This window comes from Mycoplana sp. ABR4_002 (assembly GCF_056159645.1).
Genome location: NZ_JBSWVO010000001.1, coordinates 1 through 112689, shown reverse-complemented (window position 1 = coordinate 112689; position 112689 = coordinate 1). Strand labels below are relative to the sequence as shown.

Here is a 112689-nt window from a genome sequence, read left to right as displayed (position 1 = left end):
TCTTGTTGAGGTCCTCGAAGTCGAAGGCGTAGCCGAGCGCCTCGCGCACGCGCTCGTCCTTGAATATGTCCTTGCGCATGTTCGGCACCATCGCCTGCATGATGCCGGTCGCGCGATAGCGGTTGGGTATCTCCTCGCGCTTCACGCGCCCATCCTTGACCGCCGGAAAATCATAGCCGGTCGCCCATCGGCTCGCCTGGTTCTCGCGCCAGTAGTCGACATTGCCGGCACGGAAGGCCTCGAATTCGACATTGCGATCGCCGAAGAAGGAGTATTCGATCCGCTCGAAGTTGTTCTGGCCGACGTTGACGTTCAGGTCCTTGCCCCAATAGTCGTCGCGCAGTTCGTAGCGAATCGTGGCTCCCGGCGAGAAGGAGGCGATGCGGTAGGGCCCCGAACCCATCACCGGCTCCAGCGTCGTCTTCGAAATGTCGCGCGGCGCGCCAGAGGCGTCCTTGCCTTCCCACCAGTGCTTCGGCACGATCGTGAACTGGCCGAGAATCTGCGGCAGTTCGCGGTTGTTCTTCTCGTCGAAATGGAAGGTGACGTCGCGTTCGCCAGTCTTCTCCACCGAGACGACGTGCTTGTAGTAATTGGTGAAGAGCGGGTTCAGCTCGACCACCTTCTCGAAGGAGAAGATGACGTCCTCCGGCGTCACCGGCCGACCGTCCGCCCACGCCGCCTCCGGGCGTAGCCGGAAGGTTGCCGACGAGATGTCGTCGGGATAGGTCACGCCCTCGGCCAAAAGGCCGTAGGAGGTGGTGATCTCGTCCTCGGACGATTTCATCAGCGTGTCGAACACAAGGCCGATGCCCACGGCCGTCTCGCCCTTGGCAAGCAGCGGATTGAAGGTATCGAACGTGCCGGCATTGGAGAGGCGCAGCGTTCCGGCCTTCGGGGCCTCCACGTTGACGTAGTCAAAATGGGAAAACCCCTCCGGGTACTTCAATTCGCCGACCGTCGAAATTCCGTGGCGCCACAGCGACGGCACCTCTTTCGCGGCCGAAGGCCCGCCGAAGGAGGAAGCGGCCACCACCGCAAAGACCACGCCCGCAAGAACCACGCTCCGTCCAGACCGCATGCAATGCCCCTTGTACTTTCTCTCAACCACGTGCCGGAAGAGATTAGACCAAATCCCGGCAAATGACAGAAGTCGCCATGAAAGCGGCGATTTTTTGCGGCCCCCTTGCGGACGATCGATTCTTCCTTCACGCCAAATGGCGCCGTGCTATGTCGTGAGGAACGATAGCGGCGACTGATTCTGGACGACGATATGATATCCACGCTCAAGCCCCTGCGCTCCCGACTTGCCGCCGCGGCCATGCTGCTGGCCACCCTGGCCGGGCCGCTGCACGCCGAGGACCGGCCGGCCAAGGAACTGTTCGGGGCGAAGGCGCTACCGTCGGTGATGCCGCCGCAGGCCTACGGTTCCTATGCGAAGGGATGCCTGGCCGGGGGCGTGGCGATTCCGACCGACGGGCCGACCTGGCAGGCGATGCGGCTGTCGCGCAACCGGCGCTGGGGCCATCCCGGCATGATTGCTCTGGTGGAGCAACTCTCCAAGGACGCGCGTGAAAGCGTCGGCTGGAACGGCCTGCTGCTCGGCGACATCGCCCAGCCCCGCGGCGGACCGATGCTGAGCGGCCACGCCTCCCATCAGATCGGGCTCGACGCCGACGTCTGGCTCACGGAAATGCCGGACCGCACGCTGACTTTCCAGGAGCGCGAGACCATCCAGGCCACCTCGATGCTCGTTCCCGACAAGTTCCTGACCATCAATCCGAACACCTGGAGCGACCGCCATGCCCGACTGATCATGCTGGCGGCCAGCTATCCGCAGGTGGAGCGGATCTTCGTCAACCCGGCGATCAAGAAGCGGCTGTGCGACAGCTGGAGGGGCAACCGCGCCCATCTCGGCAAGGTACGGCCGATCTACGGCCACGACTACCACTTCCATATCCGCATCCAGTGCCCGCCGGGCTCGGCCAACTGCAAGGGGCAGGCCACAGTGCCGCCCGGCGACGGCTGCGACAAGTCGCTGGCCTGGTGGTTCACCGACGCGCCCTGGGCCAAGCCGAAGACGAACGCGAAGCCGGCCAAGCCGCGCTACGCCAAGCTGTCCGACCTGCCGCGATCCTGCGCCGCGGTACTGGCCGGCCCGACACCGGCATCGGAACAGGACGTCACCTTCGGCGGCGGCCACGCATTGGCTTTCGTCAACCGGCAGGCCGGCAATAGCGCGGCGGCAGCGGTTGCAAGCGACACCGGTGTCCTGCCGGACGCATTCGTCCCGGTTCCGGAACCGCGGCCGTCGCTGCAGTAAGCCTCATCAGGCCTCATCAACAGCCGACAAGCAGGCTTTTCATCGGCGCGACCCTCCTGTATAGAGCCGTCAAATCGATTTAAATTCCGCGCCGACCTGCATCGAGACCGCCCATGCCGCTCCCGAAGACCCTCGCCCTCATTGCGCATGACGAGAAGAAGGACGATATGGCGGCGTTCTGCCGGCGCAATCAGGCCGCGCTGCGCCAATGCCGGATCTTCGCCACCGGCACGACCGGCGGCCGGGTGCTCGACGCCTGCCCGGATCTCGACGTTACCCGCCTGAAGAGCGGCCCGCTCGGCGGCGACCAGCAGATCGGCGCATTGATCGCGACCGGAGAAGTCGACATGCTGATCTTTCTGGTCGATCCTTTGACGGCGATGCCGCACGATGTCGACGTGAAGGCCTTGATGCGACTGGCGATTGTCTACGACATCCCTATGGCACTGAACCTTGCAACGGCCGAATGGCTGATTTCGAGCGGCGCCTGACAAGCGCAACACAAGCCAGCACGCCGAAGATCGGCCACGACACGAAACCGAGGCATAGACTCATGGCAAAGCCGAACGATGGCGACATCGCCCTTTCCTTTCCCATCCTGATCGGCGACATCGGCGGCACCAACGCCCGCTTTGCGCTTCTGATCGACGCCTTCGCCGAGCCGAAGGAGTTCCCGATCATCCAGACCGCGCAGTTCAAAAACATCGACGACGCCCTGCAGCGCGCCATCCTCGATACCACCTCGATCCAGCCGCGTTCGGCGATCCTGGCGCTGGCCGGGCCGATCCAGGGCGACGAGGTGCCGCTGACCAATTGCGCCTGGGTCGTCCGGCCGCTCGACATGATCGCCAACCTCGGCTTCGACAGCGTGCTGCTGGTCAATGACTTCGAGGCCCAGGCGCTGGCGGTGGCGGCGCTATCCGACGACGACCGGGAGCAGATCGGCGGCGGGGCAGAGGCTTTTGCCGCCTCGCGCGCGGTGCTCGGACCAGGCACCGGGCTCGGCGTCGCCGGCCTGATCCATGCCCAACACAGCTGGATACCCGTGCCTGGCGAGGGCGGCCATGTCGACATGGGACCCCGCTCGGAGCGCGATCACCAGATCTGGCCCTTCCTGGAGCCGATCGAGGGCCGAATTTCCGCCGAGCAACTCCTGTGTGGCCGCGGCATCATGAACATCTATCGCGCCGTCAGCGCCGCCGACGGACGGGACGCACAACTCGACACGCCGGCCGCCGTCACCTCCGCCGCCCTTGCCGGCAGCGATGCCGCCGCGGTGGAGACCGTCGGGCTGTTTGCCACCTACCTCGGTCGCGTTGCCGGTGACATGGCCATGATCTTCATGGCCAAGGGCGGCGTCTACCTGGCGGGCGGCATCTCGCAGAAGATCCTGCCGGCGCTGCGCGGACCCGAATTCCGGGCGGCCTTCGAGGACAAGGCGCCGCACAGCGAACTGCTGCGCTCGATCCCGACCTTCGTCGTTACCCACCCGATGGCGGCGCTGGCCGGGCTCGCTGCGTTCGCGCGCACGCCCGACCAGTTCGGCGTGGCAAGCGAGGGACGATACTGGGAGAAATAGCGGACGGGGTGTGGCGCGCGCAGACTCGCCAAACGCGCCGCAACGCACTATAGAAGCGCCGCAACGGGCCTCCGCCGCGCGGCGGGCGCCGCAAGCTGCAGGAAAGATGGTTTATTGAACGACAAGAGCCGTACCGATCGTCACCTCAGTGCCGAAACGATCACGAGTGTCCTGAAGCGCGTCATTGCCGAGAACGGGCGCGACCACATTCGCGGCTATCTGTTCGCTATCGCCTGCCTGATCGTCATCGCCGGATCGACGGCCTTCACGGCGTGGATCATGGAGGCGGTGGTCAACGAGGCCTTCGCCAACCGCCGCGCCGATCTCGTCGCCTGGATCTGCGGCGCCATCCTGATCGCCTTCATCCTGCGCGGCTTTGCCACCTACGGGCAGGCGGTGGCGCTGTCCAAGATCGGCAACAACATCGTCGCGCGATACCAGCGCCGGATCTACTCGCACCTGATGACGCTCAGCGTCGGCTTCTTCAGCGAGGCGCGGTCCGCGCGTCTTGCGGCGCAGATCAACTCGAACATCAACGGCATTCGCGATGTCCTGAACATGACGGTGACGTCGATCGCGCGCGACTTGCTGACGCTGGTCGCGCTGATCGGCGTGATGATCTCCAAGGATGCGCTGCTGACGCTGATCGTCTTCATGGTCGCGCCGCCGCTCCTGATCGGCCTGCGCTACATCTCCCGGCGCCTGCGCTATGCCACGCGCGAATCGGTCCTGGTCAACAGCCACGTGCTCGGCGCCGTCCAGGAGACGATCCAGGGCATCACCATTGTCAAGGCCTTCACGATGGAGGACCAGTTGCGGTCCAAGGTCGAGGGCATCATCGAACAGGCGGAGAAGCGCTCCAACCGGATTGCCCGCCTGTCGGAGCGCACCGCCCCGATGACCGAAACCTTCGCCGGCGTGGCAATCGCCAGCGTGCTCGGCTATTCGGCCTACCAGGCGATCTATGGCGGCATCCTGCCCGGCGCGTTCTTCGCCTTCATCGCCGCACTGCTGATGGCCTACGACCCGGCCCGCCGCCTGGCCCGGCTGCAGGTGTCGCTGGAGCGCGCCGTCGTCAATGCGCGCATGATCTACGAGATCCTGGACATCGAGCCGCACCAGCGCGACCGTGCGAACGCAAAGCCCCTCAATGTCGAGAGTGCCCGGCTCGAGTTCCGGGGCGTGACGTTCGCCTACGGCGGTGGGAGACCCATCCTGAAGGACGTCAGCTTCATCGCCGAAGGCGGCAGGACGACGGCCCTGGTGGGCCCCTCCGGCGCCGGCAAATCCACCGTCATCAGCCTCATCCCGCGCTTCTACGATCCGGCGGCAGGCGTCATTCTGATCGATGGACAGGACATCGCCGGCGTCACGAAGCAGTCGCTGCGCAACAACCTCGCCTACGTCTCGCAGCAGCCCTACCTGTTCGAGGGCACGATCCGCGACAATATCCGCTATGGCCGCGCCGACGCTACCGACGCCGAGATCGAGGAGGCCGCGCGCCTCGCCTATGCGCACGACTTCATCCAGGAGCAACCGCAGGGCTATGATACACCAGTCGGCGAGAACGGCGCGACACTCTCGGGTGGGCAGCGCCAGCGGCTGTCGATCGCCCGCGCGCTGGTGCGCAACGCACCGATCCTGTTGCTCGACGAGGCAACCTCGGCGCTCGACACCGAATCCGAACAGGCGGTGCAGAAGGCGCTGGATCACGCAATGAGCGGGCGCACCGTCGTCGTGATCGCCCACCGGCTCTCGACCGTCGTCAACGCCGACAAGATCGTCGTCATGCAGGACGGCGCCGTGGCCGAGGAAGGCACGCACGACGTCCTTGCCGCGCGCGCTGGCGGTCTCTACGCTCGGCTGCACAATCTTCAGGCGCCGGGCGGCTATCTGCAGGAAGTCGAAAGGACGGCAGGCGAATGACGACGGGAGACATGAAGCTGGTCGTGGTCGGCGCGGGCGGCCGGATGGGCCAAACTCTGGTCCGCGCGATCCACGCGACGGACGGCGCGACGCTGGCTGCGGCGGTCGAGCGCCCCGGCTCCGCCTTTGTCGGTCGCGATGCGGGTGAACTCGCCGGTCTTGGCCCGATCGGCGTGCCGATCACCGACAAGCCGCTCGAGGCTTTCGTTGCCGCCGAAGGCGTGCTCGACTTCACCGCGCCGGCCGCCACGGTCGAATTCGCCGGACTTGCGGCCCAGGCGCGCATCGTCCACGTCATCGGCACCACCGGCTGCTCGCGCGAGGACGAGGCAAAGATCAGTGCCGCGGCGCGACACGCCCGCATCGTCAAGTCCGGCAACATGAGCCTCGGCGTCAACCTGCTCGGCGTGCTGACCGAACAGGCGGCCCGCGCGCTGGGCGGGGCGGATTGGGACATCGAGATCGTCGAGATGCATCACCGCCACAAGGTCGATGCCCCGTCCGGGACGGCGTTGCTGCTCGGCGAGGCTGCCGCCCGCGGCCGCGGGGTCGCGCTCGCCGCCAACTCGGTTCGGGTCCGCGACGGACACACCGGTCCGCGCGTTGCCGGAACGATCGGCTTTGCCACGCTGCGCGGCGGCTCCGTCGTCGGCGAACACTCGGTGGTGCTGGCGGGCGAGGGCGAAATGGTGACGCTGTCGCACAGTGCCGGCGATCGCTCGATCTTTGCACGCGGCGCGGTCAAGGCCGCGCTCTGGGCCCGCGACAGGAAGCCCGGCCTCTATTCGATGCTCGACGTGCTCGGGCTCACCTGACCCCTATCTCAACGCGGAGCGAGACCCCATGAGCGGAACCCTAGTCCTTGTTCGCCACGGCCAGAGCGAATGGAACCTGAAGAATCTCTTTACCGGCTGGCGTGACCCGGATCTGACCCCGCTCGGCATCGAGGAGGCCAATGCCGGCGGCAAGGCGCTCGCCGCGTACGGCATCAAGTTCGACATCGCCTTTACCTCGGACCTGTCACGCGCGCAGAAGACCTGCCAGATCATCCTCGACAATGTCGGCCAGCCGGACCTCGAGACGATCCGTGACCAGGCGCTCAACGAGCGCGATTACGGCGACCTGTCCGGCCTCAACAAGGACGACGCCCGCGCCAAGTGGGGCGAGGAGCAGGTGCACGTGTGGCGCCGCTCCTACGACGTGCCGCCGCCCGGCGGCGAAAGCCTCCGCGACACCGGCGCGCGGGTGTGGCCCTACTTCATGACCGGCATCCTGCCGCGGGTGCTGCGTGGAGAGAGGGTGCTGGTCGCCGCGCACGGCAACTCGCTGCGCGCGCTGGTGATGGTGCTCGACCGCCTGACCAAGGCGCAGGTGCTCGACCTCAACCTCGCGACCGGTGTGCCGATGGTCTACAAGCTGAACCCGGACTCGACCGTCGCTTCCAAGGAAATCCTCGGCGACATGTCCGGCGCGCACTGAGTCAAGGCGCACCAGTGGGATTAAGGGCCGCAACCGCGGCCCTTTTTGTTCATGCCTTGCCGGACTCCCAGCCGAGCATCGCGCGCTTGCGAGTCAGGCCCCAGTGGTAGCCGGTCAGGGCGCCGCTCTTTCCGAGCGCGCGATGGCAGGGCACCACGAAGGAGATCGGGTTGCGGCCGACGGCGGCGCCAACGGCGCGCGATGCCTTGGGCTGGCCGAGTTGCCCGGCGATGTCGGAATAGGTGACGGCCTTGCCCATCGGGATCCGCAACAGCGCCTCCCAGACCCGGACCTGGAAGTCGGAGCCGATCAGCACGATTCGCAGCGGCTCTTCCGGATGCCAGCGCTCGGGGTCGAAGATGCGGGCGGCGTAGTCGGCCGTCGTCGCCTCGTCGCGGACATAGGCGGCATTGGGCCAGCGGCAGGTCATGTCCTCAAGGCACGCCTGCTCGGCACCGCCGTCGGAAAAGGCAAGCCCCGCCAGTCCGCGATCGGTGACCATCACCAGCGCCTGGCCGAACGGCGAGGCATGGAAGCCGTAACGGATCGTCAGTCCGGCCCCGCGCGCCTTCCATTCGCCCGGCGACATGGCTTCGTGCGTGACGAAGAGATCATGCAGGCGTCCCGGCCCCGACAGCCCGACCTCGATGCTGGTCTCCAGCAACGGCATCGCCTCCTGCCGCAGCAGCCGCTTGGCATGATCAAGCGTCACCGCCTGCAGGAAGGCCTTGGGCGAGAGCCCCGCCCAGCGGGTGAAGGTCTTTTGCAATTGCGTCGGCGACTGCCTCAGGCGCGTGGCGATGTCTTCGAGCGAGGGCTGGTCGCGATAGTCCTCCGTGATCATCTCGATGATCCGGCTGACGGTCTCGTAATCCGAGCCCTCGGGGGTGATGTCGGTCCTCAGCGTGGCGGCGATGTTCATGGCGGTTCTCCTGAGGCTGCAGGAAACCACGTCGCACGCCCGATCGCCACCCGATTCTTGCCGGCCTCAATGCCCGCGCTTGACGCGTGCCAGCGCGCCCGCAAAGGCAAGGGCAAAACGCTCGCGGTCGTCCAGATGCAAGAAACCGCCGACATCGGTGTACCGTCCCTGCCCGCTGACCGCCATGCCGGTGATGCCCACCTCCTCGCGCCGGGCGACGTGGAATCGCGCCCAGAACGGGTTGAAGTGATGCGCGGTCTCGCGACCGGACGGGGCGAACTTGCGGATGGAGATATCGGTGCGCGACAGGGCGACGGTCTCGCGGGCGCGGGCAGCGCGGTTGTTCAGCCAGAACGCCATCGCAAGGACGCCGAAGTCGGCGCCGAAGAACATCATGATCGGCCAGGCACCGGACACCAGGAAGACCACCATGTGGGCAATGGTCAGGGTTCCGGCGATGAGGAACAAGATCAGGTGACCCTTGCGGCCGAGTGACCGGTGCGGCCTGAGTTCGGTGAAGAACACAGGCCGGTCGTTACCGTCGATATCGTCGTTGCCATCGCTCATCACCGGCGACTATAGAGTCAACATGAACAGGACGAAACCGAAATCCGCCGCGGCCACCAGGCCCCGCGCACCGTCGAAACGCAGCCGGGCAAAGGCGGTCTACACCCCGGAGGCGATCCGTGAGGTCTTCCGCCGGCTTTCGATCCAGCGCCCTGAGCCGAAGGGCGAACTCGAGCACGTCAACCCGTTCACGCTGGTGGTCGCCGTCGCCCTGTCGGCGCAGGCGACCGACGCCGGCGTCAACAAGGCCACGCGGGGGCTCTTCGCCGCTGCCGACACCCCGGACAAGATGCTGGCGCTCGGCGAGGACAGGGTGCGCGAGTTCATCAAGACGATCGGGCTCTTTCGCAACAAGGCCAAGAACGTGATCGCGTTGAGCCGGCGGCTTGTCGACGCGTTCGGTGGCGAGGTGCCCCGCACCCGGGAAGAACTGATGACGCTGCCCGGCGTCGGCCGGAAGACCGCGAACGTCGTGCTGTCGATGGCGTTCGGCCAGGCGACAATCGCGGTCGACACGCACATCTTCCGCATTGCCAACCGCCTCCGGCTGGCGCCAGGCAAGACCCCGGACGAGGTCGAACAGGGCCTCATCCGCATCATCCCCGACGAATATCTGTACCACGCGCATCACTGGCTGATCCTGCACGGACGCTACGTCTGCAAGGCGCGCAAGCCCGAATGCGAGAACTGCGTCATCGCCGACCTCTGCAAGGCGCCGGAGAAGACCTGCGACATCCCCGCGCCGCTGGTGGAACTGCCGCCGCAGGCGATCGCGGCGGCGCGCTAGCCGCCAGCGCCCAGTCCGTCGATCAGGGCGGCGACCGAAAGTTCCAGCGTCACGCGGTCGTAGCCGTCGGCGATCGCAAGCGCCGCGCGGTCGAACGCGGCCGAGAGCAGCATCGTCAGCGGATCGGCCAGCTGCGACAACCGGGCATCATCGCCGACGAGGGCCAGGATCCCGGCGCGCAGCGAAGCCTCGGCGTTGTCGCGGTCGAGCGCCGCGGCTGCGCCCGCTCCCAGGATCGCCGGCGCCTCGAGCAGCAGCAGCCTGGTCCTTCCGTCCGCGGCCATTGCGTCGAAGTAGCCTTTCGCCCCCAGCAACAGCGCCTGGCGCGGGTCGGCCGCCGCCACGGCCCGCCGGTCGATTTCGGCCGCCACCATCGCCGCCTCCCGCTCGACCACGGCCAGGAAAAGCGCCCTCTTGTCGGAGAAATGATGGTAGAGCGCGCCGCGGGTGAGCCCGGCCGCGGCAACAATGTCCGGGGTGGCCGTGTCGGCATATCCGTTCGTAACAAAGAGCGTGCGCGCGGCGTCGATGAGCGCGCCGCGGGTCGTCTCGGTCCTGTCCTTGTTGCTTCGGCTCACGTTGTCGGCCTTTACATACAGTCTGCACGTATGTTATCTAAAAACATACAAACTGTACGTCAATTCGAGCAAAGGAGAAAGACATGAAGTGCACGAGCTACTACCCCGTCGTCATGACCGACGACGTATCGTCAACCGCGGCGTTCTACTGCGCGCACTTCCGCTTCAAGCCGCTCTTCTCCAGCGACTGGTACGTCCACCTGCAATCCATGGACGACGAACATGTGACGCTTGCGATCCTGGACGGGCAGCATGAGACGATCCCGGCGCCGGGACGTGGGACGGCGAAAGGGATTCTGCTCAACTTCGAGGTGGAGGATCCGGACCGGGTCTATGCGGATTGCCGCGCCGCCGGCCTGCCGATCCTGAAACCGCTCTGCGACGAGGCCTTCGGCCAGCGCCATTTCATCACCGCCGATCCGAACGGGGTCCTGATCGACGTGATCAAGCCGATCCCGCCAAGCGCCGAATTCGCCGCGCAGTATGACGCATCGGCGCTGCCGGCGTGAACATCAGTCACGGAAGTCCGGGTCGGCGCGGGACAGCAGCTTGTGCAGGTGGACCATCAGGCTTGCGGCGAACAGCGGCGTCAGCAGGTTGACGAGGGGGACGGCGAGGAAGGCGGCAATGGCGAGGCCGGCGAGGAACACGGTGGAGGCGTGCTTGGCCCGAAACAGCCGCGCCTCCGCCGGAGGGCGGAAACGCATCGCTGCGAACTCGAAGAACTCGCGACCGAGCAGATAGCCGTTGACGAGGAAGAACGCGATCAGGTTGACGCCGGGAATGAAGAGCAGCATCAGCGCCACCAGGTTGCCGGCGGCCACGACGCCGAGGAACTTGACGGAGCCTGCGATCGCCGCGCCCAGGGGCAACGCCCGCCCCGGCAGGTCGGCCGGGTAGTCCCGCCGCTCTACCACCTCCGCCACATCGTCGAGAAAGAAGCCGGCGATGATCGCCGTCACCGGCGCCAGCAGCAGCGCCAGCGACAGCGCAAGGCCGATACTGGCAAAGAGACCGACGACGATCGCGAGCCAGCCGGCCCAGTCCGGAACATCCGGCACGAAACCGTCGAACCACGGCAACGCAAAGGCGATGAAGCTCTCCCGCAGCGCGAACCACAGGACGATCAGGACGAGAATCGTCAGGCCCAGCACCTTCCAGAAGACACGGCGGGTGTCTGGCGCAAAAAGATTGGCGAGCGCCAGGCGCGCCGCGTCGAGGATCATCCCGTCACTCCCAGTTTTCGCCCTCGATGTAGGGTGTGGACAGACGCCTCGCAAGACTGGTCGGGAGCCTGCGGTTAAGGCCACATTAAGGCACCGAAAATACACTTTCCGCCAAACCGCTCGCCCACCGCGATGACAATCAGATCTAGGGACATCCGCATGCGCACCATCAGGATCAGCAGGCTCCTTCCGGCGTTCTTCCTCCTGATGGTGGCCCTCGGCGCCCTGCAGGGCGCGGTCGCTTTCCGCTCGCTGTCGACGATCACCGACCAGTTCGAGCGCATCGGCCGCGAACGGATGCCGCAGATGAGCGCGATCCTGCAGATCAGCGGCGAATTCGCCGAACTGAACGGCAGCTATTCCGACCACCTGTTGTCGATGGATCCGGACGAGCTTACCGCCATCGAGGCCACGATCGACCGACGCGCCGCCAGCCTTGCGAAACGGATCGACGCCTACGGCGCGGCCGCGTCCGGCGACGCCGCCGCCGCGGACACCGCCATCGGCATCAAGCAAAGTCTTGACGCCTACCTCTCCGAATCGACCAAGCTGAAGCAGTTCTCCGCCATCGGCGCCAAGGGCCCGGCGCTGGAAGTGTTCCGCGGGCCGATGATGGAGCATGCGGGCAAGATCAAGTCCGCCTTGGGCAACCTGATCGCCAGCAACGAGAGCGGCACCGCGGCCGCCATCGATGCCGCCCAGTCCGAGCAGCGGTCGGCCTTCTGGCTGACGGCCGGCGCGCTGGCGCTATCCGTCGGACTGGCGATCGCCGCCATCTTCATCGTCAACCGCCGCGTGGTGCGCCCGCTCAACGGCATTTCCAATGCGATGAAGGCCCTCGCGGACGGCAATATCGGCAAGGACATTCCCTACACCCAACGGCTGGACGAGATCGGCGAAATGGCCTGCGCCGTCGCCGTGTTCCGCGACCACGCGGGCGAGCGCCTGCGGCTCGAAGGCCAGGCCGCCTCCGACCGGGCAATCGCCGAAGGCGAGCGCATGGCCCGCGAGGCCGAGCGCAACCGCGAGAGCGGCAAGGTTCAGGCGGCCGTCGCCGCGCTGGCCGGGTCGCTCGGCCGGCTTGCCTCGGGCGACATGACCTGCACGATCGACACCCCATTCGACGGCGACCTCGACCGCTTGCGGCAGGACTTCAACACCTCCGTCGCGCGGCTCCGCGAAGCGCTGTGCGAGGTCGGTGACAATGCACGGGCGATCGATGCCGGTGCCCGCCAGATCCGCGCCGCCTCCGATTCGCTCGCCCGACGCACCGAGCAACAGGCGGCCTCGGTGGAAGAAACCGCGGCGGCGCTCGAGCAGATCACCACCACGGTCAAGGATTCCACGCGACGCGCCGAGGACGCCGGCAGCCTGGTGGCGCGCACCCGCGAGGGCGCCGAACGGTCGGGCGAGACCGTCCGCCGCGCCATCACGGCCATGCAGCAGATTGAGGCGTCGTCCGGCGAGATCGGCAAGATCATCGGCGTCATCGACGAGATCGCCTTCCAGACCAACCTGCTGGCGCTCAACGCCGGCGTCGAGGCCGCGCGCGCCGGCGAGGCGGGCAAGGGCTTTGCCGTGGTCGCCCAGGAGGTGCGCGAACTCGCCCAGCGTTCGGCCAAGGCCGCACGCGAAATCAAGGCGTTGATCACCACCTCCAGCGCCCAGGTCCAGGACGGCGTCGCGCTGGTCGGCGACACCGGCAAGGCGCTGCAGGCGATCGTCAGCGAAGTGCAGGAAATCAACGGTCACGTCCAGGCGATCGTCGCGGCTGCCCGGGACCAGGCAGGCGGGCTTTCGGAAATCAACACCGCCGTCGCCACCATGGACAAGGGCACGCAGCAGAACACGGCGATGGTGGAAGAAACCACCGCCGCCAGCCATGGCCTGGCCGATGACGTGCAGGCACTGAACGCGCTGATCGGACGGTTCAACGTCGGCACCGCCCAGGGCCAGTCCTCGCGCGCACCGCATTTCGAGGTCGTGCCGGTGGCCAAGACCGTCCCGGCCGCTCCGGCCACCGCCGCGGGGACCGCATCCGCGGCCAAGACGATGGCGCCAAGCCAGGGGAGTGTCACCCAGCTTCCGCGCAAGTCACCGGGCCAATGGAACGTCAAGCCGGCCGGCGCGTCGTCGCGGGCGGTGACATCGCCGGCGCATCTGCTCAAGCAGAAGCTGCTCGGGGCGCTCGGCGCCAAGGACAGCAAAGACGGCGACTGGCAGGAATTCTGAGCCCCTGCCGCAGGCCCCCGGAACCGGGCCCGGTCAATCCGGCCGAACGGCCGGCGGGTAGAGGTGGACCTCGCCGCGGAAGTCGGTGATCCGGAAGCGCCCGGCCTCGGTCTCCTGCACCGCCGGCGAGAGCACCGACACCTTGCCGTGTCCGCCCGGAAGGTCGAGCACATAGACCGGCTGGCAGAGACCGGAAACCCGCCCGCGCAACTGCTCGACCAGGGCCTTGCCCTCGGCAAGACCAAGGCGGAAATGGCCCGTGCCGGGGGCCAGGTCCGGATGATGCAGGTAGTAGGGTCTGATGCCGTTCTCGACGAAGAGGCGCATCAGTGCGGCGAGCACGTCGGCATCGTCGTTGACCCCCTTCAGCAGCACCGTCTGACTGACTAGCGCAATGCCCGCAGCGGCGAGCCGGGCGCAGGCGGCGAGCGCCGGCGACGTCAGTTCCCGCGGATGGTTGGCGTGTACGGCGACGTAGGTCGCCTTGCCAGAAGCCGCCAACGCGGCGACAAGCGCGGAATCGACCCGTTCCGGCTCGGCGACGGGGACGCGCGTATGGTAGCGGACGACCTTCACGTGATCGATCGCGCCCAGACGCCGCGCGATCTCGTTCAGTCGCCGCGGCGATAGCACCAGCGGGTCACCGCCGGTCAGGATCACTTCCCAGATCTCCGGCCGCCCGGCGATATAGGCGATCGCCGCGTCCAGTTCCTCCGGCGTCATCGTTCCCAGCCCCGAAGGGCCGACCATTTCGCGACGGAAGCAGAAGCGGCAATAGACCGGGCAGACATGCACGGCCTTGAGCAACACCCGGTCCGGATAACGATGGACGATGCCGGCGACCGGGCTGTGCCGCAGGTCGCCGATCGGATCGGCCCGCTCGCTGGGGTGGGTGACCAGTTCCGCCGCGTCGGGAAGGAACTGGCGGGCGATCGGGTCGTCCGGATCGTTCGGATCGATCAGGCCTGCAATCTCCGGCGTCACCGTGATGGCATAGCGCTCGCCGACCCCGCCCACCGCCGCAGCGGTGGAGCCTGCCGGCATGAGACCGGCATCTTCCAGCTCCGCAACCGAGCGAAGCGTCCGCGCCGGCCTCATGGCCTTGTCTCCGGCACCGGCGCCCAGATAACCTGATCGATGCGGGCCGCCCCGGTCGCGAGCATCACCAGGCGGTCGAAGCCGAGCGCGATGCCGCTGGCCTCGGGCATGATTTCGAGCGCGGCGAGAAAGTCCTCGTCGAGCGGATAGGCCTCGCCATAGACCCGCTGCTTTTCTTCCATTTCGAGGCCAAAGCGACGGCGTTGCTCGGCAGCGTCGGTCAGTTCGCCGAAAGCGTTGGCGAGCTCGACGCCGCAGGCGTAGAGTTCGAAGCGCTCGGCGAGCCGGGGGTCGCGCGGCGAAGGACGTGCGAGCGCGGCCTCGGCCACCGGGTATTCGCACAGGATCGTCGCCCGGCCGAAGCCGAGGTGCGGCTCGATCCGCTCCACCAGCACACGGCTGAAGAGGTCGGCCCAGGTGTCGTCGGCCGCGACGCGCATGCCGCGGTCCGCCATCGCCCGCGCCAACGCATTACGGTCGGTCGTGCCGTCCGGCCGGATGGTGCCGAGCAGATCGAGGCCGGCATGGCGGACGAACGCATCGGCGACGGTCAAGCGCTCCGGCCGCGCAAACGGATCGCATTCCCGGCCGCGGTGGATGAGGCGTGCCGTCCCGGCGGTGCGGGCCGCGAGCGCAAGCAGCGCGGCGCAGTCGTCCATCAGCCGCTCATAGCCCTCCCCCGCCCGGTACCACTCCAGCATGGTGAACTCCGGGTGATGCAGCGGCCCGCGCTCGCGATTGCGGTAGACATGGGCAAAGCAGGCAATGCGCCGCTCGCCGGCGGACAGCAGCTTCTTGCAGGCAAACTCCGGCGAGGTGTGCAGGTAGAGTTCCGTCACGGCGCCCGAATGGCCGAGAGCCTCGGTCCGGAACGCGTGGAGATGGGCCTCGTTGCCGGGCGACAGCTGAAGGCTCGCCGTATCGACCTCGATAAAGTCAAGCCCGGCGAAGTAGGCCCGCAGCGCCGCCAGGATCCGATTTCGGGCGATCAGGAACGGACGACGGTCGGCGTGAACGTCGGGCGTCCACCAGGGGGACGGGGCTGGGCGGATCGAGGTCATGGCAAGGTTTCTATCAGATTCCGGCGGACACGCTGGCCTTTTGCCGGAATTTAGGGTAGTTGCGCCCCCGGCTCCGCTTTTCCGCGGTCGGGGGATGACACTGATCCGTCCTCTACGACGCGGCCGCTCCAGTTACAAGGAAGACTTATGGCAAAGATCATCGCTTCTTCCGTCCGCAAGGGCAACGTGCTCGACGTCGACGGCAAACTCTATGTGGTCCTGACGGCCCAGAATTTCCACCCGGGCAAGGGCACGCCGGTGACCCAGGTCGACATGCGCCGGATTTCCGATGGCGTGAAGGTCTCCGAGCGCTACCGCACCACCGAGCAGGTCGAGCGCGCGCACGTCGAAGACCGCGAGCACACCTTCCTCTACGAGGATGGCGACGGCTTCCACTTCATGAATCCGGAAAGCTACGACCAGCTGACCATGTCGGCCGAGGACGTCGGCGACGCGAAGGCCTATCTGCAGGAAGGCATGGCGGTCATCCTGTCGGTCCACGAAGGCGTCGCGATCGCACTCGACCTGCCGCGTCACGTGGTCCTTGAGATCACCGAGACCGAGCCGGTCGTGAAAGGCCAGACGGCGTCGTCCTCCTACAAGCCGGCCATGCTCTCGAACGGCGTGCGTACGCTGGTGCCGCCGCACATCCAAGCCGGCACGCGCGTCGTCATCGCGACCGAGGATGGCTCCTACGTCGAGCGCGCCAAGGACTGACGCCTACGGCCGCCCGGCCAGGATCGCCGGGCGGCTCTTGCTTCCGGCCAGCAATCCGGCCTGACCGGCAACCGGTTCCACCCTCCGCGACGGAAAATCCGCATGACCCAGTTCGACGTGCTGACGGTTGGCAACGCCATCGTTGACATCATTGCCCGCTGCGACGACGGCTTTCTCGCCGACAACGGCATCATCAAGGGCGCGATGAACCTCATCGATGCCGAGCGTGCCGAACTGCTCTACGCCCGGATGGGGCCGGCCGTGGAGGCATCCGGCGGCAGCGCCGGCAACACGGCGGCGGGAATCGCCAGCTTCGGCGGCCGCGCCGCCTATTTCGGCAAGGTCGCGCAAGACCAGCTCGGCGAGATTTTCACCCACGACATCCGCGCACAGGGCGTCCATTTCGCGACCCGGCCGCTTGACGGACCGCCGCCGACGGCACGCTCGATGATCTTCGTCACCGAGGACGGCGAACGCTCGATGAACACCTATCTCGGCGCCTGCGTCGAACTGGGACCGGAGGACGTCGAAGAAGCGGTCGTGGCCGCCTCCAAGGTCACCTATTTCGAGGGCTACCTTTGGGACCCGCCGCGCGCCAAGGAGGCGATCCGCTCCTGTGCCCGCATCGCGCACGCCCACGGCCGCGAGGTGTCGATGACGCTGTCGGACAGCTTCTGCGTTCATCGCTACCGCGACGAATTCCTCGAGCTGATGCGCTCGGGCACGGTCGACATCGTCTTTGCCAACAAGGCCGAGGCGCTGGCGCTCTACGAGACCGAGGACTTCGAGCACGCACTGGCAATGATCGCCAAGGACTGCCGGCTGGCGATCGTCACCATGAGCGAGCACGGCTCGATCGTCCTGACCGGCGGCGAACGGATCCCGGTCGAGGCGACGCCGATCGCACGGGTCGTCGACACCACCGGAGCGGGCGATCTCTATGCCGCCGGCTTCCTGCACGGCTACACCCAGGGCCGTCCGCTGGAGGTGTGCGGCAGGCTCGGCAGCCTCGCCGCCGGCATCGTCATCGAACAGATCGGACCGCGGCCGCTGTCCTCCCTCGCCGCTGCTGCGGCCGAGGTCGGGCTCGCCTGAAGCGTTCGCCTACTTGAACGCTTCGCCCGGATAGGCTCCCCAGATTTCGCCCTGCGACACCCAGCCGTCGGCTCCCTCAACCTCGGCGTGGCACCAGTCGCCATTGCACTCGCCGACCCTGATCACGACGCCGGGCTGCAATCTGGCAACGACGGCACTGGTCGGCTGAGGATCGCGGCGCATATTGACGAAGATGTCTGGGCCCTTGCCGCGCATCCATGGCGCGGTCACGGCCGTGCGGTCCCCCGACAGCAGCGCCTGGTTGACCCAGCCCTCGGTTCCGTCGGCATCGCGGACGCGTCGCCAGTTGTCGTACTCCTGGATGATTTCCACCGGCACGCCGGACTTCAAGTAGCGCCAGGCGACCGCATAGTCGAGACTCGGACCGACTCGCAGGTTGACGCTCTTGGCCTTCAGGCTGACGAAGCGCGGCAGCGGCAGGCCGCTCGGACCCTTGGCCGCCTGGGCGTGAGCCTGCGGGGACTGAGAGCAGGCAAGGACGACCAGGGCTGTCATTGCAGCGGTGCAAACGCGAACGGGTAAGCGACGCATGACGAATTCCACTTCATCCTGGAGGGCGCTCCTGGCATCCGGACCCGGTCGGCGCGCAAATCACTGGACCCGCCTTCGCAGCGGATTGTGTTCGTGACCGGGTCTGGTAGAAAATGCCCTTGATGAAGCAAGTCTTACCCATCTTGGTTAAGGACCCGTCAACAGGACGCTTGGACAGGCCATGACGAACAAGAAAAAGCCGACGGTCTACATCACCCGCCGCCTGCCCGACGTTGTCGAAACGCGCATGCGCGAGCTGTTCGAGGCCGAACTCAATATCGAGGACACACCCCGCAGCCAGCCCGAACTCGTCGCCGCGGTGCGGCAGTTCGACGTGCTGGTGCCGACCGTCACCGACCGGATCGATGCCGCGCTGATCGAGCAGGCCGGCCCGCAGCTCAAGCTCATCGCCAGCTTTTCCAACGGCTTTGACCACATCGACGTGGACGCCGCCGCCCGCCGCGGCATCACCGTGACCAATACCCCGAACGTGCTGACCGAAGATACGGCCGACATGACGATGGCCCTGATCCTGGCGGTGCCACGGAGGCTGGCCGAGGGCGCGCAGCTTCTTACCGACCGCAAGGGCGAGTGGGCCGGCTGGTCGCCGACCTGGATGCTTGGGCATCGAATCTGGGGCAAGCGCCTTGGCATCGTCGGCATGGGCCGGATTGGCACCGCGGTGGCGCGCCGCGCCAAGGCGTTCGGGCTTTCGATCCACTATCACAACCGCAGCCGCGTTCATCCGGCGACCGAGGAGGCGCTCGAGGCCACCTATTGGGACAGCCTGGACCAGATGCTGGCGCGGGTCGACATCGTTTCGGTCAACTGCCCGTCGACGCCGGCAACCTACCATCTGCTTTCGGCCCGCCGTCTGGCGCTGATGCAACCGTCGAGCTACATCGTCAACACCGCGCGCGGCGGCATCATCGACGAGGCGGCGCTGATCAAATGCCTGCGCGAGGGCAAGATCGCCGGCGCGGGGCTCGACGTGTTCGAACACGAGCCGGCCGTCAATCCGAAGCTGGTGAAGCTTGCGACCGAGGGCCGGGTCGTGTTGCTGCCGCACATGAGCTCGGCGACGCTCGAGGGGCGCATCGACATGGGCGAGAAGGTGGTCATCAACATCCGCACCTTCTTTGACGGCCACCGCCCGCCCGACCGCGTGCTGCCCGGGCGAAACTGAACCCCAGGCCGGGGCGACCGAATGAAGCCGAGGCTGGCCCAGCGCCTGCCGCCGCGGCGCGTTGCGCCGCTAGTTTGCGCCGCGCCGGCGGTAGCGCATAACCTCGAAGCGCGCCGCCAGCCCGTCATAGAGCAGCAACCGACCGACCAGGGGCTCCCCGGCGCCGGTGACCAGCTTGATCACCTCCATGGCCATCAGCGTGCCGATGACACCGGTGAGTGCGCCGACGATGCCGGCCTCTGCGCAGGACGGCACGGCGCCGGGCGGCGGCGGCGTCGGAAAGAGGTCGCGGTAGCGCGGATTCGCGCCGCCCTCGGCCGTGACCTCCCACGGCTTGAGCACCGTCACCGAGCCGTCGAAGCGACCAACCGCGCCGGTCACGAGCGGACGCCGTTCCGCCTCCGCCACATCCGCCATCGCATATCGCGTCTCGAAATTGTCAGAGCCATCGACGAGCAGGTCGAAGCCCCGCAAGAGTTGCGGTGCCGTGCCGGCGGTCAGCCGGGCCTCGAGCCGGGTCACGCGAACGTGCGGATTGAGCGCCGCGATCGCCTCCGCGGCACTCTCGACCTTGCTCCGCCCGATCGCGGCGGTGGCATGGATCACCTGCCGCTGCAGGTTCGACAGCGAGACCGTGTCGTCATCGACGATGCCGATGTGGCCGATGCCGGCCGCGGCGAGGTATTGCAGCACGGGCGCACCAAGGCCGCCGGCGCCGATGACAAGCACCGAGGCGTTCTTCAACCGCTGCTGCCCGGCGCCACCGATCTCGGCAAGCACGATATGGCGCCGGTAGCGTTCGATTTCGTCCGGGCTCAGCGGTTCTGCAGTCGTCACGGAGTCCTCCATCAATCCTCGGCCACCGTTCCGTTCGCCACGGTCAGGAAGCGGGCACGGTCGCCGAGCGCCGAGAACATGGCACGATCCGTGCCGGTCATGAAGGCCTGACCGCCAAGCATGTCGACCCGGTCGAACAGGGCCGCCCGGCGGCCCTCGTCGAGGTGGGCCGAGATCTCGTCGAGCAGCAGAACCGGAGCATGGCCGGTCATGCCGGCAACGAGACCGGCATGGGCCAGCAGGAGGCCGACCAGCAGCGCCTTCTGCTCGCCGGTGGAGCAGCGCGCCGCGTCCATGTCCTTCTCGCGGTGGCGGATGAGCAGGTCGACACGATGGGGTCCCTCGAGCGTCCGCCCGGCGGCGGCATCGCGGTAGCGGCCGTCACGCAGCAGTGCGACATAGGCCTCCTCCGTTTCGTAGGCCGGGCGGTCCAGCGCGTCATCGAAAAAGCCGGCCAGCCCCAGCACAGCGGACGGAAACGGGCCCGCGTCGCTCGCCGCCTCGACGAGGCCGGCGAGCAACCCGACCAGCTCGCGGCGGGCCAGTGCCATGGCGACGCCGAGCTCGGCCATCTGCCGTTCGAGCGCGGCCAGCCATTGCGGATCGGGACGCGGCTCGGCAAGCAGGCGGTTGCGCCCGCGCATCGCCTTCTCGAAGTCCGCCGCCCGCCGCCCGTGCTCCGGATCCAGCGACAGGACCAGCCGGTCCAGGAACCGACGCCTATCGGCTGACGGGCCGGTGAACAGGCCGTCCATCGACGGCGTAAGCCAGACCACGCGCAGGTGGTCCAGCAGTTCGTCGACCGACCGCGACGGCGTGCCATTCAGGCGCAGGCGGCGTGATTGACCCTCCTCGCCCGCCTCCGTTCCGGTCCCGATCTCGACCTCGCCCTGCATTCCGTCGATCGCGCTGAACACCGTGAAGCCGCCGGCGGCGCCCGCGCGTACGACATCGGCATAGGCGGCGCGGCGCAGGCCGCGGCCGGGCGAGAGGAAGGAGACCGCCTCCATCAGATTGGTCTTGCCGGCCCCGTTCGCGCCGGTCAGGACCACATGCCGGTCATCGAGCGCAAGCGCCAGCGTCGCGTAGTTGCGAAAGTCGTGCAGCTTCAGGCGCGAAATGGTGACCTTGTGGGGCATCGGCGTTCCGGTTCGTTCCGCCAGACAGCTAAGGTGAAGCCGGCCCCGTGGCAAGGCCGCAACGCGGCTGATGCCGAATATCCTCCGGGGCGCGGGCCGAGCAAGGCGATTCACCCGACCTTAACGCCTGGTCCGCGACAATGACGTCGCCGCGTCACCCCACCCGCGTTCGGCCGTTCTCATCCAAGGTCCGCGATGTCCCCGCCCCGCAGTGAAATTCGTCTTTCCCTCGTGGTGGCCACGCTCGGCCGCTCTGACGAGATCGCGCGTCTTCTTGGGTCTTTGGCCACGCAGCAGCGTCAGGACTTCGAGGTCATCATCGTCGACCAGAACGGCGACGACCGCGTCTTGGCGCCGATTGAGCAATACCGCGATGCCCTGACCATCCTGCACCTCAGGACCCCCTTGCAGGGTGTCTGCCGCGCCCGCAATCTCGGCGCGTCGCAGGCACGCGGTCACTGGCTGATGTTTCCCGACGACGACTGCTGGTATCCGCCCGACCTGTTCGAACGATACGAACGGATTGCAACGGAGCGGCCCGCCGACTTCTACTGCGGCCGGGCGGCCAACGCAGCCGGCGAGACGATCATGGGGACGTTCGAGACGGAACCGGCCAGGATCGAGCGCGCCAATGTCTGGACCACGCTGATCGAATGGATGCTGGTGGTCCGGCGCAGCAGCTTCCAGGCCGTCGGCGGGTTCGACGAGCGAATCGGCCCCGGCTCCGGCACGCCGTGGGGTGCGCACGAGGTGCAGGATCTCGTGCTGACGCTCCTGGCGCGCGGCCATTCGGGCCAGTACGATCCTCGGCTCTTCGGGCACCACCCGCACGATGTCGACCCGGCGACGCCGGCCAAGGTGGCGAAGATGCGGATTTACAGCGCCGGTCTCGGCTACGTCATGCGCAAGCACGGCTTTCGGCTGAGCCAGTTCCTGCCGCGCCTGCTTCGTCCCATCGCCGGATGCGGCCTCTATGCGCTCACGGGACGCCCGGGCCTGGCACGGCGATCGCAGCAGATCCTGCTCGGGCGATGGCAGGGCTGGCGCGATGCCGACCGGACCGCCTGAAACGCGGCGACGCAGGATATCTTAACACTTGAAAAATAGGATCCGGCTACAGCCGAAACGGAATGCTGCACGGCCCGCACCGGCGCGCGAATGGACTGGGCGATGAGCAAGGGAATCATGTCGAACTCGATCATGAACGCGGCGGCGGGAATGCTGCTGCTCGTGACCGGCTTTGCCTGCTCCATCGTCGTCGCCCGGCTGCTCGGCCCCGAGGCCAACGGCACCATCGCGTTCGCGTTGTGGATCGCGACGACCGGCGCGCTGGTGGCGGAGCTGGGGACCGGCGTGCTTCTGATGCGCTGCCTGCCGCAACTGAAGGCGCGCGGCTTCGACGCGACCCAGCGACGCGGTTTCGCCGCTTACCTGGCGCTGCCGGTCGTGGTATCGACCGTGCTGCTCGCCCTGCTCTACGGTTCGCTTTCCTGGGAGGCCGAGCGCGAAGCGATCATCGACACCGCAGGCAGCGTGGTCGTCCTGACAGGCGTGCTGCTGTTCATCCAGTCGATCGGTGCGCTGACGAAGAACTATCTGATCGGCGAACAGCGGCTTTCTGCCTTCTTCCGCATCACCGTGATGTCGTCTGCGCTGCAGCTTCTTCTCGTCGTCTGCGGCGCCGTCGGCTGGGGCGTCGAGGGCGCCCTGCTCGGCTATATTGCCGGCCAGGCGGCGCCCTTCGTTTTCGCACTCGGAATCCTCGCCACGCCGCGCAACGGCGGCGGCTACGGACCCAGGGCGCTGGCCGCCTCGTCGTCCGTTCTGTTCCTCGAATTCGTGCTGAGCGCGGTCTTCATCAATCGACCCGAGCTGTTCTTCCTGCAGCAGTTCCGCAGTCTGGAGGAGGTCGGGTTCTACGCCGTGGCGCTGTCGCTTGCCAATCTCGCGCTGCAGCTTCCGGTGCAGCTGACCGGAAGCCTCATGCCCTACTACGTCGAACGTCGCGAAGACGCCGACGGCCGCCTTCCGCCAGGGATTTTCGCGGCTGTCACGCGCAGCTTCTCCTACCTCACCTTTCCGCTCTGCTTCGGCCTTGCCGCCGTTTCCCAGCCTTTGGTCGTGGCGATCTACGGGGAGAGCTTCGCCCCGAGCGGCGTGATCGTGGCCATCCTGGCGGTCACTTCGCCGGCTTTCGTGTTTGCCCAGCTGATGACGCAGTATCTCTATTCCATGGACCGTATCAGCATCCGGCTGGCCACGACCGGCATCGGGGCCGCGCTGATGATCGTCGGATGCCTGATCGTCGTCCCGCACGCGGGTGGGGCCGGCGCGGCGGCCGTGCGCGGTGGCGTCTTTCTGGCGATGGGCGCGATCTTGCTCAGCCGCATCCGCAGCGCCGACCTGTCCGCAACGCTTGGCGTCACCGTCGCCAAGGTCGCGGGATCGGCAGCGGCATGCGGCATGGTCGCCTTCCTGATCGCAGACCGCCTTGCCGGCCCGGCTGGCATTGTCACGGCCGTCATTGCCGGGGCCGTGGTGTATGCCCTGGCGCTGCGGCTTACCCGTGCCGTTCCGGCCGCCGACGCGCAGATGCTGGATCCGCTCCTCGGCCGCCAGCCGACCGGGCTGGGACGGGCGCTGCGAGGCGCGCTTTCCTTCATCGCTCCGGCCGCCGCTGCCGCGCCGGCGCCGGCAGAGTGAACACCATGCTGCAGGCCAGTGAACGCCCCCCGCGCCCTGATTTGCCCATGGCGGACCGCTGGGTCCCCGGTGCGGCGGCCCTCCCGGTGACGTTTTCCAGGACGGTCGGTCTCTACACCCCGCCGGCCGCCGGTGCACCGCGATCGGACTGCGCGGTACTGTTCCTCAGTCCCTGGGGCTTCGAGGAGATGTGCACACGCAAGCTGTGGCGCGAACTGGCCGAGCGCTTCGCAGCTCTCGGCGTTGCCAGCCTGCGCTTCGACTATCCCGGCACCGGCGACTCGCTCGACGCGATGGAGTTCTCCGGCGGACTGGCGGTCTGGGAGGAAGCGATCGCCGCGGCCGCGCTCGAACTGCGGCACCTGTCGGGCGCGGCGCGCCTGATCCTGGTCGGCCACGGGCTCGGAGCATCGCTTGCGGCACTTTACGCCGGACGGCTCGGCCGCATCGACGGTGCCGTGCTGATGGCTCCGGTCACCAGCGGCCGCTTCTATCTCCGCGAAACCGCCGCCTGGGCCAAGATGGTCGACGAAGGCCTTGGGCTGGCAGAAGGGCAACGGCTGGCCGGCAAGGTCGCGGTAGCCGGACTCGTCCTGCCGGAGGACGTTGCCGCCGCCGTGCGCAAGATCAACCTCGAGGGCCTGAGCGAAATTCCGGCAGACGCGATCCTGATGGTCGAACGACCGGCAAGGGACAAAGACGCGGCGTTGTCCCGGCACCTCTCCGGCCTCGGCGCTAAAGTCGCCCGCCAACCCTATGTCGGTTACGACGACCTCGTCTCGAACCCGACCCTTGCCACCCAGCCCTTGGCCGTGGCCGACCACGTCGCCCGATGGGTCGGCGCCCGCGCGATGGAGGCCGGCCCGGCAGCGCGCATCCTTTGCAGTCCGCCCGCCGCCTTGCTTCAGGGCGATGGCTTCCGCGAGGAACCCTTGCGATTCGGACCCGACGGCCGGCTCTTCGGTGTCCTTTGCCATCCCCACGGCGAGCGGCGCGGGGCGACGATCGTGCTCTTGGGCACGGCCTATGACCGCCAGGCCGGCTGGGCCCGCTCGACGGTCGAGACGGCGCGCTTCCTCGCCGCCCAGGGCATCGCCTCGCTCCGCTTCGACGCTGCCAATGTCGGCGACAGCCCGCCGGTGCCCGGTGCGTCCGACCAGGTGCTGTTCTGCGACGGCCAGCAGGACGACGTGAGGGCCGCCTTCGACCTGTTGGCCCGGCGAGGACTGACGCCGGCGATCGTGACGGGGCGCTGCAGCGGCGCCTACCTCGCCTTCCAGAGCGCCGTTCGCGACGATCGCTGCCGGGCGGTGGTCGCCGTCAATCCCTTCACCTTCGTCTGGGACCGAGAGGAAAGCGTGGAAGCGGCGCTGCGGCACAATCCACGCTCGCTCGACGACTACCGTCGGCGGGCCCTGCGGCCGGAGACCCTTCGCCGGCTTATCTCGGGCCAGATCGACCTGCGGCGGGCCGCCGCCAACATCGGCAAGCAGCTCAGCCGACGACTGGCGCTGGTCGCCCCGGGCGTTCTCGGCAGCCTGTCGAAATCCGGCCGCCTCCGCCACGCCGTTCTCGTCGCGTTTCGTACGCTGGCGGACCGGCAGGTGCCGCTCCGGCTGATCTACAGCGAAACCGATGTCGGCTTGGACCGCTATCGCGCCTATTTCGGCGCGGACGGCAGGGGGTTGAAGGCGTTCCCGAACGCCTCGGCCGAGATCGTGACGGATGCCGACCACAACATGTCACCGCCGCATGCGAGAGCCCTGGTGCGGCAAAGGCTGCTGGAGGCGGCGCTCGGCGTGCGTTAGGAACGCCGCTGCGACGGGTGTCCGGGACCCTGGGGGGACTCGCCCGTGCTCAGAATACGACGGGCGAGGCGAGGTTCAGCGCGCTCACCTCGCCGCTCGGCCGATCCCCGCCGCCGATCGGAATCAGGTCGATGTCGCGCTCCTCCCCCGGTGCCAGGTGGAACCAGTTGTCCGACGGCCGGAATCCGGCGCAGTCGATGTGCACCGACTGCAGCAGCCGGTCGGCAATGACGCGGACCGACCAACGCCCCTGCCTTTCCATCAGGACCGCGGTTGCGCTTCCGCGCTGCAACGCCCGGGCGCGCCCCAGCGGGAAGTGGAAGGCGCGGGCGACTACGTCGGCGGTGTGCCGGTCGGTCAGCGTCGCGACGGTGAGGTCGTGCGGCGGCGGGCCGAATCGGAAGGCATAGGTGGCGTCGAAGAAGGCGCCGAACAGATCGGTTGCGGCAAGCGATGCGGTCGCCCGGGCTCCGAGCGCAAGCTCGCGACTGCCCGTGACGACGGGCTGCTGCCCGTCGCGAAAGCAGCGGAGCTCGATGACCAGGTCGCGCGCGTCCGCCGTCTCGTTGAGCAGGTGCACGTCGAGCCCGTTGGTGCCCTCGTCGGACAGTATGACCTGCACGGGGCGGAACGCGCGCCGCAGTGCGTGCCAGACCGGTTTGGGCAGACCGGTCGCGTCGACGATCCCCCATCCGGCCCCCGGCAAGAGGTCCTGCAGCGTCCAGACGAGCGCGCCATTGCAGCTCGACCGCGGCCGACGCCACTCCGCGAAAACGGCCTCCATCACCTCGCCGCTGGTGGCCCGGGATAGATCGAGGTAGCGCAGCGGGTCCTCTCGGCGTAGCCGTCCCGGGTCGCAGTCATACAGCAGCCCGAGATAATGGTCGCGAATGTCCTCGAAGTCCCAGGCAGCGCCACGGTCGCGCGGCACGCGGGCCTTCCAGAGCGGATCGTGTACCGCCGGCACGGGCAGGTGCGCATCCAGCGTCATCTGCTCCGGCACGTTGGCGAAGGCGAGCGATTCCGCGGCGAAACGCACCTCGGCACGGCGAGCATCCTCCAGCGGTCGGCAATAGGCTCCGACGCCGTAGTAGTGCGTGACCCCGGCATTGGGCGAGAACGGCATGGCACCGCCGGAGGGCGAGTTCGGCACATAGGGGACGTCCGGTCGCAACCCTTCCGCCGCCCGCGGCAGGATGGCGTCGGTCAATGGGTTCTCCCAGGTCGATCGCGGCAGGCCGAGCATTGCCGCCTGCTGGAACATCTCGCTGCCGCCACACAGCACCGCCAGCGACGGCGAGGCGCCGGTCCGCCGCAGCAACTGCTCGGCCTCGAGGCGGACCAGTTCGCAGAACGCCGGATCGGCGGCCGGGTAGTCGAAATTCGCCAGCATGAAGTCCTGCCAGACGAGAATGCCGAGTTCGTCGCACAGGTCGAAGAACTCCGCCGTCTCATAGGCCATCGTGCCGCCGAGGCGCAGCATGTTCATGCCGGCGTCGGCGGCAAGCCGCAAGAGCGGCGCATAGCGCTCGCGCCCGGCGGGAAGGTCGACGATGTCCGCCGTGGTCCAGACCGCGCCACGGCAGAAGACCGGGACGCCGTTCACCTCGAGGCAGAAACCGTCTCCCCCGCCGCGGTCGAGGCGGAGGCGCCGGAAACCCGTGCGTCCGATGGCGACCCGTTGCCCGTCGAACGTGATCTCCACGTCATGCAGGACGGGGCGTCCGTGGGTGTGCGGCCACCACGGCTCGACGTCGGCGACGGCCAGCCGTCCGCCCCACCGGCCGTGCGCATCCCGCTCCATCGCCACCGAGGATCCCGAACAGTGCAATTCGACCGGACCGTCCAGCCCATCGGCACGGAACGACGCCGCCAGGTGACCCGCGCCATCCCGCCCAAGGACCGACGTGATCTGCACGTCCCGTGGCGTCGCCGGCTGTGGCCGAATAAGATAAACCGGACGGTAGGGTCCGACTGCGTGCACGGCAGGGCACCAGCCAGGCATGTGCCCGAGCAGCGTGGTGCGCACCAGGCGCAGGCCCTGCGGCACGATCATCTGCGGGCGCCAACGGGCCCGCGGCCCGCGGCGACCAAGATGGGGGGCAAGGGCGCGAAAGCAGATGGCGAGGCGGTCGTTGCCGCTCAGGTCCACTTCCAGTTCATGGGCCACGAACATCGAGGTGGACTCCAATCGCCGCTCGCCGTTCCAGAAGACCTCCGCGATCGTTGCAAGCCCATCGAGCGAGAGGATGGCAGGCCCCCGGTCCGTGCCGGCGATGTCGAGGAAATACCAGGCGTCGAGGCCGTCCAGCGGCCGCGGATCGGTGCGGTCGAAGCGGCCGACCCGCTGCAGCGCGCCGGCGACCGTGCCGGGCACGACAGCATCCAGCACCTCAGCCTCCTCGGAGCGCATGGACGGGTTACTCCAGGCGCCCGCTTCGGTCAGGCACAGGCGCCAGCCCCGGTCGAGGGCACGTGCCTGCGTCAGGGGTGCCGCTGCTGGAAAAGCCATGCGTCCTCCGGTCTCACGCAACGCGACCGGTCAGGACCCGCATCAACTCGTCCCAGGCCTCGACGGCCGGGTCGAGCGCGGTTGCGAGCGGCTCGAAGCGCTTGCGGGTCACGGCACGGGCCAGCTGGAACTGAACGGATTTCGCCACCTCGGCGATCCGCAGCGCCGCCCTTGCGGCATCCGACAACCCTCCATCCGCGGCAATCCAGTCAAGGTGGCTGGCGGCCAGCTCGAAGTTGGCGCCGAGCTGGCGCAGCGTGTTGAAGGCATACTTGTGGAAGAAGCCGAAGGGGCGTGCGGCGACCGCCTCGACCTGCTTCGGAAACACGGCGGCGAAGGCGGCGATCGGATTGTCCTGCGGCCGGCGGTCGAGATGAACGCGCAACAGACGTTTGGCCTCGCCCAGCAGGACCGCCTCGTCGGGATGGCCCCCGGGAAACCTGGCGAACTCGGTGTAGGGCAGGAACGGCAGCTGGCCATCGTCGGGGCGCAGCTGAAACAGCCCGTCGAAGTCCTCGCCTTGCAGCCGGAAGAACCCGGCATTGTGAAAGTAGTCGAGGACGCGCCTCTCCCGGTCGAGCCGGTTGATCGCGATCGTCGTCTTGCCATGCTCCAGCCGGTAGGCGACACCGCGAGTGTCCGGCAGGTAGAAGCTGTCCATCTCGACCAGGCAGAGTCGACCACGGCCGATCTGCACCTCGACATGGCGCTCGAGACGATCGTAGATCGCAAGCTCGGTGCAGCGGATGCCGTAAAGCGCCTCCAGGTCCTCGAGCGGCACCTTGAAGAAGGTGAACTGGTCGCCCTCGAAGTCCTGCGCCAGGGTGAAGCCGAGCATCGCCTGCGGCGGCACCCCCCACGCGGCCAGTGCCTCGATCCACAGATCGACATAGCAGTTGGTCTCGGGCCACATGCGCTCCTGGTCATGCAGCGGATGCGGGCGGTAGACCGCCGGGTCGAGACCGGGAAAGACGGAACGCGTGGCCAAGGTCAGCCCCAGAGCGTGCCGCGGACGCTTTCCGGCCACACGGCGACGTCGAGGCCATGCGTGTGAAACAGTGCCAGCGCGATGCGCTCCAGGCCGAAGCCGACGCAGGCCGTGTGCGCGACGCTGCCGTCTTCCAGCTGAAGCCCCCATTTGGCGCCGAAGGCGTCCTGGTGATAATTGAAGCTCATGCAGGCGGTCGGCTTGGCCGCCGAGGTGATCGGGATCAACAGTTCGAACTTCAGGTTCTGGTCGCGCTGGTTGTTGACGAGCATCTTGCCGGCGCGGCCGAAAAAGGGATCGTTGGCGACGTCGATCGCCACGTCGAGGCCGACGGACCGCATCATCTCCACGCCGCGGTCCATCCACGACTGGCGGAACGCGGTGACGTGCTTTTCCGTCCCCATGCAGACATACTCGCGCATGCGGAAGAGCTGCTGGCGCGCCGGATCCTGCGACGGTTCGTGGCGGAAGCAATAGGACTGGAGGTCGAACAGCGCACCGTCCATGGGGATCGGGCCGCGCCGCGCCACGGTCGGATAAAGCGGGTAGCAGGCAGCCGGCGTCAGCACGATGTCGGTCGCCTTCTGGTCTCTGGTCCAGTCCTCCCCGCCGACTTCCATGCACTGCAGCAGGCTCATGTGGTCAAGCTCGCTGCCGCAGAAGGAATGAACGGTGCCGGCGAGCTGCGGAAAACTCTTCATGTAACCGCTCTTTTCGAAGAAGGCGCGGTTCATGCCCGGCGGAAAACGCATGGTTTCGGCGCCGTCACCGCCACCGACTCGATCGATCAGGCGCTCGAAGGCGGCAATCACGTCCTCGAACTGGCCGCTTCGGCCATAGAGCCCGTCAACGCCGGTGTCGATCAGAAGACCGGCATCGAAAAGCCGGTCGAGAAACGAGGTTTGCATGTCCATGGTTCTTCACCCCGCGAGACTGGTGTCCTGCTTGTGGACGAGCAGGAGATTGGACGTGTTGCCGAGGATACGGTCGTTGGAGATCATCAGCTGGGCCGAGTGCGCGTCGCGCAGATGCCGACCGACGCTGAAGGGGGTGCCATTCTTGTATCCCATGATGCCGCAGATCAGCATGGCGTGGTTGATGATCGTCAGAATCGTCTCCGACGAACCGACCTTGAGGTTGTTCATGGCGACGGAGAAGCCCATCGACGACAGGCGATCCGGATCGGCCTTGGCGACCTCGAACTCCCTTAGCCCGGCAACGACGTTGGACTTCAGCTGCTGCAACAGGCTCGACGCCTCGGCCAACCGCAGCGCACCGGGCGGGGTCTGGCCCGGGCTCTTGCGGGCAGCGGCGCGCACGAAGGCCTGGGCCCGCGCCACGGCATCGACGGCGATGCCGTACCAGACCGCGCTCCAGAGCAGGTGGGAGGTGGCCAGCATCGACTGGGCCGCGATGTCAGCAAAGGGCTTCGGCAGGATTTGCTCCGTCGGTGCTTCGCCCCTGAACAGGAAGCCGTCGGAACAGGTGCCGCGCATGCCGAGCGTGTCCCAGACCTGCGTCCGTTCCAGCGTATACTGGTCGCGGCTGAACACGGTCATGACCTGGTCGGTCGCGGCGGCGTCCTTGTGGCTGCGCGAGGTGATCAGGATCGCGTCGGCATGGGCGCCGTAGGAGATGACCGTCGCGTCCTTCTCCAGCCGGCATCGGTCGCCCTCGACCGCGATGGCACAAATGCTGTTGCGCAGGTTGCCGCCGATGCCGCCTTCGGTGGTGGCCGAGGCAAGCAGCAGCTGTTCGTCGGATAGCCGGCGCATGAACGACCGGTGCCAGCCGCTCTCGATGCCGTGCGAAACCAGGCTCGACACCTTGATCTGGTGCATGGCAAAGACCATGGCGGCGGCCGAGCAAGACTGGCCGACGACGGAGCAAACCTCGGCGATATCCGCCAGGGTCACGCCCTCGCCGCCGAGTTCGGCCGCGATCTGGGCCGACAGCAGCCGCTCCGCCCGCATGGCCGCAACGGCCTCCTCCGGAAAGCGGCCGTGCAGGTCGACGTCGTCGGCGTGCGCCTGGGCGACGACGGCAACACGCGCAGCCCGCTCCGCAAGGCCTGCCCCGGTCGCCACATTCATTCGGCCGCCTCCGCGCTGCCCAGCAGGCCCTCCACCGTACGGGTGATCGCGGCAATGCTCTGGAACGACTTCCGGTTGAGCAGGTTGTCCGGAAATTCGAGATCGAACGCTTCCTCGATCGCCAGCATGATCTGGACCGAGGCGAAGGACGAAAGACCGGCGGTGTAGAGGTCGGCATCGTCCGCGATCTGGTCGACGGCGACCGGCAGACCACCATGCTTGGCAAGCAGCTCGCGGATTTTCGTCTTCATGGCAATTCCTCTCCAGCTGATCCGGCGCGGCACAAACGTCCGCTTCTTCAACCAGTGGCATACAGGAACGGGTGATAAGAACGGTTGAAGGGACATGGATAAATTTCCGTGAAGCCATGGAAGGGCGCCAGGCGGTCGCCGGCCCGGAAGGAGGCTGGGCGGGCCGCCGCGGCCACAGCGCCGGACATTGAGAGCTTGTTAACCATGTTCTGAGAGGTTGCAGGCGGAGAACCCGCCTTGCCGGCGGCTTCGGCAACGCGTCGCATGGGCATGGCGGGCCCCGGGCATTCGATGGACATAGACGTTTTTCAACTGCCGGGAATCGTGCGCAAGCGGATCCACTACGTGGTCGCCGCCGCGCTCGTCTGCTCGATCCTGGCGCTTGGCTTCGTCCTGACGCAAAGACCGTTCTACCGCTCGAGCGCCGAGCTTCTCGTCGATATCGCGGGCGACCCTGCGCTCGGCGCCGACGCCAGTGGCGGGCCAGGCATGCAGCAACTGGTCGGCAGCCAGCTCTACCTCATCCAGTCGCGCGCGGTCTTGCGCGACGTCGCGCAACGTCTGGAACTCGCCAAGGACCCCTACCTCGCTCCACGGGGCGGGCTGCTCTCCGCCGCCCTGCCCGAAAGCGACAGCCCAGACGATGCCACGCTCGATGCCGTCATCAGCGCGCTCGCTGAAAACCTCACCGTTACGCGCAACCAGGACAGCTTCGTCTTCACGATCACGGTGCAGCACCGCGACAGTGACAAGGCAGCGGGCATCGCCAACGCCGTCGCAGAGAGCTACGTGCGGAGCGCCGACACGGCCCGCGTGGAATTGAACCTGCGCAGCACGCGGGCCATCACCGAGCAGGCGGAAGCGCTGCGCGGGCGGGTTCTGGACGCCCGCGCCGCGGTCGAAGCCTTCCGTGCCGAAAACGGCCTGATCGCCACGGGCGATCAGGGACTGATCACCGACCAGCAGCTGGCCGGGCTGAACCAGCAACTGCTGGCCGCCCGCCAGCAGGTCGAGCAGCAGAAGACCGTCTTCGACCAGGCGCGACAGCTCAAGGTTTCCAACATCGAATCCGGCGCCATCCCCGAGGCCCTCGGCTCCACGCTGCTGTCCGGCCTTCGCAGCCGCTACGCCCAGGCGCTCGACCGGCAGGCCGAGCTCTCCGCCAATCTCGGCAGGGATCATCCGCAGATGCGCGCGATCCGTTCGCAGATCGGCAGCATCCGCGAGGCCATCGAGACGGAACTTGGCCGCATCCGCCAGACGACGGCGAACACCTACGAACGGGCGCGGGCCAACCTCGCCTCGCTCGAAAGACGCTTCGACGCGCAGACAGCCTCCACCAAGGACAGCGGCAAGGTCCGCTTCCGGCTGGCGCAACTGATCAGCGAGGCGGACGCAATCGACGCGGCCTACAAGTCGTTCCTGACGCGCGCGGAGGAACTGAGCCGGCAACAGGATCTCGGCGCCGGCAACTCAAGGCTCATCTCCGAAGCCGTGCCGTCGGGCAAGCCGATCCAGGCGCCGAAACTCCTGGTGCTGCTTGCGGCCTTGCTGTTCGGCGCCGTCGCCGGCACCGCCCTTGCCGTCGCCCGCGAGCTGTTCGGTCCCGAGCCGCGCGAGCGGTCCATCGAGGATGGGACCGGCGCGCCGATCCTTGCCACGATCGACGCAAGTACCACGGCGGAGCGACCGGCCGGCGTCGCCGGACGCATCGCACGGCTCCTGCCCGCGAGACAGACGTCCTCGACGGTCACCCGGGAAGCCGGGATCCGGCGGCTGTCGCAGGCGCTGCAGACGGAGTTCGGCGCGGCCGGGTCGGCAACCGTGGCGCTAGTGCCGTCCGACGGCGGCGACCGGGCCGGCATCGCCTCCGCGCTCGCCCACGATCTCGATTCGCTCGGCTTGTCGGTGCTCTTCTCCAACGGTTCGCCGCGTCACATAGAACGGGCGACGACACCCCCGGTTCGGCCGGTCACGGGTCGCACCAGCCCGCCGCATCCGGCCTTCGCTCAGCCGCTTGAGAGCATGCTGCATTTCGAGAGGATCGGTGCCGGGGCGCTGCGGAAGATCATGGCGATCTCGTCGTCGCGGGTCAGCACCGCAGTTCGGTTGGAGACGCCGGACTTCAGAATCATCGACTGCCACGGCGCGGCGGCCAGCCCGCTTCTGCCAGCCATTCTCGGACACGCCGACGGTATCGTCATCGTTGCGCCGTCCGACGCCTCACAGAGCGATGGCCTGCAAGCGTTGATGGCCGAGATCGAGCCGTGGCGCGACAAGCTTCTGGGCACCGTCCTTGTCTGCGCCCGGCGCACATAGGCCGGACGCGCGGGGGGCGCGGGACCAGGCGGACAGGGCCGCCAGTGCACCCGACGCCTTCGCCCGGCCCGCGCCATGGGTGCGCGCGGTCGGGTTCGCGGCGGTGATCGCCGGGCTTGTATTCAATGCCCTGCTCTGCCTGGCCAACACCCGGTTCATGGCGGTGTCCGATCGCCACGTGATCATGGCGGAGATGGCGATCGTCGGCGCCGCTTTCCTGGCCGCGATGACGCGCCGCGCCACGCTCTATCTCCTGGTCGGAGTGTTCGTGAGCTACATGGCGCTGTTGTTCATGCTGCGGGGCGGGCAGGTCGACCTCAAGGCGGTGCGCGACATCCTTATTCCGATCGCCTTTTATTTCACCGCGTCCCGGATTGCCGACCAGAGCCTGGCCGACCGGCTCGTGCTCTGCAGCGGCCTGATCGTCGTCGGCTTCGGCCTGTTCGAATACCTCATGGTCGATACGTTCCTCGATTACTTCAACGTGATCGGCTACTACCTCGCCCGCGGATCGGTGACGCTCGAGCAGGTCTTCGGCGAGACGCGGGGCCTGTTCATCTCCGGCCAGCGCCCCGAGCCGCGCACGATCCTGCCGCTCCTCGGCCAGCACCGTGTCTCCTCGGTCTTCCTTGAGCCGGTGTCGATGGGGAATTTTGCCGTGCTCATCTACGCCTGGGCGCTGTATCGCGGCCGCGCCTTCGCCGGCCGGTGGCTGGTGTTCGCCTGCGCCCTTGCGACCATCGCGCTCGCGGACGCCCGCTTCGGCCTCTATACCTGCATCCTGATCACGCTGCTCTACCCCTTCTACTCCATCCTGCCACGGCTGGTGTGGACGCTGCTGCCCTTCCTGCTGCTGTCGGTGCTGGCGCTCTACGGGCTGACGTCGGGGTCGAGCGGTGGTCCGAACGACCTTGCCGGCCGGTTCGCGGTAACGGCCCATATCCTGGCGCAGCTCGACCTCGGTGTCGTGCTCGGGATCCAGACCACCGACCAGTTCACCGCCGACTCCGGCCTGGCCTACTCGCTGACCGCCTTCGGCATCCTCGGCTTCGCGGCGCTTTGGGCGACCTTCGTCCACGCGCCGCTCAACCAGGCCCGGGCGTGGCGCTTCCAGTCGATGATGATCGTCTACCTGCTGCTGCTGATGCAGATCAGCGACTCGTTCTATTCGATCAAGACGGCGGCGCTGATGTGGTTCCTCGTTGGGACCGCGGGCGCCGGCAAGGCAGGACCGGTACCCGCAGACAAGCGCGCAGCCCACGCCTCACAGCCATCGCAGGTCGCGACGGCGACGGCCTGAACCCTCCTTCCGGACGCCGCTCAGCGGCCCTCGCCGAGAGCCGGGCAGGCATCGATCGGAGCGGGGCTTGCGCCGGCGGGCGTCAGCGCCCGCAGTTGCGGCCGATCTCCGGCCGGGGTTGGCTGGACGTTCAACGGCTCGCTCTCGGGCCACCAGTCACCGGCCGTCCAGTAGGTCCAACCGGTCCAGACGTCCGGCGCGCCGTCGACGACCGCGATCATGCGTTCCAGCCCCGACAGGCATTCCGGACCGGCCGCGGCGCCGAATTCGCCGAGGAATCCACGCTTGCCATGGCGGCGCAGCCAGCCGGTCATGCGCTCAAGCGCCGCGACGGCCGCGTCCGCCCCGTCACAACGGCCGTGGGTTCCGGAGAAATCATGGTCGAGATACTGGTGTACCTCGTAGGCATGGTTGTCCGCCGGGTCCTCGATCGCCAGCATCGCGCTGCCGTTGGCGCCGCCCGCTCGCTCGCTCTCCCAACTGTGCGCGCCGGTCCAGTTGGTGCCCGGGACAAGCACGAGATTGGCCGCGCCGGCACCGCGAATGGCGGCGATTGCCGCGTTTGCCGCGCCCCGCCATGCGGCAGGCGTGACGTCATGCGGCTCGTTCATCAGGCCGAACTGGACACCGGGATCATGCCGGTACTCCACCGCCAGTCGCCGCCACAGATCGGCGAAGGAATCGGCCGGAACATCTGCCGAGCCGATCTGGCTATCGTTGTAGTAAGCGTAGTTGTGCGGGTCGAGAATGACGGTGAGCCCGGCCTCTCGCAGGCGCCGTACGGCGTCGCGAAGCCGATGCCGCTCCGCGTCATCGAAGGCCCGGCCTAGCTCAGGCTGCAGCCGCTCCCAGCGAAACGGCAGCCGCACCGCGTTGAATCCCTTGCCGGCGAAGTAGCGGATCGTCGCGTCGCTCGGATAGAGGTAGTCCCTGCCATAGACCCCGCCCCGATCGCCGAACTCGGCTCCGGACAGGTTGATGCCGCGCAGGCAGCCGGCCGCGGCGTCGGTGCAAGCCAGCAAGGCAAGCGCGAGCAGCGCGCGCCGCAGCCGTCGACCTGTCGCGGGCGGGCGGGCGGTCCGGCTTCGGGCTCGCGGATGGCGTTGCATGACGGTCAACGGTCAACCTTCAATCCAAGCCGATGGTCGCGCGCGGCGCGGAGACGCCCAGAACCTCGGTGTAGATGCCGGCGTAGCGATCGGCGACGTGCTCCCAGGCGTACCCCTGGGCGGCACGCATCGCCGAGGCACGATAGGCCGCGACATCGCCGGCCAGGGCGAAAAAGGCCGACTGGATCGCCCCGGCCGCCGCCTCGGCATCGTCGAAATCGCAGAGCCGCACCTCGCCGTGCTTGTCGGCGAGGTCGCGAAAGGCCTGGTTGGGGTGAAGCAACGGCATCAGACCGGCGCTCATCGCCTCCACGGCGACCAGCCCGAAGCCCTCATAGCCGGAGGCCGACGCGAACAGTGAACACCCGCCGAGAACCTGCCTGATCTCCTCGTCGTTCAGGCCGACATGCACGGCCACATGGTCTTCCATCGCCCGCTCGGCAATCAACCGCCGTACATCCGCTTCGGTCTGATCGCCGGGGACGCCGATGATCACAAGTCGCCAGTCCGGCTCGTGCACCACCAGCCGCGACACCGCGTCCAGCAGGCGGTGCAGCCGCTTGTTGGACGAAAACCGGCCGATTGTCGCAATGCGCCGGACCGGCGCTTTTGCCCCCGAATCGCAAAACTTGGTGACGTCCGCACCGTTCGCAACCTCGACGACGCGACGTCCGGCGATGGTGCGAAAGCGGCGCGTGTCCTGGGCGCTGCAGCCGATCAGCCGGTGGTAGCCGAGCGCGGACAGCCGCGTCATGACGTTGAACCAGACCAGCTTCGCGGTGGCATACTTGCCGGTGTGGAAGAAGCCGCCATGGGTGGTGGCGACCATCGGCCGTCCGTGCAGGAGCTTGCCCCAGGCAAGCGCATCGAAGAAGAAATCGATCGCGTGGACATGGACGATGTCGGCGTCACGCAGATGGCGGAAGACCTCCGGCGCCAGCGGATAGCGGGAGCTGCCCCGGAACGGGATCCGCACGATTTCTATGTCGTCGACCACCTCTTCGCCCGGCAGCGGCCGGTCGGGGGCGGTAAAGACCCGGTCGAGCGTGACGACGCGCACCCGATAGCCGCGCCGGCGAAGCTGCCGCGACAGGTTGGCGACAACGTCCTCAAGCCCGCCACGGCTCGGAGGAAACTGTCGAACCACCTGAACCGCCAGCGGCGCGCGCTGTGCCGGGCCCATGTCGGGGCTGCCTTGCCTAAGCCAGTCCATGCCGTCACCATCCGTCGCGGGACTGCGGGTTACCGGCGCTGCTGCCGGTGGATCGAACGCGCGCGCCCCAAGCCTCCCGCAGAAGCGCAGGCAGCCGTTAAGGCTGCCTTAAGGCGGGACCGATCGGACCGCCGGCACTGGGAAACGTCGTCAAGTGGTAAACAGACCCGCAACGGACGGATGGCTGGTTGTGGCCCTCACAGTCCTTAGTGCGCCTCGTCCCAATTGTGCGCCGCCCGGGCGTCGACGCGCAGCGGGACCTTCATCGCGACAGCCGGCATGGCGGCATTCTCCATCACCTCGACGATGACAGGAATGGTGCGGTCGACCTCGCCGTCCTCGACCTCGAAGATCAGTTCGTCGTGAACCTGCAGCAGCATGCGAGCCGAGAGGCCGCTGGCGGCCAGCGCCGGCTCCATCTTGACCATGGCGCGGCGGATGATGTCGGCGGCGGAGCCCTGGATCGGCGCGTTGATCGCGGCGCGCTCGTTGAAGGAGCGCACCGAAGGATTGGACGAGCGGATGTCCGGGTAGTGCGCACGGCGCCCGAAGATCGTCTCGACATAGCCGTTTTCGCGGGCGAAGGCCTTGGTGCCGTCCATGTAGTCCCTGATGCCGGGGAAGCGCTCGAAATAGCGCTTGATGTAGTCGCCGGCCTCGGAGCGCTCGATCGAGAGCTGATTGGCAAGGCCGAAGGCGGAGATGCCGTAAATGATGCCGAAGTTGATCGCCTTGGCGCGACGGCGCACCTCCGCAGGCATGCCCTCGACCGGCACGCCGAACATCTCCGATGCCGTCATCGCGTGAATATCGATTCCGTCGGCGAAAGCCTGCTTCAGTTGCGGGATGTCGGCGACGTGGGCGAGCACGCGCAGCTCGATCTGGCTGTAGTCGGCCGAGACCAGCTTGTGGCCTTGGGTCGCGACGAAGGCCGTCCGGATCTTGCGCCCCTCGGCCGTGCGAACCGGAATGTTCTGCAGGTTCGGTTCGGAGGAAGACAGCCGGCCGGTGGTGGTGGCGGCCAGTGCATAGGACGTGTGCACCCGCTTGGTATCCGGATGGACGAATCCCGGCAGCGCGTCGGTATAGGTCGACTTCAGCTTGGTCAGCTGGCGCCAGTCGACAATCTTACGCGGCAGCGGGACGCCCTCGGCCGCGAGATCCTCCAAGACCTGTGCCGAGGTGGACCACTGGCCGGTCTTGGTCTTCGCACCGCCGGGCAGCCCGAGCTTGCCGAAGAGAATGTCGCCGAGTTGCTTCGGCGAGCCGATCGTGAAGCGCTCGCCCGCGAGCGCGTAGATCTCGTCCTCGAGGGCGGCGGCCCCCTGCGCCAGCTCGCCGGACAGGCGCGACAGGATCTGGCGATCGACGGTGATGCCGCGTTCCTCCATCCGCGCCAGGACCGGCACCAACGGTCGCTCCAGGCGCTCGTAGACGGACGTCATGCCCTCCGCAGCAAGCCTCGGCTTCAGCAGATGCCAGAGCCGCAGCGTGACGTCGGCGTCCTCCGCCGCATAGGCCGTGGCGCGGTCGATATCGACCAGGTCGAAGCTCTGCGCCGCCTTGCCGCTGCCGGCCACCTCCTTGAAGGCGATCGGCTTGTGTCCGAGCCAGCGCTCCGCGAGCGCATCCATGCCGTGAGTGGTGGCGCCGGCATCGAGGGCATAGGACATCAGCATGGTGTCGTCGAAGCCCTGCATGGCGATGCCGTGCCGCTTCATCACCAGGTAGTCGTATTTCAGGTTCTGCGCGACCTTGAGGACGGACGGATCCTCGAGCAGGTCCCGGAGCCGCTCCAGCGCCGACGCCATCGGGACCTGACCTTCGCGCAGGCCGCCGCCGAGCAGGTCGCCGACGCCGGACTTGTGCAGCAGCGGCACATAGGCGGCGCGGATGGTGACACCGGCCGGATCGGCGGCATTGTCGGCGAGGGCGAGCGAGAAACCGCAAAGATCGGCCTGCATGGCGTCGAGCGACGTGGTCTCGGTGTCGAAGCCGACGAGCCCGATCTCACGGGCGTCGGCGATCCAGCGTTCGAGCGTCTCGACGTCGCGGATCGTGACATAGGACGAATGGTCGAACGGCAAAGTCGCAAACCGGCGCGCCCGCGCCTGCGCCAGCGTCGCAGGCGTCGCTGCGTCGGCAGGTGTACCGGGCAGTTGCGTCTCCGCAGCTCCGGCAGCGGCCGCAACGCGCCCGGCCACCGCGGCCCCGGCGGCCGCGCCCGCGTCAAGGTCGGGACCGTGCGCCTCCGCTCCCCATTCGACCGGCACGCTGGCGGGCTCGATCGCCGACGCGTCACAGTCGCAGGCATCGGCGACGCGCCGCGTCAGCGAAGTGAACTCCATCGCCTTCAGGAAGGCGATCAGCCGGGGACCGTCCTGCGGCTCGAGAAGAAGGCCATCGAGCGGCACTTCCAGCGGGGTGTCGGTCTTGAGTGTGACGAGTTCGCGCGACAGCAGCGCCTGTGCGCGATTGGCGATGATGTTTTCGCGACGCTTCTGCTGCTTGATCTGCTCGGCGCGCGCAAGAAGCGTGTCGAGATCGCCGAATTCCTCCAGCAACTGCGCGGCCGTCTTCGGTCCGATGCCGGGGATGCCGGGAACGTTGTCGGTGGAGTCGCCCGTCATCGCCTGCAGGTCGATCATCTTGTCCGGAGTGACGCCCCATTTCTCGACCACTTCGGGAATGGCGATCTGCTTGTCCTTCATGCTGTCGTACATCGACACCTTTGGCGTTACCAACTGCATGAGATCCTTGTCGGAGGAGATGATCGTCACATCCGCGCCGGCCGCCTCGGCCTGGCGGGCGTAGGTGGCGATCAGGTCGTCGGCCTCATAACCCTCCTTTTCGATGCAGGGCAGATTGAAGGCGCGCGTCGCGTGGCGGATCAGGCCGAACTGGGGGACCAGATCCTCGGGCGGAGCCGTCCGGTTCGCCTTGTACTGGTCGTAGAGGGCGTTGCGGAAGGTTTTCGAGGAATAGTCGAAGATGACAGCGAAATGAGTGGGGGTGACGCCAACGTCGGTATTGCGTGCGTCCTTGAGCAGTTTCCACAACATGTTGCAGAAGCCGGACACGGCGTTGACCGGCAAACCGTCCGATTTGCGGTTCAGCGGCGGGATCGCATGGAAGGCGCGGAAGATGAAACCCGAACCGTCGACGAGGAAGAGATGATCACCATTTTTCATGGCGCCATGGATAGCGTGCGGCGTTCACCGCGTCCATCGTTTCGGCACGGGCTGCCTCGCTTTCGCGGCCTCACCAAAACGTTACCGATTTGTAATTTTCCGCCCGGCCGGCATCCCTTGAAAAGCCATATTCACGGACCCAAATGAAGCGCATCGGCACCTGATCAAGCCGTGGTCTGGCATCCCGGCCTGTCCCCCGCCGCGCCAGACTATAGGACAAAGGCCTAATCCCCCTCTCCGGGCCTTTGTCCACAATTCGCAAGAGCCGTTGCGGACGAGCCTCCAGTCCGCAACGGCTTTTTCTTTGGCCTTTTCTTTGCCCAACCGCGCACCACAACGCGGCTGCGGGCGGCTGAGCGCCAATCCCGGCCCAACGTCGGCCTGCTGCGGCCGAATGTCGAGCAGCCGACCATCGCCGATACGCGCCGCGGGGGCCCGGACGGCCGCGTCCCGCGCACGCCGCAGCCGATCGACCTTAGGGCATCCATCTGGCTGAACCGGCTCTTGCAGGATGCGGATGACGCCCGCCAACGTCGCCCGCGCCGCAGCCGCCGGGCACCGCCAGACCTGTCTCGACTGACCGCGAGAGTTCCCGGCGCGAAATTGGATTTTGATCCGTGGCGGCATGCGCTAAGGTCCGGCCGCAATGAAGGATTCGATCATGACAAATCTTCTCCCCGTACTCGACCACGCCGCCGCGAACATGCCCGCCAGCCTCGAGCGCCTGTTCGAACTCGTCCGCATCAAGTCGATCTCGACCGATCCGGCCTTCAAGACGGAGGTGCGCCGCGGCGCCGAATGGCTGGTCACGGAACTGCGTTCGCTCGGCTTCGATGCGACCGTGCGCGATACGGCCGGCCATCCGATGGTCGTCGCACATCACGAGGGCGCCAATGCCGATGCGCCGCACGCCCTGTTTTACGGCCACTACGACGTGCAACCCGTCGACCCCCTCAATCTCTGGGACAGGGACCCGTTCGAACCCGCCGTGCGCGACATCGAAGGCGGTCGCCGGATAATCACCGGCCGCGGCACGGCGGACGACAAGGGCCAATTGATGACCTTCGTCGAGGCCTGCCGGGCCTACAAGGAGACCACCGGCGCGCTTCCCTGCAAAGTGACGATCCTGTTCGAGGGCGAGGAAGAGTCCGGCTCACCCTCGCTCAAGCCCTTCCTCGAGGCCAATGCCGCCGAACTCAAGGCGGATTTCGCCCTCGTCTGCGACACCAACATGTGGGACGCAGAGACGCCGGCAATTTCGGCCGGGCTGCGCGGCCTGGTCGGGGAGGAAATCGTCGTCAAGGCGGCCGACCGCGACCTGCACTCCGGCTATTTCGGCGGTGCCGCCGCCAACCCGATCCACATCCTTGCCGACATTCTCGCGGGCTTGCACGGCGACGACGGCCGCGTCACGCTCGAGGGCTTCTACGACGGCGTCGAGGAAACGCCGCCAGAAATCAAGGCGTCCTGGGACAAGCTCGGACAGACGGCTGCGAAGTTCCTCGGCGAGGTCGGACTGTCTGTCCCTGCCGGCGAGCAGAACCGCTCGGTCCTCGAACTGACCTGGGCGCGCCCGACCGCCGAGGTCAACGGCATCTCCGGCGGCTATACAGGTGAGGGCTTCAAAACGGTGATCGCGGCGGAAGCGAGCGCGAAGGTCTCCTTCCGTCTGGTCGGCAAGCAGGATCCGGCCCGGATCCGCGACACCTTCCGCGCCTATGTCCGTTCGAAAATCCCGGCCGACTGCTCGGTCGCCTTCCACCCGCACGGCGGCTCCCCGGCGATCCAGCTTCCCTATGATTCGCCATTGCTGAACAGGGCGAAGGATGCCTTGTCGGACGAATGGCCCAACCCCGCGGTGATGATCGGGATGGGTGGCTCCATCCCGATCGTCGGCGATTTCCAGCGGATGCTGGGTATGGAGTCGCTGCTCGTCGGGTTCGGTCTGGCCGACGACCGCATCCATTCGCCCAACGAAAAATACGAACTGCGCTCGTTCGAGAAGGGCATCCGCTCCTGGATCCGGATCCTGGCGACACTGGGCGAGTCGCGCTGAGGACGGAGCGCACAGGACAATGACGGGCGTCATTGTCCTGTGCGCCTGACAGTGGTTAACTTCGTCGCAAGCGAAGGCGAGGACGCAGCGGCGCGATGGCCATCAGCGCAGGCGAGGACAGAGTATGAACGGTACGGACACAGACGCGGGCAATCCGCGATGGCCAGCTCGGCGCCTCATCGACCGTGGCAGGCGCGGACGGTCACGGGACGCATGACACTGAGAAAGCTCTTTTGGCCGATCGTCGGGTCGGCGGCGATCGTCTTCTCCATCTGGATCCTCTATCACGACCTGAAGGGGCTGTCCTTCAACGAGTTCCGCGACAGCATCATGGCGATCCCTCCGTCGGGCTGGCTGCTCGCCGCGGCGTCGACAATCGCGGCCTATGCGGCGCTCGCCGCCTACGACCATCTGGCGCTCGAGCATCTCGGGCACCGGATCTCGCTGTGGTTCATCACGGTCGCCTCCTTCACCGCCTATGCTCTGGCGCACAATATCGGCGCCTCGGTCTTTTCCGGCGCGGTCGTGCGCTACCGCGCCTACTCCTCCAAGGGGCTGACGGCGAGCGAGGTCGGTGTGCTCGTCGCCTTCTGCTCCTTCACCTTCGCCCTCGGCACGGCGGTCCTCTTCGGGCTGGTGCTGGTGATCGAGCCCGAAATCGTCGAGCGTTTCGCCAAGTTCCTGCCGATCGAGGCGGCCGTCTCCACAGGGACGCTGATCCTGACGCTGGTCGCCCTCTACGTCATCGGCAGCCTGGTCGGATTCCGGCCGATCCGGACGCGCTGGTTCCGCCTGGAGTACCCGCGCCCCTCCGTGGCGGTGCGACAGTTGCTGCTCGCGCCGGTCGAATTGCTGGCCGCCGCGGCAATCATCTATTTCGTGCTGCCGCACGACGGCAACCCGGGCTACCTCGTCGTGCTCGGCATCTTTCTCGCCTCGTTCTCGGCGGCGCTGCTGTCGCACGCCCCCGGCGGCATCGGCGTGCTGGAGTTGATCTTCATCGCCGGACTGCCCGAACTCGATCCCGCCGACGTCCTGGCGGCGCTGGCGGTGTTCCGGGTCTTCTACCTGATCATCCCGTTCGTGCTTGGACTTGGCGCCGTGTTCGTGTTCGAGCGGTCGCGCTACCTGCAATCGCAAGCGGGGGAGGACCGCCGGACCTAGACGGCGGAGCGGTTCATCGTCTGTTCAGCCGCGGCGGTCCATGATGGTTCCGAACAGTCAGGCTTACGGGAGTCAATCGATGGGAAAGTTCGTCAACGGCATCATCGCCGCAGCCCTGTCTGCGGCCACGCTTGCAACCGGCCTGCTGCCGGCGGAAGCCATTGCCATGCCGCGCTCCGGCGCAACGGTTCCGACAAACGTCGAGACCGTCGACTACTACCGGCGCGGCTATCGCGCCGGCCCGGGTTACTACGGGCCGCGCTACTACGGCCGCAGGGGCTACTATGGTCGCGCTGGCTACTATCGCGGCTATCGCGGCTACCCCTACTATCGCGACGGCTATCGCCGCTACAATGACGGCTACTGGTACCCGCTCGCCGCCTTCACCGCCGGCGCCATTATCGGTGGGGCGATCGCCAGCCCGCCGCGCTACGTGGACGGCGGCGTCAATCCAAACCATTTCCAATGGTGCGCCGCGCGCTACCGCTCGTACCGCGCCTACGACAATACCTTCCAGCCGTATCACGGCCCGCGGCAGCAGTGCCTGTCACCATACTACTGACATGTCAAAGGGCGGCCACGGGCCGCCCTTTCCATGCTGAGGCGCGACGGCTATTCCGCCGTCTTCTCCTCAGCCGCTGTTGCTTCCTCCTTCAACAGGGCCAGCGCCCCGGAGGTCGTCTGCTGGGTGTCGGGTGCAACACTTGCGGTGGTCGTCTTGTCCACCTTGGCGGCCGCATTGTGATAGGCGCATTCGGCAAGCGCCGCGGGTGCGGACAGGCCGAGCGCGAATGCAATTGCGAGGATCCGTTTCATCATCGTCTCCTTGTTCGTCGCGCGGCAAGGATAGCCCGAGGTCGACCGCCGCGGAAATCACGATTGCGCGCATCGCAGCGAAAATCGCCGGATCGGGAGGCATGCCTCGCGCGGCCAATCCGTTAAGCGCTGCTTAACCACCCCTTAAATCGCCGCAATTACACTTCACCGGACCCAGACGGGAAAGGCAGCAATCGCGCAGCATGGCAGGTCGGCGGAAAACACAGCGGATCGAACCCTCGTTCGGGGGTGAAGACGACCTTGACGACGATGACCTGCGCATCGACGAGGACGACCGCGTGACCCGAACCGCGCCGCGCAAGGCCCGCAAGACCGCCCGGAAACCGTCCGCGCGAAAGAAAACGTCGCGCCGGCGGCCTGACGGCGGCGGCCTGTTCGGGCTGCTCCGGTTCCTGACGTACTGGTGCGTGGTCCTCGGGATCTGGGGCGGCATGGCCGCCGGCGGCCTGGTCCTCTACTACGGCGCACAGATGCCGAGCGCCAAGTCCTGGTCCATTCCCGCTCGCCCCCCGAACGTCAAGATCATCGCACGCGACGGCAGTCCGATCGCCAACCGCGGCACGACCGGCGGCGAGGCGCTGTCGCTGGAGCAGATGTCGCCCTACATCCCCCAGGCGGTGATCGCGATCGAGGACCGCAGGTTCTACTCCCACTTCGGCGTCGACCCGCTCGGACTTGCCCGCGCGATGGCAACGAACGTGCTTAGCGGCCGGATGGTCCAGGGCGGTTCGACGCTCACGCAACAGCTGGCGAAGAACCTGTTTCTCTCTCCCGAACGAACGCTGGAACGCAAGGTGCAGGAGGTGCTGCTCGCCTTCTGGCTCGAGCACAAGTACACCAAGGACGAGATCCTTGCGATGTACCTGAACCGCGTCTTCTTCGGCTCCAACGCCTATGGCGTCGAGGCGGCCTCCCGGCGCTACTTCAACAAGTCGGCGCGCGATGTGAACCTCGGCGAGGCGGCCATGCTGGCGGGGCTTCTCAAGGCCCCCTCACGGCTGTCGCCGGCACGCGATCCGGAGGCGGCCGAGGAGCGGGCGCAGGTGGTTCTCGGCGCGATGCGGCAGGAAGGCTTCGTCACCGACCGCGAAGTCACCACCGCGATGTCGCAGTCGCCGACCCGCGCCAAGAGCTATTGGTCCGGGGCCGAACACTATGCCGCCGACCTCGTGATGGACCAGTTGCCGAAGCTGGTCGGCGAGATCACCGAGGACCTGATCGTGGAAACGACGATCGACCTCGAACTGGAGAGGACGGCCGACGCGACGATCGCGGCGGCGATCGACGCCGAGGGCGAGAAACTCCATGCCTCGCAGGCCGCGCTCGTGTCGATCGACGGCACCGGCGCGATCCGCGCGCTCGTCGGCGGACGCGACTACGCCACCAGCCAGTTCGACCGCGCCTCGGAGGCAAAGCGCCAGCCGGGCTCGGCCTTCAAGCCTTTCGTCTTTGCCGCCGCACTGGAGATGGGCCGCTCGCCGCTCTCGGTTCGCAACGACGCGCCGGTGCGCATCGGCAAGTGGACCCCGGAAAACTACGACCAGAAGTATCGCGGCCAGGTGACCCTTTCTACGGCCCTGGCAAATTCGCTCAATACCATCGCCGCGCAGCTCGTGATGGAGGTCGGGCCGGACCAAGTGGTCAAGCTGGCCCACAGGCTCGGCATCGAATCCGGCATGCAGGCCAATGCGTCGATCGCGCTCGGCACGTCGGAGGTCTCGCTCGTCGAGCTGACGGCGGCCTATGCCCCCTTCATGAACGGCGGCTACAAGGCGACGCCGCATATCATCCGGCGGATCACCACGGCGGCGGGTACGGTGCTGTTCGAAAACACCTACGACAACCCGCCGCGCGTTCTCGAACCCGAGGTCGTCAGCATGATGAACGGCATGCTGATGCGGGTGATTACCGAGGGCACCGGCAAGAACGCGCGCCTGCAGGGCTGGCAGGCCGCCGGCAAGACCGGGACGACCCAGTCCTTCCGGGACGCGCTGTTCGTCGGCTACACCAGCAATCTGACCACCGGCGTCTGGTTCGGCAACGACGATGGCAAGTCGATGAAGAAGGTGACCGGCGGCGGCCTGCCCGCCAAGGCCTGGAGCCGCTTCATGGCCGGGGCGCACGAGGGGCTGCCGCCGTCGCCGCTGTTCGGCACCGCAAGCGGCGAACTGCCGGTTGTCGAGACGCCCGGTGAGGAACCGGACACGCTGGCGGAGATGGTAGCGCGGGCACTTGGCACCAGCACGCGCGACAAGGGGCGGTCCGACGAAACCTCCGCTGACGCCGGCACGCAGGAAAGCGGGCTGCCGGTGCCGCCCGCGGAGGTCGGCGGGCAAGCACCGGCAAAGCGGCGGTCGAGCCTGCTCGACGTCCTGATCGGCGGCTGAGGGCCGGTCCAGCACCGGAGCGCCGGCCAGCGGCCGATGCGGGCTTGACGCAGCCGTGCCGTCCTCGCACATTCGGTCGATGGCGGTGGCGAGGGGGCGCAAACCGGCGCCCAGGGCCCATTTTCGGGAAGACTGACGCCTTGCAGTCACCTAGGCCGATCCTTATATAGCCGGAAAGCCGCGGCCTTCGTCGCGAATTCCAAGAATACCATCCCACCAGGGACTGCCAAACGAATGCCTGATTGGGTTCCGGCAGTTCGCTTTAAGGAGAGAATGACATGGCAAAAGTAATCGGAATCGACCTCGGAACGACCAATTCCTGCGTCGCCGTCATGGACGGCAAGGACGCGAAAGTCATTGAGAACGCCGAAGGCGCGCGCACCACCCCCTCGATGGTCGCGTTCACCGACGACGGCGAGCGTCTGGTTGGGCAGCCGGCCAAGCGCCAGGCCGTGACGAACCCAGAGAACACGCTGTTTGCGATCAAGCGCCTGATCGGCCGCACCTTCGACGATCCAACGACGCAGAAGGACAAGGGCATGGTGCCCTACAAGATCACCAAGGCGCCGAACGGCGATGCCTGGGTCGAAGCGCACGGCAAGGACTACTCCCCGTCGCAGATCTCCGCCATGATCCTCCAGAAGATGAAGGAAACGGCCGAATCCTATCTCGGCGAAAAGGTCGAAAAGGCCGTCATCACCGTACCGGCCTATTTCAACGACGCCCAGCGCCAGGCCACCAAGGACGCCGGCAAGATCGCCGGCCTTGACGTGCTGCGCATCATCAACGAGCCGACCGCTGCCGCCCTCGCCTACGGGCTCGACAAGAAGGACGGCAAGACGATCGCGGTCTACGATCTCGGCGGCGGCACCTTCGACATCTCCGTTCTCGAAATCGGCGACGGCGTGTTCGAGGTGAAGTCGACCAACGGCGACACCTTCCTTGGCGGCGAAGACTTCGACATGCGGCTGGTCGAGTACCTCGCCGGCGAGTTCAAGAAGGACCAGGGCATCGACCTGAAGAACGACAAGCTGGCACTGCAGCGCCTGAAGGAAGCGGCCGAGAAGGCAAAGATCGAGCTCTCCTCCTCGCAGCAGACCGAAATCAACCTGCCGTTCATCACCGCCGATGCTTCCGGTCCGAAGCACCTGACGATGAAGCTGACGCGCGCCAAGTTCGAGGCGCTGGTCGACGACCTGATCCAGAAGACGATCGCGCCGTGCAAGGCCGCGCTCAAGGACGCCGGCGTCTCGGCTGCCGAAATCGACGAGGTCGTTCTCGTCGGCGGCATGACCCGCATGCCGAAGGTCCAGGAGACCGTGAAGCAGCTGTTCGGCAAGGAGCCGCACAAGGGCGTCAACCCGGACGAGGTGGTCGCCATGGGCGCCGCCATCCAGGCCGGCGTGCTGCAGGGCGACGTCAAGGACGTCCTGCTGCTCGACGTGACCCCGCTGTCGCTCGGCATCGAGACGCTCGGCGGCGTCTTCACCCGCCTGATCGAACGCAACACGACGATCCCGACCAAGAAGAGCCAGGTCTTCTCGACCGCCGAAGACAACCAGTCGGCCGTGACCATCCGCGTCAGCCAGGGCGAGCGCGAAATGGCGGCGGACAACAAGCTGCTCGGCCAGTTCGACCTCGTGGGCATCCCGCCGGCCCCGCGCGGCATGCCCCAGATCGAGGTTACCTTCGACATCGACGCCAACGGCATCGTGCAGGTTTCGGCCAAGGACAAGGGCACCGGCAAGGAGCACCAGATCCGGATCCAGGCCTCCGGCGGACTGTCCGATTCCGAAATCGAGAAGATGGTCAAGGACGCCGAGGCCAATGCCGAGAGCGACAAGAAGCGGCGCGAGTCGGTCGAGGCCAAGAACCAGGCCGAGAGCCTGATCCACTCGACCGAGAAATCGCTGAAGGACTACGGCGACAAGGTCTCCGACGATGACCGCAAGGCCATCGAGGATGCGATCGCCGCGCTGAAGTCGGCCGTCGAGGCTTCGGAGCCCGATGCCGACGACATCAAGGCCAAGACCAACACGCTGATGGAAGTGTCGATGAAGCTTGGCCAGGCGATCTACGAGGCGCAGCAGGCTGAAGCCGGCGCGTCCTCCGCCGACGAGTCTGGCGACAATGTCGTCGACGCCGACTACGAAGAAGTCAAGGACGACGACGACCGCAAGCGGTCGGCCTCGTAACGGCACAAATCCGCCGGCCGCGTCCCGCGCGGCCGGCCCTTCGGACACAGAAGAGGCGCTTACAGACGAAGGACAGGGCCATGATGCATCCCGTTACCGCGGTGACGAAATCATGGTTGCCTATGCTCGCTGTGCTGTCGCCGTCTTGCATTTCCGCCGTGATGCCGGATACATCAAGGCACGGCTGGCTTTTCCTCCATCCACGAACAATATTCCGTCCATGAGACGGGCACGGCAGTGATATGGCTAAATCTGACTTCTACGAAACGCTGGGTGTGTCCAGGAGCGCCGACGAGAAGGAACTGAAGAGCGCCTTCCGCAAGATGGCGATGAAGTTTCATCCCGACAAGAATCCGGGCGATGCCACGGCGGAGCTGAAGTTCAAGGAAATCAACGAGGCCTACGAGTGCCTCAAGGATCCGCAGAAGCGCGCGGCCTACGACCGCTACGGCCACGCCGCCTTCGAGCACGGCGGCATGGGCGGTGGCGGCGGCTTCGGCGCGGGCGGTTTCGGGGCCGGCGGCTTCTCCGACATCTTCGAGGACATCTTCGGCGAGATGATGGGCGGCGGCCGGCAGCGGCGGTCATCCGGCGGGCGCGAGCGCGGCGGCGACCTGCGCTACAACATGGAGATCTCGCTGGAGGAGGCCTTCGGCGGCAAGACAGCACAGATCCGCGTCCCGACCTCGATCACCTGCGAGGTCTGTTCCGGCTCCGGCGCCAAGCCGGGGACAAAGCCGCAGACCTGCGGCACCTGCCAGGGTGCCGGCCGCGTCCGCGCGGCGCAGGGCTTCTTCTCGATCGAGCGGACCTGCCCGACCTGCCAGGGGCGCGGCACCGTCATCCCGGATCCCTGCGGCAAGTGCCACGGCCATGGCCGTGTGACCGAGGAGCGCTCGCTGTCGGTCAACATCCCGGCCGGCATCGAGGACGGCACCCGCATTCGCCTCGCCGGCGAAGGCGAGGCCGGCCTGCGTGGCGGCCCGGCCGGCGACCTCTACATCTTCCTGTCGGTCAAGCCGCATGAATTCTTCCAGCGCGACGGCGCCGACCTGCATTGCATCGTGCCGATCTCGATGACCACGGCGGCCCTCGGCGGCACCTTCGACGTCTCGACGCTGGACGGCACCAAATCGCGCGTGAGCGTGCCGGAAGGCACGCAGAACGGCCGGCAGTTCCGCCTCAAGGGCAAGGGCATGCCGGTTCTGCGCTCCAACCAGATCGGCGACCTCTACATCCAGATCCTGATCGAGACGCCGCAGAAGCTGACCAAGCGGCAGCGCGAGTTGCTGAAGGAATTCGAAGAGCTTTCGTCAAAGGAAAACCATCCGGAATCGACCGGCTTCTTCGCGCGCATGAAGGAGTTCTTCGAGGGCTGAAGCGCTCTGGCTTCCGGGAGCAAGCGGCGCGGACTTGGCCGTGGGCCTGGCGTCTGCGCCATCCGCGCCTGTGGCGGCCAAGACCGGTCTTGAACCGTCCCCTTGCGGCGTATCGCGCGCAAGCTATTCCTTGGTCTGCTTCACGGCTCCGTCGCCAGCGCGTAAACAGTCCATTCATGGTCACGGTGCTGGCATCGCGGCCTACGACGGCTTATCTTTCCCGCATTGACATGGCGCATCCTGCCGATGGGCAGGGCAAGGGGAATGAGATGACTATCCTGTCGCGGATCGCTGTCGCTGTCTTCGTCCTGGCTGCGGCGGGGGCCGTGCATGCCGCTCCTCTAGAGCCGCGAGACGAGTCGCCGGACCGATTGCCGGCGGTCGTCTATGGCAAGACGAGCATGCACGAGGCGATGCGCTCCGGCTCGACGTTCAGCTTCCGGCTCTTCCAGGTGGACAAGCCGCAGTCGCGCCAACCCTACTCCTATCCGGAACCGCGGGACGATCGCCGCTAGGCCGGCAGAGGCCGGCGATGACCGGCCCGGATGCGGGCCGGTCCTGGCGCTTCAGACGTTGAAGGCGGCCGCGATCAACGCCTTGGTATAGCCATCACGCGGCGCCTCGAAGATCGCTTCGGTCGGACCTTCCTCGACGATGCGGCCGTCCTTCATCACGACGACATAGTCCGACATCGCCTTCACCACCGAAAGGTCGTGGCTGATGAAGAGATAGGAGAGCCGGTGGCTTTCCTGCAGTCCCCGCAGCAGCTCGATGACCTGGCCCTGGACAGAGCGGTCGAGCGCCGAGGTCGGTTCGTCGAGGATGACCACCTTCGGCTTGAGAATCATGGCCCGGGCGATCGCGATGCGCTGGCGCTGGCCGCCGGAAAACTCGTGCGGATAGCGATTGCGCGCCTCGGGATCAAGCCCGACCTCGATCAGCGCCTCGACAGCTCGCCGGTCGCGGTCGACCTTGCCCAGACTCGGTTCGTGCACAAACAGGCCCTCGGTGATGATCTCGCCGACGGTCTGGCGCGGCGAGAGCGACCCGTACGGATCCTGGAAAACGAGCTGCATTTCCTTGCGCAGCGGCCGCATGCGGGCCCGGTCAAAGCCCGTGATGTCGGTCGCTCCAAAGCGATAGTAGCCGGCACCGGCAATCAGCCGCAGCAGCGCGCGCCCGAGCGTCGACTTTCCGGAGCCGGACTCCCCGACAATGCCGATCGTCTGGCCTTCCTGCAGCCGCACCGTCACCCTGTCCACGGCACGGAACGTGGAGGACCGGCTCGAAAAGAACCCGCCGCCGATCTGGTAGTCCACGGTCACATCGCGTCCCTCGAGAATGATGGGCGCGGTGTCGGCGGGCGGCGCCTTCCGCCCGCGGGGTTCTGCGTCGAGCAGCATTCTGGTGTAGTCCGAAGCCGGCCGCTCGAAGATGTCGGCAGTCCTGCCCTGCTCGACGACTTCGCCGCGCCGCATCACCGCGACGCGCTCGGCGAAGTGCCGGACGATGCCGAGGTCGTGGGTGATCAGGACGATCGCCATGTCGAACCGCCGCTGCAGCGATTGCAGCAGCGCGAGGATCTGCGCCTGGATGGTGACGTCGAGCGCCGTGGTCGGCTCGTCGGCGATCAGGATGTCCGGCTCGTTCGCGAGCGCCATGGCGATCATCACGCGCTGGCGCTGGCCGCCGGAGAGTTCGTGCGGATAGCTGTCGATACGCCGGCCTGGATCGGGGATGCCGACGAGCTCCAGCAGTTCCAGCACGCGCTTGCGCGCCTCCTTGTGGCTGCCGCCGCGATGGTGGACGATCGGCTCGGCGATCTGGCGGCCGATCGGGTAGAGCGGATCGAGCGAGGTCATCGGCTCCTGGAAGATCATCGTGATCTTGCCGCCGCGAACCTTGTTGAGTTCCTTGGTCGGAAGCCCGATCAGTTCGCGGCCGCGGTATGTGGCCGAGCCGCTGACGGTGCCGTTCTTGGCGAGCAGGCCCATGACGCCCATCATGGTCTGACTCTTGCCGGAGCCGGACTCGCCGACCACGGCAAGCGTTTCGCCGGCGCGGACGTCAAGGTCGATGTCCTTGACCGCATTGACGGTGCCGTCCGGCGTGGCGAAGTCAACCTTCAGGCCGCGGATGGCGAGGATCGTTTCGTTCTTGGCAGCCATCTCAGCGGTCCTTCGGATCGAGCGCGTCACGCAGTCCGTCGCCGACGAAGTTCAGCGAGAACAGCGTCGCGACGAAGAAGATCGACGGGAAGATGAGAAGCCAGGGCGCTGACTGGATCTTGTTCGCCCCCTCCGAGATCAGCGCACCCCAGCTCGTCAGCGGTGCCTGCACCCCGAGTCCGAGGAAGGACAGGAAGCTTTCCAGCAGGATCACCTTGGGCACGACCACGGTGACAAAGACAATGACCGGGCCGATCGTGTTGGGGATGATGTGGCGGCGGATGATCTGCCAGTCGGTAAGGCCGAGCGCCTGCGCCGCGCCGACGAACTCGCGCCGCTTCAGCGCCAGCGTCTGGCCGCGCACGATGCGGGCCATGTCGAGCCACTCCACCGCGCCGATCACCAGGAAGATCAGGATGAAGCTGCGGCCGAAAAAGACGACGAGTACCACCACCAGGAAGACGAAGGGCAGCGAGTAGAGGATCTCGACAAGACGCATCATCACGTTGTCGACCCGCCCGCCGATGTAGCCCGAGGTCGCCCCATAGAGGACGCCGATGCCGAGCGAGACGAGGCTCGCCAACAGCCCCACGGCGATCGAGATCTGCCCGCCGAGCATGACGCGCACGAGCAGGTCGCGCCCGTTGGCGTCGGTGCCGAACAGGAAATGGGTTCGGTTGACCTGCCCGCTCAAGGTCAGCGTCCGGCCATCGTTCTCGGTGCCGACGACCTCGGTGTCGCGGAACTCGTCGGCGCGGTCGAAATAGCGGGTCGCGCGCGGGTCGATCGGCTCGTCCGCGCTGATCGTCGCCGTGAAGGTCTGGCCGTCGACCTCGAAACTGTCGAGTTCAACGCGGGCCCGCGCGGCGACGCCTTGCATCGCCGCCTGCAGCGACGAGGCGTCGGGGCGGGGCTCCAGGCTCGGCGGCACGGTGACGTAGGAGGCAAACACCTGGTCATAGGCATGCGGGACGAAGAGCGGCCCCAGGAAGGAGAACAGCGCGATCAGCAGCAGCATCACGCAGCCGGCCATGGCGGCCCGGTTGCGGCGGAAGCGCAGCAGCGCGAGCTGGAACAGGCTGCGGCTGACGGTTTTCGGCGCCTCCGGCGCCGTGGTAGCGACGGTATCAGTCATGGCGGACCCTCGGGTCGAGAAGGCCGTAGAGAATGTCGACCAGCAGGTTGAAGAGGATGACGAAGATCGCGACGAGGACCACGGTGCCCATCACCAGCGTGTAGTCGCGGTTGATCGCGCCGAGCACGAAGTAACGGCCGACGCCGGGAATGGTGAAGATGGTCTCGACCACGGCCGAGCCGGTCAGCAGCGCCGCGGCGCAAGGCGCGAGATAGGAGACCACCGGCAACATCGCCCCGCGCATGGCGTGAGTCACGACCACGACGCGCGAGGGCAGGCCATAGGCCTTGGCGGTTCGGATATGGTCGGCATGGAGCGCCTCGATCATCGAGCCGCGCGTCAGTCGCGCAAAGACAGCAAGCTGGGGCAGCGCCAGCGCAATCATCGGCAGGATCAGAAAGCGCAGCGAGCCGTCGCCCCAACCGCCGGCCGGAAGCAGCGAAAGTCCGATGGCGAAGATCAGCGTCAGCACCGGCCCGACGACGAAGTTCGGCACGGTCGTGCCGACGGTCGCCAGTGTCATGATGGAGAAATCGAGCGGGCTGTTCTGGCGAAGCGCCGCCACCGTTCCCATGGCAACGCCGCCGACGAGAGCCAGCAGCAGCGCATAGAAGCCGAGTTCCATCGAATAGGGCAGCCCCTTGCCGATCAGCTCGGCCACGCTGTTGTCCTTGTAGATGTAGCTGGGACCGAAATCGCCGGTCACCGCATTGCCGATGTAGGTCGCATACTGCCGCCACAGCGGCTGGTCGAGCTGGTAGGTCCGCATCAGGTTCTCCATCGTGGCTGGAGGCAGCGGACGCTCGAGATTGAAGGGCCCACCGGGGGCGAACCGCATCAGGAAGAAGGAAATGGTGACGACGATGAACAGCGTCGGCACGGCGCTCGCAAGGCGGCGCAAGACAAAGGACATCATGCCCGTATTCTCCAATGAGGCGGCGCGCGCAAACGCCCGCGCGCCGCCTCATGTCAGTTGTTACTCGGAAATGCTGAGGAACCGGCTCAGGTGCTGGTTGGCAGCATTGTCGTGCCAGCCCTTGACGCGGCCGGACACAAGCCACAGGTCGGCCTGGGTCAGGAACGGGGCGATCGGCTGTTCCTGCATCAGCAGCGTTTCGGCCTCGTGCAGCAGCTTGGAGCGGGCGGCCGGATCGGTCTCCTCGTAGGACTTCTTCATCAGGCCGTCGAACTCGGCGTTCTCGAAGTGGCCGTAGTTGAAGGTCTTGTTGGAGGAGAGGCTGAGCGCCAGGAAGTTCTCGGCGTCGGCATAGTCCGCCACCCAGCCGGCCCGTGCGACGTTGAAGCTGCCGCCCTCCTGGAGGAAGGCGTAGTGCGACGACACGTCGAGGTTCACCAGCGAGACGTTGGCGTTGAAGGTGTTCTTCCACATGTCGGCGACCGCGGTCGCCACGCGCTCATGGTTCGGGTTGGTGTTGTAGCGGATTTCGATGTTCAGCGGCTTGCCGCCGTCGCCGTAGCCAGCTTCCTTCATCAGTTCGATCGCCTTGTCCTCGCGGTCGAGCTGGGACAGGTCGGCAAAGTCGGCCTTGGCCGGATCGCCATAGGTTTCGATGCCCGGAGGCACCATCGAGTAGGCCGGAATCTGCGAACCGCTATAGATTTCCTTGGCAAGGAAGTCGCGGTCGACGGACATCGACAGCGCGCGGCGCACGCGGACGTCGTCGTACGGCGCCTGACGGGTGTCGAAGACGTAGTAGTAGGTCGCGAGCGTCGGCGACACATGCACCTGATCGCCGTAGGCACCGCTCAGGCGATCGATTTGGTCGGCGGAGAAGTTGTAGACGAGGTCCATCTCCTTCGCCTCGAAGCGCCGGACCGACGCCGCCTGGTCGTCGATCGGGTAGAAGACCACCTTGTCCAGCTTGACGTTCGCCGCATCCCAGTAGCTCGGGTTCTTCTCCACGACGAGATTGTCGTTGGGGACGTGGCTGACGAGCTTGAACGCGCCGTTCGACACCATCACGCCCGGCTTGACGAAATCGGCGCCGTTCTTCTCGACGCTTGCCTTGGATACGGGCAGCGCGGTCTGATGAGCCAACAGCTCCAGGAAGAACGGCGTCGGGCGCTCGAGCGTGATCTCCACCGTCTTGTCGTCGACGGCCTTTACCCCAAGCTCGCCCGGAGGAAGCTCGCCCTTGTTGATCTTCTCGGCATTCTTGATCGGATAGAGGATGTTCGCGTAGCCGGCGGCCGTCTGCGGGTCCTCGACGCGCTGGTAGGAGAAGACGAAGTCCTCCGCCGTGACCGGCGAACCGTCGGACCACTTGGCGTCGGCGCGCAGCTTGAACGTGTAGGTGAGCCCGTCGTCGGACAGGTCCCAGGTCTCCGCGGCACCGGGCACGATCTTGCCGGCCGCGTCGTAGATCGTCAGACCTTCGTAGAGATCCTTCAGGATGAATTCCTCGATGTTGATCGAGGTGTGGGCCTGGTCGAGCGTCTGCGGCTCGCCGGCGTTGCCGCGATGAAGGACCGCCTCGGCGAGCGCCGGGCTGCTACCCAGGAGGACTGCGCCGAGCACAAGGGCCGCGCGGAGGTTGAATAAACGGGATGCCATGTTTTGTTTCCTTCCCCATGTGTTTTGCATCGGTGCGCGGAGTGAATGCCAGAAAATCTGGGAAGGCAAGGAAATTTGTGACGCGTTTTGCTTGTAGCGACCAAGTAATGTCGCCGGTTGAACGTCAGGATTGCACCCAGTGTGACAACGGCGAAACGAACAACGAATCGCGGAGGATGGCGCATGGGCCAAAGCGGCACAGCCGGCCGGCAATTTTCCAAATGGCGAGGCCTTCTCCGGAGCAATAAATGAAATGGCGACACACCCTTGCCATTTCATTTGCTGCGAGACGAACGCGCCCCGAGCGCCCTTGCCGATCGCCGGCTGCTGCGATCACTGCGTGCATTCCTTGTTGCCAATTTAGCGAAGCGCAGCGCAGTACTGCCTTCTCCCCCGGCGTGGATAAGTCGGAAAAGCGCCTCCGGTGACGTTTCAGTTGGCGCCCAGCCGGAGATGCAAGCCCGGCTCCGGCCGCGCTTGCCTCGCGTGCGGCTTCGGGGTTAACGTCCGGCGCAACACGAACCGGGAACCTCAAAATGCGTGTCATCTTTTCCGAGGACCACAGGCTCCGGGACGCCAAGACGGAGTTGCATGGCGGCGAACTCGTTCCGCCCTTCGAGGCGCCGTTTCGTGCCGAATGGATCCTGGCCGCGGTGAAGGAAGCCGGTTTCAGAGACGTGGTCGCACCGGCCAAGCAAGGCCTCGAAACCGCGCGGAAAGTGCACGACGCCGGATATCTGACCTTCCTCGAGACGGCATGGGGCCGCTGGACGGCCGCCGGTTACAGGGGCGAGGCGATCGCCACATCCTTTCCCGTGCGCCGGACTTCGCCGCGGATTCCGACCGACATCGAGGGGCAGATCGGCTATTACTGCAACGCCGCCGAAACGGCGATCAGCCCCGGCACCTGGGAAGCCGCCCTGTCGGCGATGTCGTCCGCCATCGCCGGCGCCGACCTTGTCGCTGCCGGCCACAAGTCGGCCTTCGCGCTCTGCCGGCCGCCCGGCCATCACGCCGGCATCGACACGTTCGGCGGCTACTGCTTCATCAACAACGCCGCCGTCGCCGCCCAGCGCCTGCTGGACAAGGGCGCGGCCAAGGTCGCGGTGCTCGACGTCGACTTCCATCACGGCAACGGCACGCAGGACATCTTCTACGAGCGCGGCGAGGTGTTCTTTGCCTCCCTGCACGGCGACCCGGCCGAAGCGTTTCCGCATTTTCTCGGCTACGAAGAGGAAACCGGCACGGGCGCGGGCGCCGGCACCAACCGCAACTACCCCATGGGCCGCGGCACGCCCTACCGCCTCTGGGGCGAAGCGCTCGACGACGCGCTCCGACAGATCGCGACGTTCGGAGCGGAGGCGATTGTCGTGTCGCTCGGCGTCGACACGTACGAAAAGGATCCGATCTCCTTCTTCAGACTGACGTCGCCGGACTACATCACGATGGGCCGGACGATCGCCGCGAGCGGCCTGCCCCTCGTCCTGGTGATGGAGGGCGGATACGGGGTGCCGGAGATCGGGCTGAACGTTGCCAACGTTCTGAAGGGAGTGTCCGGCTGAGTTCTATGGCATTTTTGCCACCCGGCCTTCGGAAGCAGCGCCCGGACGACGGTATCGCGAGGATTGCCCTTGAGCCGTCCATGTTCCTGCCGCAATCGACAGATTGAAGCAAAATCAATTCAAACGCTCGGAATCAGGCTTTCATGTACAAGAAGATCGCAATCGTTTCGCTTTCCGCCCTCTATCTTTCCGCCTGCACCACGACGGATCCGTATACCGGCGAGCAGAAGATGTCGAACACCGCCGGCGGCGCCCTGGTCGGCGCCGGGCTCGGTGCTGCGACCGGTCTGCTGGTCGGCAACAATCCCGTGCAGCGGCGCAACGCGGCGCTGATCGGCGCGGGCGTCGGCGCGCTCGCCGGCGGCGCCCTCGGCAACTACATGGACAATCAGGAAGCCGAACTGCGCGCGCAGCTGCAAGGGACCGGCGTCTCGGTAACCCGGGCCGGTGACCGCATCATCCTGAACATGCCCTCCAACATCACCTTCGCCACCGACCAGGATCAGGTCATGCCGGGCTTCTATCCGACACTCGACTCCGTCGCGATCGTGCTGCGCAAGTTCAACCGCACGCTGATCGACGTCGACGGCCACACCGACTCGACGGGTAGCGCGGCCCACAACCAGGCGCTCTCGGATCGGCGCGCCTACTCGGTTGCGAACTACCTCGGCTCGCGCGGCATCGACCAGCGCCGGGTCTCGGCCATGGGCTACGGTCAAAACCGCCCGGTCGCCTCGAACGCCACCGAGGCGGGCCGCGCGCAGAACCGCCGCGTCGAGATTTCGATCGCGCCGCTACAGCAGAGCTGATTGCTCCGCGCCACCCCAAGACGGCCGTGCCCCCAGCGGGGGCACGGCCCGGCAGCATCGGGCTTGCTTGCTCGCGCTCTGGAGGCCGCATGAAATCTGCTGATGCTTAGCCTCACTCTTATCCATTTGTGCCGACGCCTCCCTTTCAGGTAGAGAAGTCGCCGAGCGGGAGCGATTGCCATGGATCAGATTGCGGTGACGAACGAGAACCGGGCGGAGACAGGAGCTCGCTGGTCGCGCTCCCGGCGCGCCACGCTGGCGAGCGGCATCCTGTTCTGCCTGCTTTCGATGTCGAGCGTGCAGGTGGGCTCGGCCCTGTCGTCCGACATGATCGCCGCCCACGGAACATTCGCCACCAGCTTTCTTCGCCTGCTTTTCGCCGCCGTCATCCTGATCGCGATCCTGCGTCCACCGCTCCTGTCCTACCGCCGGGAGCAATGGAAGAGCGCCATCCTGCTCGGCGTTGCCATGGCGGCGATGACGGTGTGCTTCTATGCCGCCATCGCCCGCATTCCGCTTGGTCTCACCGTCGCGGTCGAGTTCCTCGGCCCGCTCGCCGTTGCCGCGTTCGGGCTCGCCGGATGGCGCATGATCTGGCCGCTGGCCGCGCTGGTGGGCGTGGTGCTGCTGTGCCACAACGGCGAAAGCTGGACCGGCGACCCGATCGGCCTGCTGCTTGCCGCCGGCGCGGGCATCGGCTGGGGCTGCTACATCGTTCTCATGAAGAAGTCAGGCAAGCTCTTTCCCGGTCTGGAGGGACTGGCCGTGTCGCTGCTCGTGGCGGCGGTGGCCTGCGCCCCGATCGGCCTCGTGCAGGTGCCCGAGATGACCTCGCCGACCGTGCTGTCGACAATGCTCGGGCTGGCGTTGCTGGTGCCGCTGCTGCCCTATGCGCTGGAGATGATCGCCCTGAGGCGGATGCCGACATCGGCCTTCGGCATTCTCATGAGCCTGGAGCCGGCGATCGGCGCCCTGGCCGGCTTCGTGATCCTGACACAGCCGATGACGCCGCTGCAGATGCTCGGAACCGGGCTGGTGGTGGCGGCAAGCGCCGGAGTAACCTCGGGTGCGGCAAAGGACGCCGGCTGACCCTCAGCCGCGCTTCTGGGCCGGGTCGTCGTCGGCCGGGTTGTAGAACAGCGACAGCACCAGGCTGCGCGCGATCCGTTCCGCCGTCGCCACGAACCAGTCCCTTGCCTGGGGGGTCGGCGCGATGTCGTCGAGGGTGGCCGAAAACAGGCCAAGCCAGACCTGGAACAGTGATGGATGGATGCCGGCAACGCCTTGGTGAGCCATCACTGGCTTGCCGTCATAGCCGCCATCCTTGAAGGCGACCGCGAACCAGAACCGCCGCATCCGGTCCATGTGTTCGGTCCAACGGCCGGACAGGCGCGCGTCAAAGACGGGCCCGAGTTGCGGATGGGCGCGCACGCGGCCGTAGAAGGTCTCGACAAGCACGGGGATGAATGCGGGCGTCACCCCGATGCGCGCCATGTCGTCGGCGGCACGGGCGCGGATGTCTTCAAGGCGGGTGCGGCTCTCTGCGGCTTGCTCCATGCCGGAAAGGTAGGAGTGCGAGACTGCGCGCGCAACTGCGCACTTCGCCGCGGGGCGGTCACAACAGGCTCACGCGCGTCGCGCCGGGCCGCGACCGGGTGGGCGAGTGCTGCGGGCTAAAACAGGGATCCCTGCTTCGGCGGATCCGAGCCGGGCGCCGCCGGCTTCGCCGCCTTGCGCTTCTGCGGCGGCGCGTGCTCCGGGGGCGGCGTGCCCACGACGGCGTGGACGCTACCGTCGGAGAAGGTGATCGAGATGGCCTGCGCCGGAGCGAGCGCGGCCGACTGCTTCACCGCGTCCCCTGCCTCGTTGCGCACCAGCGCATAGCCCCGGCTCAGCACGTTCTTGTAGGACAGCGACTGCAGAACCCGGTCCTGGGCAGACAGCAGCGCCTTGCGCCGGGCGATGTCGCCGGCGAGCGCGGTGCCAGCGCGCTGGGCCAGCCCCCGCAAGCGGTCGCGCGAGCGCTCCGTGCGGGCGAGGATCCGGGACGGCGCAGCCCGGAGTGCCGCGTCGGATGCCGCCAATTTCGCCCGGTTCTGGTCGATCCGGCGCTCCATCAGCCGCTCCGCCCGGCGCAAGGCCTCGGCGAGCCGCTGCCGGCGCTCGAGCAGCCGGCCGGCAAGCAATTCCGGTCGCAGATGCGCCGCGGTGCGCTCGAAAGCGCGCCGCTTGTTGAGCGTGTTCATCCGAAGGCCGCGCCCCAAGCCCGCGGCGGCCTCGTCGAAGCGCCGGCGCGGCAGCGCCAGCAGTTGATCCAGCGACGGCAGCGCCCTGGCGAGTGCGCGAAGGCCCTGGCGCCGGTTCTCCATCTGGCGGGTGGTTGCCCCCTTCAGCCGTGCAGCAAGCGCCGCGACCGCAGCTTCGAGATCGGCCTTGACCGGAACGGCCATTTCCGCAGCACCGGTCGGCGTCGGCGCGCGCCGGTCGGCGGCATGGTCGATCAGCGTCCAGTCCGTCTCGTGCCCGACCGCGGAGATCAGCGGAATCTGCGAGTCCGCCGCGGCCCGCACCACGATCTCGTCGTTGAAGCTCCACAGGTCCTCGAGGCTGCCGCCGCCGCGTGCGACGATCAGCACATCCGGCCTTCGAATGGCGCCTTCCGGCGGCAGCGCGTTGAAGCCGCGGATTGCCGCGGCGACCTCCTCGCCCGACCCGTCGCCCTGCACCTTGACCGGCCAGACAAGCACGTGGAGGGGGCACCGGTCGGCGATGCGGTGCAGGATGTCGCGGATCACCGCCCCGGTCGGCGAGGTGACGACGCCGACGACGTGGGGCAAGAAGGGCAGCGGCCGCTTGCGTTGGACATCGAACAGGCCTTCGGCCGCGAGCTTGCGCCGGCGTTCCTCCAGCAGCGCCATCAGCGCGCCGGCGCCCGCCGGCTCCAGCGTCTCGATCACGATCTGGTACTTTGACGATCCCGGGAACGTCGTGATCTTGCCGGTGGCGACCACCTCCATCCCCTCCTCGGGGCGGAACCTCAGCCGCGAGAAGCTGCCCTTCCAGATGACCGCATCGATCCGGGCGCAGTCGTCCTTGAGGCTGAAATAGGCATGACCGGAGGAATGCGGCCCGCGGTAACCGGAAATTTCCCCGCGCACCCGCACCTGGTCGAACGCTTGCTCGACCGTGCGCTTGATCGAGCCGGACAGCTCCGAAACGGAATACTCCGCGAGATTGGAGGGCGAATCACGGTCGGAAAACATGCTCATGGCCCATTCTTATCGCCTCGGCCGCTCAAGGCTAGAGGGAAGACGCGCGGGCGGGCTCGCCAAACGGCCGCTGGTCAGTCGGCGCTGCCTGTCTTCTCCGGCCTGACCCGGAAGACCTGCAGGCGGGACTCGCCATTGTTCACCGGCTCGAGATAGGCGGGAACCTTGCCGGCCCTAAGCTGGGCATATAGCCCGTGCGGCTCGGCCTCTGCCAGCCTGCGAACCTGTCCGTCGGTTGGGCAGAAGGCCAGCAGCGTGACTCCGGCCCCGCGCAGGAAGGCTTCGGCCTGCGCGGGCTCGGAGAGGCCGATGTGAAGTTCCGTCAGCATGCCGCCCTGGTTTCGGTGATAGGGGGCCGACAGCGCCCTGTGTCCGGTGAACCGCAGGATTTCCGCGCCGATGTCGGAGGAGGCCGCGACCACGCCAGCGGGCTCGGCGGCCAGCGCCGCCATTGACTCGCGGCTTTCGCAGGCCGTTGTCTGGCCCGCCGCCGTCCGAACCGCTGCGTAGTCGTGCCCGGAAAATTTTGCCACGAGAGCGCCCGCGACCGCCCATGCCGGCGGCACGCATGCGAGCGTGAAGGCTGCGAAACCAAGACCCGCCGCAAGGCCCTTTCCCTCACCGACCGCCCGTTGGCGCAGGTCGGCAATCGCCAGCGCCAGCGGCGGGATCGCGAGCAGGTTGGCGAAGACGTTGCCGCGGACCTGGAACACGGTGATGGCAAAGGCCACCGCAAGCGGCGCCATCAGCGTCAGGTGGGCCTCGACCCGGTCCCGCCGACCGATTCGAAGCAGGCAGACGAGAATGGCGACCAATCCGGGTATGTAGAAGGCCCCCAGCGGCGCGGGCCTGTAGCGCCACTGGCCGACAATCGACTGCGCCTCGGTCACCGTCGACAGCCAGAACGCGTGAAGCATCGGATCGAGATCGGCAAGCGGATTGCGCACACAGGCGGGCGCGACGAGGAGCACCACGGCCGACAGCGCGGCGCCCGTGCAGGCCAGCGTCAACAGCCGCATCCTGCCGCTCCACCCGCTCGCGATCGAGGCGGCCAGGAACAGCGCCGCGCCGCCATAGGTCGCAAGTGCGTAGAAGCCGTAAGACAGGCTGTCGCAAGTCACCTGGCGGTAGTGCGACGGCGGTACGGTGGCAAAGAAGAGCAGTGTCGTTGTCGCTGCCAGCGCCATGCCGAAGCCCGCCGCTGCGCGGCGATACGGTTCGCCGTGCCAACCCCAGCGCAGGGCGACGACGAGGCAGAGAACCGCGATCAACGGCGTCGTCTCCACCCCGATCGCCAGCGCCAGACCGCAAAGCATGCCGGCCAGCCCATAGCTGCGGGCCCGGTGGAACGGATCCACAAGCATCGCGACGATCAGGACGATCAATGCGAGCTGGACATTGTGGTGGTCGATCGCGCCCGGCCGGAACCGGCCCAGCGACAGCAGGTAGATCGTCGCCAGGACGAGCGCCGCATGCATCGCCGTTCGTCCGCCGAGGCGCAGACCGGCGAGCGCGGCCCCTGCCAGGACCGGAACGACCAGCAGCGAGGGCCAGACGGCGAGCGCAACGGCTTCGGCTGCTGGCGGCGCAAGAAACAAGCCGAGGAAATCTATCAGGTTGGCGATCGGCAGGTCAACGACACGCGACCAGTGCATCGGGGTGCCGCCAGCGAGGCCGAGCCGGTACTGGGTCGTGTCGAACCAATTCTGACCTGCGAGCAGGTCGCGAACCGCGACCAGGCGCATGGCGTCGTCATTGTCCGGGCCGACATAGTCAGAAGCAAACGGCAGGGTTGTCAGCAGGATGAAGATGATCGCAAAGAGACCATAGGCGGCAACGGCGGCCGTTGGCGTGCCGCAAGCCTGCCCCGGCGCCGCTGCGCCTGTCGCCGAAGCCGTAGGCAAGCCCGATGTCGTGTCCGTCATGCAGGGCTCCATTGTGTCTCGGTGGCGAAACCTAGCCTTAACCTTCTCAAGAAATAGTAAAGCGCGCGGGGCGTGAGGCGCCTGCAACCTCGCGGACAGGCCAATCTCGGGCGGACACGGAACAACCATGACGGAAGCTACGGCGCCGAGGCTGGAGATCGCGGTCCTCCTGCCTTGCTACAACGAGGCGCAGACGATCGCCGCCGTCGTCGCCGGTTTCAGGGCGGCCCTGCCTGATGCCCGGATCTTTGTCTACGACAACAACTCGACCGACGGCACGGCGCTGCGCGCGCTGCTTGCCGGCGCGACGGTCGTTCCAGAGCGCCGCCAGGGCAAGGGCAACGTCGTGCGGCGAATGTTTGCGGACATCGACGCCGACATCTACATCATGGCGGACGGCGACGGCACCTATTCGCCGAAGGACGCGCCGCACCTCATCGATACCCTCCTTGCCGAGCGGGCCGACATGGTCGTCGGCAGGCGCAAGGGCGTCCATGACGACGCCGGTCGACAGGGACATGCCTTCGGCAACCGCATTTTCAACATGCTGTACCGCACCCTGTTCGGCACCGACTTCACCGACATCTTCTCTGGCTACCGCGCCTTTTCCCGCCGCTTCGCCAAGAGCTTTCCCGCCCTCTCCGGCGGATTCGAGATCGAGACGGAAATGTCGGTGCACGCCTCGCGCCTGAAGCTGGCGACCTGCGAGATCGAACTCGACTACGGCCGCCGGCCCGAAGGGTCGCATTCCAAGCTCTCGACCTTCCGCGACGGCGCGAAGATCCTGTCGATGTTCGCCATGCTGATGAAGGAAACCCGCCCGTTCACCTTCTTCGGTTCGATCAGCGCCGTTTTCATGCTGGCGAGCCTCGGGTTCATGACGCCCGTGCTGCTGGAGTATTTCGCGACCGGCCTGGTGTCGCGCCTGCCCACCTGGGTTCTCTCGATGGCGCTGATGATGCTCTCGTTTCTCGCCCTTTCCGCCGGAATGATCCTCGATTCACTGGCGCGTGCGCGCAGCGAGCAATTGCGCATGCACTACATGACCTTGCCGGCGAATGCCTGGGCCCTGCCGGGACTTCCCACCGTAGAGGACGGCAATGGCGGCACCCCAGAGCAGCGCGATGTCGCGGCAATGCCGCGAAAGGAGGCCTGATGAACAGGGAAACGACCAATCGCATCCGGTTTGTCATCGAAGATCTGCTGCCGCCGATCATCCGCGACTCGGCCGCCTTTCGGTCCGCCGCAAGGCTGGTCTGGGGCGATCACATCGTCAAGCTGGCGCGCTTCCGCGAACGGGCGCCCTTCCTTTCGGCCGAGGAATACGAGGAACTCTATCGCAATCACCCCCGCGTTCATGCCGGAACGGACAATTCCGCGGCCTGCATTGCGCGCATCGTCAAGTCGATCGACGGCGAAAGCGTCTGTGACGTCGGCTGCGGCACGGGCGTTCTGCTGGATCATGTCCGCGCCGACAACCCCGGGCTCAAACGGCTGACGGGCGTGGACTTCGTGGTTGACGATGCGGCGAAGATCGACGGGGTCGAATATGTCGCGGCGATGATCGAATCGCTGCCCTTTGCCGATGGCGAGTTCGACACGGTGATCTGCACCCACGTGATCGAACACGTGCTGGACTACCGCCGGGCGATCGCGGAACTGCGCCGCATTGCCCGCCGGCGCCTGATCATCGTCGTGCCGCGCGAGCGCGAATACCGCTACAGCTTCAATCCGCACTTCAACTTCTTCCCGTACAGGCATTCCTTCCTGCGGGCCGTCCATCCCGTGCCGCCCGAGCATGTCTGCATCGATATCGGTCGCGACATCTTCTATTGCGAGGAGAAGGCACCGAGCGCGCTGGAGGCGGTGGCGTGACGCTGGGAACCCACAGCCCCGCCCTCTGGCTCGGGCTGATCGGCACGCCACTGCTGATCGCCGCCGGCCAGGTCCTGTTCAAGCTGACCAGCGCCAGCACCGGCGAGTTCGGCTGGCGCGGGCTGTATCAGCTGATGCTCAATCCACTGCTGATCACCGCGCTCGTCGTCTATGGCATCGGCACGATCATCTGGGTGTTCGTGCTGAAGTCGGTGCCCCTGACGATCGGCTATTCGTTCATGGCACTGACCTTCTGCTTCGTGCCGATCCTGGCCAGCACCTTCCTCGGCGAGACGCTGACGCTGCGCTACTGCATCGGCGCCCTGCTGATTGTCAGCGGCATGGCGGTGATCAACAGCTAGGGCCCTATACCGTCTCCCAGCCATCCTTCTCGCTGGCGCGGTAGATCGCGTCGATCAGCTTCTGGTTGTCGAGCGAGCTTTCCAGCGTCACCACCTCTTCCGGCTCGCCCGCCGCCGCCCGGGCGAAGGCCTCCGCCTCGAGCCGGTACTGCCGGGCGTCCTGGAAACGGAACAGCTGCGACTGGGCGTGGTTCTGGTTCGTCAGCTCGAGCTCCTCGGCGCCGTAGCGGTCGGCGTTGAAGGGCGACTTGACCTCGATGAAACCCTGTTCGCCGTGGAACACCATGATCTGGCGCGCCGCAAGCTGGGTGGAAATGTAGAAGCTCAGCTCGAAATCGCCGAAGTCGGCCCGGACGCTGGAGTAGATGTCGGTGCCGAACTCCGGGTCGCGCTCGGTCGTGGCCTGGACGCGGACCGGTTCCTTACCGGTGGCAAAGCGGGTGCTGATCGTCGGATAGACGCCGATATCGGGCAGGCCGCCGCCACCGAGCGCCGGGATGTTGCGCATGTTGCCCGGATCGCGGTTGAAATAGGTGAAGGCGCCCTGAACATGCCGGAGCCTGCCGATCGCCCCCTCCCCGATCAGCGCGCGGACCTTTCGCCAGACCGGGCTGTAGGTGACCATGTAGGCTTCGGAGACGAGCACCTTGTTGCGGTCGCGCGCCTCGATCAGCGCGCCGATCTCCGACGCCTTCAGCGCGATCGGCTTCTCGCACAGCACGTGCTTGCCGGCGTTCGCCGCCTTGATCGTCCATTCCACATGCTGGGCAGTCGGCAGCGGAATGTAGACGGCGTCGATCAGGTCGGAGGCCAGCATTTCCTCGTAGGAGGCAAATGCATGCGGAACCGAGAACCGGTCCGCCATCTGCCGCGCTCTGGCCAGATCGCGGCTGGCAATGGCGGTGACGACGCAGTTCTCCGCGTCCTGGATCGCGGGCACGACGAGTTCCCGGCCGATCTTGGCCGTGGACAGGATACCGAAACGCAACATGGAAGTCCTCCTTCAAACCGGTCGCAGACTAGGCCGTGAGGTACGTACCTAGCAAGGGGGCTGGTGAAAATCCTGATGACCGGGGGAACATCTGCCGCGGGTTTCCGTTCAGCCGGGGTCACCACGGCGTGACGATCCCGACAGATCCAAGGAAGGACCAAACAGATGGCCAAGGAAAAGACGCTGGACGACCTCTTCTACGACACGCTGAAGGACATCTACTATGCCGAGCGGCAGATTCTGAAGGCCTTGCCGAAGATGGCGCGTGGCGCGCAGTCGGCCGAGCTGAAGGCGGCGTTCGACAAGCACAAGGAGCAGACGCAAGGCCAAGTCGAGCGGTTGCAGAAGGTGTTCGAGATCATCGGCAAGCGGGCTCAGGGCAAGACCTGCGAGGCGATCGAAGGCATTCTCGCCGAGGGCGAGGAGATCCTGGAAGAATTCAAGGGCACCCCGGCCCTCGACGCCGGGCTGATCTCGGCCGCGCAGGCCGTCGAGCACTATGAGATCTCGCGCTACGGCACGCTGAGAACCTGGGCGCAGACCCTCGGCTACAAGGACGCGGTGAAGCTGCTCGACGAGACGCTGCAGGAGGAAGGGCAGACGGACCAGGACCTGACCAAGCTGGCGGTGGCCAATTCCAACAAGAAGGCGAGCAAGGCCGCCTGAACCACTCGCCCGGCCCGATCCCGACAGCCGGGCAGGGAATGACGGGAGGGTCGGCGCCAGCGGCGCCGGCGGATCACCCGCCCGTCATTCCGGTCGCTTCAGTCTCAGGCCCGAAGCACGCCGCCCGTCGCCTTGGCGACGTTGGCGACGATCTTCGCCGTCAACGCCTCGAAGTCTTCGTCCGTGAGCGTCCTGTCGCTCGGCTGGATGACGACCTCGATCGCGATCGACTTCCGGCCGCTGCCGAGCGAAGCGCCTTCGAATACGTCGAAGACATGGACCGCCGTGACCAGCTTGCGGTCGGCCCCGGACGCCGCGCGAACGATGGCGCCGGCCTCGACCGCCGCATCGACGACGAAGGCGAAGTCGCGGCGCACGGCCTGGAACGGAGAGAGCTCGAGCGCCGGCTTGGTGCGGGTCGCCTTCTTCTTCGGCTCCGGCATCGCGTCGACGAAGATCTCGAAGCCGCAAAGCGCGCCGGAGACGTCAAGGGCCGCAAGCGTCTTCGGATGGAATTCGCCGAAGTAGCCCAGCACGATCTTCGGCCCCATTTTCAGGGTCCCGGAGCGGCCGGGGTGATACCAGGCCGGGCCGCCCGGCTCGATCTGGACATTGCCCATCGGCAGCCCGCAGGCCTCTATCACCGCGAGCGCGTCGGCCTTGGCGTCGAAGACGTCGACCGCCTTGCCGCCGCCCCTGGCCGCATTCGACCAGAGCCGGCCGGAGCCTGCGAGCGTGGCGCTGCCGCGGCGGATGCCGCCGGCAACGCGCCGCTGGCCTTCCGGCCGGTCGTTCTCATAGGTACCGGACACCTCGAAGATCGCCACGTCCCCGAACCCCTTGTCGGCATTGCGCTGCGCCGCCGTCAACAGGCCCGGCAGCAGCGAGGGGCGCATGTCGGACATGTCGGAGGCGATCGGGTTCGACAGCGCCAGTTCCGGCCCGCCGCCGCCGAATAGTTCGGCCTGCGCCCTCGGGATGAAGGACCAGGTGACGGCCTCCATCATCCCGCGCGAGGCGAGTGCACGCCTGGCGAGGCGCGAGCGAATTTGCAGCGTGGTCAGGATCTTGCCGTTGACGCTGGCATGGCTGGCCAAGGGCGCAGCATGGATGTTGTCGACGCCGTGGATGCGCATGACCTCCTCGACGAGATCGGCCTTGCCGTCCACGTCGGGTCGCCAGGAGGGTACGGACACGGAGAGGCGCTCGCCGGACCCGGCCACGGAAAATCCGAGCTTCGTCAGGATATCGCGGCTTTCATCGGACGAGATCTCCAGTCCCGTCAGGCGCTTGACCTCGGCGACCGGGAAATCGACCACCTTCGGCTGGTATCCCCTGTAGCCGACCACGTCCGCCCTGGCGGCAATGCCACCGCAAAGCTCGAGCACGAGTTCGGTGGTGCGCTCCAGCCCCGGAACCATGTATTCCGGGTCGACGCCGCGTTCGAAACGATAGCGCGCATCGGTGATGATGCCGAGCGTGCGGCCGGTCTTTGCGATGTTCATCGGGTCCCACAGGGCACTCTCGATCAGTACGTCGGTGGTGTTGTCGTCGCAGCCCGAATGCTCGCCTCCCATCACGCCGCCGATCGACTCCACCCCGCCGCCGTCGGCAATGACGACGTTGGCCGGCGAAAGGCTATATTCGCGCTGGTCGAGCGCCAGCACCGTCTCGCCGTCCTTGGCGCGACGAACGACGAGATTGCCCTTGACCTTGGCGGCGTCGAAGACGTGCATGGGGCGGCCCTGGTCGAAGGTCATGTAGTTGGTGATGTCGACCAGCGCATTGATCGGCCGCAGGCCGATCGCCATCAGCCGCTGCTGCATCCAGCGCGGGCTCGGGCCGTTCCTGACGCCGCGCACGAGACGAAGCGCGAAGCCCGGGCACAGATGGCTGTCCTCGCCAAGCTCCAGCGCCACCTTCACCGGGGTCTCGCCTTCCGTGCGGAACGACGGCGCCGGGCGTGTCTTCAGCGTGCCGAGACCGGCGGCGGCGAGGTCGCGGGCGATGCCGTGGATGCTGGTGCAGTCCGGGCGGTTCGGGGTCAAGTTGATCTCGATGACCGGATCGTCGAGGCCGGCATAGGCGGCGAAGCTCGCACCGACCGGCGCGTCCGCCGGCAGCTCGATAATGCCATCGTGACTGTCCGACATCTCGAGCTCTTTTTCGGAGCACATCATGCCGCGGCTCTCGACGCCGCGGATGTTGCCGACAGACAGGGTGACGTCGATGCCGGGCACGTAGGTGCCGGGGGTCGCGAAAGCGCCGATGAGCCCTTCGCGCGCGTTCGGCGCGCCGCAGACCACCTGCACGGCGGCGCCCGCGCCGGTGTCGACCATCAGCACCCGCAGTTTGTCGGCGTTCGGATGCTGCGCGGCCGAGATCACCTTGGCGATCACGAAGGGCTTGAACGACGCCTTGTCGTCGACCTCCTCGACCTCGAGCCCGATCGCGGTCAGGCGTTCGCAGATCTGCTCGAGCGAGGCGTCCGTTTCGAGGTGTTCTTTCAGCCAGGAAAGGGTGAATTTCATGATTGCAAATCCTTACGCGCGCGACTTAGGCGCTGAGGCCGCCAAACAGGGTCGGCATGTCGAGCGGGCGGAAGCCGTAGTGATTCATCCAGCGGACATCGGCATTGAAGAAGTCGCGCAGGTCGGGCATGCCGTATTTCAGCATGGCGATGCGGTCGAGCCCCATGCCCCAGGCAAAGCCCTGGTACTCGTCCGGATCGAGCCCGCCGGCGCGCAGCACGTTCGGATGCACCATGCCGCAGCCGAGAATCTCCATCCAGTCCTTGCCCTCGCCGAACTTGACGATCGGGCCGGAGGAGCGGTCGCACTGGATGTCGACCTCGAAGGAGGGCTCGGTGAACGGGAAGAACGACGGGCGGAAACGCATCGTCACGCCATCGACCTCGAAGAAGGCCTTGCAGAACTCCTCCAGCACCCAGCGCATGTTGGCAACGTTCGCCGACTTGTCGATCACAAGGCCCTCGACCTGGTGGAACATCGGCGAATGGGTCGCATCCGAATCCTGGCGGTAGGTCTTGCCGGGGATGATGATGCGGATCGGCGGCTCCTGCGCCTCCATCGTGCGCACCTGCACCGGCGAGGTGTGCGTGCGCAGCACCTTGCGCTCGCCACTCGCATCCGGAGCGAAGAAGAAGGTGTCGTGCATCTCGCGCGCGGGATGGCCATCGGGGAAGTTCAGCGCGGTGAAGTTGTAGTAGTCGGTCTCGATGTCCGGGCCTTCGGCGATCGAGAATCCCATGTCGGCGAAGATCGCGGTGATCTCGTCGATGATCTGGCTGATCGGATGGATGCGGCCACGCTCGGCCGGCGACTGGCGGACCGGAAGGCTGACGTCCACGGTCTCGGCGGCAAGGCGGGCGGAAATCGCAGCATCGCGCATCGCGCTCTTGCGCGCGGCGATCGCCTCGGTCAGTTCGTTCTTCAGCGCGTTGATGGCCGCACCGCGCGTCTGGCGCTCTTCCGGCGTCATCGCTCCGAGCGTCTTCAGCAGGTCGGACACCGAACCCTTCTTGCCGAGGGCGGTTACGCGGACGGCCTCGACCGCCGCTTCGTCGCCGGCGGCGGCGACCTCAGCCAACAGGGTCTGTTTCAGGGAATCGAGATCGGACATCATTCAAAATCCATTGGCTCAAAGAAAAACCCGCGCCAGCCCTGCCAGCGCGGGTTTCCCAACTTTAGCGACAAAAGGCTTGGGAAGCGCTGGTCTTAACGAACCGCGCTCTCAAACTCGTTCTTGGTGCCGGCATCCTTGAGGTAGGCGAGGGCCTTCTTGGACGCCTCGACGAGGGCGCCGAATGCCGCCGGCTCATGGATCGCCATGTCGGACAGCACCTTGCGGTCAACCTCGATGCCGGCCTTGTTGAGGCCGTCGATGAAGCGTCCGTAGGTGAGGCCGAACTCGCGGACAGCCGCGTTGATGCGCTGGATCCAGAGCGCGCGGAAATTGCGCTTGTTCACCTTGCGGTCGCGGTAGGCATACTGCTTGGAACGGTCAACCGCGGCCTTGGCGGCGCGGATGGTGTTCTTGCGACGGCCGTAGAAGCCCTTGGCGGCCTTGAGCGTCTTCTTGTGCTTGGCGTGGGCGGTAACGCCGCGTTTTACACGTGCCATGTCATGATCTCCTTAACGTATCCAAAATGCCTGAAAGTCTCAGAGACCGTTCGGCAGGTAGTTCTTGATGACCTTCTTGCCATCGGGCTCGGCGAGAACCATGGTTCCGCGCGCGTCGCGAATGAACTTGTTGGTACGCTTGATCATGCCGTGGCGCTTGCCTGCGGCGGCGGCACGGACCTTGCCGGTCGCGGTGATCTTGAACCGCTTCTTGGCAGACGATTTCGTCTTCATCTTGGGCATTTTGCTACTCCATTCTTCTTGGTTTCGAGACGGCTGACGAGGCGCGTCTCCAGCGTAAAGAACGGCCACGGCATGCCCTGCCGGACCGTTCGGACGGGGGCTTGTAACCGAAGTCCCCGAAAAGCGCAACCGGATTCCTGGCGCCCGGCGACTGCGGCGAAACGCAAAGAGCCGCCTCGTCGGCGGCTCATGCGGCGCTATCGTGCCCAGACGCGGCTCACTTCGGAGCCAGCACCATCATCATCTGGCGGCCTTCGAGTTTTGGCTCGGCCTCGACCTTGGCGATCGTCTGCGTGTCTTCCTTGACCTGCAGCAGCAGCTTCATGCCGAGTTCCTGGTGCGCCATTTCGCGGCCGCGGAACTTCAGCGTCACCTTGACCTTGTCGCCGTCCTCGAAAAACCGGTTCATCGCCTTCATCTTCACGTCATAGTCGTGCGTGTCGATGTTGGGCCGCATCTTGATTTCCTTGACCTCGACGATCTTCTGCTTCTTGCGCGCCTCTGCCGCCTTCTTCTGATTGGCGTACTTCAGCTTGCCGAGATCGAGGATCTTGCAGACCGGCGGGTCGTTGTTCGGGGAAATCTCGACGAGATCGAGCCCGGCGTCTTCCGCCATGCGAAGGGCCTGATCTGTCGGGACAATGCCGTGGTTCGTTCCTTCGGCATCAATCAGTTGAACCCGGGGGACCCGGATTTCTCGGTTCGAGCGCGGGCCGTCCTTGACCGGGGCGTCCGCTTTGAAGGGTCTGCGAATGGTCGTATTCTCCTCGAATTGTTTCGGATCGGTATCGCAATTCCTGAGGCAATTTGCACTGCCATAACGCGCGCATGCGCTTGCTGCGGCAATGTGTCGATCGCCGAGGCGAAGTCAATAGCACGTCGCACGGAAAAAATCACCACCTGTGCCAAGCGCCGAGAAATCGTGTAGAGGATCGCACCCATCGATCATCGAAGCGGCGATGTCGGCCGCGGCAGGACGGGAGCGATTGCATGAGCCAGGAGCAGACCATCGGGACAGCCGAACGGATCACGGTCGGATCGGGGGCACAAGCCCGCGATCTCGCCCTGCGGCTGCTGCCGGAACGCGACGGCAACGCGTTGCCACATCTTCTCTGGCTTGGCGGCTACCGATCCGACATGACCGGAACGAAGGCCGTGGAACTGGCCCGCTTTGCCGAGCGCTTGGGCACCGGCTGCATCCGCTTCGACTATTCCGGGCACGGAGCGTCCGGCGGGGCGTTCACCGACGGTACGATCTCGCGCTGGCTCGAGGAGGCGCTCGCGGTCGTCGACCATGCCCGCGCCAGGCTCGGCACCCGCCGTCTGCTGGTGGTCGGATCGTCCATGGGCGGGTGGATCGGGCTCAGACTGGTGCAGGAACTGCAGCGCGCCGGCCGCGCCGGCGAGGTCGCGGCGATGATCCTGATTGCGCCGGCGCCCGACTTCACGATGGACCTGATCGAGCCAAACCTGACCGACGCCGAGCGGACGTCGCTGGCCGAGCGTGGCTTCTTAGAGGAGCCGACCCCCTACGGCCCCGACCCGAACGTCTACACGCTGGCGCTGATCGAGGACGGGCGTCAGAACCGCGTGCTCGATGGCGTGATCGACACCGGCTGCCCGGTCCACGTGCTGCAGGGCATGCAGGACCCGGACGTGCCCTACGCCCACGCGATCCGGCTGATGGAACACCTCGCCTGCGACGATGCGGTGCTCACCCTCATTCGCGACGGAGACCACCGCCTGTCGCGGCCGGAAGACATCGACAAGCTGCTCGACGCCGCCTCCCAGCTGCTGGATGCGTCATAATCGCCACGCCCGGCGGCGCATTTTAACCATGTTGTCGCATGGCGAAACATCGTCATTGACTCAACACCCCTCAAAAAATTAACTCTTCGTTAACATTTGAAGGGGACACCCATGGCGCGAATGACTGGTGCTGAGGCTATCTTTGTGGCGTTCACTGCCTTGTTCGTATCGTCTTCCGCAGCCATGACTGCCCCCGCGTCCGGCCTTTCGATGCGCACGGGCGGGGTCACCTCGCAGCCGATCGGCCACTACGAGTTCTGCCGCACGCATCGCGCCGAGTGCATCGGCAGCCGGCGCGATCCCGGTGCCGCCAAGGTCACGAACTTCGGCTGGACCATGGTCCGCGAGATCAATGCCGAGGTGAACCGGGCCGTCACCCCGATGACCGACAAGGAACTGTTCGGCAAGGACGAACTCTGGTCCTACCCCGACGGGGCCGGCGACTGCGAGGATTTCGTGCTGCTGAAGCGCCGCAAGCTGATCGAGCGCGGATTCTCGCCGGCCGACCTGCTCATTACCGTCGTGCGCAAGCCCGACGGAGAAGGTCACGCGGTGCTGACCGTGCGCTCGACCGACGGTGACTTCGTGCTCGACAATCTCGAGGACGACGTGCGGCTTTGGACCGAGACGCCCTACCGCTATCTCAAGCGCCAGGCCACCTTTCATCCCGGACGCTGGGTGTCGATCGAGAACGGCGATGCCGTGATGGTGTCGTCGGTCGGTTCCAACGACTGACACCGACCGGAGACGCCGCCCGAGTCAGGCATTGCCGATCAAGACACCACAGGCAAAGACAAGGCTGCCTCCGAGCACGACCTGGAAGGTGGCGCGCCAGAACGGCGTTTCCATGTAGCGGTTCTGGATGAAGGCGATCGTCCACAGTTCGACGAACACGACGGCGGCGGCGATCGCCGTGGCCAGCGCGAAGTGCGGGATCAGATAGGGCAAGGCATGTCCGAGCCCCCCCAGCGCCGTCATGATGCCGGAGGCGAGACCGCGCTTGAGCGGCGAGCCGCGCCCGGATATCTTGCCGTCGTCGTGGGCAGCCTCGGTGAAACCCATCGAGATCCCGGCGCCGACGGAAGCGGACAGCCCGACCAGAAAGGTTTGCCAGGTGTCCTGCGTGGCGAAGGCGGCGGCGAAAATCGGCGCAAGCGTCGAGACCGACCCATCCATCAGGCCGGCAAGGCCCGGCTGGATATAGGTGAGGATGAACTGCCGCCGCTCCGTCTGTTCCTCTTCTGCACGCGCGGCCTTGCCGTCTTCGCGCTCGCTGATCTGCCGGGCCATGTCCTCGTGACTCTTTTCCGCCATCGCCAGATCACCGAGGAGCTTGCGGGTCGCAGCGTCCGTGGTCCGGGCGGCGGCGGCCAGGTAGAAGCGGCGTGCCGCCTCCTCCATGGTCCTGGCCTCCGCGCGGGCCGTTGCCACCGGCAGGTGACCGATCAGCCAATCGGGCTTGCGCTCGGGAAAGTCACGCACATACTCGCGACGGACCAGGGGGATGCGGTCGCCGAAGCGCCTGACATGCAATTCGATAAGCATGCGCCGGTGCTCGCTTTCCTCCCGCGCCATGTCCTCGAACATCGCTGCGGTGTATGGGGAAGCCCCGCGAATGGCGTCGGCATAGGCGAGATAGATCCGGCCGTCATCCTCCTCCGCCGATATCGCGAGCGCAAGGATCTCCTGCTCGCTCAGAGACTCGAGAGAGCGCTTGTTCTGGCGGAAGAGGCGGGCGAGCATGGCGAATCCTTTTTTAGAATAATTCTAAACTTAGGAAGTCGCTCGGCCATGGTCAACCCCGACGCCGTCAGGACGACAGCCCCTTCGCCGCCCGGCGACGGGCGGCGGACAGCCCGCGGAAGATCGGCGACGCCACGTCCGCGTCGATCATTGCGGTCAGGCCCGCCGCGGTCGTGCCCTGGTATTCAAGGAAGACGTCGACAAGGCCCGACGGTGCCTGCTGCGATTGGGCCATGAACGCGCCGGCTCCGAGAAAGAGCTGGCGCACCGCCAATTCCGCGGTCTCCGGGTCGATGCCGGACGCGATCGCATGGCGGATCATCGCATCGGCGAAGAGCGCCGGAAACGCCGGGCCGGACCCGGTCAGCGCGGTGAAGTAGTCGAGCTGCTCTTCCGCCGCAATGCCGTGCGCGCGGCCCGAGGCGGAAAGGAAGCGGAAGACGAAATAGGCCTCGTCGTCGGATACGGCGTCGGTCGCGAACCAGGGCGTGAAGGAAAGCCGCTGCTCGGCGCAGGCGTTCGGCATGGCGCGCACGATCCGCCGCGCGCCGAACTGGCGTGCGAGCGCGGCCGCCGCCACGCCGGCGACGACGGAAACCAGAAGCTTGTCCTCCAGATCGAGGGCGATATCGGCAAGATCGCCGGGCCGGACGCAGAGGATAACGATATCGGACGCCGCAGCCAATTCGGCATTGTCCGTGGTCGTGCGGAGGCCTGGCCATGCATCGAAGCCGGACACTTCTCCCGAACGTGTGGATAGGATCAGTTGCTCCGGGCGAACGACGCCGTCGGCGAGCGCAGGGCGCAGCAGCGCTCCGGCCAGCCAACCGCCGCCGCCGATCACCCCGATCGTCGCCATCGGCGCCTCAGGCCCACTCACCGGCGCGCATCACGGGGACCCGATCGCCGCTTGCCCTGATACCGTCGATGTCGATGCTGCCCGACCCGATCATCCAGTCGATGTGGATCAGGCTCGCATTGCCACCCTGCGCCCTGATCTGCTCCGGCGTCAGGCTGGCGCCGTCGAGGAAGCACTTCGAATAGCACTGGCCGAGCGCGATGTGACAGGCGGCATTCTCGTCGAAAAGCGTGTTGTAGAAGAGCAGACCGCTCGCCGAGATCGGCGAAGAATGCGGCACCAGCGCCACCTCACCAAGGCGGCGCGCTCCCTCGTCGGTGTCGAGCACCTTGCCGAGGACCGCCTCGCCCTTCGCCGCGTGCGCCTCGACGATCCGCCCGCCCTCGAACCGCACGCGGATGTCATCGATCAGTGTGCCCTGATGCGAGAGCGGCTTGGTGCTGGCGACGTGCCCCTCGACGCGCAGGGCGTGCGGGGTGGTGAAGACCTCCTCGGTCGGGATGTTCGGATTGCAGGTGATGCCGTTCTTGGCCGTCGAGGCCCCGCCGTGCCATTCGTGACCGTCAGCGAGCCCGACCGTCAGGTCAGTGCCGGGTCCGCTGAAGTGGAGCGCGGCGAAACGCTCGTCATTCAGCCAGGCCGAGCGGCTGCGCAGACCGGCATTGTGCGCCTTCCAGGCGCCGACCGGATCGGCCAGGTCGACGCGCGAGGCCGAAAAGATCGCCTGGGCAAGTTTTTCGACGGCAACGTCCACGGCATCGTCCGGAAACACCTGCCTGGCCCAGGACGGGTTCGGATAGGAGACGATGTTCCAGTTGATGTCGAAGTTGGCGATCTTTTCGAGCGCCGGCTTGTATGCCATCGAATTGGCCTTGTTGGCGCGCGCGACCTTTGCCGGCTCCTCGTTCGCCAGGAGCATCGGGTTGTCGCCGGCGATCGCCAGGCGCGCCGCGCCGTCGGAATAGGCTCTTGCCATGCCCTCGTACAACCAGTCCGTTGCCCGGTCGAAACTCTCGTCCGGAGCATGGCGGTAGCGCGCCAGGGTCGCCTCCTCGTCGGCGTAGAAGGTGCTGACAAGGCCGGCACCGGCCAGATAGGCGTGCTTGGTGATGAGGCGCGCGAGCGGGATGGCCGCGATCGGCGCGGTCATCACGAGATCCTGCCCCCTCTGCAAGTTGAGGCCGACCTTCACGGCCACCTCGGCAAGCTTTTCGAGTTTGTCGGGATCGACCGGGGCGGCTGCGGTGCGAAGGGGGGCGTCCATCACGGCTCCTGCTGCTTTGATTGGCGTTGACCCTACTTAGGACGGAATCGCGGAAAACAGAAGGCCGGCACCGGCCTTCCCCTCGTCCTCCTTCAGGCCACGACGGCTACCGCCACTGCCTTGAGAACACGACAGGCGTCGGCGGGCGACAGCCGGACCTGCAGGCCACGCTGGCCGGCATTGATATAGACCGACGCGTGCGCCAGTGCCGCCTCCTCTATCGCCGTCGGCACCGCCTTGCGCTGGCCGAACGGGCTGATGCCGCCGACGTGGTAGCCGGTCAGCCGCTCCGCATCGGCCGGCTTCATCATGCCTGCCGACTTGCCGCCGAAGGCGGCCGCGAGCTTCTTCATGCTGACCTCGCAATTGGCCGGCACGATGACGCAGACGGGCCGCCCGTCAACTTCGGCCATCAACGTCTTGAGCAGCTTGTCCGGAGCCTCCCCCAGCGCCTCGGCGGCCTGCAGTCCGATCCTGTCGGCAGCCGGATCGTATTCGTAGGCATGGACGGTGAAGCTGACGCCGGCCCTGGTGAGGGCCTGGGTTGCGCGGGTGGCCTTGGACATGTCGGATCGCCGAAAAACACTGCTGACGTCCCAACGCCTGCCGCCGCCGGGCATCCATTGTCAAGGGCCACGTGCGGGATGGAGCCTACTTGCGCAGCGAGTTGTCCCGCTGGATGCCGCGGAAGCGGGCCGCGGCCTCCGTCCTATTGTGAACGCCGAGCTTGCGGATGATGTTGTGCAGGTGGATCTTCACCGTGTGCTCGGACAGACCGAAGGCTGCGGCTATCAGCTTGTTCTGCAGACCGCGAGAGACCATTTCGAGGATTTGCAGTTCCCGGGCCGTCAGTTCCGGCATGGCGCTTCGCCGGACCGGTCCATTGCCATGGGCGGGCGCCGGCAGAATGTCGCCGCCCGCTCGCGTGTCCATGATCGAACCCGGCGGCAGATACTCGCCGCCGCACAGCATCAGCCGTATGATCGAAAGCCAGACATCGAGGCGCAGATCCATCGGCAGGACGCTGCGGAACAGCGGCGAATCCACGACTGCCGTCAGTGACGTGACCTGGAGCTTGTCATAGGGTTCGATCACCGCCGTCAGCGCATGCGGGTGAAGCCGCTGCAGGATCGCCGCCGCGGCTTCCGCCTCCTTCATCAGGCTGACATCGACAAGGATCAGCGCGACGGGGTGCGAGAAGATCCGGCACGCCGCACGAATCTGATCCACCTGCTCCACGACGACCCACGGAAACTCGCGCTCCACGGCCTCGACCAGGCGCTGCGACACGCTCCCGGTGTTCGTCAGGATCAGCATCACGCGCTGTGGCTCAGGTCCTCCCCGAACGCCCGTCGCGCCCACCCCTGCCTCGGCGAATTCGTTCCCGTCCAACAGCACCATATCCTTCACCCGCGCACGGAAGCCCACCGCGCGCCACTCGGTGAACCTTAACCTACGAGCGTAACGGTCGCGACGGTACAAATCGGCTGAACCATGGGCCGAAGGGCAAGGGGCACGGGAACGCCGCGCGAAAATCGCTCATCCAAAGGGACTAGGACGGAGCAGTGCCTACCCCCCAAGCGGAGAGCAGGGCACCGTGGTCCATGTACCCTCCCCATGCGGACACCGCCCATAGGTCGCGCACCCCGGGCCAGGGGCGCCGGAATGGCGGTCGGGCTAAGCCTGCCATGCTCGGATTCAGCAATATTGATGAAGAGGGGAACTGGTGCCCCCTCTTCTCAATATTTCAATAATTTGCACACTGGATCCGTGTCATCGCCGGGCGCCTGACGGGCAGGCGGCTTCCGCTTCCCGACCCTTTAGCGTCCTGGACTGCGGGTTGGAGAACTGCATGCTGAGCAATTTTCGGTGGTTTCGCCGATGGATGGGCGGAGGGCTCCTCATCCTCTCGGCACTTGCGTGGGGTGCGCCCGTTGCGGCCGGCGAGGTGAAGCTTGTCCCGCAAACGAAGATTCGCCTCACCGTCGTCCAGTGGATCCCGACCAAGGGGGTCTACGAGACCTGGGGACCGCTCGGGGGCGAGTTCCTCGTCTCCGAAAAGGGCGAGCTGTCGCTGCCCGTGGTCGGCATCGTACCCGTCGGCGAACTCGACGAAGCCGGGCTGGCCGACGAGATCGCCGGTCGCCTCAAGACCCGGATCGGCCTGGTCGAAACGCCGGAAACGTCGGTGGAAGTGATCGAGTATCCCCCGATCTACGTGGTCGGCGATGTCGCAAGGCCGGGGGAATACCGGTTCCGCAAAGGTCTGACCGTGCTGCAGGCGCTGGCATTGGCCGGCGGCCAGTATCGGCGGGCCGACGGGCTCGCCGGCACACGCGGGCAGGCCGAGCTCGCCGGAGAACTGAGAGAGCTCGAGGATTCAATCCTGCGCAGCACGGTCAAGCTGGCGCGGCTTGAGGCCGAGATGACCGGCGCCAAGGAGTTCGCCTTCGAGGCGCAGGCCGATCAGCAAGGCCCGCTGGCCACAGCCACGTACGACCAGGAAAAGCGGGTGTTTTCGGCCCGTGCGGCCGTTGTCGAGCGCCAGTCGCGGTCATTCACGGAACTGCGCGAACTGATGGCCCGCGAGATCGACACGCTCGAAAGCAAGATCTCCGGCAATGACGAGGACATCGAGTCCGTGCGCAAGGAACTCGCCACCGTCAAGCCGATGGTGGACAAAGGCGTGATCCTGCCGACGCGCCAGACGGATCTGGAACGGGCCTTGCGGAGCTATCAGGCAGCAAGGCTCGACATGGTCACGGCCATCATGCGGGCACGCCAGAACATCGCCGAGGCGACGCGCAATCTGGAGGGACTTGCGGACAATCGCGACGTCGAGGTCGCCACGCAGCTGCAGGAGGAGCGCGGCACCCTGAAGCAGCTGCAACTGCGGCGCGACACCCGGCGAAAGCTCCTGCTCGACGTGCTGGCCGACGGGCCGACGGCCGCCGAAGGACCGGCCTACACGGTCTCGCGCCGGGTCGACGACACGGTTTCGGAGCTTGCCGCGCCCGAGACCATGGCGCTGCAGCCGGGCGACGTCGTTCGCGTGACCCGAGGACTGCCGCGCGACACCACCGAACAGCCCGAGGGGCCCGGAGACACAGAAGTTTCGCGCGCGCAGCCCGGAGAGGCCATCCAGTGAGGATATCGATCCAGACCGGCGACACGGGACCCGCCAAGGACCCAGGAGAGGGACATACAAGATGAAGGGGATCATTCTGGCGGGGGGAAGCGGTACGCGCCTCTATCCACTGACGATCGCGGTATCGAAACAGATCTTGCCGATCTACGACAAGCCAATGATCTATTATCCTCTGAGCGTCCTGATGCTGACCGGCATCCGCGAGATCCTCATCATTTCGACCCCCCGCGACCTGCCTTGCTTCCAGGCTCTCCTCGGCGACGGATCGGAATTCGGCCTCGCCATCTCCTATGCCGAGCAGCCTCATCCGAACGGGCTGGCCGAGGCCTTCATCATCGGAAGCAGCTTCGTCGGCCGGGACAATGTCGCAATGATCCTGGGGGACAACATCTTTTTCGGCCACGGCCTTCCCGGGGTTTGCCGCCAGGCCGCGGCGCGCGAAAACGGCGCCTCGGTGTTCGCCTATCACGTCGACGATCCGGAACGCTACGGTGTCGTCAGCTTCGACAGGCAGACAGGCAAGGCGACGACCATCGAGGAGAAGCCGGTCGCCCCCAAGTCGAACTGGGCCGTGACCGGGCTCTATTTCTATGACAATGATGTCGTGGACATCGCCCGCTCGATCGAGCCATCCGCCCGAGGCGAACTGGAGATCACCACGGTCAACAACATCTATCTCGAACGCGGCGACCTGCATGTGTGCCAGCTCGGACGGGGCTATGCCTGGCTCGATACGGGCACCTACGACAGCCTGCAGGACGCCTCCTCCTTCGTTCGCACCGTCCAGCGCCGCCAGGGCGTACAGATCGCCTGCCCGGAGGAGATCGCGCTCGACATGGGCTGGCTCGGGACGGAGGAGGTCCGCCGGCGGGCAGCGCTCCTGGGCAAGACCACCTACGCCACCTACCTGAACAGACTGGTCGAGGAACGCACCGGATGAGCTTTGACATCAGGCCGCTGGCGCTGGAGGGGGTCCTGGAGATCAGGCCGCGCAAGTTCGGCGACGACCGCGGCTTCTTTTCCGAGACCTGGAGCGCCCAGCGCTTCTCGGAAGCGGGGCTGGAACTGCAGTTCGTCCAGGACAATCATTCCTTCTCCGCCGCTCGCGGCGTGCTGCGCGGCCTTCACTACCAGCTTCCGCCCTATGCGCAGGACAAGCTTGTGCGGGTCGTCAAGGGCGCTATCTTCGACGTCGCCGTCGACATCCGCAAGGGGTCGCCGACCTTCGGGAGATGGTGCGCCCTGCGCCTGTCCGAAGCCGACTGGAACCAGTTGCTCGTGCCCAAGGGCTTCGCCCATGGCTTCCTCACGCTCGAGCCCAACACGGAGGTGATCTACAAAGTGACGAATCCCTACTCGCCGCCGCATGATCGCTCGATCCGGTTCGACGACGCCGACATCGGCATCGCCTGGCCGCTGCCTGCCGAGCAGGTCCAGCTTTCCGACAAGGACCGGACCGCGCCGTTCCTGGCGCAGGCGGATGTCTTCGCCGCAGCGCAAGGGGACGCCCGATGAATTTTCTCGTCACCGGCGGCGCCGGCTTCATCGGGTCGGCGGTCTGCCGCCATCTCGCGGCGGTGCCCGGCAACCGGGTCGTGAATGTCGACAAGCTCACCTATGCCGGAAACCTTGCCTCGCTTTCCGCGATCGCCGACCTGCCGACCTACCGGTTCGTAAAGGCCGACATCTGCGATCAGGCAACGATCTTCGAACTGTTGAAGGCAGAGGCGATCAACTGCGTCATCCACCTCGCCGCCGAAACCCATGTCGATCGTTCGATCGATGGCCCGGACGCCTTTGTCGAGGCGAACATCGTCGGCACCTACCGGCTGCTGCAGGCGGCCCTGAAGTACTGGCGCGGGCTGGAGGAGGGAACGCACTCGTTCCGCTTCCTCCACGTGTCGACCGACGAGGTGTTCGGAGACCTCCCCTTCGACGACAGTACCTTCAACGAGCGCACGCCCTATGCACCGTCCTCGCCCTACTCGGCTTCCAAGGCGGCGTCGGATCACCTGGTTCGTGCCTGGCACCATACCTTCGGCCTTCCGGTCGTGCTGACCAATTGCTCGAACAACTACGGCCCCTACCACTACCCGGAGAAGCTCATTCCGCTCGTCATCCTCAACGCGCTGGACGAAAAGCCGCTGCCGATCTACGGCACCGGCGCAAACGTGCGCGACTGGCTATTTGTCGAGGATCACGCCCGGGCGCTGGCGCTGGTCGCCGCCCGCGGCACGGTCGGCGAGAGCTACAACATCGGCGGAAACTGCGAACGCACCAATCTGGCGGTGGTGCAGCAGATCTGCGACACGCTTGACCGCAAGCGGCCACGCGGCAACCGGTCCAGCTACCGTGATCTGATCTCCTTTGTCGACGATCGTCCGGGCCACGACCGCCGCTATGCGATGGACACGGGCAAGATCGCGGCCGAGCTCGGCTGGGCGCCGCGGGAAAGCTTCGAGACCGGGCTGGAGAAGACGGTCGACTGGTATCTCGATAACGAATGGTGGTGGCGCCCGATCCGCGAGGGGGCCTATGCCGGCGACCGCCTCGGCAAACTGGTCGCCGGACGATGAAGGTCCTGGTGACGGGCGCGCAGGGCCAGCTTTCGAAGAGCCTTCGCGAGGTGGCGGCTGGAAGACCCGGCGTGACCATCCAGACCATCGGCCGACCGGCGCTGGAGCTGTCAGACCCTGAGTCGGTCCGCGACGCCATTGTCGGCGCCGAGCCCGACATCGTCGTCTCCGCGGCGGCCTACACCGCAGTCGACCGGGCAGAGGACGAACCCGACCTGGCCCGCCGGATCAACGTGGGCGGTGCCGCCAGCGTCGCGGCAGCGGCCGCGGCCCTGGGCGTGCCGGTGATCCACATTTCCACAGACTACGTGTTCGCTGGCGAGGCCCCCCATGCCTACGATGAGCAGGACGCAACCGGTCCGAAGACGGTCTACGGCCGCACCAAGCTCGAGGGCGAGCGAGCCGTGGCAAGCGTCAATCCGCGCCACATCATCCTGCGGACGAGCTGGGTCTACAGCCCCTTCGGCACGAATTTCATCAGGACGATGCTGAGGCTGGCGACGGAGCGTGACACGATCGCCGTCGTCGCGGACCAATGGGGCAATCCCACATCCGCGCTGGACCTTGCCGCCGCCGTTCTCCGCGTCGCCGGACATCCGGCCCGCGCGACGTCCGGCGTCTACCACGTCACCGGCACCGGCGAGACGAACTGGGCCGGCTTTGCCAGGCACGTCTTCCGGGCCAGCAAGGCTGCGGGCGGACCGCATGCCCGCGTCGAGGACATCGCCTCTTCCGCATATCGGACGAAGGCGGCGCGCCCGCTCAACTCGCGCCTGTCCTGCGACAAGTTCGAGCGGACATTCGGATGGCGCGCGCCCCCCTGGCCAGCCAGCACAGACGCGGTCGTTCGGCGGCTAGTCGACGCCGACTACCGCAATCATTTGCAGAGGACGGACGTCTGAACGGACGTGCGGGGAATGAATGGCAGCGCACGAATCCCCGTCAGAGGGACAGACCTACTTCCAGATCCTGAAGTCGATGGCCATGATCGGTGGCTCGTCGCTGGTCAACGTCGGGTTCTCGATCGTCCGCAACAAGGCCATGGCTCTTCTGCTCGGGCCGGCCGGCGTGGGCCAGATGGGGCTCTACATGTCGATCGTCGACCTGACCCAGGCGGTGGCCGGACTGGGCGTCCAGGCGAGCGGCGTGCGCCAGATCGCCGAAGCGGTGGGGACCGGCGACATGGACCGGATCGCGCGAACGGCAGCGGCGCTGCGCCGGACCTCGATTGCGCTCGGGGTGGTCGGGGCCGTGCTGCTGGCCGCTCTTGCGCAGCCGGTCGCGCATCTCACCTTCGGCGACCACCAGCACACGCTCGGCGTGACCATGCTCGCCCTTGCGATCTTCTTCCAGCTGGTTGCGGGCGGACAACTCGCCCTGGTGCAGGGCGTGCGCGATATCGCCAGCCTTGCCCTGATCAACGTGCTGTCGGGCCTGTGCGCCACGGTGGCGACGATCGCGCTCGTCTACGCCTTCGGTGCCGAAGGCGTCGCCCCCTCGATCGTGGCCTCGGCGCTTGCCTTGTTCCTGATCGCCTCCTGGTTCAGCCGCCGGGTCAGGGTCACCCGGCCGGCCATGTCCGCCCGCGACCTGATCGAGGAGGTCTCGCCGCTGCTGAAGCTCGGCATCGTGTTCATGGTGAGCGCCCTGCTCACCTTCGGCGCCTCCTACGTCATCCGTCTCATCGTCCTGTACGATGCCGGCGTCGCCGCGGCCGGCCTTTACCAGGCGGCATGGGCGCTCGGCGGTCTCTATGCCGGCTTCATCCTGCAGGCGATGGGAGCCGACTTCTACCCGCGCCTGACGGCCGTCGCCTCCGACCACGCCGCCTGCAACCGTCTGGTCAACGACCAGACACAGGTCAGCCTGCTGCTGGCCGGTCCCGGCGTCCTTGCCACGCTGACGCTCGCTCCGCTGGCGATGTGGCTGTTCTACTCCCCCGAGTTCTATCCCGCCGCCGACATCCTGCGCTGGATTTGCCTCGGCATGATGTTGCGGGTGGTGTCCTGGCCGATGGGCTTCATCATGGTGGCCAAGGGCAACCGCGCGCTTTTCTTCTGGGCCGAGGTCGCCGCCACGGTCGTGCATGTCGGCCTGGCCAAGCTGCTGGTCGCCCGGGCCGGACCGATCGGCGCCGGAGCGGCGTTCTTCGCACTCTATGTCTGGCACACCGGCCTCGTCTATGTCGTTTCGCGCCACCTGACGGGCTTCCGCTGGTCCGCGATCAACTTCAGGCTCGGGATCGTCTTCCTGACAACGGCGGGGCTGGTCTTTCTCGGGACCCTGACGCTCTCGCCATGGCAGGCGATGGCGTGCGGCGGCGCGGCAACGCTCCTGAGCGGCTTCCTTTGCTTGAGAAGGCTGCTGCGGCTGCTCCCGCCGGACGCGCTGCCGACCCCGTTCCGCCTGCTGTTGCGGCGGCCCGAGCGGAAGAGCGCCTGAGACCGCCGCGGCGGCCGCGGGACCTCGACTGGTTACCGTGACTGGGCCGCCTGTGGCGACTGGGGTACGGCGCCGTCGACCAGTTCCCGCAGTGCCCCGAGGATCCTCGAAACGTCGCATTCGGACATCTGCGCGAACAGCGGCAGGATGATGGTGGTCTCCTGGGCCGCCGCGCTCCGGGTCAGGCTGCCGCCGATGCGGTGAGTCCCCGGGGCCGCGTAAGACGCCTCGCGGTGCGCGTTCATGATGCCGCGCCGCGTCGATATGCCCCGCTCGAGAAGAAACTGCATCGCCGCCCGCTGATCCAGCCAGTCGGGAAGGCGAACGCAGAAGCTCTGCCAGTTGCTGCGCGCCCACGCGGGCTCGGTCGGCGCCTCCATGCCGGCGATCTGGTCAAGTCCCTGCCGGTAGAAATCCGCCATGTGGCGTCGTGACGCGACGAGTTCCAGCAGGCGGGCCAGCTGCACGCGCCCGATCGCCGCTTGCAGATCGGTCATGCGATAGTTGTAGCCGAGCTCGGGGTAGCTCTCGAAGATCACCGTGCGCGACCCGTGCCGCACGGTGTCGGGAACACTCATGCCGTGCTGCCGCCAGAGGCGAAACCTGGCGTCGTATCCGGCATTGGCGGTGGTGAGCATGCCGCCGTCACCGGTGGTGAGGAGCTTGCGCGGATGGAACGAGAAGCACGCGACATCGGCCTGCGGCGCGCCGATCCTTTGCCATTGGCCGTCCCACAGGATTTCGCTGCCCGAAGCGCAGGCGGCGTCCTCCACGACCGGGATGGAATGGCGCTTGCCGATGGCGACGATCCGGGACAGGTCGCAGGGCATGCCGACCTGGTGCACGCACAGGATCGCTCTTGTCCGCGGCGAGATCGCCGCCTCGATCAGATCCGGGTCGATGTTGAAGCCACCCGCCTCGATGTCGACGAAGACCGGCAGCGCGCCGCAATAGCGGACAGCGTTCGCGGTGGCGATGAAGGAATGGCTGACGGTAATGACCTCGTCGCCCGGCTCGACGCCGACGACGCGCAGCGCCAGGTGCAACGCGGCGGTGCAGTTCGATACCGCGCAGGCATGCGCGGCACCGGTGAAGGCAGCGAATTCCGCCTCGAACGCCTCGACCTCCGGCCCCTGCGTCACCCAGCCGGACTGGATGACGCGGCGGACCGCCTCGACTTCGCGTTCATCGAGCAGCGGCCTTGCGACCGGAATCTGGACGCCCGAAGGATTCATGCCGCCTCCCCGCCATCCGCCTTGGCCTTTTCCTGCCGCCACCAGCCGACTAACTCACGAAGGCCGTCCTCCAGCCGGACTTCGGTCCGGAAGCCGAGGAGCCGTTCGGCCTTGCCGGTGTCCGCGAGCCTTCGCGTCACCGCATTCACCTTTCGCGCCTCCTGGTACAGCGGCTCGGCGGAACCGCCCATGATCCGGCTCAGCATCTCCGCAAGCTCACGCAGGCTGGTTTCGGTACCGCTGGCGACGTTGAACACCTCGTCGGTGACTTCCGACTTGGCCGCGAGCAGGTTGGCCCGGGCAATGTCGCGAACGTGCACGAAGTCCATCGTCTGGGTGCCGTCGCCATGGATCATCGGCGGCAGGCCGGCCGCGATACGCTCCATCCAGCGGATCATCACCTCGGTATAGACGCCATGAGCGTCCATGCGCGGCCCGTAGACGTTGAAGTAGCGCAAGGCGACGTAGCGCAGGCCGTACATCTCGGCGAAACTGCGAAGCAGCCCCTCGTTGAACGTCTTCGCCGCACCGTAGATCGTCCGGTTGTTGTAGGGATGGTGATCCTCGGTCGTCGGGAAGCTCTCGGCAAGGCCGAGGACCGAAGCCGACGAGGCGGCGACCACTTTGGAAACCCCGGCTGCGGCCGCGGCCTCGAGCACGTCGAACGTGCCGGCGGCCAGCACGTCGAACGCGAGGCGTGGCTCTTCGGCACATTGGGTGATGCGAATGGCGGCCTGATGGAACACGACGTCGACGCCGTTGAACAGCTTGGCCAACAGGGCCCGATCCCGGATGTCGCCATCGATGATGGTGACCGGGCTGTTGGCGGCAGCCCGGGCAAGGTTTTCCCGGCGCCCCCGGACGAAATTGTCGAGAACAATGATCTCGCGCGGCTGCTCCACGGCGACCAGATCGGCGATGTGGGAGCCGATCAGGCCGGCGCCGCCGGTGATCAGAATGCGCTTGTTCTTCATCGCTCTTCCCTGCTGCTTTCCTTCAGACGCTCTTGTTCGGATTGCGGACGCCAGCGCAGGAACCTGGCCGGCACGCCCGCGACGATGGCGAAGGGGGGGACGTCTTCGGTGACAACCGCACCGGCGCCGACGATCGCCCCCTTGCCGATCGTGACGCCGGGCAGGAGCGTGGCGTTGGTGCCGATGTCGGCCCAGTCCCCGACGCGGACCGGTCGGATCTCGAGATCGGTCCGGACAATCGGCACGTCGGCGGGCAGCCCGTTGTGCTCGGAGCCGAGCACCTTCGACCCGGGACCGAAGCCGACCGCCTCGCCGATGACGAGATCGCGCGCATCCAAAAAGACCTGCGGGCCGATCCAGCTGTTGTCGCCGATGATGCAGGTCCCGTCGAAACGGCCCTGGACGATCGCCTGCGCGCCGATGAAAACGCCGCTGCCGATCTCAAACGTCTCGATATGGCGAAAACCGGCGTTTGCCCCGACCTGCAGTCCGGGCCCGCAGCGCAGCGCCAAGGCCCGCCAGATGGTTCGGCGCATGGTGGCGTCGATGAAGCCGTCGCCGCCGGCAAAGCGCCGGTAGAGCTCGACCAGACCCTTGGCGTCGTAGGCTTCGCGCAGGGCGTCGGTCAGACCGGCGACAAAGTCGAGCTCGGGTGAGAGGGTCTGGCGTCCGTGAACCGCTGACACGGTGCGCCCCGCCTGCTTCGACTTAGCCGACATGCAAGACCACCTCCGGTTCCCCGGCCGTCGTCGCCCGCTCGATCGCATCGACGACCGCTGCAATCTGATCCGGTGTCATCTCCGGATAGAGCGGCAGCGACAACACCTCGCGCGCCGCCCGCTCGGACACCGGAAAGTCTCCCTCGCGGTGACCGAGGTCCGCATGCGCCTTCTGCAGGTGCACGGGTACGGGATAGTGCAATCCGGTGGCGATGCCGGCGGCCTCGAGGCTTCGCCGCAGCCCTTCGCGATCCGGCGAACGGACGGCATAGACGTGGTAGACGTGGCGCCGATCCGGCGCCTCGGCTGGCGACGCCACGCTTCCTGCTTTTCCGAGCAATGCGGTATAGCGCCGACCGTGCGCCCGTCGCGCCGTCGTCCAGTCCTCCAGATGCCGCAGCTTGACCCGCAGGATCGCGCCCTGGATGCCGTCCATGCGGTAGTTGTAACCCTTCAGCGCATGGTGATAGCGCTGCTCCTGGCCCCAGTCGCGCAGCTTGCGCATCATGGCCGCGTGCGCCTCGCTGTCGGTGACGGCCATGCCGCCCTCGCCGCATGCCCCGAGGTTCTTGCCCGGATAGAAGCTGAAGCAGCCGGACACGCCGAGACTTCCGGCGCGGCGGCCCTTGTATTCGGCCCCGTGCGCCTGACAGGCGTCCTCGATCACAAACAGCCCATGCCGCTCGGCGATCGAATTGATCGGATCCATGTCGGCCATCTGGCCGTAGAGGTGAACCGGCATGATCGCCTTGGTCCTGGGCGAGATCGCCGCCTCCAGCCTTGCCGGATCCATGGTCAGCGTGAGCGGTTCGACGTCGACGAACACCGGCGTGGCGCCGGTGTAGCAGATCGCCGATACGGTCGCGATGAAGGTGAACGGCACGGTGATGACCTCGTCGCCGGGCCCAACGCCGGCCGCAAGCAGCGCCAGATGCAGCGCGCTGGTTCCGGTGTTCACCGCAACGGCGTGCCTGACGCCGCAATAGGCGGCAAACTCCTGTTCCAGCCGCGCGACCTCGTCGCCGAGCACGTACTGGGCCGAGGCCAGCACGTTCAGGACGGCGTTGTCGACCTCGCCCTTGATCGAGGCATATTGAGCCTTCAGGTCCAGGAACGGGATCATGCGATCATCCTCGACGGCTCGAGTTCCACGACCCGGCCGCGTTGCGCAAGCGACTGGGTGGCCGCCTCAAGGATGCGCACGACCCGCAGGCCGGCACCGCCGTCGGCGGTCGGCTGGCGATCGTCCTGCACGCAGGAGACAAACTCGCGGAGCTCGCGGCTGAGGGCCTCGGTCATATCCAGTTGCGGCGCGTACATATCGCCCGTGCGGTAGCCCACCATCATCTGGTAGACCTTCTCGCCGTTGCGCTGCGGGTAGCCGTTCAGGGTGATGCCCTTGTCGTAGACCTTGATTTTCTCGCTCGGCTCGAGATCGTCATAGACGATCATCTTGCTGCTGCCGCCGATCAGCGTCCGCCGCACCTTCACCGGCGCCAGCCAGTTGACGTGGATGTGGGCGATCAGCTTGCTCTCGAAGAAGAGGTTCAGATAGGCGATGTTCTCCGGCTCGCCGATGACGTGGCTCATGCCGGTCGCGGACACCGCAACCGGCTTTTCCCGGAGCACGTAGTCCATGATCGACAGGTCGTGCACGGCCAGATCCCAGAGCACGCTGACGTCGTGCTGGAACAGGCCGAGGTTCACCCGCACGGAATCGTAATAGTACATGTCGCCGAGGCCGTTCTCCACGATCTCGCGCATCTTCCGAACCGCGCCGGTGTGGATGAAGGTATGGTCAACGGCGAGCTTGAGGCCACGCCGGGCGGCTTCGTCGACGAGCCTGCGCGCTTCTTCGGACGTTGCCGCCATCGGCTTTTCGACAAAGACGTGCTTTCCGGCCATCAGGGCCTTCATCGCCAGCTTGAAGTGGGTCGAGACCGGTGTCGCGATCGCAACCGCGTGCACGCGCGGATCCCCCAACACCTCGTCGATATCGTCGGTGACGGTCACGGTCGGATATCGTGCCTTCACCGGTTCCAGGCGCTCCTTCCGCAGGTCGCACACGTGGGTCAGGCAGGCATCGGGCAGTTCCGAAAGGTTTCGTACGAGGTTTGGGCCCCAATACCCATAGCCGATCACAGCAATGCCGATCATCACATTCTCCCGGAAGAAGCGGACTCGAGCGGTGCGTCCTTGGCACGGCCAAGGATTCTCGCCGGCACGCCGGCAACAACCGCATAGGCGGGAACGTCTCTGGTCACGACGGCACCGGCACCGACCTGCGCCCCCTCGCCGATCGTGATTCCGGCGCGGATGGTGGCATTGCTGCCAATGGAGGCGCCACGCCGGACAAGGGTGGGAACGACCTGCCAGTCAGCGTCGGACTGAAGGCTTCCATCGGGATTGGCGGCGCGCGGGTGGAGGTCGTTGGTGAACATGACGCCATGCCCGATGAAGACGCAGTCTTCGATCGTCACGCCTTCACAGATAAAGGAATGGCTGGAGATCTTGCAGTTTCGGCCGACAAGCGCGTTCTTCTGGATTTCCACGAACGTGCCGATGCGCGATCCCGCCCCGATCTTGCAACCATAGAGGTTCACCAGGTCGGGATGGTGAATAATCACGCCGTCTTCCAAGGCGACAGATTGTGCGATCATGCGGCCCCCATGTTTTTAGACCGGCGACAGCCCCACTGCCACCAGTTGCGAGAACGACCTCGCGATCGAAGTCGTCACGGGTTCAGGAGAGTTCTTTTCGATCAACGAGTAAAGGAAACAAATCGCGGTACGCTGTTCATCGGAAAGGGGTAGCAAACGCCGGAACAACCGGTAGATTTCCGGCTCCCGTGCCCACGCATCGCTCAAAGGTGGACGTTGCAGCCGAGGGGCCGGTATCGCACCGCACCCTTGCGGCGCGAGGGTGCGCCGGTAGCGCCGACCGGTCGCTTCGGCACGGCCCATGGCCGGTCGGCCGTGCCGCTGCGGGTGCCGGCCTGGAGCCGCGTAGTTGACGGCCGTCGGATCGCCGGGATGCGGGGCTCAGCTCCTGTCCCGCGCCATGGAGATTGCCTTGCAGCCCTTGCGACGGCCGCAGCAGCGCACCTTGGAGCGGGAACCGGCCTGGCAGGTGATCTCAGTAGCCCAGGCCGTAGCGGCACCGGTTCAGGACGACGCCGGCCATGCTCGAGCGCTCGGACAACTCGCGCTCGCAGACATCCACCTCCTCGAGCGTGCTCTGCTCGGCCGCCGCGACGAGGATCGCGCAATCGACGTTCGGCAAGAATGCCGTGACGTCGTCGCTCATCAGCATGGCGGGCAGGTCGTACAGGATCACGTCCGGCGCCATGCGCTTGCGCATGTCCCGCAAGGCGCGGGCCGTGTTAAGGCTTTGCAGCAATTCGGCGGAGAACTTGACGGGCCGGCTGTTGGCGCCAATCGCCAGATTGTCGTCGTATCGCTGCAGCACGTCGTGAGCCTCACAATTGCCGGCGAGGAAATCCTCCATCGACGTGTGGCCATTGAGCCCCAGCATCCTGCCGATGCCGGGCTGCTTCAGGTCGAGATCCATCAGGATGGTGCGGCAGTCCTTCTGGTTCGCCAGGCTGAAGGCCAGGTTGAGCGCGACGAGGGACTTTCCGCACGAGGGCCGCGGCGAGGTGATGGCAACCGAGGTCCAACCGTTCTGCCGCAGGCATTGGAGCAACCTGGTGCGCAACATGTCGAACGCATTGTGCGCGGGATCGGATCGATCCACGGTAACAATGTGATTGTGCGCGGCCAATTTGACGTTGACCGTCAACATGGGGAGGCTGTCCCACATCATCTCCCGCTCGAACCGTGCACAGGCCTGCGTGTTGTTGTCTGCGACACTGGCGACGCTGCGCAGCCGCATCGCCTCTTGCAATGGTGCCGGTATTTGCTCCATGAGTCTTGGTCCCAATCCTGATAGACAAGGCGCGGTTCTTCCTCCAATGGGCGGCCGCGTTTCATATGGATCCCATCTGCCCGAGGTCTAAGATCAATTTCTGAAACACCAGATGCAGCGGCATGTAGAAGTGGTGGATCAGCAGCAAGGCCGCCGGTACGGCGCCGGCCGAAACCAGCGCGGCAATCTTGTGCTTGCGACTGACGACCGGCGCCGGCGCGACCGCGATTTCGGGAATGGTGGCGAGCGGCTGCGTCTGCAACAGCCGGGCAATGTCGGTCGGGCGGTGAACCGTCCCCTTCAAGAGCTCGAGCAGAACAACCAGGCCCAAGCCGAGCCCGATGCCGGCCAGCGCACCGAAGCCGGCGATCAGACGGCGCTTCGATTTCACCGGATCCAGCGGCGGGACGGCGGACTCGATCAGCGTGAGCCGCCCACCGTCGGAGCGCATTTCGATCTGCCGGCCGGTCGAGGCCTCCGCGCGCCGCGCGATCGCCTCATTGTATTGGGTCTGGATGTTCTCGCGGTTGCGCTCCAGCGCGTTCAGCATCGTCTCGCTGGCCGGCGTTTCGGCAATCGAGCGGGACAGAGCGTCGATGCGGCGACTGGTCGTTTCCCGCTCCCGTGCAAGCGCATCGATGCGGTCGTCGATGTCCGACAGTTGCAGATCAAGGCCGAAGGAGAGGGCTTCGACAGTTGAACGCGGGCCGTCGGCATCGCTGGCCTTGGCAGGCGGACTGGCAAGAAGCTTGCTCTGCAGGGCGGCAATGCGCTTGCGCAGCGCTGTCACGTTCGGGCTGGTCTCGGAGAACAGCGCCAATTGCTCGGCCAGCGCCCGATTCAGGTCGGCGAGCATCTGCTGCTCCGGGGTCAGCGGGGCGGCGTCCGACAGCCGCCCGGTATTGCTGTAGGTCGCGATCAGGCTGCTACGCCTGGACCGCAGTTCGGATTCTTCGCGATGGAGGGATGCGAGCCGTTCCTGCAGGCTGGCCTGCTGGTCGCGCCGGAACTCCACGCTGTCGGGCAGCGTGTCCTTGTTGTCCGTCTTGAACCGGAGAATATCCCCTTCCAGATTGCTCAATTCCGCCCCGAGCCTCGACACCTCCTGGTTGAAGAATTGCAGCGTGCTGCCCGCGCGATCCGTCCTTTGCTGCTGGTTCATCGCCATGAGCATGGATGCAAGCTCATTGGCGACGGTGGCCGCGAGCACCGGATCGGGAGCCATGAACGAGATGTCGAGGATGGTGGAGTTGTGATCGGACGTCGACAATTCCAGCGCCAACTGGTTGAAGGATATCCGATCGCGCATGTCGGTGACGATGTCATCCTCGGCCGGTTCGAGCTTGCTGTCGGCATAGACCCCCATCCGCCTTGCCAGCGCCAGCAGCTTGTCACGTGTCGTGATCTGCTGGTGGAGGACCTGCACCTGCTCGATCGCGCCGATGGTGACGGACGAGCGCGCCAGCGCGGAAGGAATCTGAGGCGATTCAACCAACACCTTCGCGCTCGCGCGGTAGAGCTTTGGCAGCAGCAGCGCCACAACCACGGCCAGCGCGAACACGGTGCAGGCGGTTGCCAGCGCAAGCGGCAGCCGCCTGAGGAGAAGCGAGAAGTAGAACCGCAAGTCTGTGATGTTCATCCAGAAACCCGCTCAAAAAAGCTCATTCTACCCCTCATTCTCAGGCGGTTGTGCGTTGCGGGGTAGATCGTCAATGGTGGGTGAGCCGACCGCACGCCTGCCGCGCGATAATCCCTTTGGGTAGGATCGTCCAACCTATGCCTTAGCGATTAATGCCGGGCTGCGGCGCGCGGCGGACCGCCGCTCCACCCGCCCTTGCCCGCGGGCCCCAAGTTGGATGGCCGAGCACACCCGCGCCGCCCCGCGGTCGCGGCGCCGAACGGTTTGCATCGCCGCCTTTGCACCGCCCCTTCTGCCGGACCGCGGCTTGCTCTCATCCGGATCGGGGAGCGGCGAACCCGCCTTGTTTCGACGCCGCCTGGCGATAGCCGAATGGGCGAAGGGCCAAGGCATACCAAAGGCGGTGGCGATGCGCGGGCCTATCCGGAATGGCTAGATCGAATTGTCTAACGGCGATTTATTGAGCCACGATTTCAATTGGTTAATATAGTCTTGCTCAAGCGCCTCAACACCGAAATCTGACCTGAAACCGGCCGGTTGCGTAACCGGCGGGGTGCCGTTTGGCGGTCCGCGCTTGCAGCGATGTCCAATCATCCGCGGAGGCTGCAAATGTCGAAAGACCACCTGCCATACTCGCTAGGGTTCGCGACGCAACCGGTGTCGCGGTCGCCCGCGATTGGCACGCGATCGTTCTACGTTGCCGCGAAGCGTCCGTTCGACGTCATCGTCACACTCGCGCTGGCACCGCTTGCCCTCGCCATTGTCGGCATCCTCGCTCTCCTCGTCCGCATGGACGGGGAAAAGGCGTTCTTCAGTCAGCCTCGTATCGGCAAGGGCGGCAGGATCTTTCATCTGTGGAAGCTTCGCACCATGGTGCCGAACGCAAACGAGAGACTGGAGCAGCACCTGGCGCAGAATGGTGCAGCGCGGCGCGAGTGGGAGCGCAGCCAGAAGCTGAAGAACGACCCCCGCATCACCCCGATCGGCCGGTATCTGCGCAAATATTCGCTGGATGAGTTGCCGCAGCTTTGGAACGTGCTCCGCGGTGACATGAGCCTGGTCGGCCCGCGGCCGATGCTGCCCGAGCAGCGATCGCTTTATCCGGGCACGGCCTATTTCCAGTTGCGACCGGGGCTGACCGGACTGTGGCAGGTGAGCGTCAGGAACGGCAGCAGCTTCGCCGAGCGGGCGGTTCACGACACGCAGTACTTCTCAACGATGTCGTTCGGGACAGACCTGCGGATCCTGTCGAGGACACCGCTCGTGGTGTTCCAGGGCACGGGCTTCTGAGCCCATCCCGAAAGAGGGTTCATCATGAAAAAAATGCCCGGACCCCGCAAACGGGGTCCGGGCGGCAAAAAAGCGAGGGGATGGGTCAGTGTTCCAATCGGCTGGCCGAGTCGGACGAGGAAAACTCCACCGGGAAGAGATCGTTGATCTTGTAAGCGACCTCGGTCCGGTTCGTCGCCTTCACCTTCTTCATGATGTTGCGAATGTGCACCTTGACGGTGCTCTCGCGCAGATTGAGTTCATAGGCGATGATCTTGTTGGCCTTGCCGCGCCGAAGCGCCTCGACCACCTCGGCCTGGCGAGCGGTGAACATGCCGGCCAAGGGACGCGCAACAGGACTGCCGGTTTCAAGAACCTGGCGCATCGCAAAGACGCTGCTGGCAGGCACGAAAATTCCGCCGGCGAGCGAGAGGGCGATGGCCTCGATGCAGACATCGATGCTGACGGACGAGGGGATGTAGCCCTTGGCCCCGCACTCCAGCGCCTTCATGATCTGGGCCAGATCGTCGGTGTCCGCAAGGACGATCAGCGGTGCATCGAATTCGGCCGAGAGCCGCTTGATCTCTTCGGCGACGACCGGCTCGGCGATCTTCCGGCCGCCGACATTCAGGAGAATGGCCGCGAGCGGGGGATAGTCATGGCGCTTACGCTTCCACTCGTCCATGGAGCCGAAAGCGACGACATCCATATCGATCTTGTGCGCGGAAATGCATTGCGCAAGGCACTGCCGATCGAGTGCGCGGTTGTCGATGATCAGCAGCGAGCGTTCTCTCTGGGCAGGTGATCCTTCGAAGGAGTTCTTGTTTGTCATGGTGGAAGGATCGATTGCAATCGGCGGTACGGGGGTGCCCGTAAATTCCTTGCCGGTCGACATGATAGCTGAGTTCATAGCTGTTTTACTCCCTACAACGGCACGCGTGATCCTTCCCGTTTCAAAGGAATACAGTAGATAGCGCGTGCTGGCCCCAACAGTGCTTTATTAGCGTCGAACTTCGCGGTCGTAGACGGTCAATGGAACTGGGTATTGTGTATGAGATATAGCTTATTTACCCGATAATAACGATCTTGCCTAGCGTCATGACGCCATCCGACGACATAAGCGGCGATCCGCGCCCCGCCATGCGACTACGCGTATGGGAGTAGGGTACCGTGCTGAAGTGGTAATTTGTACGCCTTTTGGATGAGGGCGATTAGGTTTCTCCGTTCCTTGACTCGCGGAGATGCGGGGCGCAAGCGCCGGAAAAGGCCGAAAAATCCACTGTCGACGCCGACAGCCGCCATCACCCAAAGGATGAATGCGGATCAAGAAACCTCAATATTCACCGTGCGTAAACTAAGTTAACGTATATTGATCGAATATTCAGACCAGATGCTTGCGCTAGTCTTGGCCACCTGTCAATTCGCCGCCCGGCCTGAGGGCCGACGCGGCCAGGGTTATGCACCGAAATCGCATGCAGAGGCGTCATCCCGGTCCGGGCAAGCCCAGCCAGACGACGCCGCGACGACCGTGTCCGGGCGCCGCTCCCATAAAGCGGCAGACGGACTGGCGAGCACTACGGATGCCAAGCCAGCGCCGCATCTCCTGATGCACAATGTCCTAAGAACGATGCGCAAGATCGCAACCAAGAGCAAGCACGGAGGAGAGCCATGCATATGCCCTGCATTTTTCGCGCCGCGCACGTCCCACAGCTGCGTGCAGGCGTGCTGGTCGCCGTCCTTGTCGCCGCGCTGCCGAACACAGCGAATGGCGACAGCCTGCCGCCGCCGTCGGATCCCGGCCCGGCCACCGCGCTACCGATAGCCGGCATCGATCGCGATCCCGGCACCGCGGTCGCCGGCCAGGCTGTGACGACCTCGGCGACGGCCACGATCGCAGGGACAGGCTTTCCCGACGCGGGAACGGCGGGCGTTCCGGCCGGTACCAAATTGAAGGAGTACGCCGGACCGATGGAAATCACACGCGATGGCACCGTGATCGACGGCATGGTCATCAAAGGGACCCTTCGCGTGACAGCCTCGGATGTCGTGATCAGGAACTGCGTCGTCACCTTCAACGCCACCTGGGGCATCGACGCCGAAGGCGCGAGGAACGTCACCATCGAGAACTGCGACATCACCGGCCCCGGCCGTTCGGGCGACAGCAACTCCGGCATCCTTGGCAGCGGCACCTTCACCGGCAACGACATCTCGCAGGTGGAGAACGGCATCACCCTGACCGGCGGCGCGAGCACGGTGAAGGGCAACTACATCCACGACCTCGAGGACGACGCTGCCGATCCCCACTATGACGGCATTTCCGTCCAGGGCGAGCAGGATGGCGTCCTGATCGACGGCAACACGATCGTCGGCCGCGACACCTCCGACATCTTCATCAAGAACGACTTCGGCCCGATTTCGAACGTGACCGTCACCAACAACCTGCTGGTCGGCAGCGCGGGCTTTGCCGTCTATGTCGACGGACGGGGCGAGGGCGGGCCGATCACCGGGATCAGGATCACCAACAACCATGTCGAGAGGGGCGGATACGGCTACTACTCAATCGACAACGCCACGCCGACGATTTCCGGCAACAAGGAATATCTGCGCGGCCAGGCGCCGCAACCGGGCGGCGGCTCAGAGGCAACAGCGCCGGGATAGAGCCGGCTAAGGGGAGCTTCCAAACGCAGAGCGCAACAGGCGCCACCCGCGGCGGCCGATGGCCCGATGCAGAGACAGTCGCAACCACGGTGCGCTGCGGTGGATGCCAGGACTCAGTTCCCGCGCAAACTCTGACAACAGACGAGACGTCTCCACCTCCCCTTCGTCATAGGCGGCTCCGGCTTGGCCGAGCGAATCGCGTGCCAGGTCTTGAAGCAGGATCTCGGCGAATGGCGTCGCCTTCGGCAACTTCGACCCGCTGTGCGCCAGAAAATGCGTGATGGCCGCATGCCTTTGCCGAACATCGGGAAGCCGCGTCGATGAATAGGAGTGCGACATGTTCTGAGTGTGCATGCGGTAGACCGCTTGCGTCGCGCCGACAAAGCCGACCGGCCCCTCAGCGGCCAGACGGAGCCACATCGCCATGTCGCCGGCATGCGGAAGTTCGTGGCAATACCCGCCAACCTGCTTTTGGGCGGATGTCCGCACGACGGCGGTGGGCGTCGGCACGATATTGGCGCCCTTCATCGACCTTACGAAGTCGAGGCATGAAAGAACGGCCGTTTCGCCACTGAAGCGCTCCCCGAACGGCCTTCGCTCCACCTGCAACCCGTCGTCATAGAGAACAGCGGCATTGCCGAAGGAGAAGCTCATCGATGGCGTCGCTTGCATCAGCCGCGCCGCGCGGGACAGCGCACCCGGCGCCAGATAATCATCGGCGGACAGCAACAGGAACAGATCGGCGGCCGCCCAGTCAATGCCTTCGTTGTAGGTGGTGATGTGTCCCTTATTGCTCTTGTGGCGCAACAGTTCGACCCGATTGTCGCGGCGCGCCAGTTCGGCGCCGACCTCTGCGGAGTTGTCGGGAGAGGCGTCATCGATGATGAGCACCCTGACCGCGACGTCTTCCTGGCGGATCACACTCTGGACGCACTCCTCAAGGAACCGGCCGTACCGATAGCAAGGTATTGCCACATCCACCGTCGTCACTGTTCGCCTCGTCGGTTATCGGTTGGTCAGCAGTTCCGTCCGCCCTGCCGCAGGTTGCAGGAAAGCCAGGAACGGCCGCTCGTTCGGCGCGGCACCGCGAGGCCATTGACAAGTGCGGCCATCAGCGCCCTGCATTCAGTCCGTTTCCATCCCGGATCCTAAAGTGAATATTGCCGCAGGCAACCGGACCGAAGCTCAACCAATCTACCGCAGCCTTCCCTCATTCGGATGCTCCCATCGGCGAGTTGACTGACGCTTCTACGCCGAGATGCGGCGCCTCGGCGCCGGCGGCGTATGTTCGTCGACGCCATTCGTCGACTTCTCTAAGTTGTGGCCGGCGCCGGCCGTGGCGGCTTCAACCAATTTGCGGGCTATGCAGCGCCGTGCGGATCGCGTGGAGTCCTAACCATGCGATAAAAACGGCTCCGAGTGGATTCAGGGGCAGGGGCTACCGAGCAATGGCAACTTCGATCCTCAATACAGCGCGTCTCCAGCTTGGTCGTCGCGGCCGTCAGGTTGGCGCGATCCTCGCCGCCGACGGGTACAAGGGCATCATAGATCGGGCACGGTCCAAGGCGTCGGATTGGGTCCGGCCCCGCAACCCGAACTGGGAGGTTTTCCCCGAGGATGTGTTGGCCGCCGATCTGAGCGCACCCTTTCAACCGGACGTGCCGAAGGTGCGCCCAGGCGAACCGATCGCGATCAATTGGGTGGAACACCCCGCTGGACCCGGATCGGGCGGTCACACGACCTGTTATCGGATCGTCAAATATCTCGATCGCCTCGGATACCAGAACCGGGTCTACTTCTACAACACCTACCACGGTGACATGAAGTACTACGAAGGCATCGCCCGAGACCATTACGGGCTCACCTGCCCGATCGCCGACGTCCGCGAGGGAATGACGGATGCGCACGCGGTTATCGCCACCGCCTGGCCAACCGCCTATGTGGTTTACAACTCCCGCTGCACGGGAAAGCGCTTCTATTTTGTCCAGGACTACGAACCTTACTTCAATCCGGTCGGGTCCCAGAGCGTGCTCGCGGAAAACACCTATCGGATGGGCTTTCACGGCATCACGGCGGGCAAATGGCTGGCGCAGAAGCTTTCCGCCGAATTCGGCATGGACACCGATCACTTTCCTTTTGGCTGCGACCCCTCGCGCTACAAACTTGATCCGGCCGCGCAGCGCACGGGCGTTGCCTTTTATGCACGAAGCAGCACGCCCCGGCGCGGGACCGAGCTTGGCCTGCTGGCGCTCGAAATATTCGCCAAGCAGCACCCCGAGGTCGAGATCCACCTCTTTGGTGAAAGGTTCGGCGAGCTGCCATTCAAGTTTGTAAACCACGGCCTGGCGAGCGAAGCCGGGCTCAACGCCATATACAACCGGTGCTACGCGGGAATGAGCCTTTCCCTGACCAATGTCTCGCTGGTTCCCTACGAAATGCTGGCCGCTGGTTGCATACCCATCATCAACGACGCCGAGCACAATCGGATCGTGCTTGATAATCCCCATATCCAATATGCCCCGGCCGAGCCGCACGCGCTCGCGGCCGCCCTGGGGGCAGTCGTGACGAGGCCAGACTTCACGACGGCCTCCAGGCAGGCGGCCGCGAGCGTGGCCGCGGCATCCTGGGATGATGCTGGAGCGGCCGTCGACGCCGCCTTGCGCCGCGCGCTGCAGGCATAGGAAGATGGCAAGCACGACGACAGGCCACGAGTTGCGCACATTGCGCAGCATGCCGGCCGAGTCCGCATCGCCCTCTGGAGGAGGGTTGCCAGTGCAGTAAGGCGCAGCTGAAGTTCAGACGTTCAGGGAAGTGACCAAACAGTGCGCAGTGAAGTGTCATCCAATGTCAGGGCAGCGTCGATGCCAAGGAGAAGGGAGGCCAAGTCTCCCGTCATCCGTTCCGGCCGCGCTGTCGCCGCCCGCGCCACGCGAAAGGGGCTGCCGTGGCCGGTGTTGGTGTTCATGATCGGGTTGCTTGTCCCGTGGGTGATCCCCTTGGGACCACTGAACATGTCGGTCTATCGAATCGTGCTGATCGTCATGCTCCTCCCGTGCCTGGCCATCTGGGCACGGGGCGGGGCCGGGCGCATCAGGGTCGGCGATGTCATCCTGCTGTTGTTCTGCGGCTGGTCCGCGCTGAGCTTGATCATGGTTCACGGCCTCGCCTTGGCAATCCAGCCTGCCGGAATATTTTTCGTCGAGACGATGGGCGCCTATCTTCTGGGACGGTGCTACATTCGCAACGCCGATGATTTTGAGCGCATGGTCAGCCTGATGGCGAAGCTCGTCGTCCTGCTGCTTCCCTTCGCCGTTTTCGAATGGCTCACCGGAAGCAAGCCGATCTTGTCGGTTTTCGGCGCCATCTTTCCGACCGTCGAACCCACGGCGATGTACCGCTCCGGTTTTTGGCGCGTGCAGGGGCCGTTCGACCACTCCATTCAGTTCGGTGCGTTCTGTGGAAGCGTCTTCGCGCTGACATGGCTCGTCGCCGGTACCGGTCGCAATGCCATCTCGCAGAAAGTCATCGCCTCGCTGGCGGCAGCCACGGCATTCCTATCGATGTCGTCGGCGCCGATCGCGGGACTGTTCGTGCAGTGCGCGCTAATGGCCTGGAACTGGCTTCTGAGGTCGTACCGGAACCGGTGGTTGCTACTGTTTGCGCTGGCGTTTGCAGCCTACCTCATGGTGGAGTTCGGCTCCAACCAGACGCCGATCCAGTTCTATATCTCCCGTTTCACCTTCGATGCCCAGACCGGCTGGTTTCGCCTATGGATCTGGGAGTACGGATCCGCGTCGGTGATGAACCATCCGTTCTTCGGGATCGGGCTGGGCGACTGGGCCAGACCAAAATGGATGGCGCCTGACAGCGTCGACAACTTCTGGCTCCTGATCGCGATGAGGCACGGCCTGCCCGCTATCGCCTTGCTGCTCGGACAGTACGTTCTGACGCTGTCACTGGTTGCCTTCAAGAAGCTTCCCGACGGGCGACTGCAACATTGCAGAATTGCGTATCTGATTTGCATGGCCGTGTACTTTTTTATCGGAACGACCATCCACCTGTACGGCGCCCCTTACGCCTGGTTCCTTTTCCTGTTGGGCAGCGGCGTTTGGTTGCTGGATGTTCCATCCGACAACGGCGTCAACAGGAGCGCGCGCGATCCGGTCGGCGGCTCCAGGAGTGGCCGGCGTTCCGAAGTGGGTGCCGTGGACGAGCCGGCATCGCTGCGACACCGCCCGAGCCGCCGGCGCTCGCGCAGGTCGTCTGCGGACCTGCACTAGCACGCCGGGCAAGAGACGGTGGCCATGACGGCGAGTAAAGCGCGTGCCTCTAATTGAGTAAACCGGCATGGCACCTAAGTCTGGCTCCCTACCGATTGCCCGGCACGAAGCCGCCCCTGTAGTCTCTAAGCGGGCCGAACAATGGTTACCATCAGATTTCGCATGGGGAAATGTCATGGTGTATCTACGTGAAATGGACGAGAAAGACGGGCTTGTCACCAGCGCCATCGACCGCGCCAAGGGCAGCGAGCTTCAGGAAAGCTATCAATCGGCGAGCCCGTTCCCGCACATCGTCATCGAGGATTTCCTGCCGCACAAGGTGCTGGAGACCTGCCTCAACGACTTTCCCAAGGGATCCGAGGAGGCAGAACAAAGCTTTGATCGACATCAGGAACGGTTGAAGGAGAGCTTCAGCCCCGACATCCTCCCGCCCTCGACGCGCCAACTGTTTTACTCGTTCAATTCGCGCCCCTTTGTCCGTGTGATCGAAAACATCACCGGTATAAGGGGGCTTATTCCGGATCCCTATTTCGCCGGCGCTGGCCTGCATCGGATCCACCAGGGCGGGCATCTTTCGATCCATGCCGACTTCAACCATCACAAGCCGATGAACCTCGAGCGGCGCGTCAATGTGCTGATCTACCTGAACAAGGACTGGCAAGCCGGATACGGCGGCCAGCTTGAATTGTGGGATGAAGGCATGACGAAGTGCTTCCATTCCATTGTTCCGAGCTTCAACAGATGCGTGATCTTCAACACCACCCAGGAGAGCATGCACGGCAATCCGCAGCCCGTCGCACACCCCGCCGGCATTCCCCGACGGTCGATCGCGCTCTACTACTACACCTCGACCTGGGATGACACGAAGCGGGACGCCACGACCCAGTTCAAGGTGCGCCCCGGAAGCGTGGATCGGGTCGACTGGCGAACCCGGCTCAACGAAATGGCGGTCGAACTCGCCCCGCCCCTGCTGACGCGCAATCTCCGCCGCCTCAAGAAGCATATGGCCGGCGTCCACTGATCGCCGGCCATATGCCTTTCGTTGTTCTCGCTGGCGGCTGCCGGGCCTGTCCCGGCACCGGCCGGCGAACCAGAGACTGCAAAGCGCACGCGGCGATGAATGACCGCGGTCAGCGGCTATGCGGGAGACGTCCACCCCCGGCGGAACGAGCCGGTTCGCGGACGCGCGTCTGCCGACGCGGGAGCTTTTCCGGTACCTGGCAGCGCGAGAAAGGCCCACACGGCGGGACTATGCCCGGTTCCAGCGGGCGCTCCAGCTCCGCCCCACCGTGCCGAAGGCAAGCGCCAGCATGATCGTGAAGCGGTAACTGCGGATCAGGACCACGCCGAGAAACGCCAGGAGGCGTGAGCGCCAGCCCTTCAGTCGATCCGACCGGCTGATGCGGAACAGTTCGGCGACGGGCGAGACGGCGACCGCCAGGCTGCGAAGGATCCAGCGCAGCCGCCAGCCGCGCTTGGACTGGATCCGTTCGAAGTCGTGCGCGGTGTGCCGCGCCCATTTCTGCGCCAGCTCGGCAAGCGTCTTGCGCGCCGGGTGAAAGACGATCATGTCCGGGCAGTAGCGCGTTTGGTAGCCGAGCCGCAGCGCCCGCTGCCCCCAGTCTCGGTCCTCCGCGATCTCGATGCCGCCGAACGGACCGATCGCCTTGAAGACCTCGGCGCGCACCGCCAGGTTGCCCGTGCCGGTGAAGCCCTGCTTGGCGATGTATTCCTTCATCCGATAGGCGAACACGCTCTCATAGGCTTCCAGCAGCGTCAGCCGGTCCGGATTCTGGCAGGCGATCCGCACGTCGCCGCCGAGGATGGCGTGGTCGGGGTGCTCGGAAAAACAGCGCTCGATCTCGGCAAGCCAGCCGCTGCCGGCGATGCAGTCGGCGTCGATGAAGGCCAGGATCTCGCCGGCCGCATGAGCGACACCCCGATTGCGCGCCGGGCCCGGACCGGGCGTCGGCTCCGACAAGAGCGTGATTCCGGGGAAGGCCGCGCATGCCTCGACCGGTGGCACCTTCGAACCGTTGTCGACGACGATGAACTCGACCGGCTCGATGCCCGCGCGCTGGGCGTGGAGCGCAGCCAGGCACAACCGCAGCGACTCGGCCTGGTCAAGATGCGGGATAATGACGCTGATCATTGACGTCCAATCCGCGGCGGAACAGTTTGCTGTAGGCTCCCAGATAACGGTGCGCCTCACCCGTCCAGCGAAAGTCGCGTTCGGCTACCGCCCGGCCGGCCACACTCATGTCGCTGCGCCGTTTCGGGTCGTCGATCAGGGCAAGAATGCCATCGGCCAGCGCCTGTGGCGAGTGCTCCGACACCACCAGGGCGGCGCCTCCGGCTTCGCGCGTGGCCTGGCGCAGGTTGAACTGCACGATCGGAAGGCCCAGCATCATGTATTCGAAGACCTTGTTCATCGACAGCTTGTCGTTGAGCTCGCCCGGCGGATCCGGGATGATCCCGACGTCGAAGGCCGACAGGTGCGATATCAGGGACGGCCCGCTCAGGTAGCCGGTGAAATGCAGCGCGTCGCCCAGCCCGAGTTCGGCCGTCATCGCCTTCAGCCGCTCGAGCTCAGGGCCGTCACCGATGATGAGGCAGTTGATGTCGTCGCGCTTTCGCACGTGCAAGATCTCAGCAAAGGCCCGCACCAGGGTTTCCACGCCGTCCTGGGCGCCCATGATGCCGATATAGCCGATCAGATGCTTGCCAGGGGCAACGAGAGACTGGTCAGCGGCCGTCCGCCTGAACCGGGAGGCCTCGGGATAGCTCTTGACCACGACGACGCGATCGGGGGACATGCCGCCGCGGGCCAGCGCGATCTCGCGAAAGGTCTCGTTCGTCGCGATGCTGGCATCCGCCATGCGAAAGGTCTGCTTCTCGAAGAAGCACAGCAGCCGATAGAACACATCCCTCCGACCGAACTTGCTGACGTAGAGTTCAGGGCTCAGATCGTGGTGGTCGAACACGAAGTAGGTACCGAACAGCACCTTGTGGAGCAGGGCGACCAGAAACAACAGGTCCGGCGGATTGCAGGCCTGGATGACGTCGATCCTCCGACGACGCCGGACGCGAAATGACAGCATGAACTGGCGGATGAGGGCGGAGAAATACTCCCGGAGGTAGCCGGCGGCGGTCTCGGCCTCCCGCAGCCGGTGCCGGTAGATGTGAATGCCGTTGATCACCTCGTAGGTCTTGTCGTGCCCCCGCCCGGTCGGACAAATGACCGACACCTCGTAACCGGCCTCGTTCAAGGCCTGGGCCTCCTGCCACACCCTTCGATCGAAGGGAACAGGCAGGTTTTCGACTAGGATCAGGATGTGATGTCTCATGGATCTGGTCGCCCCCACACGCATCCGCCTGCACATCGAGGCACGACCATACGACTCGTGGTCCGTAACTCTCCAGTCGGCAAACGGGATAGGGACCTGACCTTTTGTTGAACTACTTTCGGGCAGCCGGGTGACTATAAATATCTAGTCAGAGCTTCCGTATGGTTGGGACGATTGCGAAGGAATTGGCGGACGGTGCAACATTCTGAGATCAGGTCGACCGGCCCGAGCGTCGAGATTTGCCCGATCACGCCCGGCGACATTGGCCGGGTCGCGGACTTCCTGCATGCGGAACTGAACGGCCGCTTGTCACCCGTGACCTGGGCGGCCGCCATCCGGCCCTCGTGGCACACGGCATCCCCCAATCATGGCTTCATGCTGGCCGAAGGCGAGCGCGTGCTCGGCGTCTATCTGGCTTTCTATTCGCAACGGCGCGTGGACGGCCGGCTCGAGAATTTCTGCAATCTTGCCGCCTGGTGCGTGCTCGACGACTATCGTGCGCACGGCCTGCGGCTGCTGAAGGCCCTGCTCGACCAGGACGGCTATACCTTCACCGACCTGTCGCCAAGCGGCAACGTCGTTCCATTGAACGTCCGCCTGAAATTCCAGCACCTGGATACGGCAGCGGCGCTCGTCCCCAACTGGCCGTGGCCGCGGTGGACAACGAGCCCGCGCATCCTCACCGAGCCGGCCGAGATCGAATCCAGCCTCACGGGGCGCGACCTTGAGATCTATCGCGATCATGCTTGCGCCCCGGCGGCGCATCATCTCGTGGTGCAGCAGGATGGCGAATGCTGCTATGTGATGTTCCGCAGGGATCGGCGGAAACGGCTTCGGCTGTTTGCCTCGATCCTTCACGTGGGCAACCCCGAACTGTTCGCAAGAGCGGCCCGCCACGTCTACAGCCATCTTCTCACCCGCCACGGCATCCTCGCCACGATCGCGGAAAACCGCGTCGTGCGCTCCCGACCGCGCTTTTCCATCCTGCTGCAGTCGCCCCGGCCCAAGATGTTTCGCAGCAGCCGCGTGCCAGCGGCGCACGTCGACTACCTCTACAGCGAACTCACCTGCGTGCCTTGGTAGAAGGGATAGGCGATCCATGCGACCAGCGATCAAGACCAACCTGGCCCATTTGCTGCAGCAGGCGGCGCAAGCGCACCCTAACGCGCCGGCGGTGACGTACAAGGACACGACGTGCAGCTACGCCGAACTCTGGAGCCAGGTCTGCGGGTTCGCCTCGGCGCTCGGAGAACTCGGTCTGCGCCGCAACGACCGGGTGGCGGTGTTCCTCGAGAAGCGTGTCGAAACGGTCGTCGGCATCTTCGGCACCGCGGCGGCCGGCTGCGTGACCGTCCCGATCAATCCGCTGCTCCGGCCGCAACAGGTCGCCTACATCCTCGCCGACTGCGATGTCCGCGCATTGGTGACGTCCCCCGACCGGTTGAGCCAGGTTCAGGAGCATCTTGCGGACTGCAAGGCGTTGCGGCGCGTGATCCTCGTCGAGGATACCGAGATCGAGGACAGGCAACTCTTGATCGATGGCGTCGAAACCCATCACTGGAAGCGGCTGACTTCGATCGAGAATGCGCCGGCGCCCCGCTTCAACACCGTCGACTGCGACATGGCCGCCCTTCTCTACACCTCGGGCAGCACCGGCAAGCCGAAGGGGGTCGTGCTCAGTCACCGCAACATGATCGTCGGGGCCGAGAGCGTCAGCCATTATCTCGCCAACAGCCCGAGCGACACCATCCTGTCCGCACTGCCATTGAGCTTTGACGCGGGCCTCAGCCAGCTAACGACCGCGTTCAACACGGGCGCGCATGTCGTGCTGATGAATTTCCTCCTGCCGAACGACGTCGTGCGGCTTTGCCAGAAGCATCACGTCACCGGAATTACCGGCGTGCCCCCGTTCTGGATCCAGGTCGCCGGGCTGAACTGGCCGCCCGAAGTCGCCGCCCGTCTGCGCTATTTCGCCAATACCGGCGGGCGTATGCCCAGAGCGACGCTCGACCGCTTGCGGGCGCTGTTTCCAGAGGCCTTGCCTTTTCTGATGTACGGCCTGACCGAGGCGTTCCGGTCGACCTATCTGGATCCCGGCGAGGTGGATCGGCGTCCCGATTCGATCGGCAAGGCGATTCCGAACGCCGAAATCCTGGTCCTGCGTCCAGACGGGACCCGCTGCGAGCCGGGCGAGCACGGCGAACTGGTGCATCGCGGCCCGCTGGTCGCGCTGGGCTACTGGAACGATGCGGCGCGAACCGCAGAGCGCTTCCGGGCGCTTCCCGGCGCGGACTGGCGAGCGCCGGAGATTGCGGTTTACTCCGGTGACACCGTGGTCGCCGACGAGGAAGGATTCCTGTACTTCGTCGGCCGAAAGGATGAGATGATCAAGACGTCCGGCTATCGCGTCAGCCCCACCGAGATCGAGGAAGTGGCCTACGCCAGCGGGCTTGCGCGTGATGCGGTGGCCCTCGGGGTGGAGGACGGGGCCCTCGGCCAGCGAATCGTCCTGGTGGCCAGCCCGATCGCCGCAGCGCTCGATGTCGACGCCCTGCTCAAGGCCTTCAGGCGCCAGCTGCCGCCGTACATGGTGCCTTCCGAGGTCGTCGAGATGCACACCATTCCAACCAACCCGAACGGCAAGTTCGATCGGGTCCTGCTGCGGGAGCAACTGAGGTCGTGAGCGCGCACCCGTCCATCGCCGAATTCCAGGTTGCCGGGGACTGCCTTGCCGTCGGTGGCGTTCCGGTCGACCGTCTGGCGGCGCGCGTGGGAGGGACGCCGTTTTTCGCCTATGACCGCGCGTTGATCACGTCACGGGTCGGGCATCTGCGGTCGGTCCTGCCATCGAGCGTGAAGCTGAGCTATGCGGTGAAGGCCAACCCCATGCCGGCCGTCGTCCAGCACCTGTCGGGCTTGGTAGACGGGTTCGACGTGGCGTCGGCGCTGGAGATGAACAAGGCGCTGGACACGCCGATGGCGCCGTCGCAGGTGAGCTTCGCCGGTCCGGGGAAGACGACCGCCGAACTTACGCAGGCGGTCGCTGCCGGGGTGACGATCGAAATGGAATCGGCGAACGAGGCGGCGCGCGCGGTCGCGGTCGGACGCATGCTCGGGATCAGGCCGCGCGTTGCGCTGCGCGTCAATCCGGACTTCCAGGTCAAGGGATCGGGGATGCGCATGGGAGGCGGTCCGCAGCAGTTCGGCGTGGACGTGGAAGAGGTCCCTGCACTGCTTGCGACACTTGCCGAGGCGGACCTCGACTTTCTCGGATTTCACGTCTTCGCCGGCTCACAGAACCTTCACGCCGACATCCTCTGCGAGGCGTTGTCGAGGAATGTCGCGCTGCTGCTGCGCCTGGCCAGCGAGTGCCCCTGGCCCGTTCGCTACCTCAACCTCGGCGGCGGGTTCGGCATCCCCTATTTCGACCAGGATCGGCCGCTGGAGCTTTCGCCGGTCGGCGCGGCGCTCGGGGACCTCGTGGAGCAGTCGATCCGGCCGCAGTTCCCCGAGGCCCGCGTCGCCATCGAGCTCGGCCGCTATCTCGTCGGCGAATCCGGCGTCTATGTGACGCGCGTCGTCGACCGCAAGGTCTCGCGTGGCCGTACCTATCTCGTCGTCGACGGAGGGCTCCATCATCAGCTTGCCGCCTCCGGCAATTTCGGCCAGGTCATCCGGCGCAACTATCCGATCGCCATCGGCAACAGGATGCGCTCGAGCGAGCGGGAAAGCGTGTCGGTGGTCGGTTGCCTGTGTACGCCGCTCGACCTTCTGGGCGACAACGTCATGCTCCCGCATGCGGAGATCGGCGACCTTGTCGTGATCTTCCAGGCCGGCGCCTACGGGCTTACCGCCAGCCCGACAGCGTTTCTCGGGCACCCGGCCCCGGTGGAGGTTCTGGTCTAGCCGCCAGTTGTTTGAGTTTGGACAAATGAGAGGGCATCATGAACACGTCAACACTCGAAGCCGTCAAGGACGTCATCGCCGAAACACTCGGCATCGAGGATCGCGGCCGGCTCGCGGAGGCTTCGACCCCCCTGTTCGGCAACATACCTGAACTCGACTCATTCGCGGTCCTCAGTCTGGCGTCCGCACTCGAGACGCGGTTTCGCTTTCGCATCGACGACAGCGACTTCACCGGCGAGATCTTTGAAACGGTCGGGTCGTTGGCCCGGTTCGTCGATCAGCATCGGAGCCACTGATCGCACCTTCCATGACGCCGGCCGGCGCGAAGGATGCGGGGAAACGGGAGACTGGCATTGGCAGATACACTTCAGGTCGGCGCGGTCACGCCACGCGCCAAGGACGTCCCGGCCAAGCTGTCGGTCGTGATCGTCACCTACAACAGCGCCGCCGCCTTGCCGGCGCTGCTCGATTCCCTGCCGGCCGGGTTGAAGGGGGTCGAGCACTTTGACGTCATCGTTGCCGACAACCAATCTCAGGACGGATCGGCCGACCGGGCGCAGGCGCATCCGATCGGCGCCACCGTGATCCGGATGGGCCGCAACGCCGGCTATGCGGCGGCGATCAATGCGGCGGCCGCGATCGCGCACCCGGATTCCGATCTCCTGATCCTCAATCCCGACCTCCGCCTTTACCCGGATTCGGTGAAGCCGTTGATCGAACATCTCGCAGCCCCGCGGGTGGGGGTCGTCGTTCCGCTGAACTACCGGGAGGACGGCAGCATCGACCCGACGCTGCGACGCGAGCCGTCGATGCTGACCGCCTGGGCCGATGCGGTCCTCGGCGGAACGCTGGCGGCCAGACTCGGCTGGGGCGAGATCGTCGGCGAGGCGGCCCGCTACGATCACTGCGGAACGATCGAGTGGGCAACCGGTTCAGCCCTTCTCGTCGCGGCCCGGGCACGGCGCGCCGTCGGCAACTGGGACGAGTCCTTCTTTCTCTACAGCGAGGAAGTGGACTACCAGCGCCGCATGCGCGAGGCCGGCTTCGACATCGTCTACGAACCACGATCGAAGGTCGTGCATGCCTGCGGCGGCAGCGGCAGCAGTCCAGGCCTGTTCGCGCTCCTGACATCCAACCGGATCCGGTATTACGGCCGCCACCACGGTTTCCTGCGCACCGCTATGTTCCGGCTGGGGATCGCAGCCGGGCAGGCCGCACGCTTCTGGCGCGGGTCGCCGCATCGCGCGGCCCTCTACAGCGCCGTAACGCCGCTGAAGCCGGTCACCGACTACCTCCCCAACGCGCGGACCTAGGCATGGCAGAGGCGAGCAGGCGTCGGATTCTCAATTTTCACGGGATCGGGACGCCCCAACGGGAACTCGAGCCGGGAGAAGCCGACTACTGGCTCAGCACCGAGCGTTTCTGTGCCATCCTCGACCGGATTGCCGCCCACGCTGATCGCGCGCGTCTGTCCATCACGTTCGACGACAGCAACCAGTCCGACCTGCTGATTGCCGCCCCGGAACTGCTGAAGCGCGACCTTCAGGCGGAATTCTTCGTTCTGACCGGCCGGATCGGCGAGGCCGGTTCACTCGACGCTGCTCAGATCCGGGACCTGATGCAGATGGGCATGGGCATCGGCAGCCACGGCGTCGCGCACCGCGACTGGTCAGGCCTGCCGGCCGGCGACCTTCGGCAGGAACTCGACGGATCGAAGGCACGGCTGGAGGAAATCTGCTCCGGTCCGATCCGCACGGCAGCAATACCGTTTGGACGTTACAATGCGACCGTGCTGCGGGCGCTGCGAAGCGCCGGATACAGGGCCGCCTATTCGAGCGACGGCGGCATCGCCCGGCCCTCCGCCTTCCTCAATCCGAGAAGCTCGCTCAGGCGCGACACGACCGACCAGGCTCTGGAAGCACTGATGTCCGGGCATATGTCCCCGTGGCGGCGATTGCGCCGCTTTGCAGGCATGACCGCACGCGCCTGGATATAGGGACGAGCATCGGCCGCGCATCGCGGGCGCCATGTTCGCGAACCCGTGCGCGCGCTCCACGCCTCATGCCGCCAGTTGCGGACGGAACACCACGTCGGCCCAGTAGTTGGCGGAGCCGAACGTATTGCTCGGGAACAGGCCCGTGCTGGCGTTGCCGCCATAGGCATAGACACCGTTGCCGCCGGAACTGCCGCTCGACAGCGCCGTCAGCGGGCCGTTGGTGACGGCGCCGGTGAAAAAGTTCGGCGTGGCCACATAGGCGCCGGTGGTGTGGTACGAGGCGACATAGGTGGTGTTGGCCGCGATCGCGACGGGTGCGGCAAAGGACACCGTCTGCCAGCCGCTGGCCGAGGTGTTGGTGAAGGTT

At 66.0% G+C, this 112689-nt stretch carries 100 protein-coding genes (1 of these 100 only partly in view); 50 read left to right on the top strand and 50 right to left on the bottom strand.

All coding sequences use genetic code 11. The features are described from left to right. A protein-coding gene (locus tag ACXAGF_RS00500; RefSeq protein WP_475013632.1) for an extracellular solute-binding protein crosses the window boundary here: on the bottom strand, nt 1-1081 show its 5' portion. The gene continues 773 nt to the left of window position 1, outside the view; the window shows 1081 of its 1854 coding nt (coding positions 1-1081); its start codon is at nt 1079-1081; its stop codon lies off the left edge, out of view. Between the two features lie 240 nt (nt 1082-1321). Between ACXAGF_RS00500 and mepA the strand changes: the two genes are divergently transcribed. The 6 genes from mepA (at nt 1322) to ACXAGF_RS00470 (ending at nt 7307) form a co-directional block, all read left to right on the top strand. After that, nucleotides 1322-2323: a penicillin-insensitive murein endopeptidase gene (gene mepA, locus ACXAGF_RS00495; protein ID WP_475019182.1), complete on the top strand. Its 1002-nt coding sequence runs from the start codon at nt 1322-1324 to the stop codon at nt 2321-2323. 113 nt (nt 2324-2436) lie between these two features. After that, nucleotides 2437-2814, top strand: coding sequence for a methylglyoxal synthase (locus ACXAGF_RS00490; protein ID WP_475013631.1), 378 nt, complete (start codon nt 2437-2439; stop codon nt 2812-2814). Between the two features lie 62 nt (nt 2815-2876). Continuing rightward, nucleotides 2877-3902 (top strand): glucokinase, encoded by a 1026-nt coding sequence (locus ACXAGF_RS00485; protein ID WP_475013629.1) that lies wholly within the window; start codon nt 2877-2879, stop codon nt 3900-3902. A 114-nt stretch (nt 3903-4016) separates the two neighbouring features. Continuing rightward, complete coding sequence (locus tag ACXAGF_RS00480) at nt 4017-5828, top strand: ABC transporter ATP-binding protein (RefSeq protein ID WP_475013627.1); 1812 nt, start codon at nt 4017-4019, stop codon at nt 5826-5828. Beyond that, nucleotides 5825-6643 (top strand): 4-hydroxy-tetrahydrodipicolinate reductase, encoded by an 819-nt coding sequence (gene dapB, locus ACXAGF_RS00475; RefSeq protein ID WP_475013626.1) that lies wholly within the window; start codon nt 5825-5827, stop codon nt 6641-6643. The genes ACXAGF_RS00480 and dapB overlap by 4 nt, the downstream gene beginning before the upstream one ends. Nucleotides 6644-6671: 28 nt before the next feature. Beyond that, complete coding sequence (locus ACXAGF_RS00470; protein ID WP_475013624.1) at nt 6672-7307, top strand: 2,3-bisphosphoglycerate-dependent phosphoglycerate mutase; 636 nt, start codon at nt 6672-6674, stop codon at nt 7305-7307. Nucleotides 7308-7356: 49 nt separating this feature from the next. Here ACXAGF_RS00470 and ACXAGF_RS00465 read toward each other — a convergent pair whose 3' ends face one another. Both ACXAGF_RS00465 and ACXAGF_RS00460 read right to left on the bottom strand, forming a co-directional pair. Then, a complete protein-coding gene (locus ACXAGF_RS00465; protein WP_475013623.1) occupies nt 7357-8229 on the bottom strand; it encodes a methylated-DNA--[protein]-cysteine S-methyltransferase in 873 nt (290 codons plus the stop codon). A gap of 66 nt (nt 8230-8295) precedes the next feature. Continuing rightward, a complete protein-coding gene (locus ACXAGF_RS00460; RefSeq protein WP_475013621.1) occupies nt 8296-8796 on the bottom strand; it encodes a DUF2244 domain-containing protein in 501 nt (166 codons plus the stop codon). A 22-nt stretch (nt 8797-8818) separates the two neighbouring features. On the opposite strand from ACXAGF_RS00460, the gene nth reads away from it, so the two are divergent. After that, nucleotides 8819-9583, top strand: coding sequence for an endonuclease III (gene nth / locus ACXAGF_RS00455; protein ID WP_475013620.1), 765 nt, complete (start codon nt 8819-8821; stop codon nt 9581-9583). Here nth and ACXAGF_RS00450 read toward each other — a convergent pair. Beyond that, a complete protein-coding gene (locus ACXAGF_RS00450; protein ID WP_475013618.1) occupies nt 9580-10161 on the bottom strand; it encodes a TetR/AcrR family transcriptional regulator in 582 nt (193 codons plus the stop codon). The two genes, nth and ACXAGF_RS00450, sit on opposite strands and share 4 nt — an antisense overlap. 83 nt (nt 10162-10244) lie before the next feature. On the opposite strand from ACXAGF_RS00450, the gene ACXAGF_RS00445 reads away from it, so the two are divergent. After that, nucleotides 10245-10670, top strand: coding sequence for a VOC family protein (locus ACXAGF_RS00445; protein WP_475013616.1), 426 nt, complete (start codon nt 10245-10247; stop codon nt 10668-10670). Nucleotides 10671-10673: 3 nt separating this feature from the next. Here ACXAGF_RS00445 and ACXAGF_RS00440 read toward each other — a convergent pair whose 3' ends face one another. Beyond that, the gene (locus tag ACXAGF_RS00440) at nt 10674-11387 is read right to left on the bottom strand and encodes a sulfate transporter family protein (protein WP_475013614.1); all 714 of its coding nucleotides are present in this window, start codon (nt 11385-11387) and stop codon (nt 10674-10676) included. Nucleotides 11388-11546: 159 nt separating this feature from the next. On the opposite strand from ACXAGF_RS00440, the gene ACXAGF_RS00435 reads away from it, so the two are divergent. Next, a complete protein-coding gene (locus ACXAGF_RS00435; RefSeq protein ID WP_475013613.1) occupies nt 11547-13619 on the top strand; it encodes a methyl-accepting chemotaxis protein in 2073 nt (690 codons plus the stop codon). A 33-nt stretch (nt 13620-13652) separates the two neighbouring features. On the opposite strand, the gene ACXAGF_RS00430 is transcribed toward ACXAGF_RS00435, so the two are convergent. Together ACXAGF_RS00430 and epmA are read right to left on the bottom strand one after the other, a co-directional pair. Then, nucleotides 13653-14717 (bottom strand): lysine-2,3-aminomutase-like protein, encoded by a 1065-nt coding sequence (locus tag ACXAGF_RS00430; RefSeq protein ID WP_475013611.1) that lies wholly within the window; start codon nt 14715-14717, stop codon nt 13653-13655. Beyond that, complete coding sequence (gene epmA, locus ACXAGF_RS00425; protein ID WP_475013609.1) at nt 14714-15778, bottom strand: EF-P lysine aminoacylase EpmA; 1065 nt, start codon at nt 15776-15778, stop codon at nt 14714-14716. Before epmA ends, ACXAGF_RS00430 begins: the two co-directional genes overlap by 4 nt. A gap of 147 nt (nt 15779-15925) precedes the next feature. Here epmA and efp point away from each other — a divergent pair, with 147 nt between their 5' ends. Together efp and ACXAGF_RS00415 are read left to right on the top strand one after the other, a co-directional pair. Then, the gene (gene efp / locus ACXAGF_RS00420) at nt 15926-16495 is read left to right on the top strand and encodes an elongation factor P (RefSeq protein WP_475013608.1); all 570 of its coding nucleotides are present in this window, start codon (nt 15926-15928) and stop codon (nt 16493-16495) included. A 102-nt stretch (nt 16496-16597) separates the two neighbouring features. Next, the gene (locus ACXAGF_RS00415) at nt 16598-17590 is read left to right on the top strand and encodes an adenosine kinase (protein WP_475013607.1); all 993 of its coding nucleotides are present in this window, start codon (nt 16598-16600) and stop codon (nt 17588-17590) included. Nucleotides 17591-17599: 9 nt separating this feature from the next. Here the strand turns inward: ACXAGF_RS00415 and ACXAGF_RS00410 are convergent, their stop codons facing one another. After that, a complete protein-coding gene (locus ACXAGF_RS00410; protein ID WP_475013605.1) occupies nt 17600-18106 on the bottom strand; it encodes an SH3 domain-containing protein in 507 nt (168 codons plus the stop codon). A 217-nt stretch (nt 18107-18323) separates the two neighbouring features. Here ACXAGF_RS00410 and ACXAGF_RS00405 point away from each other — a divergent pair, with 217 nt between their 5' ends. Next, the gene (locus tag ACXAGF_RS00405; protein ID WP_475013603.1) at nt 18324-19328 is read left to right on the top strand and encodes a 2-hydroxyacid dehydrogenase; all 1005 of its coding nucleotides are present in this window, start codon (nt 18324-18326) and stop codon (nt 19326-19328) included. 69 nt (nt 19329-19397) lie between these two features. On the opposite strand, the gene moeB is transcribed toward ACXAGF_RS00405, so the two are convergent. Further along, nucleotides 19398-20177 carry a molybdopterin-synthase adenylyltransferase MoeB gene (moeB, locus tag ACXAGF_RS00400; RefSeq protein WP_475013602.1) on the bottom strand — a complete coding sequence of 260 codons (780 nt, stop codon included), beginning with the start codon at nt 20175-20177 and terminating at the stop codon, nt 19398-19400. Further along, nucleotides 20177-21304, bottom strand: a complete 1128-nt coding sequence (recF, locus tag ACXAGF_RS00395; protein WP_475013600.1) for a DNA replication/repair protein RecF — start codon at nt 21302-21304, stop codon at nt 20177-20179. The genes moeB and recF overlap by 1 nt, the downstream gene beginning before the upstream one ends. A gap of 195 nt (nt 21305-21499) precedes the next feature. Between recF and ACXAGF_RS00390 the strand changes: the two genes are divergently transcribed. The 3 genes from ACXAGF_RS00390 to ACXAGF_RS00380 all read left to right on the top strand — a co-directional run bounded on the left by ACXAGF_RS00390 (nt 21500) and on the right by ACXAGF_RS00380 (nt 25815). Further along, nucleotides 21500-22372, top strand: a complete 873-nt coding sequence (locus ACXAGF_RS00390; RefSeq protein WP_475013598.1) for a glycosyltransferase family 2 protein — start codon at nt 21500-21502, stop codon at nt 22370-22372. Nucleotides 22373-22474: 102 nt separating this feature from the next. After that, nucleotides 22475-24007, top strand: a complete 1533-nt coding sequence (locus ACXAGF_RS00385; protein ID WP_475013597.1) for a lipopolysaccharide biosynthesis protein — start codon at nt 22475-22477, stop codon at nt 24005-24007. A gap of 47 nt (nt 24008-24054) precedes the next feature. After that, nucleotides 24055-25815 (top strand): alpha/beta fold hydrolase, encoded by a 1761-nt coding sequence (locus ACXAGF_RS00380; RefSeq protein WP_475013596.1) that lies wholly within the window; start codon nt 24055-24057, stop codon nt 25813-25815. A 49-nt stretch (nt 25816-25864) separates the two neighbouring features. On the opposite strand, the gene ACXAGF_RS00375 is transcribed toward ACXAGF_RS00380, so the two are convergent. From ACXAGF_RS00375 to ACXAGF_RS00355, 5 genes are read right to left on the bottom strand one after another with little or no spacing between them, the layout of a single operon-like run. Beyond that, on the bottom strand, nt 25865-28327 hold the full coding sequence (locus ACXAGF_RS00375; RefSeq protein ID WP_475013595.1) for a glycoside hydrolase family 2 protein: 2463 nt from the start codon (nt 28325-28327) through the stop codon (nt 25865-25867). A gap of 13 nt (nt 28328-28340) precedes the next feature. Beyond that, nucleotides 28341-29327: a DUF1839 family protein gene (locus ACXAGF_RS00370; protein WP_475019181.1), complete on the bottom strand. Its 987-nt coding sequence runs from the start codon at nt 29325-29327 to the stop codon at nt 28341-28343. After that, nucleotides 29318-30229 carry an amino acid--[acyl-carrier-protein] ligase gene (locus tag ACXAGF_RS00365; RefSeq protein ID WP_475013593.1) on the bottom strand — a complete coding sequence of 304 codons (912 nt, stop codon included), beginning with the start codon at nt 30227-30229 and terminating at the stop codon, nt 29318-29320. The genes ACXAGF_RS00370 and ACXAGF_RS00365 overlap by 10 nt, the downstream gene beginning before the upstream one ends. Nucleotides 30230-30235: 6 nt before the next feature. Continuing rightward, complete coding sequence (locus ACXAGF_RS00360) at nt 30236-31408, bottom strand: acyl-CoA dehydrogenase family protein (protein WP_475013591.1); 1173 nt, start codon at nt 31406-31408, stop codon at nt 30236-30238. Further along, nucleotides 31405-31659 (bottom strand): acyl carrier protein, encoded by a 255-nt coding sequence (locus ACXAGF_RS00355; protein ID WP_475013589.1) that lies wholly within the window; start codon nt 31657-31659, stop codon nt 31405-31407. The genes ACXAGF_RS00360 and ACXAGF_RS00355 overlap by 4 nt, the downstream gene beginning before the upstream one ends. A 291-nt stretch (nt 31660-31950) precedes the next feature. Here ACXAGF_RS00355 and ACXAGF_RS00350 point away from each other — a divergent pair, with 291 nt between their 5' ends. Together ACXAGF_RS00350 and ACXAGF_RS00345 are read left to right on the top strand one after the other, a co-directional pair. Beyond that, the gene (locus ACXAGF_RS00350; RefSeq protein ID WP_475013588.1) at nt 31951-33978 is read left to right on the top strand and encodes a GumC family protein; all 2028 of its coding nucleotides are present in this window, start codon (nt 31951-31953) and stop codon (nt 33976-33978) included. Beyond that, entirely contained in the window at nt 33956-35278 is a 1323-nt protein-coding gene (locus ACXAGF_RS00345) for a UDP-phosphate alpha N-acetylglucosaminyltransferase (RefSeq protein ID WP_475013586.1), read from the top strand. Before ACXAGF_RS00350 ends, ACXAGF_RS00345 begins: the two co-directional genes overlap by 23 nt. Nucleotides 35279-35298: 20 nt before the next feature. On the opposite strand, the gene ACXAGF_RS00340 is transcribed toward ACXAGF_RS00345, so the two are convergent. The 3 genes from ACXAGF_RS00340 to polA form a co-directional block, all read right to left on the bottom strand. After that, nucleotides 35299-36387, bottom strand: coding sequence for a glycoside hydrolase family 5 protein (locus ACXAGF_RS00340; RefSeq protein WP_475019180.1), 1089 nt, complete (start codon nt 36385-36387; stop codon nt 35299-35301). A gap of 19 nt (nt 36388-36406) precedes the next feature. Beyond that, nucleotides 36407-37600: a glycosyltransferase family 4 protein gene (locus tag ACXAGF_RS00335; protein ID WP_475013584.1), complete on the bottom strand. Its 1194-nt coding sequence runs from the start codon at nt 37598-37600 to the stop codon at nt 36407-36409. 206 nt (nt 37601-37806) lie between these two features. Then, nucleotides 37807-40791, bottom strand: a complete 2985-nt coding sequence (gene polA / locus ACXAGF_RS00330) for a DNA polymerase I (protein ID WP_475013583.1) — start codon at nt 40789-40791, stop codon at nt 37807-37809. Nucleotides 40792-41452: 661 nt separating this feature from the next. Here polA and ACXAGF_RS00325 point away from each other — a divergent pair. The 3 genes from ACXAGF_RS00325 to ACXAGF_RS00315 all read left to right on the top strand — a co-directional run bounded on the left by ACXAGF_RS00325 (nt 41453) and on the right by ACXAGF_RS00315 (nt 44573). Next, nucleotides 41453-42847, top strand: coding sequence for a dipeptidase (locus tag ACXAGF_RS00325; RefSeq protein ID WP_475013581.1), 1395 nt, complete (start codon nt 41453-41455; stop codon nt 42845-42847). A gap of 213 nt (nt 42848-43060) precedes the next feature. Beyond that, nucleotides 43061-44011 carry a lysylphosphatidylglycerol synthase transmembrane domain-containing protein gene (locus ACXAGF_RS00320; RefSeq protein ID WP_475013579.1) on the top strand — a complete coding sequence of 317 codons (951 nt, stop codon included), beginning with the start codon at nt 43061-43063 and terminating at the stop codon, nt 44009-44011. Nucleotides 44012-44090: 79 nt separating this feature from the next. Next, entirely contained in the window at nt 44091-44573 is a 483-nt protein-coding gene (locus tag ACXAGF_RS00315) for a BA14K family protein (protein WP_475013577.1), read from the top strand. 50 nt (nt 44574-44623) lie between these two features. Here the strand turns inward: ACXAGF_RS00315 and ACXAGF_RS00310 are convergent, their stop codons facing one another. Continuing rightward, complete coding sequence (locus ACXAGF_RS00310) at nt 44624-44827, bottom strand: hypothetical protein (RefSeq protein WP_475013576.1); 204 nt, start codon at nt 44825-44827, stop codon at nt 44624-44626. A gap of 203 nt (nt 44828-45030) precedes the next feature. Here ACXAGF_RS00310 and ACXAGF_RS00305 point away from each other — a divergent pair, with 203 nt between their 5' ends. From ACXAGF_RS00305 to ACXAGF_RS00290, 4 genes are all read left to right on the top strand, one after another. Continuing rightward, on the top strand, nt 45031-47235 hold the full coding sequence (locus ACXAGF_RS00305) for a transglycosylase domain-containing protein (RefSeq protein ID WP_475013574.1): 2205 nt from the start codon (nt 45031-45033) through the stop codon (nt 47233-47235). A gap of 278 nt (nt 47236-47513) precedes the next feature. Then, on the top strand, nt 47514-49430 hold the full coding sequence (gene dnaK, locus ACXAGF_RS00300; protein ID WP_475013572.1) for a molecular chaperone DnaK: 1917 nt from the start codon (nt 47514-47516) through the stop codon (nt 49428-49430). 242 nt (nt 49431-49672) lie between these two features. Then, nucleotides 49673-50809 (top strand): molecular chaperone DnaJ, encoded by a 1137-nt coding sequence (gene dnaJ, locus ACXAGF_RS00295; RefSeq protein ID WP_475013570.1) that lies wholly within the window; start codon nt 49673-49675, stop codon nt 50807-50809. 269 nt (nt 50810-51078) lie between these two features. Then, nucleotides 51079-51324, top strand: coding sequence for a hypothetical protein (locus ACXAGF_RS00290; protein WP_475013568.1), 246 nt, complete (start codon nt 51079-51081; stop codon nt 51322-51324). A gap of 51 nt (nt 51325-51375) precedes the next feature. Here the strand turns inward: ACXAGF_RS00290 and ACXAGF_RS00285 are convergent, their stop codons facing one another. From ACXAGF_RS00285 to ACXAGF_RS00270, 4 genes are read right to left on the bottom strand one after another with little or no spacing between them, the layout of a single operon-like run. Further along, a complete protein-coding gene (locus ACXAGF_RS00285; RefSeq protein ID WP_475013566.1) occupies nt 51376-52977 on the bottom strand; it encodes an ABC transporter ATP-binding protein in 1602 nt (533 codons plus the stop codon). A 1-nt stretch (nt 52978) separates the two neighbouring features. Next, nucleotides 52979-54112 (bottom strand): ABC transporter permease, encoded by a 1134-nt coding sequence (locus ACXAGF_RS00280; RefSeq protein ID WP_475013564.1) that lies wholly within the window; start codon nt 54110-54112, stop codon nt 52979-52981. Beyond that, the gene (gene oppB, locus ACXAGF_RS00275; RefSeq protein ID WP_475013563.1) at nt 54105-55028 is read right to left on the bottom strand and encodes an oligopeptide ABC transporter permease OppB; all 924 of its coding nucleotides are present in this window, start codon (nt 55026-55028) and stop codon (nt 54105-54107) included. The genes ACXAGF_RS00280 and oppB overlap by 8 nt, the downstream gene beginning before the upstream one ends. Nucleotides 55029-55088: 60 nt before the next feature. After that, on the bottom strand, nt 55089-56687 hold the full coding sequence (locus ACXAGF_RS00270; RefSeq protein ID WP_475013562.1) for a peptide ABC transporter substrate-binding protein: 1599 nt from the start codon (nt 56685-56687) through the stop codon (nt 55089-55091). A 536-nt stretch (nt 56688-57223) separates the two neighbouring features. On the opposite strand from ACXAGF_RS00270, the gene ACXAGF_RS00265 reads away from it, so the two are divergent. From ACXAGF_RS00265 to ACXAGF_RS00255, 3 genes are all read left to right on the top strand, one after another. Beyond that, nucleotides 57224-58249 (top strand): histone deacetylase family protein, encoded by a 1026-nt coding sequence (locus ACXAGF_RS00265; protein WP_475013560.1) that lies wholly within the window; start codon nt 57224-57226, stop codon nt 58247-58249. A 143-nt stretch (nt 58250-58392) separates the two neighbouring features. Further along, nucleotides 58393-59058 carry a YiaD family glycine zipper/OmpA-like lipoprotein gene (locus tag ACXAGF_RS00260; protein ID WP_475013558.1) on the top strand — a complete coding sequence of 222 codons (666 nt, stop codon included), beginning with the start codon at nt 58393-58395 and terminating at the stop codon, nt 59056-59058. A gap of 180 nt (nt 59059-59238) precedes the next feature. Then, nucleotides 59239-60147, top strand: coding sequence for an EamA family transporter (locus ACXAGF_RS00255; protein ID WP_475013556.1), 909 nt, complete (start codon nt 59239-59241; stop codon nt 60145-60147). 3 nt (nt 60148-60150) lie between these two features. Here ACXAGF_RS00255 and ACXAGF_RS00250 read toward each other — a convergent pair whose 3' ends face one another. The 3 genes from ACXAGF_RS00250 to ACXAGF_RS00240 form a co-directional block, all read right to left on the bottom strand. Then, nucleotides 60151-60615 (bottom strand): group III truncated hemoglobin, encoded by a 465-nt coding sequence (locus ACXAGF_RS00250; RefSeq protein WP_475013554.1) that lies wholly within the window; start codon nt 60613-60615, stop codon nt 60151-60153. 116 nt (nt 60616-60731) lie between these two features. Then, a complete protein-coding gene (xseA, locus tag ACXAGF_RS00245) occupies nt 60732-62327 on the bottom strand; it encodes an exodeoxyribonuclease VII large subunit (RefSeq protein WP_475013553.1) in 1596 nt (531 codons plus the stop codon). Between the two features lie 74 nt (nt 62328-62401). Further along, nucleotides 62402-64252: a hypothetical protein gene (locus ACXAGF_RS00240; RefSeq protein WP_475013551.1), complete on the bottom strand. Its 1851-nt coding sequence runs from the start codon at nt 64250-64252 to the stop codon at nt 62402-62404. A gap of 127 nt (nt 64253-64379) precedes the next feature. Between ACXAGF_RS00240 and ACXAGF_RS00235 the strand changes: the two genes are divergently transcribed. Genes ACXAGF_RS00235 through ACXAGF_RS00225 form a run of 3 tightly spaced genes read left to right on the top strand, consistent with a single transcriptional unit; the run spans nt 64380 to nt 66489 of the window. Continuing rightward, entirely contained in the window at nt 64380-65408 is a 1029-nt protein-coding gene (locus ACXAGF_RS00235) for a glycosyltransferase (protein WP_475013549.1), read from the top strand. After that, the gene (locus ACXAGF_RS00230; protein ID WP_475013548.1) at nt 65408-66127 is read left to right on the top strand and encodes a class I SAM-dependent methyltransferase; all 720 of its coding nucleotides are present in this window, start codon (nt 65408-65410) and stop codon (nt 66125-66127) included. Before ACXAGF_RS00235 ends, ACXAGF_RS00230 begins: the two co-directional genes overlap by 1 nt. Further along, complete coding sequence (locus tag ACXAGF_RS00225) at nt 66124-66489, top strand: DMT family transporter (RefSeq protein ID WP_475013546.1); 366 nt, start codon at nt 66124-66126, stop codon at nt 66487-66489. Before ACXAGF_RS00230 ends, ACXAGF_RS00225 begins: the two co-directional genes overlap by 4 nt. Before the next feature lie 4 nt (nt 66490-66493). Here ACXAGF_RS00225 and ACXAGF_RS00220 read toward each other — a convergent pair whose 3' ends face one another. After that, nucleotides 66494-67480: a Gfo/Idh/MocA family protein gene (locus tag ACXAGF_RS00220; protein ID WP_475013545.1), complete on the bottom strand. Its 987-nt coding sequence runs from the start codon at nt 67478-67480 to the stop codon at nt 66494-66496. Between the two features lie 165 nt (nt 67481-67645). On the opposite strand from ACXAGF_RS00220, the gene ACXAGF_RS00215 reads away from it, so the two are divergent. After that, nucleotides 67646-68146 (top strand): YciE/YciF ferroxidase family protein, encoded by a 501-nt coding sequence (locus tag ACXAGF_RS00215; protein WP_475013543.1) that lies wholly within the window; start codon nt 67646-67648, stop codon nt 68144-68146. 104 nt (nt 68147-68250) lie between these two features. On the opposite strand, the gene pheT is transcribed toward ACXAGF_RS00215, so the two are convergent. The 5 genes from pheT to infC all read right to left on the bottom strand — a co-directional run bounded on the left by pheT (nt 68251) and on the right by infC (nt 73285). Continuing rightward, on the bottom strand, nt 68251-70677 hold the full coding sequence (gene pheT / locus ACXAGF_RS00210; RefSeq protein WP_475013541.1) for a phenylalanine--tRNA ligase subunit beta: 2427 nt from the start codon (nt 70675-70677) through the stop codon (nt 68251-68253). A 25-nt stretch (nt 70678-70702) separates the two neighbouring features. Next, nucleotides 70703-71788: a phenylalanine--tRNA ligase subunit alpha gene (gene pheS, locus ACXAGF_RS00205; RefSeq protein ID WP_475013539.1), complete on the bottom strand. Its 1086-nt coding sequence runs from the start codon at nt 71786-71788 to the stop codon at nt 70703-70705. A 95-nt stretch (nt 71789-71883) separates the two neighbouring features. Next, a complete protein-coding gene (rplT, locus tag ACXAGF_RS00200; RefSeq protein ID WP_112594651.1) occupies nt 71884-72288 on the bottom strand; it encodes a 50S ribosomal protein L20 in 405 nt (134 codons plus the stop codon). A 39-nt stretch (nt 72289-72327) separates the two neighbouring features. Next, entirely contained in the window at nt 72328-72531 is a 204-nt protein-coding gene (rpmI, locus tag ACXAGF_RS00195) for a 50S ribosomal protein L35 (protein ID WP_065372108.1), read from the bottom strand. Nucleotides 72532-72748: 217 nt separating this feature from the next. Next, nucleotides 72749-73285 (bottom strand): translation initiation factor IF-3, encoded by a 537-nt coding sequence (infC, locus tag ACXAGF_RS00190; protein WP_475019179.1) that lies wholly within the window; start codon nt 73283-73285, stop codon nt 72749-72751. 236 nt (nt 73286-73521) lie between these two features. On the opposite strand from infC, the gene ACXAGF_RS00185 reads away from it, so the two are divergent. Both ACXAGF_RS00185 and ACXAGF_RS00180 read left to right on the top strand, forming a co-directional pair. After that, nucleotides 73522-74340 carry an alpha/beta hydrolase gene (locus tag ACXAGF_RS00185; RefSeq protein ID WP_475013536.1) on the top strand — a complete coding sequence of 273 codons (819 nt, stop codon included), beginning with the start codon at nt 73522-73524 and terminating at the stop codon, nt 74338-74340. A 111-nt stretch (nt 74341-74451) separates the two neighbouring features. After that, nucleotides 74452-75075, top strand: a complete 624-nt coding sequence (locus ACXAGF_RS00180) for a transglutaminase-like cysteine peptidase (protein ID WP_475013534.1) — start codon at nt 74452-74454, stop codon at nt 75073-75075. A gap of 24 nt (nt 75076-75099) precedes the next feature. Here ACXAGF_RS00180 and mbfA read toward each other — a convergent pair whose 3' ends face one another. The 5 genes from mbfA to ACXAGF_RS00155 all read right to left on the bottom strand — a co-directional run bounded on the left by mbfA (nt 75100) and on the right by ACXAGF_RS00155 (nt 79607). After that, nucleotides 75100-76083 (bottom strand): iron exporter MbfA, encoded by a 984-nt coding sequence (mbfA, locus tag ACXAGF_RS00175; protein WP_475013533.1) that lies wholly within the window; start codon nt 76081-76083, stop codon nt 75100-75102. 67 nt (nt 76084-76150) lie between these two features. Continuing rightward, a complete protein-coding gene (locus ACXAGF_RS00170; protein ID WP_475013531.1) occupies nt 76151-76942 on the bottom strand; it encodes a pyrroline-5-carboxylate reductase family protein in 792 nt (263 codons plus the stop codon). Nucleotides 76943-76949: 7 nt separating this feature from the next. Next, nucleotides 76950-78206 (bottom strand): aminopeptidase, encoded by a 1257-nt coding sequence (locus tag ACXAGF_RS00165; protein WP_475013529.1) that lies wholly within the window; start codon nt 78204-78206, stop codon nt 76950-76952. A 92-nt stretch (nt 78207-78298) separates the two neighbouring features. Then, nucleotides 78299-78772, bottom strand: coding sequence for a Cys-tRNA(Pro) deacylase (ybaK, locus tag ACXAGF_RS00160; protein ID WP_475013527.1), 474 nt, complete (start codon nt 78770-78772; stop codon nt 78299-78301). Nucleotides 78773-78857: 85 nt separating this feature from the next. Beyond that, on the bottom strand, nt 78858-79607 hold the full coding sequence (locus tag ACXAGF_RS00155) for a helix-turn-helix transcriptional regulator (RefSeq protein WP_475019178.1): 750 nt from the start codon (nt 79605-79607) through the stop codon (nt 78858-78860). Nucleotides 79608-80058: 451 nt separating this feature from the next. Between ACXAGF_RS00155 and ACXAGF_RS00150 the strand changes: the two genes are divergently transcribed. From ACXAGF_RS00150 to ACXAGF_RS00125, 6 genes are all read left to right on the top strand, one after another. Continuing rightward, nucleotides 80059-81354 carry a polysaccharide biosynthesis/export family protein gene (locus tag ACXAGF_RS00150; protein ID WP_475013526.1) on the top strand — a complete coding sequence of 432 codons (1296 nt, stop codon included), beginning with the start codon at nt 80059-80061 and terminating at the stop codon, nt 81352-81354. A 61-nt stretch (nt 81355-81415) separates the two neighbouring features. After that, entirely contained in the window at nt 81416-82294 is an 879-nt protein-coding gene (rfbA, locus tag ACXAGF_RS00145; protein ID WP_475013524.1) for a glucose-1-phosphate thymidylyltransferase RfbA, read from the top strand. Beyond that, complete coding sequence (gene rfbC / locus ACXAGF_RS00140; protein WP_475013522.1) at nt 82291-82869, top strand: dTDP-4-dehydrorhamnose 3,5-epimerase; 579 nt, start codon at nt 82291-82293, stop codon at nt 82867-82869. The genes rfbA and rfbC overlap by 4 nt, the downstream gene beginning before the upstream one ends. Next, nucleotides 82866-83930 carry a dTDP-glucose 4,6-dehydratase gene (rfbB, locus tag ACXAGF_RS00135; RefSeq protein ID WP_475013521.1) on the top strand — a complete coding sequence of 355 codons (1065 nt, stop codon included), beginning with the start codon at nt 82866-82868 and terminating at the stop codon, nt 83928-83930. Before rfbC ends, rfbB begins: the two co-directional genes overlap by 4 nt. Then, nucleotides 83927-84832: a dTDP-4-dehydrorhamnose reductase gene (gene rfbD, locus ACXAGF_RS00130; protein WP_475013519.1), complete on the top strand. Its 906-nt coding sequence runs from the start codon at nt 83927-83929 to the stop codon at nt 84830-84832. The genes rfbB and rfbD overlap by 4 nt, the downstream gene beginning before the upstream one ends. A gap of 19 nt (nt 84833-84851) precedes the next feature. Then, nucleotides 84852-86372 carry an O-antigen translocase gene (locus ACXAGF_RS00125; protein WP_475013517.1) on the top strand — a complete coding sequence of 507 codons (1521 nt, stop codon included), beginning with the start codon at nt 84852-84854 and terminating at the stop codon, nt 86370-86372. 32 nt (nt 86373-86404) lie between these two features. Here ACXAGF_RS00125 and ACXAGF_RS00120 read toward each other — a convergent pair whose 3' ends face one another. The 8 genes from ACXAGF_RS00120 to ACXAGF_RS00085 all read right to left on the bottom strand — a co-directional run bounded on the left by ACXAGF_RS00120 (nt 86405) and on the right by ACXAGF_RS00085 (nt 94866). Next, nucleotides 86405-87607 carry a DegT/DnrJ/EryC1/StrS family aminotransferase gene (locus ACXAGF_RS00120; RefSeq protein ID WP_475013516.1) on the bottom strand — a complete coding sequence of 401 codons (1203 nt, stop codon included), beginning with the start codon at nt 87605-87607 and terminating at the stop codon, nt 86405-86407. Further along, nucleotides 87604-88581 carry an NAD-dependent epimerase/dehydratase family protein gene (locus ACXAGF_RS00115; RefSeq protein ID WP_475013514.1) on the bottom strand — a complete coding sequence of 326 codons (978 nt, stop codon included), beginning with the start codon at nt 88579-88581 and terminating at the stop codon, nt 87604-87606. The genes ACXAGF_RS00120 and ACXAGF_RS00115 overlap by 4 nt, the downstream gene beginning before the upstream one ends. Next, nucleotides 88578-89300: an acyltransferase gene (locus tag ACXAGF_RS00110; RefSeq protein WP_475013512.1), complete on the bottom strand. Its 723-nt coding sequence runs from the start codon at nt 89298-89300 to the stop codon at nt 88578-88580. The genes ACXAGF_RS00115 and ACXAGF_RS00110 overlap by 4 nt, the downstream gene beginning before the upstream one ends. Continuing rightward, nucleotides 89290-90423, bottom strand: coding sequence for a DegT/DnrJ/EryC1/StrS family aminotransferase (locus tag ACXAGF_RS00105; RefSeq protein ID WP_475013510.1), 1134 nt, complete (start codon nt 90421-90423; stop codon nt 89290-89292). Before ACXAGF_RS00105 ends, ACXAGF_RS00110 begins: the two co-directional genes overlap by 11 nt. Next, complete coding sequence (locus ACXAGF_RS00100) at nt 90420-91457, bottom strand: Gfo/Idh/MocA family protein (RefSeq protein ID WP_475013508.1); 1038 nt, start codon at nt 91455-91457, stop codon at nt 90420-90422. The genes ACXAGF_RS00105 and ACXAGF_RS00100 overlap by 4 nt, the downstream gene beginning before the upstream one ends. Continuing rightward, complete coding sequence (locus ACXAGF_RS00095) at nt 91457-91960, bottom strand: acyltransferase (RefSeq protein ID WP_475013507.1); 504 nt, start codon at nt 91958-91960, stop codon at nt 91457-91459. The genes ACXAGF_RS00100 and ACXAGF_RS00095 overlap by 1 nt, the downstream gene beginning before the upstream one ends. 475 nt (nt 91961-92435) lie before the next feature. Further along, nucleotides 92436-93227: a CpsD/CapB family tyrosine-protein kinase gene (locus tag ACXAGF_RS00090; RefSeq protein ID WP_475013505.1), complete on the bottom strand. Its 792-nt coding sequence runs from the start codon at nt 93225-93227 to the stop codon at nt 92436-92438. Nucleotides 93228-93288: 61 nt separating this feature from the next. Then, on the bottom strand, nt 93289-94866 hold the full coding sequence (locus ACXAGF_RS00085; RefSeq protein WP_475013503.1) for a GumC family protein: 1578 nt from the start codon (nt 94864-94866) through the stop codon (nt 93289-93291). Nucleotides 94867-95475: 609 nt separating this feature from the next. On the opposite strand from ACXAGF_RS00085, the gene ACXAGF_RS00080 reads away from it, so the two are divergent. Next, entirely contained in the window at nt 95476-96156 is a 681-nt protein-coding gene (locus ACXAGF_RS00080) for a sugar transferase (RefSeq protein WP_475013501.1), read from the top strand. Nucleotides 96157-96241: 85 nt separating this feature from the next. On the opposite strand, the gene ACXAGF_RS00075 is transcribed toward ACXAGF_RS00080, so the two are convergent. Beyond that, nucleotides 96242-97030: a LuxR C-terminal-related transcriptional regulator gene (locus ACXAGF_RS00075; RefSeq protein WP_475019177.1), complete on the bottom strand. Its 789-nt coding sequence runs from the start codon at nt 97028-97030 to the stop codon at nt 96242-96244. Nucleotides 97031-97809: 779 nt separating this feature from the next. Between ACXAGF_RS00075 and ACXAGF_RS00070 the strand changes: the two genes are divergently transcribed. Continuing rightward, on the top strand, nt 97810-98793 hold the full coding sequence (locus ACXAGF_RS00070) for a right-handed parallel beta-helix repeat-containing protein (protein ID WP_475013499.1): 984 nt from the start codon (nt 97810-97812) through the stop codon (nt 98791-98793). Nucleotides 98794-98799: 6 nt separating this feature from the next. Here the strand turns inward: ACXAGF_RS00070 and ACXAGF_RS00065 are convergent, their stop codons facing one another. Further along, nucleotides 98800-99783, bottom strand: coding sequence for a glycosyltransferase family 2 protein (locus ACXAGF_RS00065; RefSeq protein WP_475013498.1), 984 nt, complete (start codon nt 99781-99783; stop codon nt 98800-98802). Between the two features lie 458 nt (nt 99784-100241). On the opposite strand from ACXAGF_RS00065, the gene ACXAGF_RS00060 reads away from it, so the two are divergent. The 3 genes from ACXAGF_RS00060 to ACXAGF_RS00050 all read left to right on the top strand — a co-directional run bounded on the left by ACXAGF_RS00060 (nt 100242) and on the right by ACXAGF_RS00050 (nt 104094). Further along, complete coding sequence (locus tag ACXAGF_RS00060; protein ID WP_475013496.1) at nt 100242-101474, top strand: rhamnosyltransferase WsaF family glycosyltransferase; 1233 nt, start codon at nt 100242-100244, stop codon at nt 101472-101474. A gap of 180 nt (nt 101475-101654) precedes the next feature. Further along, on the top strand, nt 101655-103073 hold the full coding sequence (locus ACXAGF_RS00055) for an O-antigen ligase family protein (RefSeq protein ID WP_475013494.1): 1419 nt from the start codon (nt 101655-101657) through the stop codon (nt 103071-103073). A gap of 175 nt (nt 103074-103248) precedes the next feature. Continuing rightward, complete coding sequence (locus tag ACXAGF_RS00050) at nt 103249-104094, top strand: 2OG-Fe(II) oxygenase (protein ID WP_475013492.1); 846 nt, start codon at nt 103249-103251, stop codon at nt 104092-104094. Nucleotides 104095-104322: 228 nt separating this feature from the next. Here ACXAGF_RS00050 and ACXAGF_RS00045 read toward each other — a convergent pair whose 3' ends face one another. Together ACXAGF_RS00045 and ACXAGF_RS00040 are read right to left on the bottom strand one after the other, a co-directional pair. After that, nucleotides 104323-105225, bottom strand: coding sequence for a glycosyltransferase family 2 protein (locus ACXAGF_RS00045; RefSeq protein WP_475013490.1), 903 nt, complete (start codon nt 105223-105225; stop codon nt 104323-104325). Beyond that, nucleotides 105197-106420 carry a glycosyltransferase family 4 protein gene (locus ACXAGF_RS00040; RefSeq protein WP_475013488.1) on the bottom strand — a complete coding sequence of 408 codons (1224 nt, stop codon included), beginning with the start codon at nt 106418-106420 and terminating at the stop codon, nt 105197-105199. The genes ACXAGF_RS00045 and ACXAGF_RS00040 overlap by 29 nt, the downstream gene beginning before the upstream one ends. Nucleotides 106421-106615: 195 nt before the next feature. Here ACXAGF_RS00040 and ACXAGF_RS00035 point away from each other — a divergent pair, with 195 nt between their 5' ends. From ACXAGF_RS00035 to ACXAGF_RS00010, 6 genes are read left to right on the top strand one after another with little or no spacing between them, the layout of a single operon-like run. After that, nucleotides 106616-107503: a hypothetical protein gene (locus ACXAGF_RS00035; protein ID WP_475013486.1), complete on the top strand. Its 888-nt coding sequence runs from the start codon at nt 106616-106618 to the stop codon at nt 107501-107503. Between the two features lie 16 nt (nt 107504-107519). Beyond that, nucleotides 107520-109103, top strand: a complete 1584-nt coding sequence (locus ACXAGF_RS00030; RefSeq protein WP_475013484.1) for an acyl-CoA ligase (AMP-forming), exosortase A system-associated — start codon at nt 107520-107522, stop codon at nt 109101-109103. After that, nucleotides 109100-110326, top strand: coding sequence for a pyridoxal-dependent decarboxylase, exosortase A system-associated (locus ACXAGF_RS00025; RefSeq protein WP_475013483.1), 1227 nt, complete (start codon nt 109100-109102; stop codon nt 110324-110326). The genes ACXAGF_RS00030 and ACXAGF_RS00025 overlap by 4 nt, the downstream gene beginning before the upstream one ends. A gap of 38 nt (nt 110327-110364) precedes the next feature. Beyond that, on the top strand, nt 110365-110622 hold the full coding sequence (locus ACXAGF_RS00020; protein ID WP_475013481.1) for an acyl carrier protein: 258 nt from the start codon (nt 110365-110367) through the stop codon (nt 110620-110622). 57 nt (nt 110623-110679) lie between these two features. Beyond that, complete coding sequence (locus ACXAGF_RS00015) at nt 110680-111639, top strand: glycosyltransferase (protein WP_475013479.1); 960 nt, start codon at nt 110680-110682, stop codon at nt 111637-111639. 2 nt (nt 111640-111641) lie between these two features. Further along, nucleotides 111642-112322, top strand: a complete 681-nt coding sequence (locus ACXAGF_RS00010) for a polysaccharide deacetylase family protein (RefSeq protein ID WP_475013478.1) — start codon at nt 111642-111644, stop codon at nt 112320-112322. Nucleotides 112323-112385: 63 nt separating this feature from the next. Here the strand turns inward: ACXAGF_RS00010 and ACXAGF_RS00005 are convergent. Further along, nucleotides 112386-112689 (bottom strand): DUF4082 domain-containing protein (locus ACXAGF_RS00005; protein WP_475013477.1); only part of this gene is annotated, 304 nt, incomplete at its 5' end.

Excerpts from the sequence above, each read along its gene's own strand:
- mepA (WP_475019182.1), top strand. The coding sequence starts at position 1,322 with ATGCTGCTGGCCACCCTGGCCGGGCCGCTGCACGCCGAGGACCGGCCG.
- ACXAGF_RS00490 (WP_475013631.1), top strand. The coding sequence starts at position 2,437 with ATGCCGCTCCCGAAGACCCTCGCCCTCATTGCGCATGACGAGAAGAAG.
- ACXAGF_RS00485 (WP_475013629.1), top strand. The coding sequence starts at position 2,877 with ATGGCAAAGCCGAACGATGGCGACATCGCCCTTTCCTTTCCCATCCTG.
- dapB (WP_475013626.1), top strand. The coding sequence starts at position 5,825 with ATGACGACGGGAGACATGAAGCTGGTCGTGGTCGGCGCGGGCGGCCGG.
- ACXAGF_RS00470 (WP_475013624.1), top strand. The coding sequence starts at position 6,672 with ATGAGCGGAACCCTAGTCCTTGTTCGCCACGGCCAGAGCGAATGGAAC.
- ACXAGF_RS00465 (WP_475013623.1), bottom strand. The coding sequence starts at position 8,229 with ATGAACATCGCCGCCACGCTGAGGACCGACATCACCCCCGAGGGCTCG.
- ACXAGF_RS00460 (WP_475013621.1), bottom strand. The coding sequence starts at position 8,796 with ATGAGCGATGGCAACGACGATATCGACGGTAACGACCGGCCTGTGTTC.
- nth (WP_475013620.1), top strand. The coding sequence starts at position 8,819 with ATGAACAGGACGAAACCGAAATCCGCCGCGGCCACCAGGCCCCGCGCA.
- ACXAGF_RS00445 (WP_475013616.1), top strand. The coding sequence starts at position 10,245 with ATGAAGTGCACGAGCTACTACCCCGTCGTCATGACCGACGACGTATCG.
- ACXAGF_RS00440 (WP_475013614.1), bottom strand. The coding sequence starts at position 11,387 with ATGATCCTCGACGCGGCGCGCCTGGCGCTCGCCAATCTTTTTGCGCCA.
- ACXAGF_RS00435 (WP_475013613.1), top strand. The coding sequence starts at position 11,547 with ATGCGCACCATCAGGATCAGCAGGCTCCTTCCGGCGTTCTTCCTCCTG.
- ACXAGF_RS00430 (WP_475013611.1), bottom strand. The coding sequence starts at position 14,717 with ATGAGGCCGGCGCGGACGCTTCGCTCGGTTGCGGAGCTGGAAGATGCC.
- epmA (WP_475013609.1), bottom strand. The coding sequence starts at position 15,778 with ATGACCTCGATCCGCCCAGCCCCGTCCCCCTGGTGGACGCCCGACGTT.
- efp (WP_475013608.1), top strand. The coding sequence starts at position 15,926 with ATGGCAAAGATCATCGCTTCTTCCGTCCGCAAGGGCAACGTGCTCGAC.
- ACXAGF_RS00415 (WP_475013607.1), top strand. The coding sequence starts at position 16,598 with ATGACCCAGTTCGACGTGCTGACGGTTGGCAACGCCATCGTTGACATC.
- ACXAGF_RS00410 (WP_475013605.1), bottom strand. The coding sequence starts at position 18,106 with ATGACAGCCCTGGTCGTCCTTGCCTGCTCTCAGTCCCCGCAGGCTCAC.
- ACXAGF_RS00405 (WP_475013603.1), top strand. The coding sequence starts at position 18,324 with ATGACGAACAAGAAAAAGCCGACGGTCTACATCACCCGCCGCCTGCCC.
- moeB (WP_475013602.1), bottom strand. The coding sequence starts at position 20,177 with ATGGAGGACTCCGTGACGACTGCAGAACCGCTGAGCCCGGACGAAATC.
- recF (WP_475013600.1), bottom strand. The coding sequence starts at position 21,304 with ATGCCCCACAAGGTCACCATTTCGCGCCTGAAGCTGCACGACTTTCGC.
- ACXAGF_RS00390 (WP_475013598.1), top strand. The coding sequence starts at position 21,500 with ATGTCCCCGCCCCGCAGTGAAATTCGTCTTTCCCTCGTGGTGGCCACG.
- ACXAGF_RS00385 (WP_475013597.1), top strand. The coding sequence starts at position 22,475 with ATGAGCAAGGGAATCATGTCGAACTCGATCATGAACGCGGCGGCGGGA.
- ACXAGF_RS00380 (WP_475013596.1), top strand. The coding sequence starts at position 24,055 with ATGGCGGACCGCTGGGTCCCCGGTGCGGCGGCCCTCCCGGTGACGTTT.
- ACXAGF_RS00375 (WP_475013595.1), bottom strand. The coding sequence starts at position 28,327 with ATGGCTTTTCCAGCAGCGGCACCCCTGACGCAGGCACGTGCCCTCGAC.
- ACXAGF_RS00365 (WP_475013593.1), bottom strand. The coding sequence starts at position 30,229 with ATGGACATGCAAACCTCGTTTCTCGACCGGCTTTTCGATGCCGGTCTT.
- ACXAGF_RS00360 (WP_475013591.1), bottom strand. The coding sequence starts at position 31,408 with ATGAATGTGGCGACCGGGGCAGGCCTTGCGGAGCGGGCTGCGCGTGTT.
- ACXAGF_RS00355 (WP_475013589.1), bottom strand. The coding sequence starts at position 31,659 with ATGAAGACGAAAATCCGCGAGCTGCTTGCCAAGCATGGTGGTCTGCCG.
- ACXAGF_RS00350 (WP_475013588.1), top strand. The coding sequence starts at position 31,951 with ATGGACATAGACGTTTTTCAACTGCCGGGAATCGTGCGCAAGCGGATC.
- ACXAGF_RS00340 (WP_475019180.1), bottom strand. The coding sequence starts at position 36,387 with ATGCAACGCCATCCGCGAGCCCGAAGCCGGACCGCCCGCCCGCCCGCG.
- ACXAGF_RS00335 (WP_475013584.1), bottom strand. The coding sequence starts at position 37,600 with ATGGACTGGCTTAGGCAAGGCAGCCCCGACATGGGCCCGGCACAGCGC.
- polA (WP_475013583.1), bottom strand. The coding sequence starts at position 40,791 with ATGAAAAATGGTGATCATCTCTTCCTCGTCGACGGTTCGGGTTTCATC.
- ACXAGF_RS00325 (WP_475013581.1), top strand. The coding sequence starts at position 41,453 with ATGACAAATCTTCTCCCCGTACTCGACCACGCCGCCGCGAACATGCCC.
- ACXAGF_RS00320 (WP_475013579.1), top strand. The coding sequence starts at position 43,061 with ATGACACTGAGAAAGCTCTTTTGGCCGATCGTCGGGTCGGCGGCGATC.
- ACXAGF_RS00315 (WP_475013577.1), top strand. The coding sequence starts at position 44,091 with ATGGGAAAGTTCGTCAACGGCATCATCGCCGCAGCCCTGTCTGCGGCC.
- ACXAGF_RS00310 (WP_475013576.1), bottom strand. The coding sequence starts at position 44,827 with ATGAAACGGATCCTCGCAATTGCATTCGCGCTCGGCCTGTCCGCACCC.
- ACXAGF_RS00305 (WP_475013574.1), top strand. The coding sequence starts at position 45,031 with ATGGCAGGTCGGCGGAAAACACAGCGGATCGAACCCTCGTTCGGGGGT.
- dnaK (WP_475013572.1), top strand. The coding sequence starts at position 47,514 with ATGGCAAAAGTAATCGGAATCGACCTCGGAACGACCAATTCCTGCGTC.
- dnaJ (WP_475013570.1), top strand. The coding sequence starts at position 49,673 with ATGGCTAAATCTGACTTCTACGAAACGCTGGGTGTGTCCAGGAGCGCC.
- ACXAGF_RS00290 (WP_475013568.1), top strand. The coding sequence starts at position 51,079 with ATGACTATCCTGTCGCGGATCGCTGTCGCTGTCTTCGTCCTGGCTGCG.
- ACXAGF_RS00285 (WP_475013566.1), bottom strand. The coding sequence starts at position 52,977 with ATGGCTGCCAAGAACGAAACGATCCTCGCCATCCGCGGCCTGAAGGTT.
- ACXAGF_RS00280 (WP_475013564.1), bottom strand. The coding sequence starts at position 54,112 with ATGACTGATACCGTCGCTACCACGGCGCCGGAGGCGCCGAAAACCGTC.
- oppB (WP_475013563.1), bottom strand. The coding sequence starts at position 55,028 with ATGATGTCCTTTGTCTTGCGCCGCCTTGCGAGCGCCGTGCCGACGCTG.
- ACXAGF_RS00270 (WP_475013562.1), bottom strand. The coding sequence starts at position 56,687 with ATGGCATCCCGTTTATTCAACCTCCGCGCGGCCCTTGTGCTCGGCGCA.
- ACXAGF_RS00265 (WP_475013560.1), top strand. The coding sequence starts at position 57,224 with ATGCGTGTCATCTTTTCCGAGGACCACAGGCTCCGGGACGCCAAGACG.
- ACXAGF_RS00260 (WP_475013558.1), top strand. The coding sequence starts at position 58,393 with ATGTACAAGAAGATCGCAATCGTTTCGCTTTCCGCCCTCTATCTTTCC.
- ACXAGF_RS00255 (WP_475013556.1), top strand. The coding sequence starts at position 59,239 with ATGGATCAGATTGCGGTGACGAACGAGAACCGGGCGGAGACAGGAGCT.
- ACXAGF_RS00250 (WP_475013554.1), bottom strand. The coding sequence starts at position 60,615 with ATGGAGCAAGCCGCAGAGAGCCGCACCCGCCTTGAAGACATCCGCGCC.
- xseA (WP_475013553.1), bottom strand. The coding sequence starts at position 62,327 with ATGAGCATGTTTTCCGACCGTGATTCGCCCTCCAATCTCGCGGAGTAT.
- ACXAGF_RS00240 (WP_475013551.1), bottom strand. The coding sequence starts at position 64,252 with ATGACGGACACGACATCGGGCTTGCCTACGGCTTCGGCGACAGGCGCA.
- ACXAGF_RS00235 (WP_475013549.1), top strand. The coding sequence starts at position 64,380 with ATGACGGAAGCTACGGCGCCGAGGCTGGAGATCGCGGTCCTCCTGCCT.
- ACXAGF_RS00230 (WP_475013548.1), top strand. The coding sequence starts at position 65,408 with ATGAACAGGGAAACGACCAATCGCATCCGGTTTGTCATCGAAGATCTG.
- ACXAGF_RS00220 (WP_475013545.1), bottom strand. The coding sequence starts at position 67,480 with ATGTTGCGTTTCGGTATCCTGTCCACGGCCAAGATCGGCCGGGAACTC.
- ACXAGF_RS00215 (WP_475013543.1), top strand. The coding sequence starts at position 67,646 with ATGGCCAAGGAAAAGACGCTGGACGACCTCTTCTACGACACGCTGAAG.
- pheT (WP_475013541.1), bottom strand. The coding sequence starts at position 70,677 with ATGAAATTCACCCTTTCCTGGCTGAAAGAACACCTCGAAACGGACGCC.
- pheS (WP_475013539.1), bottom strand. The coding sequence starts at position 71,788 with ATGTCCGATCTCGATTCCCTGAAACAGACCCTGTTGGCTGAGGTCGCC.
- rplT (WP_112594651.1), bottom strand. The coding sequence starts at position 72,288 with ATGGCACGTGTAAAACGCGGCGTTACCGCCCACGCCAAGCACAAGAAG.
- rpmI (WP_065372108.1), bottom strand. The coding sequence starts at position 72,531 with ATGCCCAAGATGAAGACGAAATCGTCTGCCAAGAAGCGGTTCAAGATC.
- ACXAGF_RS00185 (WP_475013536.1), top strand. The coding sequence starts at position 73,522 with ATGAGCCAGGAGCAGACCATCGGGACAGCCGAACGGATCACGGTCGGA.
- ACXAGF_RS00180 (WP_475013534.1), top strand. The coding sequence starts at position 74,452 with ATGGCGCGAATGACTGGTGCTGAGGCTATCTTTGTGGCGTTCACTGCC.
- mbfA (WP_475013533.1), bottom strand. The coding sequence starts at position 76,083 with ATGCTCGCCCGCCTCTTCCGCCAGAACAAGCGCTCTCTCGAGTCTCTG.
- ACXAGF_RS00170 (WP_475013531.1), bottom strand. The coding sequence starts at position 76,942 with ATGGCGACGATCGGGGTGATCGGCGGCGGCGGTTGGCTGGCCGGAGCG.
- ACXAGF_RS00165 (WP_475013529.1), bottom strand. The coding sequence starts at position 78,206 with ATGGACGCCCCCCTTCGCACCGCAGCCGCCCCGGTCGATCCCGACAAA.
- ybaK (WP_475013527.1), bottom strand. The coding sequence starts at position 78,772 with ATGTCCAAGGCCACCCGCGCAACCCAGGCCCTCACCAGGGCCGGCGTC.
- ACXAGF_RS00155 (WP_475019178.1), bottom strand. The coding sequence starts at position 79,607 with ATGGTGCTGTTGGACGGGAACGAATTCGCCGAGGCAGGGGTGGGCGCG.
- ACXAGF_RS00150 (WP_475013526.1), top strand. The coding sequence starts at position 80,059 with ATGCTGAGCAATTTTCGGTGGTTTCGCCGATGGATGGGCGGAGGGCTC.
- rfbA (WP_475013524.1), top strand. The coding sequence starts at position 81,416 with ATGAAGGGGATCATTCTGGCGGGGGGAAGCGGTACGCGCCTCTATCCA.
- rfbC (WP_475013522.1), top strand. The coding sequence starts at position 82,291 with ATGAGCTTTGACATCAGGCCGCTGGCGCTGGAGGGGGTCCTGGAGATC.
- rfbB (WP_475013521.1), top strand. The coding sequence starts at position 82,866 with ATGAATTTTCTCGTCACCGGCGGCGCCGGCTTCATCGGGTCGGCGGTC.
- rfbD (WP_475013519.1), top strand. The coding sequence starts at position 83,927 with ATGAAGGTCCTGGTGACGGGCGCGCAGGGCCAGCTTTCGAAGAGCCTT.
- ACXAGF_RS00125 (WP_475013517.1), top strand. The coding sequence starts at position 84,852 with ATGGCAGCGCACGAATCCCCGTCAGAGGGACAGACCTACTTCCAGATC.
- ACXAGF_RS00120 (WP_475013516.1), bottom strand. The coding sequence starts at position 87,607 with ATGAATCCTTCGGGCGTCCAGATTCCGGTCGCAAGGCCGCTGCTCGAT.
- ACXAGF_RS00115 (WP_475013514.1), bottom strand. The coding sequence starts at position 88,581 with ATGAAGAACAAGCGCATTCTGATCACCGGCGGCGCCGGCCTGATCGGC.
- ACXAGF_RS00110 (WP_475013512.1), bottom strand. The coding sequence starts at position 89,300 with ATGTCGGCTAAGTCGAAGCAGGCGGGGCGCACCGTGTCAGCGGTTCAC.
- ACXAGF_RS00105 (WP_475013510.1), bottom strand. The coding sequence starts at position 90,423 with ATGATCCCGTTCCTGGACCTGAAGGCTCAATATGCCTCGATCAAGGGC.
- ACXAGF_RS00100 (WP_475013508.1), bottom strand. The coding sequence starts at position 91,457 with ATGATCGGCATTGCTGTGATCGGCTATGGGTATTGGGGCCCAAACCTC.
- ACXAGF_RS00095 (WP_475013507.1), bottom strand. The coding sequence starts at position 91,960 with ATGATCGCACAATCTGTCGCCTTGGAAGACGGCGTGATTATTCACCAT.
- ACXAGF_RS00090 (WP_475013505.1), bottom strand. The coding sequence starts at position 93,227 with ATGGAGCAAATACCGGCACCATTGCAAGAGGCGATGCGGCTGCGCAGC.
- ACXAGF_RS00085 (WP_475013503.1), bottom strand. The coding sequence starts at position 94,866 with ATGAACATCACAGACTTGCGGTTCTACTTCTCGCTTCTCCTCAGGCGG.
- ACXAGF_RS00080 (WP_475013501.1), top strand. The coding sequence starts at position 95,476 with ATGTCGAAAGACCACCTGCCATACTCGCTAGGGTTCGCGACGCAACCG.
- ACXAGF_RS00075 (WP_475019177.1), bottom strand. The coding sequence starts at position 97,030 with ATGTCGACCGGCAAGGAATTTACGGGCACCCCCGTACCGCCGATTGCA.
- ACXAGF_RS00070 (WP_475013499.1), top strand. The coding sequence starts at position 97,810 with ATGCCCTGCATTTTTCGCGCCGCGCACGTCCCACAGCTGCGTGCAGGC.
- ACXAGF_RS00060 (WP_475013496.1), top strand. The coding sequence starts at position 100,242 with ATGGCAACTTCGATCCTCAATACAGCGCGTCTCCAGCTTGGTCGTCGC.
- ACXAGF_RS00055 (WP_475013494.1), top strand. The coding sequence starts at position 101,655 with ATGCCAAGGAGAAGGGAGGCCAAGTCTCCCGTCATCCGTTCCGGCCGC.
- ACXAGF_RS00050 (WP_475013492.1), top strand. The coding sequence starts at position 103,249 with ATGGTGTATCTACGTGAAATGGACGAGAAAGACGGGCTTGTCACCAGC.
- ACXAGF_RS00045 (WP_475013490.1), bottom strand. The coding sequence starts at position 105,225 with ATGATCAGCGTCATTATCCCGCATCTTGACCAGGCCGAGTCGCTGCGG.
- ACXAGF_RS00040 (WP_475013488.1), bottom strand. The coding sequence starts at position 106,420 with ATGAGACATCACATCCTGATCCTAGTCGAAAACCTGCCTGTTCCCTTC.
- ACXAGF_RS00030 (WP_475013484.1), top strand. The coding sequence starts at position 107,520 with ATGCGACCAGCGATCAAGACCAACCTGGCCCATTTGCTGCAGCAGGCG.
- ACXAGF_RS00020 (WP_475013481.1), top strand. The coding sequence starts at position 110,365 with ATGAACACGTCAACACTCGAAGCCGTCAAGGACGTCATCGCCGAAACA.
- ACXAGF_RS00010 (WP_475013478.1), top strand. The coding sequence starts at position 111,642 with ATGGCAGAGGCGAGCAGGCGTCGGATTCTCAATTTTCACGGGATCGGG.